Origin of the sequence: Candidatus Magnetominusculus xianensis, from assembly GCA_001541255.1 — a bacterium.
Classification (GTDB): domain Bacteria; phylum Nitrospirota; class Thermodesulfovibrionia; order Thermodesulfovibrionales; family Magnetobacteriaceae; genus Magnetominusculus; species Magnetominusculus xianensis.
This window is the reverse complement of record LNQR01000001.1, coordinates 1-105,809: the sequence shown is the minus strand read 5'-3', so window position 1 is coordinate 105,809 and position 105,809 is coordinate 1. Positions and strand designations below refer to the sequence as shown.

The window sequence follows — 105,809 nt, the reverse complement described above, 5'->3', positions numbered from 1 at the left end:
CCGCACCTCCGCAGCAGACTCATGCCCCCCTCAAAGAATGGGGGGGCATGACTGGTTTTATTATGACACAGTCTGTTCGCTGGAATGACAAAAAAAAGGCATGGAATGATATTATTAGATATTCATATGTTCATTATTGCCTGTTATTTCCATGTTTTTTATCCTGTCATTCCAGCGAAAGTTGGAATCTATAGGAGGATATGGCTATTGAAATTTTCAAATGCGTTTGCCCTGCACTTTACTTCTATAAACATATTTTGGTATTAGTATATCATGGATAACCCGATTGTCGTCCAATATGAACTTACCTGCAAAGACGCTGCAGAGGCACATAAGGCCGCCAAAGACATCACTTATGAGCAAACGGTAGAGCTGCCCGTAGATTTTCCATTAAAAGAGGAAATAACGAATTGCATAACCGGCGCGATACGACAAATCGAGCTGATAGATAACGAGCGATATGCCGCTGAGATAGAATATGCCGCTGAAATCACCGGCTGGCAGCTACCGCAGTTATTAAATATACTCTACGGCAATATATCTATCAAGAATAATATTAAAATCATAGGTGTTGAATTTCCACGGCAATTTCTTGACAAGTTTAAAGGCCCAAACTATGGGGTCGAAGGCATCAGGGCGCTGATGGGTGTTTACGGTAGGCCGCTCCTTGCCACCGCGCTCAAACCCATGGGGGCGTCCGCCGCTGAACTTGCCGCAATTGCTTCTGCCTTTGCCCGTGGCGGTGGTGACATTGTAAAGGACGACCATGGTCTTGTTGACCACAGTTTTTGTAGCTTTAAAGAACGTGTCCTGAAGTGTCTTGAGGTAGTTGAGAGGGCTGCCGATAAGACAGGAAGGAGATGTTTATACATCCCTAACGTACTTGCCGGTTTCGATGACATAGAACGACAGGTGGAGTTTGCCGTCGGTCACGGTGCTGCTGGAATATTAATTGCCCCCTATCTTATTGGTCTGGATACGGCAAGGTACCTAGCCGCCAACTATCCTATTGTTGTAATGGCACACCCTGCGTTGACGGGGACGAATTTTCATGACCCGCGCCACGGCATTGCGCCCTCGGTGCTGCTTGGTACGATTTTTCGTCTGGCCGGGGCTGATGTATCAATTTACCCGAACGTTGGTGGCAGGTTTAGTTTTAGTTTAGACGAGTGTAGACGATTAAACAATGCCCTCCGCTGGGAACTTGGCGGCTTAAGACCGTCATTTCCTGCCCCTGCTGGTGGCATGGCCCTTGATAATATTTCAGAAATGGCGGCGCTTTACGGCCCCGATACGATTTACCTGATAGGCGGGGCACTGCACTCTCATGATAAAGACCTCTCTGTAGGCACACGCGTGTTTATGGATAAGATAGCTGAGTATTTCAGTGAACACATAGCAAACCCGGCCCCAAAATCCGGCACTGCCGTATCGTCATGTGATATAAATGCAGGCGGCATCACGGCGACAAACAGGCCGAATATCCATATTGTCTTTGGCGATGACTACCGCTGGGATGGCATAAAGCCAATGGTTTATAAATCCGGCGGCGAGTTTGATTTTAAAGACATCACAAGACACGAACTCGTTGGGAAAAACGGTGAGCTGGCAGATTTCGACCTGAGATATTTTGAAATAGGGCAGGGTGGGTATTCTTCGTTAGAGAAACATGTCCATATACACGTAATCATATGCGTCAGGGGAACGGGTACACTGATTTGTGAGGAGAACAGTTATGTGCTTCGGCCATTTGACATTGCCTATGTACCGCCGCTTCATGTACACCAGCTTCGCAATGACGGTTCTGATGGGGTGTTTGGTTTTTTCTGTATCGTAAATCACTTGCGTGATAAACCTCTAATGCCGACTTGAGCACCTCTGAGCCTTACATTAAAAGCTATCTTACATCCAAATCGCTTGTTCTACGGTATTTTTTATTCTCTCAGCTATTTTTGGGCCTATTTTGAATATTTTTCTTAAGTCTTCCTCTGATGCTTCAGATAAATCCAATATTTTAGTATAACCAGCTTCTTGTAATTTAGTTATCATCTTATCAGTAAGACCATAAGGATAGGCATTTGATTTTTCTAATTTTTCGATTCCAAGCGTTAGAATTTCAAGCTCCTCTTTTTCATTTAATTCTGGAATCTCTATTTCAAAAGAAGATGTTCTAGTCCAGATTTCCACTGGATCATTTTTTTCCAGCCAGTTATCGAATATTGCTTGTGTTAACCTTGCACCTTTTAATTCTTCTATAAGGTTGCATAGATTTACAGAATACCTTGTGCCTCTTCCTCCAGATTTCATTGCACGTGAAACCTCACGCCTGGAAATAAAGCCTGTATACTCCAATATTTCTAGAAGCTTTAAATATTTCTGTACTAAATCTCTGTGTATGATGACAGAATCTTTGTATAATGCGGTAGAGCCTTCTTCATTTGGGTCTTCTTTAGATGAACTGACACGTTTAAAAATTTCACTTGCTAAATTTTTACAAGGTTTAATTAAAGGTTTAAATTTACCAAGTTTAGGAGCAACTTCATCAAGCAAAGGCCAATAATAATTTTCAGCGAGGTAGATCAAGCATTCCCCAAGTTCTGTAAGCCCCAATTTCTCCTTATCGGCTAAAAAGCTGCAGGCTTTTATCAAAGCCCTCATATTGCCGACAACCGATCGTCCAAGAAAAGAGGCAATATTTGCTTCGGTTAATCCACTGCGTGGTGTAATTTTAGTTAATAGTTTGGAATATCGCCGCTTTATCACTTCAATGAAAAACTCTCCAAATGACTGAGACCTTTCATCTCTGATAATGTCAATGACTGTTGCGTCATTATAAACGTCAAAACGCTTGCCAAAATTTGTAACTCCAGGATAAATCGTTGCTTTCAGTGATACATAGTCACTTGAAAGTGTTCTGAAAATATCGAAGAATTCTTCTAATGGCTGTTCTCTACCTATATGAGCAACGTCATCTAGCAAGATAACAATCCTCCTATTTATAACAGAACATAAATAAACAAGTGATTTCTGCAGACTGGCTGCCTCTGCATCGGAATGAAAATCATATGATAGCCCCAGCTCATTTAACCTTTCCTTTACAGAATCTATAATAATACGACATAAAAGCTCTTCATACTGTTTACCTTCACTTCTTATAAGAGATATGTTTCGTAAGCTCTTGTAAATAGCTAATATATGTTCAACATTTATAATGCGGTTATAAGTTTCGATGAAAAGTGCACTTTTTCCACTGCCACGCCCACCTCTCAGTAGAACAGGACCATGTGCCTTCAGTCGCGTGATTATGCTTTGTTCATGAGCAGAAAAATAATGGTATTTAGCAAAAGAATCTTTGGGGCAATCTTCTGCAGCAAGGACTAACTCATTATCTATATTATCATCATCAATTATATTATTAGTCAATTCTGCCTCCTTTCTTCGATTTTCTGTCTCCTTTTTTCGATTTTCTGGAAATAGCCTATAGTCTCTTCCATATTCATATTACCAATTGCAATTGGAATGTTGTGGCTTATCAGAGAGATCAAAGATATCAGCTTGATTAAGTCCGATAACTTCAATTTAACGGTATCGCTGTCATAGAGACTTTCTGGTGAAACAACGAACTCCTGATGTACTCCTTTTGATAGAAATGAGTATAAGTTCATAGTATTTGTAAGAAATTGTCCATATACTGAATCTGCCTGTTTATCTATTGGCCCTTCCGGTACAGTAAAAAATGTATCTTGAATCCAATCACTTTGAATTTCTTTAACTTGAATATATTCAATACACTTAACAATAGCCGGTTTCCAGACGAGCTCATACATCGTAGGACTTAAGAGTGGCCTTCTTGGGTTTTTTTCGAGTTCGGTATCTTCTTCTTTAGTTGGTGAAATAATATCTCCGCTCCATTGGATTGAAAACTTATTTTTCTTATCGATCATATATTTCGGGTCTAATTGCTTATATCTAATAAAAAGTAATTTAAAAGGATCAATACGTGCTGCAAGTCCTGTAAAGGACGCTTCCATCAGCGCTCTTCCACAATATGGACCAATATTAGTTATATCTCTATCAGTCATTTCTATGTAATGAAAACTCTTATTGGTAAAAAACTCTATGTTATTTCCAATGTGCGATAGAATTTCATAAAGATTGTCCTTATGATTCAGTTCCTCATGTGGACTGTATCTACCACATATAAGTTTTTTCATTTCCTCCATGATCTAAAACATTGTAGTTAAATACCAAGCATCATGTCAATATAATATTATGTTTATACAAAATCACGATTGATTTTTTAGTTGTTATACAAATAGTTTACAGGTAATATGTGGATATCTATATCTACAAAAATGACTATCTTTTATGAATATTACATATTGCATTAGTAATTCTCTTGTATGACAATAATACGCATATAGTGCGTTTGCCATTTTTCCACAACTCGTCTCTTGACAACAGTATAGTTTTGATAGTAGAATCAAACAGTAGAGTTGATAGAATGGAGGTTAATAAATGAAGAGACTCATAGCATTGTTCCTGTTGTCGCTGGCATTGGCAGGATGTGTTGCTGCAATAGACCCGCGGCCTTACCCGCCGCCAATACTACCACCACCGCCTATTTATCCTGTGCCGCCACCGCCGCTTTATCCTGTGCCGCCACCACCATATTAAAAGGCGATGCTGATTGAAAACGACCCTCTGAGGAGCGTGAGCGCTTCAGGGGGTTTTTCGCTTGCGCACACATTTAGAGCGTACGTTGGAGTGTGCGATGGCGTATACTTCGCGTTTTGGTTATTAACACGCGAAAAATGGTAAAATAGAATGTTAAGATACTATTTATATGAAGATGAACTCATCAGACATCTGTATGTTAGATGCTATGGCAGGCCTGCTTGCCGACGGTTTTACCGGACGCGATATTGTGCGCTGGCACGCTATGAAGATTGACGCTGTTGTAAGGTCAGCGCTTCCCCAAACACACAGTATGGCACTATTTGCCATTGGCGGCTATGGCAGATGTGAACTTGCCCCATTTTCGGACATAGACCTAATGTTTGTCATAAACGACAGAAGTGATACAAACAGCGTGGAAGCCGTTTACTATAAGCTCCTTGAGCGCTCGCTGCCATTAAGCCACAGCGTCCGGACAATTGACGAGTGTATAGACGAACTCAAAAGAGATGTAATCACAAGGTCATCCCTGCTTGACGCACGTTTTCTCTGCGGCAGCCCGGCAATTGCCAAAAAATACCGTGAAATAGTTGAACCAGAGGTGTTTATAAAAGGACACAGGGATTTTTTCATTGCGAGACTTAAGGAAAATCAGAAGCGAACTATGAAATTCGGCAAATCAGTATATATGCTTCAACCCAACGTAAAGGAATCAGACGGCGGTCTCAGAGATGTTCACGAGGCGCTGTGGCTTTCAAAAATCGCCCTGCACCTGAAGTGCATCGAAGACATGTCAAAAATCCTGCCCCTGGAAGACTATAAAAAACTCCTCAAATCCTATGATTTTTTGCTGAGGCTGCGAACTGCACTCCATATTGTCAGCGCCAGGGCAAACGATATTCTGTCCTTTGACCTGCAGGAGGATGCAGCCAGGACACTTGGGCTGGGTGCATCTAAATATTTTCGGGCATCTGAGAGGCTGCTCAGATTTTACTATCTGAAGGCAAAGGCCATCAGAGAGATAACGGCCAGAGTAAGAAACATCGCCGGGTCGGCCTACGTAAGGATACGGCGCAAGTTCACTGTCTCCAAAATAAACGATACATTTTCCTTATCACAAAACAAGATTATGATTAACTCCACAGATGCACTGAAAAAAGAACCATCCCTTATACTTGACGCCTATCGTATGTGCAGCATCACCGGCAAGGATTTCACTACATTTCTCAGGGATTTCATAAAGAGACACCTGTACATAATCGGCAAAAAGACACGCTCATCGCCGCGCGCGGTGACCGCCTTTATCGACATACTCAAGGGCAGCCGCGTCTTTACTGTCCTGAGGGCTATGCACGATGACGGCGTACTGGACAGATTTATCCCTGAGTTTGGATTTCTCAGGTCATTAGTGGTATATGAGTTTTATCACGTCTATACTGTAGATGAACACACATTGTTTACTATCAAGGCGCTGGAGACGCTTGCCGAAGATAGTAATACTTTGCTTGGCAGGACTTATCATAATTTCCAGCAAAAACATGTCCTGTATCTGTCGCTCCTGTTTCACGACCTCGGAAAGTCCAGGGGCGCACTGCACTCAGCCGAAGGCTACAAGGTTATTAAACCCATCATGGAGAGATTCAATCTGAGCAAGTCTGAACGGGAAGAGGTGGAGTTCCTGGTAAGATACCACCTCCTGATGTCGCGCACGGCGTTTAACTCTGATATTGAGGACACTGAGGTTATTGCCGCTTTTTCTGATTCAATTAAGAATGAACGCTTGTTAAGTGCCCTTTTTCTTATCACATATGCTGATATGTCGGCAGTTAATCCAGATTTTTTCACCAGCTGGAAAAAAAACATGCTTGCAGACCTTTACAGAAGGATGCTTAAGTTCATGCGCGGCGTTAAAGAAGACACTTACCGGTATATTGATGCTTTTTTGGAAGAGGGAAAACACTTCCCTCCTGCCACAAAGCAGGCAATCACTGAGTTTATTGGCTCGCTTCCTGAGCGGTATCTGGCATCGGGAACACCTGAGACAGTGATAAAGGAATTTTCACTATATCTCGATTTCAAAAAATCCGGTTGTGCCTTTTCTATGGAAAAAAACAAGGACGACACACTAAGCATAACCATCATTGGCAGCGACAGACCGGGGCTTCTGTCCAGCATTGTTGGCGTACTGTCGGCAAGGATGTTTAACATAGTGTCATTGAGGACATTTAACAGTTACGATACGGGTTTTATCATCGACAGAATAGAAATAGCAAACGTAAGCTCACTGTGGTGGGATGGGCTTGATGACCTGCTCAGAGATGAGTTAACGGCTGCTGCCCTGGGCACAAAGACACCGGCAATCAGGCAATATCCAAATAAAAGCGCTATATTTAAGCCCATGCTGGAGCTGGATAACGAATCTATGGCGCAGTATACGATATTTGAGATCATGGCGTCAGACAGGGTTGGCCTTCTCTATGACATGACACGCATATTCGCTTCAAACTCGCTTAATATACTCATGGCCAGAGTAAACACTGAATCCGACCTGGCCCATGATGTTTTTTATGTGCTAAGCGGCCAGCACAAGCCGCAGTGTGATGAGATAATGAAAGTGATGGCAGGGCTATGGCAAACATTGAACTGAAAAAATACCTGAAATTTATAGTAATACTGGCCGTTTTCTACGGAATCCTCTTCCTTGTCCACTACCATGTCGGGCGCTATGCAAAGAATGCCCTGACTGTGGAGCTAAAAAAACTCTTCGGAGATAGTGTAGCCATAGATAAACTTCAAGTAAGCATCTTCCCATTACAGGGCAGCATAAATGGCCTGTCTATCAAGGATGAACAGGGAGCCCAGATAATAAAACTGAAATCCGCAACGGCCTATCTGAGAATCCTGCCGCTTCTTTTTAAGCAAATAACCATACAAAAACTCTATATTGACACACTGCTTTTGGATGCTGACAGCAAACAGTTAGACCAATTGATGAGGCAACTTAAAAAAGATGATAAAACCAAAAAACCCGCTCCTGCTGTCGAAATTGTCTCACTTGACATAAAACAATTCGCTGTCAAATTCAGAGATAAAGGACACTATTACACTGTAAGCATGGCTGATATGAAAGGGCAGCTCACAGCCCGTGAGATATGGGCAAGGCTGAACGATATATATTTTGACTCCAGCGCGTTAAAACATAAGCCTGCCGAGATACCGCACATTAACTCCATCACGTTTAAAGCAATAGCTGCCCCTGCAATGCTTCCCAAAGGGAATTCCTATCAAATCAGCCTTCTTTCTATAATGGCCGATGGCGCTGAAATCAGGGCAAAGGGGGATATCAGAGGCAATAAAATAGAACTCGACACAAAGGCCAATATAAAAATAGACTACCTGAAGCGGGTTCTTGGCCTGAAAGGTTCTGGAGGCGGAGATGTAAAACTCTCTGGTTTGCTGGGATATAACGGCACAGAGCCAAAACTCAATGTCTCAGCAGAAGGGAAAATCCATGTCGAAACACTGCTTGAACTCATAGGGGAGAAAGAACCCATATTCGGCGAGACAGACTTTAAGGGTAAAATCTCCGGCACACTAAAGACCTTGAAGGCAACCGGTGAGGCGTTTATGAAAAAGGGCGGGTTTTACGGGGTTGAAGTTGACACGCTTTCATGCGGCATTCTCTATGAAAACAATAAACTTAAATTTCACGATGGAAAGGCCAGACTCTACAACGGCAAGGCAACGCACGCCGAGGCAGTGCTGAACATGCCAAAAGTAAACCACTTCACACTGGATGTGGATGTCGAGGACATAGACAGCCCACCGGTATTTAAGTTGATAGATTGGGACCCTGGGGTTTCACAGGGCAAGGTCTCAGGTAATATCAAATCGGCTGGGCAGTATTTCAGTCCTGATGCTAAGTTTAAATTCATACGGTCGAAAAATGTCAAACCCAATGGTGCTGCTAATGTTATCGAACGCATAGACGAAATCACAGGCAGCGTCTCAGTGCGCGGCGATAACGTGACAATTCACGAGGCCAATATAAAAACCCCCCTTACAGAGGGCAAAATTAGCGGCACGCTAAACACAACGACAGACGCACTAAACTTACTGGGGGCACTCAGGACAAAAGACGCCGCAGATTTGATGAGGCCATACAGCGAAGACCTTCGCGGCGCTGGCACATATGAAGGTAATATCACGGGCACAGGCAAAAGCCCGCTGATAACCGGCACTGTGAGCCTGTCAAACGGAAGCCTGTTTGACATAGGGTATTTGAGCTCTAAATCATATATAAGATACGTAAAAGAACGCCTCTCAATTGAAGATGGCGTTGCTGCCCTAAATACCGGTACCTGTACATATAATGGTACGGCAGTGATGGCAAATCCTAAACATATCTTTGATCTCAGCAATCCGGTCCTCTCCATATCGGTAAATGCCAAGGATGTTGCAATCAGGGAACTGGCAAAAAAACATCCATCTTCCGTAATGGCAGAGGGTCTGGTAAATACATCGTTTAAGATTACGGGGACACCTGAGAGGCTAAGGTTTGACGGAGACCTCAATATCCCCGCGCTGACGGCATTGAAGACCCCTGTTGGGCGGCTTACGTCTTCGTTTATATACGAGGGCGATATCATAAAGCTGGGGAGCCTTACTGTAACAAGGGGAGGCTCAACAATCACGGCAGACATGAATATCTTGAAAAAAGGGAGACCGTGGCATGATGTAAAGGCCTTTTTGTACAATGTTAAGTCTCGAAGCTGCACTATGAACACTAAGGACACCCCGGTTGCCGCGCAGTTAGCCGAGTATTCAGTTGACGGGGCATTTGAGTGTGCCTTTAGCGGCGAGGGCAGCCTTAATTCTCCGTCGCTCACATTTAGCGCAGCAACAAAGGGGCTAAAAGTAAAGGGTATTAACATCGGGTCATCTTCAGTAAACGGCACGCTGCGTAAAGACAGCATAGAGCTGTCAGGCAGTCTGCTTGAGGGCAGGGTATCAGGAGATGGCAGGCTGTCATTGTCAAAGGCAATGCCCTGGTCTGCTAATATTGCGCTGAAAAAAGGTAACTACGAGACACTGGCATCTGGTTTTATGAAGGACCTTCCCCCTGAGATGAAACTCAACATAGAGGGAAAGGCAGCCCTCTCCGGCACAATGGACTCCATAGCCGGCACTATGAACCTGCCCGTATTTAATCTGTCCACCGGTGATTACACCTTAGGCAGCACCGCCCCTGTTGGTCTGTCTATCAACGGCAGGGCAGTAAATTTTAACTCATTTTCCCTTAAAAGCGGCCCGGCTAAATTCTCCATCACGGGTGGACTGGTAATCGGCAGGAGCTATAACCTCAAGCTCGAAGGTTCGCCGAAGTTAAAATTCTTTCAGGGCGTCTCAGAAAAAATCTCCCACCTAAACGGCGACGCCAATATCTCCATAAGCCTCGCCGGAGATTGGAAAGCACCCCAGATACGCGGAGATACTGAAATTAAAGACGGCTCAATTGGCTTTAAAAATGCCAAATACTATATCAACGAAATAAATGGCAAGCTGACCTTTGACAGCAACAAGATGGTCGTAAACGGCTTCACGGGAAAGGTCGGAGGCGGGACAGTATCAGGCGCCGGGGCAGTGAATCTCGATGGATTTCACATCAAACAGTTCTACATCGATGGGAAATTAAAGGATATGCCGCTTACAGACCCCGACGGCTTTAAGCTGAAATACCACGGCGATGTTACATACAGAGGAGACATGACTAAACAAATCCTCTCCGGCGCTATAGTGATTGACATGGCCAAATATACAAAGACAATCTCATGGCAGGATATGATTTTCGGCAACAACACAGGGCAGTCCTCCTCAACCAGCGCGTTTAAGGACACACAACTGAATTTATCAATAAAAGGAGACAAAAACATCTCCATAGATAACAATATCGCCGAGACCAGCCTCAAACTTGACGTAACCCTAAGGGGAACACTATCACAGCCCCTGCTTTATGGCAGGGTTACAGCCGCTTCTGGAAAGGTACGCTTTATGAACAGGGAATTTGACATAAACCACGCTAATCTCGACTTCCCCGGCACGGCAGATATCAATCCATACCTGAATGTTATGGCAGAAACTGCGATGAAAGGCTATAATATCAAAATGTTTCTGGATGGGCAGTTGAAACGGTTTAATCTGACAATGACCTCAGAGCCGAAGCTCAAAGAGGCGGACATATTAAAACTCTTTGCCGGGCCGGATGGCGGCAGCACAGCGGCTGCAAGCATCATAACCGGCAAGTATCAGAACATCGTAGAAGACAGAATCAAGTCCCTCACCGGCCTTAACCGCTTTGAGGTCAGCTCCGCGCAATCCGAGGACAAGTCCACGGTCACACCTCAGGTGACTATATCCAAAAAATTCCTCGACAACAAACTCAATGTCCTTATGACCAGCGGCACTACAAAGGGTGAAGTCATAAAGCTGGAATATAAGATAAACCAGAGTACCTCGCTAGTTGGCGAAAGAAATGAACTAGGGAGCCTTGGCGCTGATGTCAAGTTCAGATTCACGTTTAAATAAGATACCTTTCGCCTTATGTGTGCTGGTGCTCATGATATGCCTTCGGGCTGAAGCAGCACAACTGGCTACTCAGGCATTCGAGGCAGCAACAGTGTCTAAGATAACAGTAACCGGTCTTAGCCATATCGCTGAACAAGAGTTCCTCTACATGTTCGGCATAAAAGTGGGAGACACTATAGGCAGAGAATTAATAGCCAGCGGGATAAAGACGGCCTTCTTGAAGGGCTGCTTTAATGACATAAGGGTTTCTTACAAGGACGGCGGTGTACTAAGCATAGAGGTAATAGAACGCCCCGTTATTGAGTCTGTGGTGGTAGATGCCTCAGGGCCGATAAGTTCCAGAAAGCTCAGGGGATTGTTCACCCTGAAGGAAGACGCCGAGTTTCACGAGGCCCTTGTTGAACCGGCAGCAGCCGAACTCAAAAAAACGCTTGCAAAAAAAGGGCTTCCCCACGCCAAAATAAAGTCCGATATTATCAAAGGCAAAAAACCCGCAGGCGTTATAATCCGCCTGACAATAGACGAGGGACAACCATCGACAATCAAAAGCCTGGTGATTAACACCCCTGTTAACAATTCAGAACTTGAAAACATTCTGAACATTCGGGAGGGTGACCTATATGACAAGGATTATATAGATGAGGAGATAGAGAAGGCAAAAACTCTGATGATAAAAAAACTGCTCTATTTCAACCCTGTAGTCTCTGAAGGCGTCTTTGACGAAGCCACAGGCACTCTTACAATAAACATCGACCCAGGCAAGAAACTCGTATTGCTCTTCAAGGGTAACGATAAAATCTCCGCCGCTGCGCTGAAAAAGGAAATGCCGTTTGTCGAGTACGGAAGCGTAAGCGAAGACACAATAGATGAAGCAATAGACGCAATAGAGGCCCTATACCACAAGAGCGGCATTATCAACGTCAAGGTGGGATATGAAAGACAAGATAAACAAAACGAAATAGAACTGGTATTTTCAATAACTGAAGGAGAAGCCTATACCATTGCCGATATAGTATTTACAGGCGCTACACTTAATTTCGAGAAACTGTACGAGGCAATGCTGTCAAAAAAAGACTCCCCCTATAACCCCGACATAGACGAAGACGATGAGGATGCCCTTGTGAGCTGCCTCCACAACGAGGGGTACACTGCGGCAGCCGTGAAATCATATAAAGCTGAGATAAATGAAGGCCGTAAGTCAGTTACTCTGCACGTAGAAATAGACGAGGGCAGCCGACTTGTCATAAAAGATGTCAAGGTAGTGGGCACCCACGAAACAGACTCAGAACAAGTCCTCGCCGCTGCAGACATAAAGATTGGAAGACCATACGTAGAGACTGAGATATTTAACGCCCGCCAAACGGCGCTGACATATCTAACCCATCAGGGTTACGTGGAGGCAGACGTAAAAATCGAAAGACAAGGCGATTCCCCGGAAATCACAGTAATACTACACATCACCGAAGGAAAGAAATATTCATTTGGCGATACAATCGTAAGGGGAAACACAAGGACAAACTGGGAAGTGTTCAGGCGCGTATTAAAACACACAAAGGGTGAACCGCTGAACATGGCCGTAGTGTATGGTGAAATGAGAGAACTATACAAGACCTCACTGTTTACAAGCATAGATATTTCGGCAGTAGATGCCGGAGAAGGGGTGAAAGACATCGTATTCGATGTTAAGGAGGCGGATGCCGGTACGATTGACTACGGCCTGGGCTACGGTGACTATGAAGGACCGAGGGGATTTTTCGAGATCAAGTATATAAATCTTCAGGGTATGAACCGCCAGATTGCTTTTAAAGCGAGACTAAGCCAGATAGCCAGAAAGTTATCGCTGACGTATGATGAGCCGTGGTTTTTGGGCAATCATCTTCCCTTTAACGCAACACTGTTGTATGAGAGAAAGGAGGAGCGAAATCTTGACTCAAACACTGTACTCTACCGGACAGAAAAATATACATCATCGGTAGGCATAGGGAAGAACATTACTGAAAAACTCAAGGCGGCGTTGTCATATGAGTTTTCGTTGACTAACACATGGGATGTCCAGCCTGATGTTGTGCTGACAAATGAAGACACCGGCACACTGGCAATCAGCAGCATAGTCCCATCTCTGATATATGACGCCAGAGACAATCCATTTAATCCCACAAGCGGTATCCTGGCCGGGGCCACAGTCAAAGTGGCAAGCAAGGCGCTGATGTCACAGACGAATTTTGCAAAACTCTCCGGTTATGTAAACTTCTACCAGGGGCTGTCGAAGGGGCTGATACTGGCCCTGTCCCTGAGAAGCGGCATAGGAAAAGGATGGTCAAACACAGAGGATATGCCGATTATTGAAAGGTTCTTCCTGGGAGGAAGCACAACGGTGCGCGGCTACAGCCAGGACAACTTAGGTCCGAAAGGCTCAAGTGGTGACCCCACAGGCGGCAACGCATATCTGATGGGCAATGCCGAGATGCGCATCTCTGTCATAGATAACTTTGGGCTTGTAACATTTATTGACTTAGGCGATGTCTGGTCAAAAATCAGCGACTACTCGTTGAGCAGCCTTAAATACACGACCGGCCTGGGATTAAGATACATGACAGCGGCAGGCCCAATCCGGCTTGACTATGGATATAAGCTCAATCGGGGAAACAATGAGGGAACCGGCAGATTCTACTTCAGCATAGGGCAGGCGTTCTGATATGAAAAAGATATATTTGACCATTGTGCTTATCCTCACGATTTTATGTGGCAGCCCACAAGCCGAACTAATAGACCGCGTCTGCGCCTTTGTAGACAACGACGCCATAATCTTCTCAGAATTCATAAAGACCTATAACGACACAAAGGCAAGGATTCCAAACATCACAAAAGACGAGGTTCTCAATACGATGGTAAACCGCGTGCTGCTTAAGCGGGCGGCCTCAGCGATGAAAATCATCGGCACGGACGAGGACAAGATTATCTCTGAGTATATTGATTTAAAGGTTCGCTCCTACGTGATTATTAAAGAAGAGGACATCGAAGGTTTTTATAACGGGCACAAGAAGGAGTTTGCCGGGGCTGATTTAGCAGACGTAAGGGCAGATATTGAAAAACTTCTCACAGAAGAAGATGTCAACACAAGATTGGCTGCGTTGCTTACAGAGTTAAGGAAGCAGGCATATGTGAAAATACAGGCCGAATAACTAATTTGGCCTGTGCGGGGCATTCTCCCTTTCTTTCGCTGGCTTTGAATCAAATATCTCTCTTAAATCTTTACGAATATCCATCTTAAAGAGGATATATTTTGCCCGCTGCTCAAATGTCAGGAGACTGTTTAGTTCATCCAGTTCCCGTTGTTTGACAGTCCTGATTTCTTTTTCTTTTCGTTCAATCTTTTCAACAAGCATCTGAATGACATTGTTTTTATTAGATTTAATCGCCTCTGAGAGTTCTTTCATGTCGGTTTTTAGAGACTGAGTAAGCTCGGCAATAATCCTGTCATACTTATCGATAGAGGCGATGACCCGTTCAGCCTGTTTCTGGTCAAGGCCGAGGGCGCCTGCGATTGTATTTCTCCGCTGCGTCTCATCTAATCGCGTTATATTGTCGTCGCCAAAGGCCGCCCCAGATGATAACGCTATAACCAAGGTAGTAAAATATACGATAAACTTCGCCATCGGCAACCCTCCATAAGTGTGTAGATATATATTATACCACAATCGACACGTCTGATTTTTATATTTTGATGTATGGAGTAGAATCCTAATAATGGGTGAGAATTCCCCTAAATAAGGTCTGTAGCATTTTATAACTATATGATATATATAAATAGTTAGTGTGGCATGGAATTTGCACTTTTAATTGGCGTGGATTGTTGGCAACTAAAACGTATAGGTGTTGCTGCAACATTATTTAAGTAAGAAATGCTTACATAGAGGTATTTATGGATATATTAGTTGAAAATATAAGCTTTGAAATTTATCAATAGATAAGGTGGATTAAATAACATGGGCTTACTTTATGAAGGACAGGATATTCTTGGTAAATATGATGTTGAGACTTTGATAGCTGAGGGGGCTTTTGGCGAGGTGTATCGTGTCAAACACAGGTTTTTCGGAAGACAGGCTATGAAGGTATTTAAGACAGTTGGGATGACTATTGAGGAGACCGAACAGAGACTTGGAGAGGCTTCTATGCTTTCAAAAATGGAGCATCCGAATATAGTGAGGGTCTTCGATGCAGGTACTACGGGGACATCAAAAGGGATCTGTGGTTTTTTCACAATGGAATTTGTACCTGGTGGAAACCTTCACAATTTTTGGTGCAATCATAAAGATAAACTTATTCCTGTTGAAACAGTGGTGGATATTGTACAACAAGTATGCAGAGGTTTAGATGTAGCGCACAGCAAAACACCACCTATAATTCACCGCGACATAAAACCACAAAATGTTTTAATCGGATATGATAGTGCAGGCTTAAGGGTACGCTTAAGCGATTTCGGTTTGGCAAAAAATGTTAATCCATTGACGTTGAGGGCAAGCGCGAAAGGTGATCCAATTTTTAAAGCGCCTGAGGTGTTTCATCAGTGCGAAAAGAAACCATGTGATTGTCAGAAAGACTCATGCGCCGGAGATGTTTGGGCGCTTGGAACAATATTATACTTGTTATTGACAGACAGGATGCCATTTTCAGAACTTGGTGACCTTGGCATAATTGATAGAAGATTACTTGATAAACCGTTAATCCCGCCAAGCCGTTTAAATGTTTGTGTAAATCAGTTGTTGGATGAAATAACCCTTCGAGCTTTATCTGTAAAACCTGAAGCCCGCTATCCATCAGCAAGGGAAATGCTTGTGGATTTGGATAAGTGGGAAAATAATGATAAATCTCACAAAACATCAACCAAAGTCTCTCAATTATCTGGGGCATCGAAGGACATCTTGGGTGAATTCACGGTTGTAAATAAGGAACAGGCAGAGAAGATGGTAAAAGAGGCAATCAATCTATCATACAAGACTGGGAAGTTACCAGAAGCGGCAGACATACTGGAGGAGGCATTAAATAAATGGCCTGATTTCAGACAACAATACGAATACCGAATTAAGCTCTGGAGATGCGGCAAAGCTATGTAACATAGCCCATGCATGGGAGGATGATTAGAGGATGATAAAATGAATGAGATGTATAATTTATCAGATGTGTATTGTAGTGTACTTTTTGAGTCTATGAGTCCAGAACTTTATCAGACAAACGCCTTTCGGGTAACCGGGCTTTCGGTGGATGTCACAACCCGTGATATCCAGAGGCAGGAGGGTAAATTGGCTATGACAGAGCGGCTTGGAGGAGAGATACCGCAAAACGGCAGGATTTTACCTCTTAAATCACCACCAGATGTATATATGGTAAAAAAGGCCGCGCAGAGATTGAAAGATCCAGAAAGGCGGCTTGTGGATGAATTTTTCTGGTTTTGGCCGCATGAACATGGTAATAGTGCGAGTGACGCCGCAATAATAGAGCTTATGAATGGAAATTCAAAAAAAAGCATTGAGATATGGAATTCTAACGAGAACAATTTGAGTGTGAGCAATGTATCAATGCATAATGTTGCAGTGTTCTATCACCTAACCGCCCTCGATATAGAACATGCTGGAATGAACGGAGGCTTTTCCGAAAGCCAAAAAGCGGAGAGGGATAAATGTTGGGATGGGGTTTTTAAGCGTTGGGGAAAATTGCTTGAGCATGAGGGATTTTGGAGCATGCTGACTGCGCGAATAAGAGAGCTTGATGACCCCCTCCTTACGACTGGTATGGCAAGAAGGATTAGGACATCACTTCCATATGCACTACTTTCCATAAATGCCCAACTTGCCATAAAGTTTGCCGAGGGTGGAAATGCAATAGAAACAAAGCGCCAGTTGAGCATCATGTCCAACTCTGGTTTCGAAAGGGATATTATTGATACAACACTTCAAAACGCTGTTGACCCGATAAGGCAAAGGATAAAGATATTATGCAAGAACGCACGGAGCGAGACTGAAGTTAACCCTGAACACGCAGACGGTGTAGTAAGAGATTTAATCGAGCGGACAAAACCTTTATTATCCATCATCAGTCAGGTTTTACCGTTAGGCAACATAATCAGAGACGCAGCTTTTGACGAGGTGGCGTTATGTGCACGTGACTGTTTGATAGAATTTGCAAATAAAACATGGAATATAATAAATTTCTATGAATTATTGACAATCGTTAAATACATGGCGGCAAGTGAAGCACTAATAGCCAGGATTGAAGAAAACAAGAATAATGCCGAAGAAATACTTGGTGAGGTTGCGGTGGAGACTATCAAACAAATAGTTGATAATGGGCATGACAATGAAAAATGCTGGTTCTGCGAGAAAAATGAACCGGACAATTCATCAGGAATTGGAGTTGCCATGCATGGAGAGATCAAAAGTATCTCGTATAACAAAGGTCAATTGAAGCATATCACAATAAATGTCCCCCGGTGCTTACAATGCCTTGATATTCATAAAGGACAGAGTTTATTGAGAAAGTATAAAGTATCGACGTATCTCTTAGTGTCAGCAGTAGTTTTGTCAGCAATTTGGATATATATTGTGCCATCTTCAGATATGATGTTGAAATATATTTATTTTGTAGCTGCGCTATCAATAATTCCGGCGAATTTAATTGGAGCAAAATTATATCTAATGAAATATACATACGAGTTAAAAGGCATTATATTTAAATCTATAAAAACTAGTATAAAGTCAAAAGGTAAAAGATATAAACATCCTAAAGTATTAAAATTACGAAAGATAGGATGGGTTTATGGTGAAAAACCACTAAATGTTCAATAAGGAAAATTATGATATTAACATCGTTAAGACAATTGATATATCCTAATGAATTCAGGATAAGACCTTCTTTGCAGAAAGCAGAGATGAAGAACCTGCAATCTATATTAGGGCAGTTTGAAAAACTGATATCTGTAATCCAAGGGTTTTCAATGGAAGGTTTATCTTCCGATACGGAAGAAATGCCCAAGGAGCAAATGCGTTTTTTTGCTGACTGCAGTACCAGGCTATGGCGTCTGCGCCAGAAGATGCTTCAACCTGGTACGGATAAGCCCTATGCAGAGATGCAAAAGGCTTACAGGCATTTTGAATCCGTGTGGGATACGCTGGCTCAATTTGGCATTGAAATACAGGATCACACAGATATGCCTTACAGCGGAGGGCTTTCCCTAGAGGTAATTGACTTTCAAGTAGTGGATGGTATCAACGAAGAAAAGGTAATCGAAACGATAAAACCGACAATTTACTATAAATCCAAATCTATCCAAATGGGTGTGGTAATAGTTGGGAAACCTGAGTCGCCTAAGTCAAAGGGTGGAGTTGGAATATAGACATTCGGAATATAAATTAATTGGGAGGATATAGTGGAGAGAGCAACGATAGATTTCGGTATTGACCTTGGCACTACAAATAGCTGCATCGGTGTACTAAAGGGGACGCTCGTTGAGATGTTTAGAAATAATGAGGGATCCGACTACACGCCGTCAGTGATTTGGATCGATAAAAATAACGCGCTGACTGTGGGACGAATGGCAAAACAACAGCTTGAAAACGACAAGGATAACGCGGCGTGTGAGTTCAAGCTTCAGATGGGAAAAGATACTGACTACGAGTTTAAAAGAAGTGGAAGAAAAATGAAACCCGAGGAACTATCCTCAGAGGTGCTTAAGTCATTAAAATCCGATGTAAAAAAGAGAACCGATGAGAATGTAGAGGCAGCAGTGATAACTGTCCCGGCAGCATTTGATGCCCGCCAGTGTGATGCCACGAGAAAGGCAGCTCAACTAGCTGGATTTACATTCAGCACGTTTTTACAGGAACCTGTTGCGGCTGCGTTACCATATGGATTTTTATCAAGATCTGAAAAAATCCGATGGTTGACATACGATATGGGCGGAGGGACATTCGATACCGCGGTTATTCAGGTAAGAGATGATGTTATACAGGTCGTAAATCATGAAGGTGACAATTATCTTGGCGGCAAACTTATAGATTGGGATATAGTGAACCATCTGTTAGTGCCGAAATTGATGAAGGAACGCAAACTTAGAGATTTTACACTAGTTAATCCAAAGTGGACATCTGCGTTTGCCAAGTTAAAGATGCAAGCTGAAGAATCTAAGATCAGGCTTTCTAATGATAAATCCACCGAAATAAGTATTGAGTATCTCTGCAAGGATGACAATGGTGAACCGGTTGAGTTTGAGTACAATTTCAAGAGGGAAGACATGGAACGATTGCTTGAACCGTATGTACTACGCTCAATCAATCTCTGTAAAAAGGTGTTGGCAGATAAAAAACTGGGTGTTGGGAATATAGAAAAGATATTACTGGTTGGCGGCCCAACGTTGACGCCGTACCTAAGACAACGTTTGGCCGACCCGAATGAGGGGCTGGGGATTGCGCTTGAGTCTGATGTCGATCCGCTTACCGTTGTTGCGCGTGGGGCGGCCATATACGCCGGAACACAAAGAATAGAAAGGGACGTGAAAAGACCTGAAAAGGCTGGACAATATAACCTGAAGCTTGAATATAAACCAATTGGCGCTGACATAGAGCCGCTTGTCGGTGGCACTGTCCTTGCATCGTCTGAGGAAGATTTATCTGGCTTTTCAATTGAATTCGTAAACATAGATGCCCATCCGCAGTGGCACAGCGGAAAGGTACTTTTAGGCAAGAACAGTACATTTATGATCAATCTTTGGGCTGAAAAGGGACGTCAGAATACGTTTTTAATTGAACTGTATGACTCGAAAGGGACAAAGCACAAAACCGATCCTGACCGCATTACATACACGGCAGCTGTCGATCTTGAGGACCCTCCACTGGTACAGTCAATAGGTATAGCGCTAGCCAATAATGAGGTAGCGGTTTTTTTTAAGAAAGGAACTTCACTGCCAGCGCGTAAAGTTAGTCCGCACAAGATTGCATATGACGTCCGGTGTGGCCAGACAGACTCAGTTATCAAAATACCTATTATCGAAGGTGAAAACAGACGTGCTGATAGAAACATACGTCTCGGCGTCCTGGAAATCCCTGCGAGCAAGATTAAGCATAATATACTGGCCGGAAGCGATATTGAGATTACTATTGTAATAGACAAATCCCGAATGATCTGTACAAAGGCATTTATCCCTATTCTGGATGATGAGTTTGAAACGGTTCATAAGTTTGAAAAGGAATCAGCAGATCCTCAGCAATTGAAAGAAAATGTTGAGACTGAAGCAGCACGCCTTGCAAAGGCAAAAGAAAGGGCGGGTACAACAACTGATCTAAAGGCACAACAGATTATTATGAAGATAGAAGATGAAAAAATGGAGCAAGAAATAAACGAATTCATAAATTCCCCTTCTGCAGATAAGGAGACTGCTGATAGGTGCGAAAAGCGTCTGCGTGATTTAACGATCTCAATAGATGAACTGGAGGATGCACTTCAGTGGCCGGTGCTTTTAGCGGAGGCCGAAGAGCAGGTAAAAAGCACAAGGGATATTGTAACTGCTTATGGGTCAAATTCTGATAAATTAAAAATGGAAACTCTGGAGAATGAGATAAACAAGGCCATAGGAAGCCGTGACGCCGACCTGCTAAAATCTAAAATAGGTGAACTATGGCGACTAGGTAACGTGATAATGAGCCAGAGGCCGGAACATTGGACGGATTTATTCCATGATTTAGAAAATGAAAGGGATAAGATGACCGACCAGGCAAGGGCAGATGTACTATTTACCCAGGGTAACCGTGCAATTGACAGTGGCAATATGGCAGAACTTGAGGCAGCAGTACGACAACTACTCAGACTTCTCCCAACGAACAAACAGGAAGGATTGAAGGCCTTAGACCCAAAGAAGAGAGTCTCTTGGATTATATGAGTTATTTATGAGGGAGGAAATCTCTCAAATCATGGATAGCCTTAACAAGGCTAACTCTATTACTGTGGCTACGGTTAATCGTATAATGCTGGCAAGGGCATCTGCTGTTGCCAGCAGTGGATACCATAAGGAAGCAGAGAGGCTTATACATGACATGCCTGAGAAACCCCATGAGGCCTTAGACCTTCTTGCCAGGATTTATGCCCAACAGGGTAAATTTACAGAGGCAAAACAACTGTGGACAAAGGCCCTGACTAAGAATGCCAATAACGAAAGTTATCAGGCCGGGCTTAGACGAATTGCAAAAATGGAAAGCCGTTCTCTAATAGGAATGACCATTGCACCAATGATGATAGGTGTACTTATTATCATCTGCATGTGTATTCTCGGATATTTCTTTGTAGATCACACAAATCACCTGCGCGCGTTGTTGATAAAAGAGATAGATGAGAGGTTTTTGTCTAACCGTGATTATATTAATCAGCAGCTTGTTTTATCACAAAATACCAAGCCAGAGAAAACACCACCCCCAAAAGATGAACCGCACGAAGATACTAAACCTGACATAAAAATAGAAATACCAGGGATTTCAACAAAATACGACTCCGATAAGGTTATTGTTATCTTCGATACAGGGCTATTTTCTCAAAACATCACATTAAAATATGGTGCTAGGGAGCAACTTGCCCTACTAGGCCATGAACTTAAGCCACACGCAGGACGTATATCTATTTCAGTAACCGGTTATACGGATGATCTCGTAATTAAAGCTAATAGTGGTTACGCAGATAACATAGCGTTGGGGATGTTGCGGGCAGTTGCAGTTGTCGAATATCTTAGAAAAGTTACGGGGTTTCCATCTGAAGTTTTCTCCGTGCGAAGTCTTGGAGAGTTACATGTTCCATTCCCTAACGATTCAAAAACAAATCGTCATAAAAACAGAACCGTATCTATAATTATAACAAACATAAAAAAATAAACGGAGGCTATGAAACCTATGAACGTACTTACGATTGATCCTTCAGTCAAACTGGCATGGAATATTGCAAATGCCGATGCATGTCTTTCCGGATTTACAAATATCGAACCGGTTCATTTCTTATATGCAATTCTTAAAATCGTTGATGATGTTTATAGTCAGGATGCCGTGCTTATAGGTATCCATGTGGATGCATCGTATTTGTCGCCACAAGTCCATGAAATCCGTGAGTTTACAAAGTTATCCGATGACGAAATAACTCGAATTAGACGTTCCATTCATAAGGCATTACACATGGAAGGTGAAAGGATTCCAATTATATCACTTCACAGGTCACTGCGCTTAAAGGATATATTTAATCATGCTGAGAAAATTGCTGTACAAACCAATTCCGCTACGTTGAATATAGTTCATATTGCAAAGGCTATCTTCATATTCCCATCAACCGATGTCAGTAGTTATTTAAGCATGAAAACTTCTGAAAAACCATCTCTCACATGGGAGACAAGTGTCAATAACTTTGTGGATGAGTACAAACTTGCTTCAATAACCCTTGTATTTACGGATATGATTGGCTCAACCTCAATTAAAAGAAAATATGGCGACATAGAAAGCGCTAGGATATTTCGCACTCATGACAAACTTATCAGGACAGAATTATTGAAATACCCACAGTCTAAAGTGATTAAGACTATAGGAGATTCGTTTTTAGTTGCATTTGCAAAGATGAGCGATGCTGTGGGTTTTGCCATATTCATTCAATCGGCACTTAGGAACCACCATGAATTTTTACAAATTCCGTTGAAAGTCCGTATAGGGATTTACGCCGGAGAGATACTTGAAAGAGTTAAAAGTGGTAGTGGGCAGTCCGACCCGATATTTGGCATGACTATCGATTTGACGTCTCGAATTATGTCGCTTGCGTCGGGAAATCAAATCCTTACTGACAGCGGCATCTATAGACAGGTGTCAAGTGAACTGCCCTATGGTCAACCCATTGGCTTAGGTGATATTGAATGGCGCTGTCATGGTTCATACAAACTCAAAGGCCTTGAGACGACCCCTCTTGAGATATATGAAGTTGGTGAGAAGGGCAAAGCCTTATTTGAGAGACCGGAATCAGCAGAGAAGGCTGAAAGGATTGATTGATCACCACTTCAATTGTCTTTTCAGCAGCTTGTCATAAAATTTTTTCGTTAGAAAACACTGCGTGTGGATTTCGTCGTCGTAGAATTTGGTCTCTATCGTAAATGGGCGGCGGCATTCCCTTGGAGTCAGCTTCAGAGAACCAACGGCGAATGCCCACCAGTTGCCCGGGTATGTCGCTATGGCAGCTGTGTATAAGTCTACCACAGGGAATGTCTTCATAAGTTTCTCCTGCATCTCTATCACTATGTCCTTGTGCAGGTGCAGCGATTCCGTGTGCGTTACGAACATCCCATTTTCTGTCATTGAGTTCTTTACCGAATCAAAAAACTCCTTTGTAAACAGCGTTCTCGCAAAGCCAATAACATCCGTCGAATCCACTATCACCAAGTCTATTCCCGTCGAGTTTTTTACGAACTCTGCGCCGTCCATTACCTTTATCTCAACCCGTGGGTCATCTATCGCCTGTGCTACGTCAGGGAAAAATCTCCTTGATACGGTTATTACACTTTCATCAATCTCCACAAAGTAGACCTTCTCCACCGTCTTATGTTTTAAGACCTCTCTTACAATACCGCCGTCGCCGCCGCCTATCACTATAACCCTCTTAGGATTTGGGTGCGCGTGCATCAGGACGTGGGTCAACATCTCGTGATAGAAGAACTCATCCCGTTCGGTAATCTGTACTATGCCGTCAAGCAGGAGCATTTTGCCAAAAAAACGGTTCTCTATTACCGCTATATCCTGAAATTTGCTCTTCTCTCTATGTAAAATAGCTTCCACCTCGTATGAGTGCTTTATTGGCGAGAATGGCTCCTCCTCAAGAAATTTAAACATCGCGGCCTCCTTATATATTTTTTTTAAACTATTAAAGTCTCAGGGATTGAGCAGCCGTTAAACTCAGACGCATACGAAATCGTATATGCCCCGCCGGATAGGATGAGAACCATATCGCCCACTTCCGGTTCGTACAACTGCACGTTTTTGTCTATCACATCAAAGCTGTCACAGCTTGGGCCGGCCAGTGTCCAGTTATCCTTTATACCAGTTGTGCCTCGTGTCTCAGTTATGTATGTATATTTTATTCCGCCGATGCTCTCCATAAGCCCGTTAAATACACCTACGTCTATGTAGAGCCAACGGCCGTCAAGACGGTCTGCCTTTCCCGTCACGCGCGCAACCATTATGCCCGCATCTCCTACGACAGCACGTCCAGGCTCAAGGTGGACGGTTATGCCTGTTGTGTCAAAGCGCTCTTTGATGAGCTTATTAATATGCCTTTCGATTGCCTCTACGGTTAAAACGCTCTTTGTATATTTAATCGGATAGCCGCCGCCTATGTTTATCAGCGAGATTGTAATTCCGGCCTCCCGCGCCATATCCGAAAGCAGGCGTGCCTTGTCAAGGGCGATGTTCCAGTTATATATGTTATTGCACTGAGAGCCGACATGAAAGGTAATCCCCAGTGGATTAAGTCCCTTTGCTTTTGCCGCCGTCAACAGCGACATGGCGTCTTCTATCTCAACACCGAACTTTTTACTCAGCGGCCACTCGCTCCCCTCATTGGGGATAGCAAGGCGCACGTAGAGGTTCGAGTTGGGGGCGTGTTGGGATAACTTTTCAATCTCCGTGGGGGAATCATAGGAGAAATATCTCACGCCGTAAGAATACGCGCTCTTTATAAAGTCTGTTGTCTTGACGGGATTGCTTGATATAATCCTCCCAGGATTGACCCCAAGGGCAGACAGTACATTAAGCTCCCCAATGTTTGATATTTCAAAACCCACATCCAGACCCGTTAATAAGCGCAAGACCTCAACCGAGGGGTTTGCCTTAACTGCATAGAAGACCTTGCAGCCATCTATTCCCCTGCCAATTGTGGCAGCGTTGCGTCTTATCCTGTCGCCATCCATGAGCAAAACAGGGGTCTTCAGGTCAACCGTATCTATATAGTTTAATATCTTAAGTAAGGTTGACTTTTCGACCAGCTTTGCTGCTGTGTCTTCTATTTTAAACGATTTTACCATTTATCTCCATAAAGATGTTATTATAACAGAACGCTCAGAATTCTTCCTATATTATTATGAGCAATGGCCGATGAGGTCAGAAGCAGCAAATTCTCAGCGAGGGCGTGGCAATTTTAGAACAGGCGAAAGATTCTTTTGTCAGAAGGGTTTTTCTTCGGGATGAGTATTTCATTCTGAAGAGGTACTGGGTTTTGCCAATACTGGTGTGGTCTGCGCTCATTGGGGCTTCACTCCTCTGGAATTTATCTTCGATAAAGCGGCAGTCTCTGGCAATAGTAGAGGGGCAGGCACGCGTTATGTTTGGATTAATAGAGATGACGCGTCTGTGGAATTCTAAACATGGCGGTGTATATGTGCCAATTACTGATACCACTACCCCTAATCCATATCTCAGTGTTCCAGAAAGAGAAATCGTAACCATACAAGGTAAAAAATATACACTAATGAACCCTGCCTATATGACCCGTCAGATAGGGGAAATAGCAAAGGAGAACAACAACCTGCTATTTCACATTACCAGCCTGAAACCGCTCAGACCGGAAAACGCACCTGATGAGTGGGAGACCAGGGCGTTAAAAGAATTTGAAAACAACAAAAATAAGGAAATATTTGAGCTTATTGAAACGAAAACCAGCAGTTCATTCAGATATATGGCCGTGCTTTTAGTGAAAGAGTCGTGTCTGAGGTGCCATAAACAACAAGGTTATAAGGTTGGAGACATACGCGGCGGCATTAGTATTACTTTAAACGCTGACACTGTAATAAAATCGATTTACAGGCAGCAGGATACAATTATAGCCTTACATGTCGCCGTGTTTATGGTTGTATCCAGCCTGATGTATTATATTATGTCACGCAGGCGGAGCCAGTATCTAACCCTTCAAAGGATTAAAGAACAACAGGACGGCCTCATAGAAAGTCGAACAGCCGAGCTGAGGGATTCAAATACCCGACTCATGGAGGAGATAAAACAGCGGCAGAGGACAGAGCAAACACTGCGCGACTCGGAGATGATGCTGAGTTCAGTAACTCAGTCGGCCAATGACGCAATCATATCTGCCAACGCCGACGGCTATATAATATCGTGGAACAAGGCGGCAGAGACAATCTTCGGCTACACCACAGAGGAAGTAGTGGGCGGACGGGTTACCGTCCTGATGCCCGATCGTTACAAAGACCTGCACACCAATGGGTTGAACAGATTCATCAGGGAAGGTATCTCAACAGTAGTCGGAAAAGTTGTGGAGCTACACGGCCTGAGAAAAGATAACACAGAGTTTCCACTTGAGATATCTCTATCAAGCTGGACAACAAGTGATGTGATATTCTTTACCGCTATTATTAGGGACATTACAACTCGTAAAAAAATGGAGGCAGATATCAACGAAAAGACTCAACAGCTTGAGTCTATGGCCGATGACCTCAAAAAAAGGGTAGCCGAGGGGATAGAAAGATACAAGAAGCAGGAGCAGTTGATAATCCAGCAGTCAAAAATGGCGGCAATGGGTGAGATGATTGGTGCAATAGCACACCAGTGGAGGCAGCCGTTAAACGCCGTCGGGGTCCTGATTCAGGACATGCAGGACGCCCAGGCCTTTGGAGAACTTGATAAAAAATATATGGATGACTCGGTTGAAAAAGCGATGGAACAGATACAATTTATGTCGAGGACAATAGATGATTTCAGGACATTTTTCAAGCCGTCAAAAGAGAAGTCCCCATTTAATCTTAAATTGTCCTTTGAGGAGATATTGTCAATAATCTCCGCGCAGTTAAATAACCATCATATAGATTGTAAGATAATATGCCACCTCGGTGGCGGCGACATGACATCTTTCAGCGATATGCCATGCGAAGGGATAACGGTGCTTGGATACCCGAACGAGTTTAAACATGTAATTATCAATATAATAAATAATGCGAAAGATGCGATACTTGAACGTATAGAAAAAGGTGAATTAGCTAATGACTGGGGAAAAATTACAATAGAAGTCTATAGTGATAATACCATGATAATTATAAAAATAACAGACAACGGCGGCGGAATCCCGGCAAAGATAAAAGACAAGATATTTGAGCCATATTTTTCGACAAAAGGTGACTCCAAAGGAACAGGAATCGGCTTATACATGTCAAAGGTGATAATAGAAAACAATATGGATGGCAGAATCCACTGCGATAATGTAGAAAATGGCGCGATGTTTGTAATCGAACTAATGAAATAAGATAGAAGAGCGCAACATATGAATTTGTTGGAAAAAATGAGGATTTGGCAGAGTAGGGGGTTGAGCGGGGGGGCTCTGGAAGCTTAGGCTGGAGGTTCAAATCATATCAGGCGCGGTGTGAAAATGTTATTGTGAAAGATTGATTATCCGATGAAAGAATTGGTTTATTCAGGTCGCTTGCATTTATTAGTGCATAAATATTTTTTAGACCTTCTCCGAGTTCTCTCATATAATTATTCTCTTTTAAAACCCTTGTGATAAAAGAGTTTCTAGACTCATGCTCTCCTCTTAACTCTTCAAGGTATTCAATCTTTATAGTTGAAAGCAGTGCGCCTGGGCTTTTGATTTCCATACGGCTATTGAATATATAAATCTCAATTCCATTCTGAATACTATAATCGCGATGTGCTATTGCATTTATCAGCGCCTCACGGCAGGCGCCCTCCGGGTATATATACTTGGGGACAAATAAACCATTTTCACGTTCTGTTTTATATGATAAAAAGATACTTAACTTTTCCCATGTCGAGATTAAGAGTTCAAAGATATTTCCCTGTACTCGTTCATCTTTTTCTACGTTATAATGTTCCCCTGCATCCAACTTGGTTCCTTTTACCTTGAGAATCCTTACCTGACATCTCGGATGCCACTTCTGTATATCTTTTGAAAAGAGAAGTAAGGCAGCTTTTCTAAGGCGCATCCCTGATGTTGTGTATTCGGCAAGTCTCAGTTGCTGCAGGTATCTCTCAACGCTCAACCCTCGTAAATAATTATCTGCAAGGCTCTGTATAATATCTGTATCAAGGTCGGAGACCTGCGCCCCATCTATAAAGCAGCGGTCATACTCTCTGGAGTTTGCCTCCCTGCGCTCAAAATTAATTATATCAAAACTCACCGGTATATTTTGCTTGTCGTCTCTTTTCAGGCAGCGGCCATCGGAAAGCTGATAGATTTTATCTGCACCTTTATTAACAGAAAAAAATAAGATAACTCTGCCGTATATCTGTATTTTAGTTGATATACCAATGGGCAGTTTGCTGCTATCTAAAAGATGGGTATTTACGGCGTTAAACAATGTGTTTATTTCGTTTTCACTATGTGGAATTCCGGTTATTGTTCCATCGTCTTCAACACCGATCAGTAAATCTCCGCCGTCGGCGTTTACAAATGAAACTAAATTCTCTGCAATGTCCCTACAAATGTCTTTTACACTGCGCGGCTTCTTGTTCCCTTCTTCCCCATATAAGGCGGACTTAAACTCCCTGAAATGACTTTCTCCAAGACGTATAATATTTTTAATACGTTCATCGTTATATAGTATAATATTGTCAACGGCAATTCCCTCTGCCATGAACTTATCTTACCACAACTTTGAGCACTATGTGAATAAATCATTGTTCTACCTACCCGGCGCTGCAATAGATTTTCTGCTTGACAAACGCCGCTACAGTATGAGATAATTGCTACTGTGACGTGGGCGGGTAGCTCAGTTGGGAGAGCACAGCCCTTACAAGGCTGGGGTCACAGGTTCGAGCCCTGTTCCGCCTACCATTTCCCCCACCGTCAGCTTATTATTTTTCTTGCCTGCACTGCTTATTCTATTATCCTGAATGGCACAGGTATAAACGTTACTATAAATATGGCAAGCGCAATTGCCGACGTCTTTTTTCTTGATTGCTCTATCGGTATCTCATCAAATACTACAGGCGGATGTTTTAAACCCAGCACAACCATCAATAATGCCCAAAACCACCATCCATACCAAAACACCTCACCCATTATGACCAGACACACAACAAATACCCTGGAAAGCCACATGTGCCTCTCCCCCGTAACCGCATACAGTATGTGCCCTCCGTCAAGCTGCCCAATTGGTAAAAGGTTCAACGATGTGACGAAAAACCCCAGCCAACCAGCAAAGGCAACCGGATTCAATATCACATCCAACCCCTCAGAAGGCGTGCCGACTATAAGCCTTGTCAACAATGTAAACAGCAGCGAATCCCCTAAGACCATCCCTGTCTTACTCGTTACTAATCCAATCTCAGAATAAAACAGCCCGCCGACTACCGCCACAAACGAAACAATAAAACCAGCAATAGGCCCCGAAGCCCCTATGTCCACTAGGGCAGTGCGTGTGTGTATCGGGGATTTCATCTTGATAAACGCCCCAAATGTGCCGATAGCCGACAGCGGGGCAGGAATAAAATATGGCAGTGTGGCCGCTGTGTGATGCTTCATTGATGAAAAGTAATGGGCTAGCTCGTGGGCTAGTAAAATCGTCATCAGGGTCAGTGCAAACGGCAGCCCCTCGTAAAACCTCCACGGCTCATACAGTGGATTGATGCCCTTTTGTAATATCCCGGCAAGCAGCGTGGTGCAGAAAGTCGCGACAAATAATACTACATGCAGGAATGTCAGCCCCTGTAGTGTACTCCCGTGTGGTGAGCTGTCATGCGGCTCAGTGCTGTGGTATATTACATCGGTTTCGTCTGACATAGCTGATTAATTTTAACATTAATTAGGGCGGTTGTGGTTCATTGAATTATCTCCCCTCTGAGGTCATATTCTTCTGCATCAGTAATTCTGATATTGATAAAACCATCTGCTGTAAAATCATCTGGAACGTTTTCAATAATAACGCAGCCGTCAACTTCGGGGGCATGGCAGTATAAACGGGCGAGGGCAGTGGTGTCCTGTACATCGTCTATCAAACCTTTGAATTGTTTACCGATTAATGTGCGGTTCCTCTCGTAAGATATATCAGCCTGCGTGAACATTATCTGTTCTACCCGCTTTTGTATGGTTTTTCTTGTGACCTTCCCCTGCATCCCAAAAGCAGCAGTTCCCTCTTCGTCCGAATAGGCAAAGACGCCCAGTCTGTCAAACTTTACCTCTTCAATAAAGTTCAAAAGTGATTTAAAATCCCTTGCGTTCTCACCAGGATATCCTGCCAAGAGTGTGGTTCTTAGACATACACCCGGCAGATGAGACCTTATCCTTTCAAACAACTCTATGTATGAGCTGCGCGTCCCCGCCCGCCCCATTGCCCGTAATATGCCGTCTTCGGAGTGCTGAATAGGAATATCAAGATATTTTATTACCTTGTCGTGTCCTTTAATGCAGTCAAGCAGGGCATCGCTAATCGACGTGGGATACAGGTACATCAGACGTATCCAGAACTCACCGTCTAAAGAGGCGAGGGCGTCTATAAGTGTAATGAGGCTTTCCCCCGTGTCCATCCCAAAAGAGGCCGAGTCCTGGGCGACAAGTATCAGCTCCTTCCTGCCCTCATTCAGATGAGTTTTAGCATCTTCTATTATGCCGCCTATGGCAGTGCTCTTAAAGCGCCCGCGGATTGACGGTATGGCGCAGAAGCGGCAGCCACGGTTACACCCATCGGCGATTTTCAGATATGCGTATGGAACAGACACGGGCCTAAATATCTCTGCAGGCGGCGGTGCTGCCGCTTCTGCCTCAGTGTTTTTGCAATACTCAACAATGGCCGACTCTTGCCCAACGCCAAAAATTGCGTCTATTTCCGGTATTTCTTTTGTCAGCTCTTCCTTATATCTCTGTGCCAGGCATCCAAAGACGAGCAACTTTTTACCATCGGTCTTTAGGGCGGCAAGGTTCAGGATTTCGTTTATTGATTCGCGCCTTGCATCTTCAATAAACCCGCATGTGTTTATGAGTATGATGCCGGAGTCTTCAGGTGTCTCAGTACAGTAAAACCCATCGGCGGCAAATATACGCTCAAGGCGTTGCGAGTCTGCCTGGTTCTTTGGGCAGCCAAGCGTGAGTATCGATAAGGTTGGCCTCATGCCATTGTTTCGCGAGGCTTTTTCCTATTTTTATACCGGTAGACATAGAGCATTATGTAATAACTAAAAACACCGCTGATTATAGCAACCACTGTTGAGCCTATAAAAAAAGGCAGTAAAAAGTCCCCTAACTGGTGTATCACATTTGAAAATGTAAGATGAGCAAGGTCAAGGTCTAAAAGAGTTAATTTCAACCCCATGAGTTTTATCCCAACCCATGTGCTAAACGTATAAATCGGCACCGTTGTTAATGGATTTGTGATATAAGCAGCCGTAATAGTTGCAGGCTTGTTGAGTTTAAATGCCCAGGCCGCAAATATGCCTATAAAAGTGTGTATCCCAAAGAGCGGCGACATCCCTATCAGTATGCCAATGCCAATAGATGCCGCCATCACTGCCGGTGTATCGTTGCGCCCCATCAAACAGCTTAACATTTCCTTAAGTTTTGAAATGCTCATATCCGCAGTCCATTAAATCCATCTGTCTGCCGTCCTTGCCGATAAAGACAAGACCGCTGTCTGTTATATCTCCAATATAGTGTGCAGTATCAATCTTGTCAGCAGAGGTAAACAGATATTCGTAGTCCTCTCCGCCGCAAAGGCTGAACTTGAGTGGGTCTTTGTTTAAGAATCCCGCTGCAGTTGTCATCTGAGCAGACATTGGGATATTGTTTTCATATATCGCAGCTCCAACCCCGCTCTCCTGACAAAGCCGCCGCAGATCAAGCGACAGGCCGTCGCTAATGTCCATCATAGCACTAACTGTGGCAGTGCCGAAGTCCTGCTGTATAACCTTCGGCATTAGGTGTCTTGTAATCAGCGGTCTCATTATCTCCCACGGCAAGGGCTTATTTGGCCCGTCGTCCTTTTCGGGTGCAACTGGTGCCATTATTTTTTTAAGCAGCTCAAGGCCACAGGCAGAATCCCCAAGCACACCGCTTACATATATCTTATCACCGGCACGAGCGCCCTTTCTCGATATGGGTGACTTTGCACCACCAAGCACTATGCCAGTCAATACAATACCTGAACGGCTGGAGGTTACATCGCCTCCGATAAGGGCCGCACCGTAGAGGTTTAATGCAGCCTTAACGCCAGATAAAAACTCCCTTGCAAATCTATCAGATGTGGCAGATGTGGCAGATGTACCTGATGAAAGTGATGTGGTCAGTAAAAACCACTCCGGTGCCCCCCCCATCGCGTATATATCGCTTACATTAACAGAGACCAGCTTAAACCCCACCTGATATGCCGTAGCAAAGGCAAGGTCAAAGTGTACGCCCTCGCACATCGTATCAGCGCTGATTAGCAGATTCCTGCCGCCAACCTTTAAAACGGCAGCATCGTCACCTATGCCTATCGTCAGGTCTTTTAATAACCCTGCGCCGAACTCATCCCGTATATATTTGACAAGAGCGAGCTCTCCAACTTGCCCCCCGATAGAGTCATCACTTCCCATTTTCTGAGTTGTCTTTCTCTGTTTTATCTTTTTTCCCTTTAGCGCTGTCGTTATTAAGTGCAATGCCAAGTACCTGGTCCATTGTCTCTACGAATATGAACTCCATGTCTTTTTTGATATATTTGGGTATATCATCAAGGTCTTTTTCGTTTCGCTTAGGGACTATTATCTTCTTGATTCCCATGCGTTTAGCGGCGAGGGATTTTTCCTTCAGTCCGCCTATGGCAAGCACTGTGCCGCGCAGCGTAACCTCTCCGGTCATAGCGATGCTCTTGTGGATTGGCCTTCCTGTCAGGGCAGAGGCGATTGCCGTAGTGAGGGTTATTCCGGCAGACGGGCCGTCTTTGGGGATAGCCCCTGCGGGGACATGTATGTGAACATCTTTTTTGGAGAATAGGTCATCGCTGATGTCAAGCTCTTTTGCCCTTGACCTTACATATGAAAGGGCTGCCTGTGCGGATTCCTTCATAATGTCGCCAAGCTGCCCGGTAATGGTAAGGCTTCCCTTGCCTTTCATCATAATGGCCTCTACGTATATTATATCTCCACCGGCCTCAGTCCACGCCAGTCCTGTGGCAACGCCTACCTCGTCTTTTTTCATCTCCTCTTCAGGTAAAAAACGCGGCGGGCCCATGAACTTGTGCAGATTCTTATTTGATATGACGAATTTCTTTTTCTTCCCTTCGGCTATCTGCTTTGCTACCTTCCTGCACAATGTCGCTATTGAACGCTCAAGGTTTCTTACCCCTGCCTCTCTCGTATATTGGGCAATCAACATAAGAAGGGCTGGCCCTGAGATTTTCATAACATTTTTTCCAATACCATGCTCACTGAACTGTTTGGGGATGAGATAGTTTCCTGCAATGCCAACCTTTTCCTCTGATGTGTAGCCGGAGAGGTTTATCAGCTCCATCCTGTCGCGCAGCGGGCTTGGTATTGTATCAGTTATATTCCCCGTTGTTATGAACATGACGTGCGTCAGGTCAAACGGCACACCAAGATAGTGGTCAACGAAGGAGTTGTTTTGCTCAGGGTCGAGCACTTCCAGTAGTGCCGATGAGGGGTCGCCCCTGAAATCAGTACCTATTTTGTCCACTTCGTCAAGCATAAACACCGGATTGTTCATGCCGGCCTGCTTAATGCCCTGGATTATACGACCTGGAAGCGCTCCGACGTATGTACGCCTGTGCCCGCGTATCTCTGCCTCGTCTCTTACGCCCCCGAGGGAGATTCTCACGAACTCACGCCCTAGTGAGCGCGCTATAGACTTACCCAGGGATGTCTTCCCTACGCCCGGCGGGCCGATGAAACACAGTATCGGGCCTTTCATCTTGGGGTTTAGTTTCCTTACGCTTAAGTACTCAAGTATTCTTTCTTTTATCTTTTCAAGGTCGTAGTGGTCCTCGTTGAGGACTTTTTTGGCAATCTTTATATTTAAGTTGTCCTTTGTAGATTTAGCCCAGGGCAGCTCTACAAGCCAGTCCAGATATGTACGCACGGTGGCGGCCTCGGCACTGTCCGGGTGCATCTTTTCAAGGCGCTTGAGCTGCTTTTCTGCCTCGGTTAATACCTTTTCAGGCATCTTCGCCTCCAGGATTTTCTTCCTGAATTCGCGGATTTCCTCCATTTTTTCGTCTATATCGCCGAGTTCTTTTTGTATAGCCTTGAGCTGTTCTCTAAGGAAATATTCGCGCTGTGTCTTGTCTATTTCACCTCTGGCCTCGGACTGAATCTTCTGCTGCACAATAAGAAGTTCTATCTCGCGGTTGAGTATCTCGCTGACCTTCTTTAGCCTTTCAACGGGGTCGTCTATTTCAAGGATGCGCTGGGCCTGGTCTGTCTTTAGCCCAATATTTGAGGCAACTAGATCTCCAAGCCGTCCCGGGTCATCAAGATTCTCTATGACTATCATAATGTCCGGCAGGATGGTCTTGCCAAGAGACAGCGTCTTGTCGATTTGTTCTTTAACGTTTCGTATCAGGGCCTCTATCTCAAGTGTGATGACATCGGGTTTGCGCTCCTCTATTTTTTCAATCTCGGCTATATATATACCGTCTTTTTCAACTATATTAAGACCTTTGGCCTTGGCAAGCCCCTGAACGAGGATTTTTACCCTTCCATCGGGCAGCTTAAGCATTCTCATAATCAACCCTACAGTGCCTATGCTGAAGAGGTCGTCTGAATCAGGATTCTCTACGTTTAAGTCCTTCTGTGTCAGGAGCATTATCATTCTGTTCGTATTTAAAGAATAATCAATGGCGCTGATGGATTTCTCCCTGCCCACAAACAGGGGGAGTATCATATATGGAAACACCACAATGTCCCGAACCGGAAGTATTGGTAGTGTGTCTGGTATCTCTATTTCTTTTTCATCTTTTTTGTCGTCTTGCCCCATACTCACTCCTTTTCAATTCTGATTTGGAATACCCTGTCTTTTATCTTAGGGAAACTCAACGTGATAACCCCGTCCTTATAAACTGCCGTTGCCGACGCCGTATTAACCCTTACCGGCAGTTTGATCATCCGCCTGAAGGTCTCGTTAATCCTTTCCATGCACAGAAAGCGGCGGTTATCTATTGACAACTTGGTCCTTATTCCCTCGATAACGACTATTTCGTCATATACTTTTATTGACATATCCTGGAGGTCCACTCCTGGCAGGTCTATGTCGAATATCAGCATATCAGTGGTCTCATAAATATCCATAGGTGGAAGCGGTATAGTAGTCTCTGCCGCGCAAAATATCCTTTCCTCTGTTTTATTTTTCAAGTTCTTAGCCTCATCAAACCTCTGATTCAATTATCCCGACAGTTATCTCAATTCTTTCATTGGGGTTGTCGCGCTGGTCTCTGGGTGCAGAGACAATCTTATCGACGACATCCATACCCGTTACGACCTCTCCGAATACCGTATATTGCCCGTCAAGAAATGGAGAATCTGCCGCGCAGATAAAAAACTGTGAGCCGGCTGAGTCAGGGTGCTGCGCCCGTGCCATCGACAGTATCCCGCGCTTGTGCTGCTTGTTGTTGAATTCGGCCTTTACCGTATAGCCGGGGCCTCCCATGCCGTGAGTCATTTTGTCATGATCTTTTGTATTGGGGTCGCCGCCCTGAATCATAAACCCGGGGATGACGCGGTGGAATGTCGTGCCGTTATAAAAACCCTTTTCTGCCAGCTCTATAAAATTCCTCACATGGTTTGGCGCTATTTCAGGGTAAAATTTCAGATTAATACTGCCAAAGGTTGTCTCTATTACTGCGTGTTTTTCTGCCATTGCCTTTATCTCCTTTTTTCGCTGCGGCTAGCTGCTGCTTAATATTACCTGGATAAACAACCCGCATGCCAACTCGTTACACCGCCGCTGAATATCGCCGCTGGATATCGCCGCTGGATAACTAAGTGTAGTAAAAATGATTTACCGGCGTCAACAGTTTTTTTCCCTGGAGTGTTAATAAACGTTTTTCTGACGGTTAATACCATCTGACATTTGACAATATAATGGCAGACATGTTATTTTCAATTAAGGATACCCGGCGCACTGCCGGTTCATTCAACGCATTCCAGGGAGGATACTCTATTGATAGCTAATGTTGCTGCCAAAACGTTTAAAACAATTCTGTTTCTGCTTGCCGTTGCGGCACTGGGCTGGTACAATCCTGCTATATGTGACGCTGCACATGAGTGCCCTTGTAAAAGTGGTGTATCTTCAGGCCACCAGTACGCAAAACACATGTGCCCAAAGGCTGGAGGCCAATGCCAACACTGCAAGTCCCAGCAATTCACATCTATTGATAACACAACACCTTACGACTGCCCGATGCACAAACACGCCGCCATGAAAATTGACGTTAAATCTGAGACAGATTATAAGGCAGCGATGACGTCCATTGTGTATCTGTATAAAATGGAGGCAGACTTACTTGAGGCAGTAGGGAAGGGGTTTTCCTCGGTTAAATCACCAAAGGAAAGAGAGGATTTTTATAGGAAGATGATTATATTCAACAGGATTGCCCTCTGGTTATATGAAACTTCCATCCTAAAGGGCAACGTAAACACACAGATACTGTTTAACAGGCTGTATACGATAAAGAAATACATAGAAGACGATATGATGCATTTAATGGACGAATATCCTAAGACACATAAGGTTGACCCCTCTCATGTTTTGGCTATAAGGGGAAACACGGCAAAGACTGTTGCCAGCGCTGAGGAGCTAATTGCGCTGATACTCAAAGACACATTACCGGCAGCGCATGACCCGGCAGTTCAGGCGATTCTTTCTTTTGCACAATTTTTTGTATTGACCGCCGCTGAAATAGAGGAGGTTTACGCGTATACCCTTGCTGGAAAATCAGATATAGCTGAAAATTATCACCTGTTAAGCGCAAAGGCAAACGCCGCCGCCGATGCCTTCAAAAAAGAGCCGGGATTTGCCGCCAATGTGCAGATGATAGAACTCTATACCAGGATAATCAACGATAAGATTGACCTTGATATAAGCGCCGGTAAGATTGTCAATAAAGCAAGCGCAAAGCCCTCTGCCGGTGACACATTTGCAAAAAGTGCCAGCTCTGTACTCCTGAACATGGGGAAAATGATGGATTTATTAATAACAAATGCAAGGGAAAAGGTGTTTTCACGCTGAGTTACATAACTTTTTTATTTAAAAGGAGATGAATATGATGAGAAAACCTATATTGACAGCGTTGACAGTAATCATGTTTTTGATAGTACTTACAGTGCAAACGGCACAGAGCGAACCGCCGGATATAGTAGGCCCGCCGCCACTGCCGGTTTACGTGGGGCCGCCACCGATGCCGCCTGCGCCCGCACGACCAGTCCTGCCGCCGCCATATTATCCTGATATGAGGCCGGTCATATTGGATTTTGGCCCGCCGCCCCCGCCAATATTTGATCCACCGCCACCGGTGCCGGTTCCACCGCCGCTGCCTTTGATTCCGGTTATTGCGCCGCCCCCGGTATTACCGCCGGTAACAATTTCGATTCCACCGGTACTGCCGATTCCCCTTGACCCTGTTATTCATCCCAACGCGCCGGTTTTGCACCCTGGAGGTCCACTTCCCAGCGGCCCGTGGTCAGGTATGCATCTGGCGCCGAGGCCAGGGCAACTGGGCAGTATACGGGGTCCTGGTGTGAAACATCCCCATTGAGCTGTCTGTGGTTCAAAGGGGGATGGCGCAGTTCTTGACAAATTAAGGGGGATTCTTGATTTTAGACGTAACCAGCATATTTGGCAATAACATGGACATTGTATTTTTTGTCTATGGATTGTCATTTGTACTGATGGGTCTTGCCATCGCTCTGCAACTGAAAGAAGGTAGTGCATTTAAGTGGACAAAGATACTTTGGCTTTTGGCTGCCTTTGGGTTAACCCACGGGGTAAACGAGTGGCTGGACATGTGGAAGGTTATTAAGGGTGAAAACAAGACTTTAGCTTTAATAGGATGGTTTTTTCTGGCTGGTTCTTATGTCGTTTTATTCGAATTTGGAAGGAGGGTCATAAGGGTTTCGATTAATGATTCTCCTTCGTGTCAATTGATGGCCGCCAAATATATGGGCTGGTGGTTGACTGTCGTGGCGGCTGGTGCCGTTTGCTTTATCTCCATTGTTTATAATGACATCTCAAAAGTGGGCAGCGCCGCAGCAAGATATATCCTGGGTTTTCCTGGTTCGTTAATGGCGGCCTATGGTTTTTATTCGTACTATCGCTGTGAAAAGAAGATGTTGTCAGTTATAAATATTAAGAGGTATTTTATTATAATGAGTGCGGCCTTTTTTTTGTATTCAGTATTTGGCGGGTTGGTTGTAAGCAGAGGAGATTTCTTTCCTGCTAATGTCCTCAACTCCGCTTTATTCCTGCAAATAACTGGTATTCCTGTTCAGGTATTGCGGGCAGGCATAGCCCTTGTTTTGGCCTTTTCCATGATTAATATTTTAAAAATATACAATTGGGAAATCTCAAACAGGCAAAAAGAACATCTTCTAAGACTACAGGCCTCGGAAGAAAAATATAAAATCCTTATAGAAACTATACCTGACGTAGTGTATATGGTTGACAAAGACGGAATTTTTATATTTATCAACAACGCGGTCAGGTCGCTTGGATATGAGCCGGATGAACTTATAGGTCAACATTTCAGTAAAATCCTGTCGCCGGAAGATGTTGACTCCGTAAGCCGTAACGCCGTATTATCAAAACCTTTGGAAAAGGGTGGCATCCCAAAATTATTTGACGAACGGAGAACTGGTCAAAGAGGTACCTTTGGACTGGAAGTCCATATTGTGAAAAAACATGAACAGACCGTCCCAAACAGCAGCACTGATATAATTGTTGGAGAGGTAAATAGCAGCGGTGTCTATGAGGTCAATGAATCATCTATGGAAAAAGAGTTCGCAGGAACCCTGGGACTGATAAAAACAAAGCAATCTTACGGCTCAACAGGCGTTATCAGAGACATTACGATACGCAAACAGGAGATGGAACAGTTAAGAAAATCCGAACAGATGATGGAAGATGTGGCACAGAATCTCCAACAGATGGTAAATGAAGAGATAAGAAACAAGCTAAAAAGAGAACAGCTGCTTGTTCAGCAATCAAAGCTGGCAACAATGGGAGAGATGATAGCAGTTGTGGCCCATCAGTGGAAGCAGCCTTTGAATATTATTGGTTTAATCGTTCAGGACTTAGAAGACGCATTCGGATATGAAGGCCTGGACGAGGAATATATAAAAAAGGCGGTAAAAAGTGTATTGGAACAGATAGCGTTTATGACAAAAACTGTTGACGATTTCAGAGATTTCTTAAGACCGTCAAAAGAAAAAATGAGATTCAGTATAGTAAAAGCAATAGAGGATATACTCTTTATGAATGAGGCCTTATTTAAAAAAGGCAACATTATCGTCTCATTTAATAGAGGAAATTTATCTGATAATTACGAAATAACAGGTTATACAAATGAAATAAAACACGTAATATTAAACCTGGTAAACAATGCAAAGGATGCAATCTCCAATAAAAAGGGTGAGGGCATAATTAATATCTCTCTTTCAAAGGATGACAATAGAATAATAATCGTGATAACTGACAACGGCGGCGGCATTCCCCCGGAAATCATCGAACGAATATTCGACCCCTATTTCACAACGAAGCCGGAACAAGAAGGCACCGGCATAGGCCTGTACATGTCTAAAACAATAATTGAAAGCAGGATGAGCGGCAAACTGACTGCCAGGAATACCAGTGTCGGGGCAGAGTTTCGCATAGAGCTTCAAGCTCAGTAGGACATAATATCAGCGCAGGATTAACAGTAGACACCCTGTGCGCCCCCTGAGCTGAGGAGAAAGACTGCTCATGCTATGTCAAGACATGCCTCCACAACATCCGGGTCGTAGAGAATCCCCTTGTTTGAGACTATCTCATTCATCGCAATATCCATGCCAAGTGATGCCCTGTATGGCCTGTGAGAGGACATGGCCTCTACAATGTCGGCAACACATATGATTCTGGCCTCTATCAGGATGTTGTCTCCTTTGAGACCTTGTGGATAACCGGAACCGTCTAATCTTTCGTGGTGCTGAAGGACCATTTGATCGATAGGCCAGAGGAAATCGATGGTTTTAAGGATGTCAAATCCCACGTTTGAGTGATTTTTTATCAAAGTAAATTCGCTGTCGTGCAGTCGTCCTGGTTTACTGAGGATTTCCGATGGCACCCATATCTTACCGAGGTCATGAATGGAGCCGGCCATGCGCACACCTTCGATTTGTTCTTTTGACAGTCCCATCTCAGTAGCTATCTTTCTGGCAATGTCGGCAACCCTCTTTTGATGCCCGGCGGTGTAGGGGTCCTTTACCTCGACTGCCATTGTAAGGGTATTGATTATCCCGCCAACGGCCTTTCTCAGATTATCAAAACTCTTTGCAAGGCATTCCTCCGTCTGTTTGCGCTTTGTTATATCAACCAGGACAGCAGTGTAGAATGCCCCGGCGCTTGCCTCCCATCGTGCTACTGAAAATTCAGCAGGGAATTCGCTTCCGTCCTTCCTGAGTCCATATATCTCGGTGGTTTCCCCTATGACGCGGGCCTTCCCCGCCTTCAGAACCTTGCTTATTGCTGCTGTATGATCTTTTTGAAATCTCTCAGGTATTATTTTCGTCAGTGGCATACCTCTGACCTCATCAAAGGTAAACCCAAAAATATCTTCAGCGGCATTATTCCAGAAAGTTATAAACCCACGGCTGCTTACTGTAACGATTGCGTTTCTTGTGGATTCCACAACTGACCGGAAATGCTCTTCACGCTCTATGACCAAGGCATTGCTGCGTTTACGCACAATCACGCCTGAGAGCGTATTGGCAATGGCGCTCAATAAGTCCTCCTCTGCGGCAGACCTCTTATGCCCTTCAGGGATTGAGACGTTTAAGACGCCAAGTACTTTATTGTCATTAACAATGGGGATGCAGTAATTCCCGTGTGGTACTCTGCCGTCATAGCATATAGTGTGGCGGTCATCAAGTGTTTCGGAGTAGACAACTTCACCTGTTGCAGCCGCTAAACCGCAGAGGCAGCTGCCAATGGCGAGTGTACCGCAGGCCGTCACCTGGGCTTCGGTGTAATTATGTCTGGCACACAGTACAAGTGTCTGTGCCTCATCGTCCATAAGGTGTATTGAACCCTTTGACTGGAATGAGAATCTTGGTATGGACAACACCAGCTCAAGCACCTGCTGAAGGGCATCGGTAAGAGAAATCGGTTCTATGGAAATCCGTAAAATGGAGTTAATAGTGCCCTGCACCTGATAGTGGCGAACGATAAACTCCTCCGCCTCTTTCTGCCATGTTATGTCTTCGACAACCTCAAGGATATGGTTGATTGAGTTATTGCCGTTGAATTGCGGTATGGTTGTAATCTTAGCAAAACGCTCTCCTATGGGTCTTTCTGTAACAGTTTGCCTGCCGGTCATAAGGGCATCTGATGTTTTGCAGTAGCTGCACACATTAGCCGTGCCGCATTTGGAATTATCTGCTGCGAATTCACCAATGGTATTAAAACATGGCCTGCCGATGACATCTTCTGGTTTTAGTCCGTTAAAATCATAAAGGAAGCGGTTCATTTTTAAGACATTAAATTCGGTATCTAAGTATGCCAGGCCAAGTGGTACGCTGTCGAAAATGGCCTTATATTCCTCAAGAGACTTTGAGTGTTCTGCTGTCTCAGACTCAGGCAATTCGCATGACAGGGGCTTGGGGGTGCTGCAAGTCTGTACGATATTGAAACTGTTATCTAACTCGCTAGGGGGTTGAGGGTGATTCATGGCCTTATGCCGCCGTCGCCTCAGCTTTATGTATCTCCTTATCGCTGCAAACGCAAATAAGTACACTGTTAAGTGGATGAAGTCAAAAGCGAAAACACCTTGTAAAATCCTCTGAAGGAAAATCCCTGTATCCATTGTTTGTAGTCTGTCCTCCTGTTACGCATAGTTTCACCATACATAAGCTAGTTCGGTACAATGGACGGAAAAGTTTACTTTGGGGGAGTTTTCTCAGTTGACATTTCTGAATATCCCTATGCCTTTTAACGAAGTCAGAGTGTGACCTCTCACCATGAGGGTGTGATTATCTCAATAGGTCTTTGAATTTCTCAACGGTTAGATCAGCATCCCTGAGAATGCTTGATAAAGTTTTCGGATTCAGGATTTTTCCTGAATGATAAGGGACGGTTGTCCTCCTTCCTTCCTTATTCTTAAATATTTTGTGACTTCCGCTTTGTCTCGAAAAGACAAATCCAACCATTTCTAATATTTTGATTATATCAGCGGCGGTCACTCTTGGAAGTTTCTCACTCATACTGCGATTTCCATCAGGGTTAGACTCACTGAATCAGGCTGTGGAATTTCTTCCCCGTTTTCCACTCTATCTTCAATGTGGAGACGAATTGCATCTTTGATATTTTCCATAACCTCTTCATAAGAATCCCCCTGTGTATAGCATCCCTGAAGCTCTGGACAGAAAGCAAAATAGCCTTCGCCATTCTTTTCCGTTATCACTGAAAACTTATAAGCGCTCATCATATGCCTCCTGTTTTGAGAAAATTTAACATTTTGTCGTGTGTTAAAGCGCTGGAGTATTAGTTCTCTCAGTTGACATTTCTACACTTTTTGAATATCCCTATGCCTCGTCCGAAGATAGAGCGTTTTTTCACTGCGTCATTAGTCTTTGACATATATTTCTTTTCGCGCCACACGCAGATGTTATTGGCAATCTCATCATCTAAGGCGATATTAGACCCTTCGCACTCGATGACAAACGATGGATATGTCTGGTGGAGTTTTATGTATACGCCGGGTCTTATCTGAAGGCCGTTTAATCTGTGAAGCTCATGGTCCTTTCTGCAGTTTACGTATGCCACGCGCGCGGTTTGTCCTATCTCCAGCTCAGTGAGGTGTATGACTGAGCTTTCTATTGTAGTGGTGGCATTTTCACAACACTCACCGGGTGGAATCGGCAGGCCCTGCGGACTTTCCTTCGGGTGTCCAAGCATTGTGCAAATGCTGTCAACAAGGGCTGGCGTAACCATGTGTTCAAACTCACAAGCGCCCTCCTCAATGTTTTTACTCATTCCCATCACGTCAAACAACAGCCTTTCGGCAAGCCTGTGGGCGCGGATTATGCGTCTGGCGCGCTCCTCGCCTTTTGTTGTAAGCGTTACTGTTTTATCGTCATCAGATACCGCTGCAAGGTTGTCGTTAAGACATTCGTAGAATATCTCCTTGCTGAAATTATCCCCTATTTCAGCCTTCAATTCGGTTATCGAGGTCTTAGCGTCCTCTTTCATATGCCATAGGGCCTCAAGGTACTCATCTATCTCCACTGAATTTTTCATTTAACTGATACCTCCTGTTTGTTGATCACACCCCGAAGGGCGCCGAATAAAGCCGAATAAATCAGAAAAATAATAGTAATAGTTTGTTCAAAATCCCAGCAATAATCACTGATGTAATCGTCATCGTAAATACCATAAATACTGTGGACTTCCATCCCTGCTGTTTTACGATTATCCCTATATGGGCCATGCATGGTACAAACATCGTGGTCAGGACAACGGCTACGATGCTCTGAACATAATTTAAGTGTCCGTTTTCAGACATCTTTATTATCACACTAGCGGCGGCCTCCCGCCTTGCGATTACCAGAATAAGGGCGTCTACCATCTCAGTTGGCAGCCCCATAAATCTTTCAACTACAGGTTGAAGAAATACCTTAGAAGCCTTTAATAACCCTGTCTTATCCAGCGTAAACATGGCAATGGCGGCATACATAAACGCTGGCAGCGCCTCCTCTAAAAACCAGAACAGACGGTAGTAGGTCTTCTTAATAACGGCCTTCAGGTTCGGCATTCTGATTGCTGGCAGCGCCTGTATAAAACAGTTCTTGTCGTCCTCTTTGATAATTTTATTCAGGATGAGACCGGTTACTGCCTCTATGGTGGCAAGCACGGAGAAGGTTATGATAAAGGCCGTTATCCCTACTTTGCCCAAAAGACTCATATTAAGCCCAATCTGCGGGGCGCAGGGCAGGGCAAACGCTATTAAGAAGGTGGTAATATACCTTTCCTTCGGCGATGTCAACGTCTTTGCGGTAAGCGTGGCCATTGTCTTGCACCCAAACCCCAGCACCATTGGCATAATCGACGCCCCGCTCAAGCCTATTTTATCGAATACGCGCCTTGACAGGACACTTAGATTCGGTATATATCCCACGTCCTCCAGTATGTTATATAAAATAAAATATACCGAAAGTATAGGCAGCACTGTTAATATTGCCCCCGCAACACCAAGCGTTAGCACCCCGTATTGGCCTATAAAGAATTCATTCCAAAATGGATATGGAATAAGCGCATTCAGGTATTCCTGCACCGGTGCCCAAAGAATAGCATCCAGTCGTTTAGACAGCCAGTCGGCTACGTTTACAACCAAAAAATATGTGATAACTATAATGCCCATAAGAATCGGCACGCCAAAAACTACTGACCGGCACATCCGGGCAATCGTCTCAGATACCCTTCCTGCAAATGCCACCTGCCTTCTGATTATCTTTTCTGTTACGGAATCTACCCATTCTGCCCGTTTATGATTTATGGTTCTGGCAAGATTACCCTTAAAATAGTCCTGAATCTCGTCTACAGTGTCTTGTATCTTTTGGAGCTGTTCTTCGGGGACATTATCTATTAAGTAGTTATCCAGAAAAGGGTCGTTAAGCAGCGCTAACATAGACGTTTTATGCTTATATGGAAGTGCCTCAGGCAGAAGAGATTCCACAGTGGAGATGCCCCTTGTCATAATATCGCCGTAGTGAATTGAAAGGCTCCCAACGCGTGCCTTTTGAATCGCGCTTTTGAGCTTGTTCGTGCCGATTCCCTTTATAGCGATAGACTCAACCACTGGAACTCCGGTGATTTGAGACAGCGTGGCGGAGTCTATCCACAGACCCTTTCTTGCGGTCTCATCTATGGCGTTTATCGCTATTACCATTGGGATTTGAAGCTCTATGAGGTCGGCGGCCAGGGCAAGCGATTGTTTAAGCAGGTTTGCATCGATACATAAAAGTAACACATCAGGTTTTTCCTGAAATATCAAGTCACGCACTACGAGTTCGTCCTCCGAATGGATGAACAGGCAGTAAAGCCCGGGCGTGTCATAGACCTCATATTGTTCATCGCCCATGCGGAATTGCCCTTGTTTTACGCATACGGTCGATAGGGGGTAGTTGGCAACTATTGAGTATTCACCTGTGAGGTTGTTAAATATCTGGCTCTTGCCGCTGTTTGGCAGGCCGGTGACAATTACTTTTTGGGATACTTTCCTTGGAGTGGGAAGTTCCGCTGCAACTGGGGCTAGCGGCATCTGATGGCTGTGGGACTTCTCAGCGCTGCCGAGGGTCTCTTTCATATCGTTTTTTTTCACAGTATTAGCTTAATAACTTACCTTACATTTTAAATATTTTACTTGACAACACAGGTAAAATAGCATTAATATCTACTGCACGTTTAAGATAACACAAGTTTCGACTTAATGCAACTGAACAAATAGAGATGAATAGAGATATACTAAAATATGGAGGATTAATATGGCAGAAGCAAGCGATTATCAAAAAGAGATAGAGAAGTTAAAGCAGCGACTTACTGAGATTGAAACTCCGCCCGCGCCGCCTGCTGACGTAGTTGCAGCCCCAGCTCAAAGCAGGCCTCCCGATACGATAAGATTTGAGCTTCCACGCGTGGAGTCATCTCCAGCTCCGCCAAGTGTCTCAGACCAGCAAATAGAATCAGCAGTAAGGGCAGCCCAGAAACCCACTGTTACACATGAGATGGGGGTAGGTGGTGAACCTGAAAGCCCATGGGGTCCGGTAGGACTTGACGTTGGCACAAGCAACATAGTCATGGCTCAGAACAAGGGCAATAAGATACAAATGGTTAAGCAGCTCAATGCGTTTTTTACAATACCTCAGTCCAAATTCACCAAGCAGATACTCACACAAAACAATGTCATGTTTTTCGAACATAACAAGCGCTACTATATAATCGGCTACTCAGCTGAGGGCTTTGCCAATATGTTTAACTCCAACACGAGAAAATCGATGGAGAAAGGTCTCCTAAGCCCGCGTGAAGACGAGGCTGTTATCGTCATACAGTCTATAATCAACACCCTGATTCAAAAACCTAAGAAGTTTGGTGAAATAATATGTTTCAGCATCCCCGGTCAGCCGATAGAAAAGGAAGTAATCATTACCGGGCATGAATCAATAATCAAGATGTATCTGGAGACGCTTGGTTACACGCCTGTTTCAATAAACGAGGGCCTCGCTGTGGTGATGTCCGAGCTGGCGGATGAAAACTTCACCGGCATTGGGATAAGCATGGGCGGTGGTATGTGTAATGTGTGTCTGTCATATTTGTCTGTACCGGTAATCACGTACAGTATTCAGAAGGGTGGGGATTATATCGATGAGATGTCTAGCCTTGAGGTAGGTGAGCCTGCCACGAAGATAAAGGTCATCAAAGAAGAGTCTTTGGACCTCTCCGTATTGCCTAAAAACAAGCTGGAGCTGACCATGCACCTCTATTATAACGACCTTATCAATCACCTCGTAAGGAGTATTCAGGATGTGATAACATCCTCTGATCATATCCCAAAGATCATCGAACCAATTCCAATAGTGTTAAGCGGCGGCACATCCATGCCGAAAGGTTGTAAGGAAAAATTTGAGAAGGCCCTCAATGCTATCAGGCTGCCGATTGAGATATCCTCAATCAGGGTAGCAAGAGAACCACTTAATGCCACAGCCAAAGGTGCATTGGTAATGGCCATGGCAGAGTCTCGTTAACACAGGGCTGTCAACGGTAAAAATGCCTCTTAAGATAGTAGTTTTTTCAGCCGATACTATTAGAGGAAGCATGATACAGAAGGCACTTGAGAAATGGGTTGATGTTCCCGTGTCAACAGGCGGTACGCCGTCAGGCGCGACATATCCAGTTGCATACCATAGCAGCGGACAGCATGAGCCTATACTGCTTAAGAATTTGCTCTATACAACAGAGACGATTACCAGGGATAAGCCAGCAGTTGTGGTACTGGATACAAAGGGATATTTTCAAGGGGAACTGGATAAATTCAGGAATTCCTGTGTACATTTATTTGCGCAGGCGCTGCTATTTAAAGTATTAGCTATAGGGAACTCAGAGAGCAGGGATTCGTCGATTTTAAAAGATGTGGTAAGTGACTGGTGTATGGATACCCCGTTTGACCCTGTGCTGATAGCCTCAAAAGTTAAAATGCTCCTTACCGATACCGCTGCCGGGCAGAAAAGGCAATCTGAGTCAGATGTCCTGCTGGATAATCTTATAGGATTTCTCAATATAAAGTGAAATACATTATGGACAGGAGCGTATAACATGCCAAAGAAAGTTATTGCCATAGTAGGGCCAAAAGGGGGCGTTGGAAAAAGCACCATATCTGCCAACCTTGCCATCGCTATAGCCGCCACTGGCAAGAAGACAATTGCCGTTGACCTTGACCTGGGTGGAGCAAATCTGCATGTTATCCTGGGGGTAAGGAGTTACGATTATTCCCTTGACGATTTTGTCCTTAAACATATAAAAACCCTTGATAAGGCGCTCATCGAAACAGATATACCGAACTTAAAGCTCATCTGCGGAGGCTCTAAAATCCCCGATATAGCCAATATGCCATTCCAGCAGAAGCTCAAGCTGATAGGACACATTTCAAAACTTGACTGCGATGTAGTGATTCTGGATTTATCTGCGGGTTCGGCCTACAACGTAGTAGATTTTATGTTCATAGCTCAAATCGGGCTTTTGGTGACCACCCCCGAGGTGACATCATTGATGAAGGCATATGGTTTTATTAAAACAGCGATATTCAGGCTGTTGACATTTCATTTTAAGGAGACATATGCCGACCAGTTCACAGAACTCATAGACAAGGCAAAGGATGTCGATGCAAATCCCCATTTAAACACTATAGAAAAGTTCCTCAAAGAGGCAGAAAAAATAGACGAAAAGGCTGTGGAATCTGCCCGTAATAAAATTGCGCGCTTCACCCCCAGTTTTATTATCAACATGGTTCAATCTGCGCGGGATGTTAGCACGGGCATGGTAATCCAAAACCTTGTAAAGCAGTACACAAACTTAAACGCAAAGGTCATGATAACACTGCCAGCAGACGAAGCCGTAAAACGCGCGTTATTCAAGACAAAACCTGCAATTCTCAGCGAACCAATGTCACCGTTTTCAGTAGCCATTAAAGAACTCGCCTATAAGTGCATGAGTGCGGTAGTACAGTAAGCGCCAATTTATTTATGATGCACCAGGTATTGCATCAATAAAGTGAGATATGTTACTATTGCAAGCAGTTGGTAAGATGACATGCGGTGTGTGCGAGACACCAGAGTGACCAAACACAAAGACCAAACACAAAGGAGGAGTGGTATATGCCGGAGGGCATTATTAATCGCAAGTACAAGTTCAATTGGGATTTGCTTGGGGATTTAGAATTAGGACGTCCTAATCTTGGTCATAATATGCGGGTAGAGGTCTACCGTCTGATGCAGTACAGTTTTAGGGATGTACTTGAGGAGCGCTACGGCGCTGATGAGGCAGACAGAGTGTTTCATGAGGCTGGTTTTCTGGCGGGCAAGGCGATTTACGACAATCTCATCGGGCCCCAGGGAGATGTAAATGAGCTAATCAAGAAACTTCAGAGCGTATTGAAAGATATGGGCATTGGTATCCTTCGCGTGGAAGAGGCAGACCTGGACAATGGCCGTATAACAGTAACAGTGGCAGAGGACCTGGACTGCTCAGGGCTGCCTGATACAGGAGTAGAGTTATGCACCTTTGATGAGGGATTTCTTGCCGCTATTTTAAAGAGCTTTTCAGGTAAGTCTTTTACGGTAAAAGAGGTTGACTGCTGGTGTACGGGGGACCGCACCTGCCGCTTCACAGCAGTTGTTAATGAGGACTGATGGACGAGCGAGTTGCGTCTATTCTTGAGCAGCTTTCCAAAGGCCGCATCCCGGTTGTACCTCCGGATGTAGACTATGCTGTGCAGCTTGCCAGACTTACCAGCTATCTGGATGCAATCAGGCATTTCACCCTGGCACTTAGCAGTGGTGACCTCAGCCAAACGATGGGGCAGGCTGGGATGGGGCCGGTTGTTGGCAGCCTGAAGGCACTCCACTCAAGCCTAAAACACCTTACATGGCAGACTAAGCAGATTGCCCTTGGTGATTTCTCCCAGCGTGTTGAATTTATGGGGGAGTTTGCGGAGGCCTTTAACACCATGGTGGTAACATTGGGTGAGTCACGTGCTGAGCTTGAACAGGCGTATGAGCGTCTGAATGAAGACATGATGGAGCTGCAGCTCATGTCGGCAGAGCTGCAGCAGAGCGAGGAGCGATTCAGGCTGATTGCTGAAAGTGTAAGCGACGTAATCTGGACGCTTGATGCCTCGCTGGATAGTTTTACATACGTAAGCCCGTCGATAGCATCTTTGAGAGGGTTTACGGTCGATGAGGCCATCAATGAGAAATTTGCCCAGGCCCTGACGCCGAAGTCATACGCATATGTTCAGGACATTCTGATGCAGAAACTTTCGTTCTACAGTGAGACCGGCACATTAGACAGCTTTTCCGAGAGGATTGAAATTGAACAGGTTTGCAAGGATGGAAGGATAATCCCTGTAGAGGTGGTCATCTCGGCTATTATCAGCACTGATGGGAATATCAAAGAATTCGTAGGCATATCCAGGGATATTACAGAGCGTAAAAGAGAAGAGGAAAAACTAAAATACGAAAGCACGCACGACTCCATGACAGGGCTTTATAACCGTGCTTACTTCGATGATGAGTTAGGACGTATAGCCAATGGCCCGCTGTTTCCGGTCAGCTTTATAGTAGCAGACCTTGACGGCCTGAAACGTGTTAACGACTCAATCGGACATGAGGCAGGTGACCAACTTATCAGGGGGGCATCAGATGTGCTGAAGATGGCGTTTCGTGGGAGTGATGTAGTAGCGCGCACGGGTGGAGATGAATTCCTGATTATTCTCAACATGACTGATGAGGAATTAGCTGCCAAATCAATTGGTCGTATAAGGATATATCAGGAGCAGTATAACAAGAACAGCGGCAACATGCCGGTGTCTATATCTCTGGGGACGGCAACGGCCTATAGCGCCGGAGACATCCCATCTGCCCTTAAAGAGGCCGACAAACGCATGTACGACGACAAGGTATCGCGCAAGCAGCAGCGCGTCGGATAAAAAGGGTTTACTGGCCGCTGGAATCTGCCCCGCTGTCGTATTTTTCTTTAATTTATCTGTTAAACATAATAGTAATATGTTATAATTACTGAGATTGTGTGATTTGCATAAGCGGGGTATTATTCACCCGAGACTGCCCGAGACTAAGAGGCAAGAAAAGGATGTGGGAGTGAAAAAGGTATTTACACGGCCTGAAAGCCTGACTGAGACACCGTTTCGGTTTTGTCCTGGATGTGGACATAGCATTCTGCACAGGATGATAGCCGAGGTCATTGATGAGCTAGGCATCAGGGAGCGTGTTATAGGGATAGCCCCGGTGGGCTGTGCGGTATTTGCATACGATTATTTTAATTTCGATGTGATAGAATGTGCCCACGGCAGACCCCCGGCCGTTGCTACTGCCCTTAAGAGGGTTCATCCGGACGCTGTAGTGTTTTCATATCAGGGTGACGGGGATTTAGCCGCAATCGGCACGGCTGAGATAATTCACGCCGCTAACAGGGGGGATAATCTCTCAATATTTTTTATCAACAACGCCACATACGGCATGACAGGCGGGCAGATGGCCCCAACGACGATTCTAAAGCAGCAGACAACTACATCCCCTAAGGGCAAGTCCAGTACGAATGAGGGCTTTCCGCTAAAGGTATCAGAGCTGATAGCAACAATAGACGGTGCGGTCTTTGTAGCGCGCACCTCGCTTGAGGATATAAAAAATGTCCTGGCTACGAGGAAGCTGATAAGAAAAGTCTTTGAAAACCAGATTGAAAAGAAGGGGTTCAGTTTTCTTGAAATACTCTCACCGTGTCCAACCGACTGGCATTACACGCCGGCAGATTCTATGAAATGGATAAAAAACGAGATGATGAGCGTTTATAAAAGCGGAATTATTAAAGATATATACGCAGGGTAATCAGCAAATGGAAAAACGGATTTTAATAGGAGGCTCAGGTGGTCAAGGGATACTTTTCATGGGGAAAGTTATAGCCAGTGCAGCGATGCTGGATGGCAAAAATGTGACCTGGTTTCCATCCTATGGTGCTGAGATGCGCTGCGGCACGGCTAATTGTGCAGTAGTAATCTCTGACGAGCCGATAGGCTCACCGGTGTTTAGTTCCGCAGACATACTTGTGGTGTTTACAGAGGCGTCGTTACAGAAATTTACTCCGCGTCTCAACAAAGACGGTTATCTGCTGTACGACTCATCGCTGATAACGCACGACAGCAGCATTCACAATGGGGCGATTGGCATAAACGTTACCGCTTTAGCCAGAGAGCTTGGCAACACCAAAGCGGCAAACATGATAATGCTTGGGGCAGCGGCAGCCATCACCGGCCTGCTGGCAAAGGAAGACCTGTTCAGCGCCATTGAAAGTGATATGTCTGAGTGTATGCTTAAGGCACTGTCTATTAACAAACGGGCTATATTAAAAGGATACGAGATAGTTGAAAATCAGGAAAATAGTTATTTCAGACATAGGGTATGTACATAAGCTAATAAACCAGTATGCCTCCAGAGAGTTGATGCTGCCGCGGTCTTTAAATGAGCTGTATGAGAATATCAGGGATTATTATGTTTGTGAGACAGACCATATTGTTGCGGCATGTGCGTTGCATATATTATGGGAGGATTTGGCAGAGATAAAATCCCTGGTCGTAAGTGACTCTGCACAAAGGCAAGGTATAGGGCGCAGGCTTATTGACTGCTGTAAGGATGAGGCCAAGGGCCTGGGGGTAGGGCAGGTGTTTGCGCTGACCTATGTAAAGGGGTTTTTTATGAAGTTAGGGTTTAGAGAGATAGATAAGGCGCTGCTTCCACATAAAATATGGGGAGATTGTATTCGCTGTTCAAAATTTCCTGGCTGTGATGAACAGGCGGTGATAGTAGATGTTAATAATGCCTGAAGAAACCTGAAGAAGCCTGAAGAAATAAGGAGAAGAAAAAATTAACGGTAACACTGACACCTCAAACAGACCCGAGCTAATCGATGTCTCTGTCCTGTACGTCGAGGACGACGATAAGATCAGAGAGGGACTGATGAGGTTTCTTACACGACGTTTTAAGACAGTCCTAACGGCAATGGATGGAGAGGAAGGGCTGTCGGTTTTCATCGCCAAAACGCCTGACATTGTAATCACAGATATTAAAATGCCGATAATGGACGGCATTGAGATGATAAAAAACATCAAACAACGCTCACCGGATACACCGGTAGTAATAACAACTGCCTTTACCGATGTATCATACATGATAAAAGCAATAGAACTCAGAGCAGATGCCTATGTCAGAAAACCAATCGACAAGGATGACTTGTTCAACTTGCTAAATAAGATATTAATCCGCAGACAAACCCCCACAGATGATACTTCGATAATTAAGCGCGAGGTGCAGCTGCTGAGAGACCGCTATGAAAAGATGAAGAGAATGCTTATGGGAGCGGTTGAGGCCGCCAGCCATGCCCTCGCAACCATAGACCATTTCACGGCAGACCACCAGAGGCGGGTGGCAGGGCTGTCTGAGGCGATTGTGGCAGAGATGTCCCTGTCCGAGGACATAATATTTAAAATAAAAATTGCCGCCATGCTTCATGACATTGGCAAGATGCATGTCCCGGCTGAAATACTTACAAAACCGGCAGGGCTGACCGAGATTGAGCGTGCTGTGGTAAAGACACATGCGATGGCAGGTTATGAATTTTTGAGAAAGATTGACTTTACATTTCCACTGGCAGATATTGTCTTGCAGCACCATGAGAAATATAACGGCTCAGGCTATCCGCTTGGACTTAACGGCAGTAACATACTTGTTGAGGCAAGGGTATTAAATGTCGCCGATGTAGTTGAGGCTATGTCATCAGGCAGGCCATATCGTCCTTCCCTGGGGTTGGACATGGCCCTCGGGGAGATTTCAGACAGGAGAGGGGTTCTCTATGACCCCGATGTTGTGGATGCGTGTTTGAATGTCTTCGGGAAAGATTTCAAATTTCAGGAGTGAAGACCGTTTATGAAACTAATTACTTGGAATGACACTTTTAGTGTGTCTATTGAGGAGTTTGATACTCATCACAAGAATGTCGTAAGATTTCTTAACGACCTTTTTGATGCAGTTACAAAAAAACAGGGTAATCTTGTTGTAGCGCCTATTCTTGTAGAGTTAATAGCGTATAAGAATTACCATTTTGCAGCCGAAGAAAAGTTAATGTCCAGATATTCGTTCCCCGGATATGCAAGGCACAAAGCAGAACATGAGCATCTGACATCAAAAATTAATGATTTTCAAAAAAAGTTTAAAGAAGGTAAGGCCATGATTGACCTGGAGCTGCTGAATTTCCTAAAGGAATGGCTGACAAAACACATAATGGAAACAGACAAGAAATACTCATCATTTCTAAAAGAAAAAGGTGTATCTTAAAACATAATACGGAGGGTTTATGCCGCTGATCACATGGAATGAAAGTCTTAGTGTACATATTAAGGAGTTTGATGAGCATCACAAAAAAATCCTAAAACTTCTCAACGGCCTTTTTGACGCAGTATCAGCAAAAAAGGGCAGCACCGTGATTGAACCTGTTATAGGGGAGCTGATAGACTATACGAGATACCATTTTACAGCCGAAGAGAAGCTGTTGAACAAGCTTGCGTTTCCATGGATCTCTGCACATGAACATGAACATAAAGACCTCATAGCAAAAATTGTTGATTTTCAAAAGCAATTCAAAGAAGGAAAGGCTATGGTCGATTTAGCTCTGTTAAACTTCCTCAAGGAATGGCTGACCAAACATATAATGGGGACAGACAAAAAGTATTCGCCGTTTCTGAAAGAAAAAGGTGTATCCTGATAAGAGGCATAGGCCTGACTCCCGCGTTTGCGGGAGCCGGTATCTGGGTGCCTGGGGTCTATTTCTTGGTTATTTCGCTTTCTTCGATAGTCTCTAACATACACTGAGGCATATTTCTGGCGAAGGTGGTCATCAGTATAAAACCCTTCTGGACTTCGGGGTCTTTCAACGACGAGAATATGTTCTTAAGGCCAGGCTTAAGGGGTTTTTCTATAAGTTGCTGCATTGTGCGAACCGCGCACTTTTCCATACCTCTTATCATGTACTCAGTCTCTTTGGCAAACGCGGTCTTAAGAGTAAAGTCAAGGTCCCCGCTCTTGTCAAAATATGCAAGAAAATCTAACAGTTTGATAAGAGTTGGGATATTTTCTCCGGTTTTTTGTAACAACTCCATCGTCTCGTCTTTCTCGTAGGCATATCTGAGTGTATTTATAGCCGGTGTCAGTTCCTTCATTACCTTGTCTGAGGCAGGGGAAAGGTCATCGGCAAACCCCTTGACTGCCTTCATGACCTTTAATAACTCGACAAAGGTCGGGATATTGTCACCAATACTCTTCAGGAGCTGAAGGGTTTCATCCCTCTCGAACTTTATTCTCAGGTCGTTTATGGTCTCATTAATCTCCTTCATCGCCTTTTCCATGCCCGGCATAACATCACTGACGAAGTTCTCAATGATCTTAAACTTCCCGTATAGCTCGTCTATCTGCAAAGCCATCTGCTCGGTTGCTGAGGCGGCTGTGCCATTTGTAGGTGTTATTTTCTTTGCCATCTCTCACTCCTCAAAAATGTAGTCATGTTAGGTTAAACTAACGCGTTCAACATGAGATTCCAGTAAAGCGGCCTGAGCATGTGGACTTTGAGTACCCAATTGGCATAACTTTCAATCGCTGGTGAAATGGCCTCTGTGTAATTGAAGTGCGCGAACATGACACGTTTATTTTTTGTCAGCATAGGGCAGATGATCTCGCCATCGTATGCAGCCTTCGTAGGTACTCCGGTAATATCTGCCGCGAGGCGCGCTACCAGTACCTTTGCCTGTTTCCTTATGCCTGAGGCCGTCTTTGATGTAGGGAAGTCTGTGGCGTCACCTATACCGTATACGTTACTGTATTTCTTGCTCACCATCAGGTTTTTGTCACATGTTACCCAGCCTGCTGCGTCGCCGACGCCTTCTGAGTTATCTATTATCGCTTCACCGCCATGAGGTGGGGTTATTGTAAGGGTGTCAAATCTTACCTCTTTTTTCCCGAAATCCTTTAAAACGCCCTTGTCTGAGTCAACTTCAGAGGGGTTGAAGTTTGCTACTGTCTCGATTCCCCTCGATGCGAATATTGAATTCAGCTTTGAGGCGTATGGCTCTCTGCTGAACACTGCCGGCATTGGTGTTGTAAATATAAACTTAAACTTATTCCTTATGCCCTTTTCCCTCATCATATCTTCTGCCATCATAATGAACTTCATCGGGGCCGCCGGGCACTTTATGGGCATCGAACACACTGATGAGACAATTGTACCGCCATCGAGGCTCTTCAGGGCGTCGCGAAGTTTTATTGCCCCGTCAAGTTTATAGAAGTTAAATGTGTTTGTTCCCTTGTCAAGGGCGCTTTTCAGCCCCTCAGGGTCTTCATCGAAGATAAGTCTGGCACCAGTAGCTATGACGAGATAATCATATGATATATCACCGCTTTTGGCAGTGGATACCTTGTTATTTGCAGCGTCAATTTTTGTGGCCTCGTCGTGAATAAGTTTGATTCCCTCAAAGAACAGGTCTTTTGTAGGTCTCATAAGATTGACCGGGTCATCCAGGTCGAACACCACCAGGGTGAAGGCTGGCTGGTAAAAATGCTTCTCGCTTCTTTCTATGACTGTAATTTCCACTTCATCCGGAGTGAATGCGCCTCTCATACGGTTAGAAAACATAACTCCGCCGCTGCCGCCTCCAATTACTACGATTCGTTTCATTTCAGCTACCTCGCTTTTAGTTATTTAGAGGGTATGTTATTATACCAACTGCCTCACTGCTACCATGGATATCTTGCTTAACATGTAACTTGCGGCGCAGCTTGTGACCTCTCCGGGCCTGCCTGTGCGCCTGTAATACTCCTTTTAATTAAATCAAAATTGTGCGAAAATGTCAAGTAAAATAATTTTACTAATACACAGCGTCTAAATTATTGATGTATTTATTGATGATGATGTATCATATAGTTGTGTACGATTCTGTACATGTGCAGCAGTATAAAAATGTGTTGCAGCGTTAGGCAAACTTATGAACAGGCGGTCGGACAGCCCTCTACAGTATTTATATGAGAACAGGTTTCTGTTGGTACGAGCCTTGTTTTACCTATGGCTCATACTGGCATTTTACTGGTTGTATTGTCTTTGGGGCATAGAATGTGTTGAAATAAAATCTCTGAAATTTGCCCATAAGCTCAGAGAAGGTGACGAGGAAGGCATCAGTGCCCGCTCTGCCCTGGCATTTATTCTATGGGCGCTTACGTCGGGGATATTTCTTACAGGAGTAGTTATTTTTATAGTTAAGTTTGCCTATAACTGTATTATGGACACGATAAAGGGCGTTGTGCCGCGAAAGACACAAGATTTTGTTGTCCCGATTATCTTAGTTGTCTTGCTGTGGCCCTGTTTTGTGTACAAGGTGGAAATAAAATCGGCATACAGGACGTTGTCGTTACAGGCCGCTGAAATTGTAACAATGGCCCTTGGATATGAGGTAAAACTTAAGCGCAGTGACAGCATTAAAATGCGGGATTCAGCTTTCAGTGGTGCTGAGGAGCTGGCAAACGGTAAGTAAGCGCAACCTAAACAATATATAAAGGAGTGAAATGAAAGTATTAATAACCGAAGATGATCCAATATCACGCAGACTGCTCCAAAAACTACTCTCTCCATATGGTATATGCGATGTCTCCGAAAATGGCAGGGAGGCACTTGATGCCTTTACCCGGGCATTAGAAGACGCCGCGCCATATGACATTGTCTGTCTCGACATAATGATGCCAGTGTTAGACGGAATGGAGGCACTTAAGGCAATGAGAGAGGTTGAGAGCCGCGTAAAAAGATACCCCACGGCGAAGATAATCATGACCACAGCCCTTGATTCGCCAAAAGACATAATCGAGGCATACTACAATGGCGGCTGTACAGATTATCTGGTTAAGCCCATCGACACGAAGAAACTTATGGCATTGCTCAGGGAATATGGCCTGATAGATGATGGGCAGTAGGGCTGGTCAGGGTTTATTCAACTCTGATTCGGATAATAATAATACGATGGCGGCGTGAAACTCATCAAGCATTGCTTTTCTAAGCTGGATGATGTCCTGAAACAGCCTGTTAAATCCTCTGTAAGCCTTTTTACTGCCGCTTTCCATGTATTCAATCATGGGGGTACAAAAAAACCAGTTACAGCGAAACGGCCTCAACTGACGTGATACACTACAGCCAGTGTGCGACAGATACTTACAAGGCAGGCACTCCGGCTCGTTATTGTGTAAAATCTCATCCGGCTGATAACCCAGCGCGGTCATGTAAATAATATCTCCGATATCATAGCGTCCAAACTTGTTCAGACAGCAGACACTCTCACACTGTGGACAGACTGCATTGTTGCCGGGTGTTATAAACGGGCCGGTATTTGCGATTTCCGCACTCAACTGCCATGCCATTGCCCTAAGTCCCGACATTTGCGGCATATTCATAGCAGAACTTATTGCATTAATTAATAATGCACGGCTGCAATCATCTTTTTCATGATTAAATATTAAACCATAGCCGGAGGCGCTCAGAAGCCCCGATAGTTTCCTGTATAATCCGCCGTTAATGGTCATAAAAAATGATTTGAGACAATTCTGAATTTAATGCTGGTATATTATCCCATTCCTATGCTATATTACTATACCTTTTAGTAGAAGGGTCCGATTAAAAGAAGAAGGAGGGAGTAAAGAATGAAGCACCTATTGTACGTTGCACTTATTGCAGCGCTTGTGATGTCGTTTGCGGCATGTAAACCAGCGCCAGCACCGGCTCCATCGCCAACACCGACACCAGCGCCTACACAGGCACCGACACCAGCGCCAACGCCTGAGGCAACACCCGCGCCAGCACCTGCCCCGGCACCTGAGGCATCACCGGCAGCCCCGGCACCTGAAGCATCACCAGCGGCTCCGGCAGCATCACCAGCGGCAGCAGCTCCGGCACCTGCTCCTGCGGCACCAGCGACGGCTCCGGCAGCATCACCAGCGGCAGCAGCTCCGGCACCTGCTCCTGCGGCACCAGCGGCAGCTCCGGCACCAGCGCCTGCTAATAAATAACTGAATAGGGTGTGGTTTGCTTGTGTCAGATGTAAGCTAATGCTTGCGTTTGAGGCGATCGCCACACCCTCATCCATTCGATGACTATACTTGATAAAATAATTGAAAAGAAAACACAACGGCTGATTGAGCAGAAAAATATATTATCGCTTACTGAGATTAAAAAGGCAGTTGCTAATATCTCCACAGCAATTGATTTTGAATCATCTGTCAGGCGTTCAACAACTGAGCCTATAAAATTAATCGCAGAAATCAAACACGCCTCACCGTCTGAAGGCATTATTCGCCACAATTTTAATTTAAAAGACATAGCCCATACATATGAGCAATGCAGGGTCAACGCAGTTTCCATTCTGACGGAGGAAGATTTTTTTAAAGGCCGTTTGTCATATATCGAAGCGGCAAAGGAATTTCTCACCTGCCCTGTCCTGAGAAAGGATTTTATCTTTGACGAATATCAAATCTACGAATCCAGACTGTTTAAGGCCGACGCCGTCCTGTTGATTGCCGCCGCTTTGACTAAGGAACAGGCTTACAGACTGATGAGTATTGCTGCCGAGTGTTCTTTACACGTGCTTTTTGAGGTACATAACCGCAGTGAATTAGATATGGCACTATCGCTCGATTGTAAAATTATCGGCATAAACAACCGTGATTTGACCAATATGACAATAGATGTCAATACGACTTTGACCCTGATAAAAGAAATCCCCGACACTAAAATAGTGGTAAGCGAAAGCGGGATTAAGTCACGCGAGCAGGTCAAAATGCTTCAGGATGCCGGAGTCGATGCCATTCTTGTTGGTACATCGCTTATGAAATCTGGTGATATAGCCGGTCAGATTCATTTACTTTTACAATAAGTCTGCCGCTGCATTACTCTTAATTTTTTAGCAAATACTTAGAGTGAGCCTAAAATGAGGAGGGCTGCCAAAAGAAACCTTGTCAGTTTTTTGGCAGCCATGGGGGGGGATATTATGGCAGTAGTTCTATGTGTAGTAGGGCAGCTTTATTTCGTTTGCAGACTGTCTGATTGCTTTAATTTTTTCTTCAAACTGAGCATTCATAGGTAAATCAACCTTGCCATGCTTTCTAAGTGCTTGTATTATAGTAGACATTTGCTCGTCTTCGTCTAATAAATCTAGTGGACGAGAGCCTTTCATCACCACTACCTCTTTTGCGTTCAACGTACACCTCCTTAAGCTATATATGTTTGGCTGGTGTTTAGCATATCTAAACCAAGCTCAACCGCTATTATTCTTTGCAATAAGTGTGCCAGAATGCTGGCAACTAAATTGCTGCCGCGTTTTACTCATTTTATATAGCACGTTCTTATAATTGCCAACGCAACACAGTTGCATATATGTAAAAATTCCCCTTTTACAAGGAAAATCTTTCCCATCACGGAAAAAATGTTGTAACTGCCGCGTGTTTTTTGATAAACTTCCACACTATGCAGACTGCCACACATCACAGGGCATTGTATCAACTGATTGTTAACAGACTTGACGGGCACAGCATAAGCTCTGCGTCTTACTGCCGCACAATTGTTGAACTGGTAAAAAATGGAATTGGCGGATTTATCATATTTGGCGGTGTTAAGGAGGATATTAAGGCCTTTATTAAGGAGCTGCAGGGGATGTCCGAACAACGGCTTTTTATCGCATCCGACATAGAGCGCGGCGTTGGGCAGCAAATCGAGGGGGCTACACATTTCCCATGCCAAATGGCCATGGCAGCTGCTATAAATATGGATGCGCCGGATGATGTCACACTGTACAAGGCTGCAATATCAGCCATCGCACAGGAATCCTTAGACATCGGAATTAATATGCTGCTGACACCGGTTCTGGATGTAAACACAAACCCATTAAATCCAATAATTTGCACACGGGCATTTTCCTGCGACCCTGCCGCGGTGGCATGGTTTGGAAAGGTGTACATAGAGACATTGGAGGCTGCCGGGCTTATAAGCTGCGCCAAGCACTTCCCGGGTCATGGGGATACTGAGATAGATTCGCACATAGCCCTGCCGGTAATTGGCAAAACAGGGGTGCAGCTCAGAGAATCAGATTTTGTGCCATTTGCTGAGGCTATTAATGCAGGTGTCTCAAGCATTATGGCCGCGCACATTGCAATTCCCGCGATTGACGGGGCACCTGCCAGTCTATCTAAAACAATCCTCTCAGGCATACTGAGAGACGAGCTCTCTTTTGACGGCTTAATCCTTACGGACGCCCTTAATATGGACGCCCTTAAGGACATTGAAGACGTTGAGGCCAAGTGTCTGAATGCGGGGGCAGATATACTGCTTCACCCTTTTGACGCCGTGGAGACTGTCGAGGGACTTATTAAATGCCTCAGCCGCGGCAGACTTGACAGTGACAGAGTTACCGCCTCTTACCAAAGGATACTCAAGGCAAAACACCGCCCCCTTACACTATTACCCCTTACACTCTTAAATGACATGCACGACCATTCAGCCATATCAACCCGTATCACAGAGAAATCTATTACCCTTGTGCCCGGTAGTAAGTCTCCATTTATTCCTGAGCCGTCGAAGACGCTTCTTATAGAGGCTGGTGAGTCGAAATTTCACGGCAGCTCCTGCCTTACGCAATATTTTACGAATCATATGAGTCTGTCAGCAAGAGGTATCTCAGGAGATATTACGGGAGATATTAGCGGGTTGACACTATTAGTAGCAATATATACAAATATTTCAGCGTGGCGGGGAAGCTCAGGCATCCCGCAGCCAGAGATAGATACAATCAAGACGTTTATAGAAAGGGCAGGGCGCTCTGCCGTCATATCCTTTGGCAGTCCATATCTGTTGAGTCAATTTAAGGAGTCTGGTTTTATGATAGCGGCATATGAGGCATCCAAACAGGCCTCAACTGCCGTCTTAAAATGTCTTAAAGGCCAGCTCCAATACGAGGGCAGACTTCCGGTTGTGCTGCCTGATTAATTATTAGCCTCTTTGATTATCGCAGCTAAAATAGTAGGAACTCTCACCCGTTGCCTTTGCCTTGTACATTGCTAAATCAGCATGTTGAATCAGAGTAGCTGTTTCTGATGAGTCCATAGGGTACATGCTTATGCCGATGCTCACACCGATTGAACACTCCATACCTTCTATATAAAATGGTACTGATATGGTATCTATTATCTTTTCGGCCACTGATTGGACGTCTGAGCGTTCGTGTACTTTTGACAGGATAATGTTGAACTCGTCGCCGCCCATTCGTGCAACTGTATCTACGTGCCGCACACAGTTGGTGAGTCTTTTAGCGGTTTCCTTAAGCAGTATGTCACCGGCGTGATGTCCAAGTGTGTCGTTTACCGATTTAAACCGGTTCAGGTCTAAAAACAACAGGGCAATGCTGTGACTATAGCGTTTTGCCTGCTCTATGGCCTGGTTCATGCGGTCGAAAAAGAGAAACCTGTTGGGCAGGTCAGTTAAAAGGTCGAAATGTGCTATGTGCTGAAGCTGTTCCTCTGCCTCTTTTCTTTCTGATATGCCGACACAGGAGCCGATGAATCCGGCAAACATACCTTCATGGGTGAATCGCGGGGTACCGGTATCGAGTACCCACCTGTAGACGCCGTCGTTGCGCCTCAGCCTGTAGTCGAGTTTAAACGGTTTTTGAATGCCGATTGCCATGGCATAGGACTCCCGAAAACCCTCTATGTCATCCGGATGGATGTTGTCCATCCAGTTGTCGTCTTTCTCTTCATCTAAAGTCCTGCCGGTGTAATCAAGCCAGACCTTATTAAAAAACCATCGGCTGCCGTCAACGCTTGCCATCCAGATAAACACTGGCGCTGAGTTGGCCATGATTTGGAATCTTTTCTCGCTCTCCCGGAGGTTTGCCTCACAGTTTATGCACTCCTGCAGTGACTCTTCAAGCGCTGCTGCCTTGCGCCTCACCAGTTTGAGTTCGTCGATTAGTGCTGCCTTCTTTTTGTTTTCATCTTTCATCTGCTGTCTTCTGTTGTCTTCCATGAGTTTGGGGATATGGGGGATTCCTGTTCTATTGTTGATTTGTCTACGGTGTCGTTATCATACTGCCCGATAGCGGCTGCTATTCTCTCCTGTAAATTTACTCTATCCATGTTAGTATTTAATCATAATTCTTGTATCAAGTCAAGCACCCCATGATGTTCTTTATAAAATGTTCTTTATAAATTGTTTGATGTAGGAGTTGATTTCACCGATGCTGTGCTGGTTCTCCCATAGAGTAAGTATCTCCTGTCTAAATTGCATTGCACGACTGTAGCCAGTGGTGCGCGCCTGTTCTATGGATTGCCAGTCAGAGCTGCCGCTTGCGAACTTTTCGTAGGCGGTTGAAATTTCCGGGAATACCTCCTTTCTAACATTGTCTAATAAGATAGTGTAAAAGGCCAGCAGCGTCTTATCTTGTGTGTCTATGATGTGTCTGAGAGGACCATTGATGGATGTATCGGCCAGCAGGTCTTTAGCTGCTCGGAGGTAAATTTCAACGAATCTGTCAGTTATGCCGCCAAGAAGTTCAAGCCACTTACTACTGTCTTCGGCATACTCGGCTGCCTCGTGAAGGAGCAATATTTGGGATACGTTGAGGGACAGGGCCTCAAAGCGTTTACGAAAGTTATCTGTATTGGGGTTTTTTAGTCTGATGTCTCCGAAGGTATCTGCAATAATGGAATCATGCCTTCGCCCCTGAAGTGTGGAGATTTTATCGTAAACGAAATCGTAGAGCGGTTGCAGCCTGATGTAGATGTTATTTCCCTGAAGCATTGCCGGGGATGCAAACAGGTCTCGTTCGAGCTCGCCATCAATATAATAAGCGGTACAGCCGTCAATCGTGGCAATATGTAATAATTTCCCCAGAAAAAACGTTGGTTTCCTGTGCATACCGAAGCCAGCCCCGTATAAAAGGCCGTTTGGTGTGAGTATGGAGTTTATTTTTTCAACTTCAAACGGTGGCAATTCGATACCGTCTATTGAGATATTCCCAAATTGCTCGTCCTCCAGCTGCTCCCACTTTGCCTCCTGTTCTGAAATCCAGGGTAATATGAGGTCATTTGGTATGCTGTCCCAGGGCATAAGGGCATGTTCCTGTCTGTACAACTGGCGAATCCTCATGAGCATTCCACAAATAGAGTAATACCCCCAGAATCTGGCATCAGATATATCGCAGTTATGCTTTATCTGTCTTCGTAACTCATCTAATCCCACTGGTATAGAATAAATATATACAGCCCTAAAATGCAAACGGAATTTGGAGGATGAACGTTTGACAAAATCACCCCGTTATTAATAGTATATAACTACGGGTTGTTGCAGGTGCGCCAAGCATAGAGGAGCGGCAGACATTGCGGGAGTGGGTGTTGGAGACCAAGTACAGAATTCTAGTCATAGACGATGAGCAGGTAGTACACGATGTTATAAGCAAACATCTTGGCAAGAAAGGCTATGATGTGCATCATGCCTTTAACGGCGAGGAGGGGCTTTTGGTATGCACCTCTGTACAGCCCTCCGTTATATTGCTCGACCTGAAAATGCCCGTAATGAATGGGCTTGAATTTCTTGATAAATTCAGAGAACAGTTCTCTTTCCCCTGTTCCATAATTGCCGTAACTGGTCATGCGGGGGATGTCGATTTCGAGAAGTGTTTCAAAAATGGCATCATGTCTTTCCTGCATAAACCCTTCAGCCTGTATGAATTAATTGGAGTAATAGATAGTTCCATAAACTTGCAACGTACACAGCATTCGCTCTTAAAGGAATTGTCAGAACGAAAGTCAGTCGAAGAAAAGCACTTACAGCTTCTCGATGACTTTGAGGCCATCTTTGAAAATGCACCATTCGGCATCGCCTATTTGGATTGCGAATTTAATATTATAAAAATGAACCGCTTTCTATACAATATTACAGGATTCCAACCTAAAGACATCGTTGGAAAACCCTGTTACGAGACCGTAGGGGAGTACGCAGCCGACAACGCCAAAGGCGGCATGGAAAAGGTATGCAGCTTTTGCAAGGTTGCCGAGTCTTTAATGACCGGAGAGCCTACTGCTGTTGAAAGGCCGATGGGGAAGAACTTTCTTAAGCTAACAACGATACCCCTTTTCGATAAAGACAAATCCATCAGTCATTTCCTTGAGGTAATCGAAGACATCACATGGCAAAAAGAGGCTGAGGGAAAAATCGTACGCCACTATCAGATTCAGGGTACTATTAATTCCATCCTACAGATATCTATTGAACCTATCCCGCTTAAGGATGTCTTACAGCAGGTACTTGAGCTGGTATTGTCCATTCCAAGGTTTTCATTTCAATCCAAGGGGTCGATACATCTTGTAGATGATACAACGCATACACTCGTGTTGTGTGCCCATCACAATTATAGTGAACCCCTGTTAACAATCTGTGATGTGATCCCATTTGGCAGGTGCCTTTGTGGGCTGGCCGCCTCAACCGGTGAGATAATCCATGCCGAAACGGTCGATGAAAGACATACAATAAGGTATGACACTATGGCCCCTCACGGGCACTACTGCATCCCCATTGTACATAACAATAAAGTCCTCGGCGTCTTTAACATGTATATTACTGAAGGCCACAAGAGGTCTTCTGAAGAAGAGGAGTTTTTGAGCGCAATCGCAAATACAATCTCCGGCGTTATTGTGCGTAACCAGAGAAACGCTGAAATCAGAGAGCGTGAAGAGCATTTCCGTTCAGTCGTGGAATCGACAAAAAACGCAATCATTACCATAAACAGCAGCGGCAATATAACCTTCTGGAACAAGGCCGCTGAAAACATGTTCGGTTATACGTTCGATGAAATCAGAAGCGCACCTGTAGCTAAAATAATACCGGAGAGGTTTCGAAAGGGGCATATCGAAGGGATGGACAGGGTACTGAAAACTGGAGAAGCCCGTGTCATCGGGGAGATGATAGAACTCTTTGGACTCAGAAAAGACGGCTCTGAATTCCCTATCGAATTCTCTGTAGCCAGGTGGAAGGCAAGCACAGGTATATACTTCACAGCAGTTTTGGTTGACATAACTAAGCGCAAACAGGCGGAGGAAACCCTTGCCGAGAGTTTTGAAAACCTGAGAAAGGCGCTTGGCGGTGTGATCCAAACCCTCTCAATGGCACTTGAGGCAAAAGACCCATATACAGCCGGTCATCAAAACAGGGTAGCAGACCTTTCAAGGGCAATAGCAATTGAGATGGGGCTTTCACACCATCAAATAGAAGGGATACGAATGGCCGGTGCCATTCATGATGTGGGGAAGATATGGGTGCCCTCTGAAATTCTCAGCAAGCCTGGCAAACTGCACGAGAGCGAATTCATGCTGATTAAAAACCATTCCTTTGTAGGATATGAGATACTAAGCACCGTGGAATTCCCCTGGCCTATCGATAAAATAGTCCTCCAGCACCATGAAAAGTTAGACGGCTCCGGCTACCCGCAAGGGCTCAAGGGGGAAGAGATTCTTATAGAAGCCAGGATCATCTGTGTTGCTGATATTGTTGAAGCCATGTCTTCTCACAGGCCCTATCGCCCATCGCTTGGCATGGATATCGCACTAGAGGAGATAGTCTCAAACAAAGGGATTCTCTACGACATTTACGTTGTAGATGCCTGCCTGAGACTCTTCAAAGAAAAGGGCTTCACATTCAAAGATTCCCCCAAATACAATCAGTCACCACGGCAAAACAAATACGACACTAAAGCGAATACCAACAAATTAAATAATGCCGTCAATATCAAAGCTTAATATAGACTCTGGATTATGAGCGCCACCCTTAGTCCATCCTGTAAACCACTTCTTAGAACTCAAATCGTCATTTGCCTGATTCTGTTCAGTGCGATATTCTCAGTATTCCTGCAAGTCAAGGACTTTGACTTTCTGTTTTATGACGACAATCAGTATATACTTGAAAATCCATACGTGCGAAGCGGGATTTCGACAAGTAATTTAGGGTGGGCAGTAACATCAACTCAGTACAGCAATTGGTTTCCTGTGACATGGGCATCGCACATGCTTGACGTATGGATTTTCGGCTTATGGCCGGGTGGACATCATCTTACAAACATTACCTTTCACGCCATGAATGCCTCATTATTGTTTCTATTTTTTTCGTCGGTCACAGGCGCCCTGTGGAGGAGTTTTTTTATCGCGGCGCTCTTTGCATTTCATCCAATGCACGTGGAGTCGGTTGCATGGGTGGCGGAGCGCAAGGATGTGCTTAGCGCCTTCTTCTGGATTTCAGCCATGTGTGCCTATGTGTTTTACGTGAGGCGGCCAGCGCCGGGCAGATACGCTGTGGTGCTTTGTTGTTTTGTCCTCGGGCTGATGTCAAAGCAGGTCATTGTAACGCTGCCCTTGGTGCTGCTTTTATTGGATTACTGGCCGCTTGGCCGCTTTGACACTACCCGTCCTGCCACTTCATTGGCCGCTTCATTGTTAATAGAGAAGCTTCCCTTCGTAGCGCTGTCTGCGCTGGCAAGCGTTATCACTATTTATGTGCAAAAGGCGGGTGGTTCAGTTGCCACACTATCGACATTGGCGTTGAAACTACGAGTGGAAAATGTCGTCGTCTCCTATGTTAAATATATAATAAGGCTGTTTTACCCGGCAGGGCTTGGCATAATGTACCGCCATCCAACGGACTATCCTGCGTGGCAGGTCTTCGGGGCGGTTATTGTTGTAGTTGGTGTTACGGTATTTGCAATTGTGCAAATGAGGCACAGACCATGGTTTTTTACAGGCTGGTTTTGGTATATATGTACGCTTTTGCCCACGATTGGGGCGGTAAAGGTGGGAATATCCTACATGGCAGACAGATATTCGTATATGCCCTATGTTGGATTGTTTATTATAGTGTCAATGGCTGTACCAGCAGGGGCATTGTCATCCGGCACACTAAGACGAATTACCGCGATTACCGCTGCTGCCGCCATACTCATGTCTGTTATCATTACGAATAAGCAGTTAAAATATTGGCGCAACAGCGTCACACTGTTTACAAGGGCAGTGGACACGGCAAAGGACAGCTATTTCGCCTACTACAGTCTGGGCTATGCGCTGCATAATGCACAGCGGCTTGGCGAGGCCGAATCGTCGCTGAAAATGGCAGTCACAATAAAACCAGATTACCCCGAGGCGCTCCTGCACCTGGGCTTAGTGATGTTACGGCAGGACAAACTTAAAGAGTCACATGAAGTATTTCTAAGGGCAATAACAGCAGCCCCCACAATGTCCGAGGCATATAACGGCGCCGGTGTTGCCCTGATGAACATGGGACGGTTGAACGAGGCCGCCGGATATTTTAAGAGGGCGCTTACCCTTGACTCAGAAGACGCCGCACGCAACCTCAAACTCCTTGAGCAACTGGCAGCAGGCAATTAATTATGAACACACCAAACCGCCCGGAACTGCTATGTTAAGGACAACGCCTACAGTCATAGACTATCCAGAACATGTAAATCTCATAACGGGTAATAACAAGAACAACAAACCAACTGTGATGACATATCAGGAAGGCTTTGAAACCGTTTATAATAAAACATTAGATAACCCCGACAACAAACTTTACAAAATAACATATCCATTAAGTGAACACCAAATCAACAGGATTAAAGAACAGACAGGTCTCAATGTTGCCGAGTACAGCAGGGCAATTGATAATTACTCAATAAGACATATTTTAAGGAGGCATGGGGATGCAAAAAAAGAAGAAGCAAAAGGACAGATAGGTATAACAAAAGATGACATTTCAAGAATCCCTGAAATAGTTAATGCTGCTGATAAAATCTCTCTCGTAGACAAAACGGACGTTGGCAGAGATGGTATCTTATATAGAAAGAAGATTAATGGGTTCATTTACTATGTGGAAGAGGTAAGAGAAAAGCATAAAGAGATAAATACAGTAAGCATGTGGAAGGTGAAGTCCACGGCGAGCGATGCACCTCCTTTGCAGGAGTCCTGCTCTGCCACGTCCGAAACGCTCCGCTTTCCCTCACCTTCTACTAATGATATTTTATCAAACCCTGGCGAAACTGTCAAGATGGCGACATTGGCCGGGCAGACAGATTATATTTTAAATTCCAAAAATAAGGAGGATATATAAAGATGTCTGAACAGGCATGGTACGAACAATTCAGGACAATGTTTAAGGGTCTCAACCGGTGCGTATTTTTAAATTCTGCAGGGGTTGAGATGGTGTCAGACCCAGTCAGAGACGCCGTCACCGAATGGACTGAGCTTGGGCAGTGTGTAAGCTATGACTACAACACTATCCTCACCGAGGCAAAGAACAATGCCGCAGCCATAGTCTCCGGCTCACCTGAGCGGGTGTTTCTCTCAAGAAACACGACTCACGGCATTCAGACGTTTATCTTAGGCTACCCGTGGCAAAAAGGCGACGGCGTTGTGATAGCCGATAGTGAGTTTCCTGCAAACCGGCTGACGTGGCTGTCTCTGCAGAGGAAAAATGGTGTCGATGTAAAGATTGTGAAGTCATATAAATATAAAGTGTCACTTGATGATTATATAAAAATGTGTGATAAACACACGAAAGTCATCGCCATAAGCTGGGTTTCCTATCTGTCTGGTCAGAAGGCAGCTATCGCACAACTTGGTGAATTTTGCCGTGAAAACAATATGTACTTAGTGGTTGACGGGATTCAGGGGATTGGGGCTGCGGCAATGGACGCCGAAGCTATGAACATCGACTGGTTAAGCGCTGATGGGCATAAGTGGATGTGCGGCCCTGAGGGAGTTGGGCTTGTGTGGATGTCAGAGAGGGCGCTTCAGATAATCGAGCCAGCGTGTAAAGGCTGGTTTGGCGTAAAAAAACCTTTTGATTTCGAGGATTTTGACCAGGACTATGCGCCAAATGCTGACAAATATCTCGATGGAAGCCCGATGCTGCTTGGGATAATGGCCTTTAATGCCGCCCTTAAAATGCTCCTGAGCTTTGGGATGGATAGAATTGAAAGGCGGGTTATCGAGCTGTCATCATATGCGATACATGAGGTACACAGACGCGGCTGGGAACTCCTGACCCCATCCGACCCAAAGGCCAGGGCAGGGATTGTGACGTTTAAGCCGTCATCGGGTGACCCTGTGCTGATTATGAAAAACCTGCTGTCTAACAACATCATCTGTTCGCTGCGTGGCGGGCAGCAATACCTGAGAATCTCGGCACATGCCTTTAATAATCACGAAGATATTGACAGGACATTTTATATTATAGATAAAGCACAATAGGTGAAAGAAGTGCTACATGTGATTATAGGAGGGAGTAATGGCAAGAAGGACAGTTAACTACAAGGACACTTTACTTGAATCCTTAAATGATCCTGAAGAGGCAGTGGCGTATCTCAACGCCGCTCTATAGGAAAATTCTAAAGAAGCGTTTTTACTGGCCCTTCGCAATATCGCCGATGCCAGAGGATTCGTAAACGTGTCGAGAAAGGCACACCTAAGCAGGGAGAGCATGTACAGGATGCTCTCGGAAAGGGGAAATCCAAAACTTTCAAGCATCTCGTCGCTTCTTGACTGTATAGGTTTGAAATTTGCTGTTGAAGTTAAGAATCGATGAAAGAGGGGGAGTGTCATTGCAAATAAGAATCACATTGTGATATTATTTTTCGCGAGTGGATGGTCTGCTCTATGGTTGTTCACTTCTAAGGCAAAGGGACAGATGCAGAAGGCAATGCGCTTTCTCGAAAATGCCCGGTGACTATTTATGAATGCCGACACCATGCTCAATGCTGGCATTAACTATGGCAAACAGGATAGACTGCTTTAAATGCAGCCATTTTTTTGTCACATGGGACGGGCGTTTTCCCTATGGCTGCAGGTTTATGGGCTTTAAGAGTAAGGTAATGCCCTCACAGGAGGTCTTTAACGCATCGGGGAAATCTTGCCAGAGTTTTAAAGAAAAGTCAGGCGGCAAGGGTGGTTAATTCACATATGGCCGAATTTGCTGTTTCCAGTTTAAATATCCCTGATGTGTCAGATGTATGCCATCATACGTATACATCGGGATTAACCCCGATGTGCCGCTTTTTGTGAATGTCCCGTATATGTCCAGAAATTTTACTTTATCCTTTTTAGTATGTTTTTTGACCGATTGTTTTATCCTTTCATTCGCAGCAATTACAGTTGTATTAACGTATAAATTATATAAATCCCCACTAAAATTTACCGGTAATACGCTTATGACATAAATATCGGCATTGGGGAGCCTGTTTATCAGAACTTTTAATATTTTATTATAGGTCAGGGTTAAGTCGTCAACAGATTTTCCTCTTATAATGTCGTTTATGCCAACCATGATAAATATCTTTTTCGGGGCATCCTTAATTACAGCCCCAAGCCGGTTGTAAATATCCTGAGTTGTGTTGCCGCTGATACCCCGGTTTATTATGTTGTCACTGGGAAATAACTCGTTCCAATCGGCATAGGCCGTCAGACTGTCACCAAGAAAAACTATTTTCTCATTGGATGACCCCGATGCCACACCCATTATGATTATAATAAAAAACGCTATAACAGCCTGTTTAAACATAATCTTAACATTTAGCGATATGAAATCCGGCAATGGACTTTTGCATCTTGCCCGCATAGCGCTCCATTTCTGAGTATATGCAGCCGCAGTATTTTTGTCTGTAGAGGGATAGTTTTTTTGACATCGCAATGCCGTCATGCCAGCCCTTTCTGAAATCCTCTTCATAGAATTCGATTGAATACCTGTTGGCAAGTTCAGACGCTGTGTCAACAATGGTTTCATATTTCTGATAAATGCTGTAGAGTAGGGTGGTTGAAAATGCATCATAGCCCAGTTCTTTTGCCTTTTGAGCAGTTTGTGTAAGCCTCATCTTGTAGCAGGCAGCACACCTGTCTTTTCCTTTTAATCCAGCGATTTCGATAAAGTCAGCAAGTCCGTAATAATTGTCGTAGAGAATTTCAACTGGATTCTGAGAGACAAGCTGCTTTACGGCATCCAGGCGCAGGGCGTACTCAGTAAGTGGATGAATGTTAGGGTTATACCAGAAACCGGTTACGTCAATGCCCCTTTTTTTCAACACATCAAGCGGGAATACTGCACAGTTAGCGCAGCATATATGAAGCAGTGCTTTCACTTTAAAACAACCTCCGAGGGGCGGTCTTGCCCAGGTGTTCATAGGCAAACGGGGTTGCAAGCCTTCCCCGTGGGGTTCGCTCAAGCAGGCCCTCCTGAAGCAGATATGGTTCATATACGTCTTCTATCGTGTCCTTGTCCTCGCTCACTGAGGCTGATATCGTTTCTACCCCGACCGGGCCGCCGCTGAATTTTTCTATTATCGTAAGAAGAACCTTTCTGTCCATGTCGTCAAGTCCCAGCTTGTCGATATTTAATGATGAAAGGGCAACTTTGGCTATGTTCAGGTCTACGACGCCGTTGTTTTTTACCTGTGCAAAGTCACGGACGCGCTTTAGCAGCCTGTTTGCGATTCTTGGTGTACCGCGTGAACGTCTGGCAATCTCCAACGACGCCTCATCAGTAATCTCTATGTCAATAATCGATGCCGAACGGTTGATTATCACAACAAGGTCTTGATGACCGTAGTACTCAAGCCTGTTTATGACGCCAAATCTGTCCCTGAGAGGGGAGGTTAGGAGCCCCGTTCTTGTGGTTGCCCCGATTAGTGTAAACCTCGGCAGATTTAGTTTGAGCGTCCTTGCGCTTGGTCCCTGCCCAATAAGAATGTCTAGTTTAAAATCCTCCATGGCTGGGTACATTATCTCCTCAACAATCCGGGGCAGGCGATGTATCTCGTCAATGAAAAGAATATCATTGTCCGAGAGGTTTGTTAAAATGGCCGCAAGATCACCGGCACGCTCAAGCACCGGCCCGGAGGTTGTCTTTATATTTACCTTGAGTTCGTTGGCTATGATATTTGCAATTGTGGTCTTACCAAGCCCAGGAGGGCCGCAAAACAGGACATGATCAAGGGGTTCACCGCGTCGTCTTGCGGCCTCTATAAATATGCACAGGTTTTCCTTAATCCTCGTCTGCCCAATGAATTCCTGAAACGACCCCGGTCTGAGTGTGTAGTCACTCTGACCGTCTTCAGAGAGTGTTTGTGATTGAATTGTTCGTTCTTCTTTCATTGGATTACTGCTCGGTCTTGGACAAATATTTTAAGGATTCCTTTAAGAGTGACTCAATGTCACGAACACCTTTCTTGTTAAGCTGATCGAGGACATGAATGACATCTGTCCTCTTGTATCCAAGATTGAGCAGGGCAGACATGGCATCCTCGTAATCTGTGTTAGCAAACGTAGTGGTTGAAACAGGGAGTTTCTCTTTGAGTTCAAGGACGATGCGTGAGGCGGTTTTCTTGCCGATTCCAGGGATTGCCGTAAGCGTATCAATGTCATTGGAATTTACGGCAGAGGCGAATTTTTCAGCCGAAAGACCTGAGAGCGCTGCGAGGGCTATCTTTGGCCCAACACCGCTGACTGACAGAACCTTCATAAAGATAAATCTTTCCTCCTCTTTAAGAAAGCCGTAGAGCTGTAGTATATCCTCGCGCACATGTGTATAGATGTACAGAAACACACCCTGGCCCTCGGTGGGTAAGCTGGTAAGTACACTTATGGGTACATGTACTTCGTAACCAACACCGTTTACCTCAATCAAAACCATATCGGATTTCTTACGCGAAACCGTTCCTCTGAGTGATCCAATCATCGGAGTTCTATAATACAGCAATCTATAGATTAATTGCTATAACAGCGAATTAAAGTTTGACCGGCATTATGCCGATAGTATAATCAAGCAGCACTGGTAAAATCTTTAGAAACGTCGTATAACTTGTCGTATAACTTAAGGGATAAAACTATGATAGTAGAACAATCTAATATCAACATGTCATCTGCGTACAAACAGACACAGTCGTATGAAAAAACCGAGAACCTTTCCATTCGTGTTGGGACCGGCAGGAGGGCGCCGGTAACTGGAGCTGCATCTATCACCATACCCTCAAGGGATTCAGTTGCTATAAGTGAACAGGCAATGAATGCCCATAAATCTCAGTCCGAAGATTCCGATGACGAGGACATCTTATTAACGGGCGATATGAAGACACTGATTATTAAACTTATTTTAGAGAAATTAACCGGCAGGAAAATTGACATTAAATCGATTAAGGGTATTATAGACTCACAAAACATAAGTGTTGGGCAAAACGCTGCCCCGCCAGAACCATCTGTTGATGTCTCATACAGCTCAACTGAGACCTATGTCGAACAACAGAATTTGGCATATAGCGCCTCTGGTGTAATTAAAACAGCGGACGGCAAGGAAATAAAATTCTCCATGAATCTTTCATTAAGCAGTGAGTTCATTCAGCAAAATAACATAAACTTTCATGCAGATAACGGCGTTAAACAAGACCCGCTTGTTGTGAACTTTGCCGGTAATGCCGCGCAGCTCACAGGCCCAACCGTTGCCTTTGACCTAAACAGCGACGGTCAAAGCAAGCATATACGCTTCATCGGTTCCGGCAGCGGGTTTCTTGCCCTCGATACAAATGGCGACGGTGTAGTTAACAACGGCAGAGAACTCTTTGGCCCATCAACGGGGAACGGGTTTTCTGAACTGGCAGCGTTTGATTCAGACAACAGTGGCTGGATTGATGAAAATGACCCAGTTTATAATGCCCTAAGTGTGTGGACAAAGAACGCCAGTGCCGATGATAAACTCAGCTCACTGAAGGAATTAGACATCGGGGCAATTAACCTGGGAGTTCTCCCGACGAATTTCTCATACAAAGACGAGACTAATAAACTTCAGGGGCAGATCAGAAGCACAGGGGTGTTCTTAAAGGAAAGCGGCGCTGTCGGGTCGATACAACAGATTGACCTTATCACATGACACATAAATCTTGTCCCCGAAATGTGGGATTACTTGAGGAGCCCAAAAAGTCGAAACTAAGGTGGACCCCAATGTCAATACCATTGTTTAGTGGATTTAAGATATAGCCCTCTATGAGGGTTTTGTAACCATTCATTAAGCAGCCTTCATAATTGCTGTTGAGTTATACACCTCGGCAGGAGTTTTGCCGTCGAACGTAGCATGTGGGAGTTCGTTGTTATAATAATCAAAGTAGTGTTAAATAAGCGATATGTGATATACTTCCTGATATGAAGGATTTATGGCCAGAAAACCGGTACAGATACTATCGTAGACTTATGCAATTAGACACTATTGTATGACGCCGTAGGCGCGCACTGCGTTGGCTGTTTTTAAATATGAGGAGACTATGGCGGCTGCAGCTTCGTTGCCTTTGTCATTCCAGTGGCCGTCAAAGTGCCAATACCCCATATTAAAGTCATTCTTATAATTGTTGAGGTTGATAGTTTGAGCGGCGGCGGGAAGGCGTGACGACAGCCCCATCCCTAATGAGTGAACATTTCCAAGTTTTTTGCGAAAATCAATCAGAGGCAGCCAAAAATTATAGTACTCTTCGTCAATCAATGATGCCTCCGGGATAAGTACAAACGTAAGCCCGACATTTCTTCTGACGGCCTCATTCTGCAGCTCTATGAATAGTAACATGTAATTATCTACGGCCTCTGTAACGGCCTGTGTTGAAGACTGGTCAAAGCTGGCCGGTTTGTTGTAAACAAATTTTTCTATGGCTGGAAAAGATACATATGTCATGTCTGGCTCTTGCAGGAACTCAGTAAGGAATTTTTCATCTAAGAGGCTGAGTTTGCTGATAATTAATTCTGGATTGTCCTGTTTTGCAATGAGTTTTGCAACAGCGACAAGGCGCTGTTCTTTGGGCAGCGAATAGCACCTTACATATTTCCTGTAATCTTCTTTAGCGGCAAGTTTTGCCTTTATAGATGGAGGTGTGCCGCTTACCCTGTCCTGCCATAGTTGGCAGAAGGCGGCAAGCAGCTTTGGGAAGCTGCCCTCAAGCGGGAATGCTTTCCCATGTGATGCGCTGCTGTGGGCAGCAACGGCAAGATATATGAAATTGAGCTTATTAACCGGCAGCTTAAACGGCCTTAAGGCATTAATGAGGCTGCCTTTGTCTGTAAATAGTACGTTTGTGTTTTTCAGGCGAATCAACTCGCGTAACACACCCCTTTCTACTCTTGATGCCAGATATAATACCGCCTGGTCTGAGACATAAAATGGCTCGTGTTTGTACGGAGTGTATTTATAGTTAATATCAAGATCGTTTGCGAGACAGAGAAATATAACAATGTGAGCCGGGTTATAGTCAAACGCAAACTCGTAAAATCTGAAACGATAGTCCAGCGGGTCTGTATCGTCCTGTGAGATGTTTATTATCTCGATGTCCTTGTCTGCGGGTTTTAATTTTTCTTCGACAAGCCATGCGGCATTATTAGTGGAGCGCACCTGCAGGAATGAATCCCCGATAAAGACAATCTGCCGCTTACCAGCCTCAGCAGGCAGGCGTTCCTTGTCCGGCCAGCCGGTTGAATTAAACGATTCACGATGTACCGCCCCACGGAAACGCGTATCTTTTATGGTCAGACGCCGCCCAATGAGACGCTGAAGGGTTATCTGAGATTTGGAGTACACCTCCAGTGAATATTCAAACGGAGGAAGCGGCTCAAATGGAACTATGTACTCTGCAATGTATATGCACGAGGTATAAAACACTATTATGAATATAGAGTTTGCAACGATTTCATTTCTATGCTTTTTTGATGAAATGGCGAATATAACATAAGAAACCAGCAAACTTACACTAATCAGCAGCAATGCCCTGGCTGCTGTTAACCACTTAGACGAACCGCCGCTGAAGACTTTATCGTATATATGAAAAAAATACATCAGCGAAAAGGACAACAGGGCGGCAATAACGGCAGCATGTGGCAGCCAGAACAAGATTATTTGGGTAGAGTTAGTATTTGTTTTTTGTGGCAATTTGACCTTTCTTCCTGCCCTTGGTCAATAGAGCAAACACAGGCCAGCCAACCAATAATATGGCGCCTGCCGCCGCCGACAGTACCAGTGAGGCCAGCGTGTATAAGCTGTTTCTAAGCATCAGACCTATGATTTTTAATCTGGACAGGGGTTTAAGCTCAAGCGGCAGATTGCACATAAAACGCGACCTGGCCTTAATTGTCAGCGTGAACAGGAATACGTTTAAAAACCCTGAGCCGCTTACGTTTCCAACCGGTACTACTATTGCGTCGAAGCCCATGTCATTCAGTGATTTAACTCTGCGGAAAAAACCGTAGTTTTCTATGTATGGATAGACAATGACAGTATCAGTGTAGTCAGCCGCCTGAAGCGCGCCGTGCCGATGAGTAAGAAGGGCGGTCTTTGCGCCCGGGAATTCTGTCCTGAGCTTAGAAAACACCTTGTCAAGGTGCTGGAGATTTGTACACCTGATGACGAGGATGTTTTTCATCATCTGTACATCGTAAAAGGGGTCTTATAGTGCATTCTGAACCTCTTTGCAATTTGAATTGGGGAGCGTGTAATTTTACCAGCGTTAATGACCGCGTCAAAAAGTGCCCTGATATATATTAAAGTGCGCTGCTCGAAGGAATAATAAAACACATAATAGAGCATCAACAACGTAGCCTTCCACATCAACACGCCCGGGTAATTTTTCCATATCACCCAGAATATATTTCTGGTATAGTAAAACGGCCCGCGCGTTGATGTCCTGTTGATTTGGGAACTCTTATGGAAACAGACGATGTCAGGGAAACTCTCGATTCTGAAGCCCGCGTTCCAGACGCGAAGGGCCATGTCGGTCTCGTTAAAATACAGGAAGAATTCCTCTGGATAGCCGCCTGCCTTTTTAAGTACCTCTCGGCGGACACCGGCACCCGCCCCGTGAAATGACATTATGTAGTCGTCGCTGAAGGCTGGCTCCTGTTCGTTTGAGTCTGTTACGTCAGGTGAATCCTTAAATGTCGAATAGTCTTTTACGGTAAAAGAGATTATGCCAATGGCGGGATAGCGGTTAAATTTATCTATCATTCTTTCAAGTGCGTTATGGGCTGGGAAAGAATCATCGTCAAGAATCAGAATATATTCCCCTCGTGCTGCCTCAAACCCCATGTTATACGCCTTTACGCCTAAGTTTTTCTCCATCTGAATGAGCCGCAGATTTGACAGCCCTAAGCCGCCAATCATCTCATCTGTGCCATCGGCAGAGGCATTGTCAACGACGATTATCTCTATATTTTTATAATTCTGCTGGCAGAGCATTTGAAGTGTTTCACGCAGGTCATCCCTCCGGTTATAGGAAACTATTACGGCGCTGACAAGGGGTGTATTGCTCTCAGACAAGATTTTGCCTCCTTAGCTCATCAATAAACCCAGCTTTAGCGGCAGGGTAGGCCAGCTTAAGTTTCCACGCCTCAGCCGCTGCTATGGTGTTTCCATAGCCGTCAATATAGGTGACTGTGTCATCAACAGCATCTGCGTCTAAAATCACATGACCTACGCTGACCGGGCTTGCGTTATTCATTGTTAGTACGGCAGGTGAGTCCAATATAAGTTCAGGGGCATTATTTTTAAAATCGGCCCTGCTGCCGATGTCTTTGAGTCCGTCAATGACCGCACGGTAGATTATCTCCTTAGTATTCGTTTTATTAAACGCAGTACAAGTATATATGGCCGTAAAGCAGTCATCAAGCAAGGCTTCGATTGTTGCGGTAGTCCCGTATTTCCTGAAGAACCTCACCCTGTTTCTCCAAAAATAGTATGTAGTGAGGAGATTTTTTTTACTTGATATACTCATCGCGTGTGAGACTTTGGATTTGGCCGCTGCAAAGATTTTATATCCATTTAATTTCATTCTCCAAGCCCAGTCCATATCGTCCCAGTAGAGGAAATAACTTTCGTCGAGAAGTCCGGTTTTTTTGACGGCCCCTGTTCGCACGATAAGCGAACACGCCGGTACGTAGTCAACCTCTATGTCATCGTTCAACTCGCCGTGAGCCGTTTCTGAATAGTTTTTTCTATTTGGTCTGATAAACGCAGCCTGCCAGTCAAGCCATGCACCGAACTCCTGAACAGTGCCGGGCGTGCCGTCCATATAGTAGAGTTTGGAACCGGCAATAGCGGCCTCCGGGTGTTTAATCATAAAGTCAACGAGGGTTTCAATGGCGTCAGATTCGGCCCTTGTGTCGTTGTCAAGGAGATGCAGAAATTCATAGTCTGAGTGCATGGCGGCAGTAATCCCCGTATTAAAGCCGCCGGAGCCGCCCATGTTCGTTTCATTTTCGATAAGTTTAACCGTACTACCGTATGTGTCTTTGACCGCCCCTGCAGAGCCGTCATCAGAGGCATTATCCACGACATAGACGTCGATTGCCCGGTATGTCTGGTTTAATACCGAATCAATGCACTGTAACAGGTAGTCCTTCTTGTTCCAGTTGCAAATTATGACGGCAGTCTGTGGTTTCATAGTCGGCAGTGTTTAGAGAAATTCTAACACAGTATATGTAGATTATGCAAAGCATTTTGGACAGTATTGCCGATGATCAAATTTTCACAGCAGGAGAGGTTTACTTTATACGAACTTAATGCGGCTTGCGGCAAATAGCACCATTTTCAGGAGCATCCAGCCGTGGCGCCAGCGTTGGATGTTTGTGGTGCCGTATGTGCGCTGTCTGTATCTGATGGGCATTTCGACGATTTTCAGGTTTAATTTGGCTGCGCCGAAAAGCATGTCAAAGTCGCCAAAGGGGTCAAAGTCGCCGAAGTACGGCCTGTTTAAGGCGATTTTTTCGTAATCTTTTTTTCGAATAACCTTAGTGCCGCAGAGGGTATCTTTTATCGGCTGCCCTAAGAGCCACGAAAAGGCAAGGCTGAAAAACTTATTCCCGATTTGATTAAAAAAGCGCATTGCGTTGTCCTCCATTGAGTAAACAAGCCGGACGCCGTTTATGAACTCACCCTTGCCTGTGTAGATGGCATGGTAAAATCTGGGCAGGTCTTCGGGGGCTACTGTCATATCGGCATCGAGAATCATCAGGACATCCCCTGCTGCCCGCTCAAAACCGAGGCGCACGGCGTCGCCCTTGCCCTTGCCGCTCTGCCGGTAGACGCTTGCATTTACGTCAGGGTGTTTTAAAATTTCATCTGTGATAACCTCGTATGTGTTGTCAGTGGAGTGGCCTTCTACGAAGATTAACTCTGTAGATTTTCCCATCTGGGGCGTCCTCTCGAAAATAGACGCAATATTCCCGGCCTCATTCCGGGCCGGGACTACTACTGATACAACTGGCTGAACATCGATTTTCTCCGGCATAGGGCGGCAGACAATAAAATTCGACAGCGCAAACTCACTAATGGGCCACGTCTTGACAAGACCGCGATTTAAGAGACTGCTTATGAGCAGCCCTGGCATTGGCCACAGTATCTCGCGTCTGCGTGCGATGAGCTCGAAGTCCTGCAGGTAGAGCATATTTGAAATATCCTCCACCGTGAGCCAGTTTTGCTCTATGCGCGGATGAGTCAATCCCAGAGCAGAGGCCAACTTCAGGGGCATCTCCCAAAGGCGGCTGTATACATTAATCATTATCCTTGTGTGCGGCGCGGTAAGCCTTGATATTTGATTAAACACTGCCTCTACGTCCCACAAGTCATGAAGCAGGTCTGAGAGGATAACTACATCGAATTTCTCTTCTATATTGAGAAAATGTGCGTCGCTGCATATGAAGTTAATGTGGGGATACGAGGCACGGGCGCGCTTTACCATCTCCTCTGAGAAATCTACGCCAACTCCATAGGATGGCTTCAGTGCCGAGAGCAGCTCCCCTTGTGCCGAGCCGAGTTCGATGACCCTAAGCCCCTCACCAACTAACTGCCTGTAAATCTCTATGACCCTGCGGCGATAGTACCTGCCAAGTCCTGGAGTGCTGTCAGCACGGCGGGCCAGCGCGTCATAGTATTTGATGCGACTATGTGTATAAGTATTAAATATGTTCGGGTTCACTGGCAGCAGCCATTTCCCCTCTTAATAGGATTGACTCTATTGGAAGGCCGCCTTCTTCGTCGGGATGGCATTTAAAATATATTTCTCTAAGTAAATCAATTAATTCCTGCGCGATTTCTTCTGGTGGGCTGCCTGAGAGCGCAGTTTCGGCTAAACGTTTCGCTTCAATAAAATCATCACAATCAAAGGCAAGAGTTGCTGCACTGCGATATAAGACAGACCTCGTTGGCTCAACCGCAGATTCTTTATATGATTCCGCCGCCTCTCGCTCTAACTCAAACGCAAGCAAAAACAACTCCTTCGCTCTCTCAGGGTTTCCTTTGAGCTTAAAGTAAAAGGCCTCCTCTGCGTAATCCATAGCCTTTCTATGCGTTGTCATCACTTCGTTCATAGTTTCTTTATATTTGACTTTGGCTTACTGAACTCTACAATTATTATAAAAGTTGGAATTGATTCTATCTGTTTTATTAAACGTATTATTTTAATCCTTGATCTGTTTATTATATCGCTGTCGTCACCTTTACGTATTCCCGACACTTCCAGACGTGCCCGATTATTGAAAAGATAATTATCACCCTTCTTTCCTAACCAATAGTCAAAGGCAGTGCCCTTTCTCGATCTTTCAATAATCGTATATTCAGTCAGAGAAAGAATCAGCATAATTGCCACCCCATATGCACCATGCTCAGTTGCCACCTCCCTATCATTATAACAATTTCTCATCTGCTGTGTAACCTCCGGCAGCGTGAGTTTAAATAATTCCTCGTAATCGCCCTCGACTTTTAATCCAACACCAGTGTAATTCCCCTGCTCTTCAAGGCACACCGCCGCACATTCGGCCAATATTGAACCAAAATGCCTTGTCAAAGCAGGGATTTCTCCCTTTCCCAAATCCGATAGGTCTAAATTTTTCATTCACAAACAAGCCGCTGCCTGAGTCTTTGAGCGCAACCGCCGCCACATGTACTATTATATAAACTATCTGTGTGCAATGTACATAAGCCCGGTTGGCATTCCTGACTGGGTCAAGGAAAATTATACGCTGGACAGCACGTGGTACGACGGGAGGCTGCTCAAAAAAAATTGAATTCACAGCAGAAGATTGTGGTGGTGATAGTAAAATAAATTAATTTGCAGCGGTTTCTTTACATATTTATATCGAATATGTTAGTCTTAGTAAGATGCTGGCAGTACTATGTAACGAGGCATACAACTAATAAATAAAAGGGGTGATACTGTGTCTCAAACGAAAGAGACTAAGCATACGATGATCAAGGATTACAAGATACATGAGAAGGATACTGGCTCACCGGAAGTCCAGATAGCCCTCTTGAGCGACAGAATGAAGTACTTGTCCGAGCATTTCAAGACCCATACGAAAGACCATCACTCGCGGCGTGGACTTCTAAAGATAGTTGCAAGGAGAAAAAAACTCCTCGACTATCTGAAAACAACAGACATAAAACGTTATAAATCGCTAATCGAACGGTTAGGAATTAGAAAATAGAGGAGAAAATATTGACATCTACAGACGTCATAATCAGCGAAAAGAATCTGATATTGGAGACAGGGCTTATAGCCAAGCAGGCGGATGGTTCCGTCGTTGCCAGGTATGGTGATACGATGGTGCTGGCAACCGCTGTAGCCTCTAGGACAACCGTCGAAGGAAAGGATTTCTTTCCACTGACGATAGATTATATCGAAAAGGCATATGCTGCCGGTAAGATACCGGGTGGATTTTTGAAACGAGAGGGCAGGCTGTCAGAAAAAGAAGTCCTCACCTCACGCCTTATCGACAGACCAATAAGGCCGTTGTTCAAAAAGGGGTTTAATTCAGAGACGCAGGGCATCGTCTCGGTGCTTTCCTATGGCGATGAGAACATTGCAGACATACTTGGCATAACGGCAATATCGGCTGCGTTACTTATCTCAGACATCCCGTTTGAGGACGCGGTTGCGGCTGTCAGGGTAGGGCGTCTTGATGGAAATATTGTCATCAATCCCGGATTTGATGAGATGGCCTCGCTTGATTTGGCGCTGGTTGTTGCTGGCACGGCTGACGCCGTGACTATGGTAGAAGGCGGCGGTTTTGAAATACCGGAAGATGTGCTTGTGGCGGCAATAGACCGCGCCCACGAAGAGATCAAAAAAATAATCGGCGCTCAAAACCTTTTACGTGAGAAAGTCGGCAAACCAAAGCGCGCCGTGGCCGAGGTCAAAGAAAACGAGGCCCTTGCCGCATCAGTAAAAGAATCTTGTATTGCAAAGATGCAGGAATCGATTAGAATCCCTGATAAACTTAAACGACAAAAGACCCTCGATGGTATTCTCGATGAGACAATCAAACATCTGACTACCGCCGACCCCGAAGTCAATGTCAGGGAAATCGCGAAATATTTCGAACACTTGGAGCAAGACCTCGTAAGAAACTCAATCCTAAACGAAGGCATAAGGGCAGACGGCAGAGGTACGGATGAAGTCAGAAAAATAGACTGTCATCTGAACATGCTTCCGCGTGCTCACGGCTCTGCACTGTTTGTAAGGGGTGAGACGCAGGCCCTTGTCGCTGTAACCCTGGGGACATCGTCTGACGAGCAAAGGGTAGACTCACTCGACGGCGATACATACAAGTCCTTTATGCTTCACTATAACTTCCCGCCGTTTAGTGTTGGCGAGGTGAAGCCGTTGAGGTCCCCCGGTAGAAGAGAAATAGGACATGGGGCACTGGCTGAACGCTCTATTAAGGCAGTCCTCCCTGGTGCTGATGAGTTTCCATACACGATACGCATCGTGTCAGACATATTGGAGTCCAACGGGTCGTCGTCGATGGCCTCGGTATGCGGGTCAACGCTTGCCCTGATGGATGCCGGTGTGCCGATAAAGGCGCCTGTTGCTGGCATTGCGATGGGGCTTATCAAAGAAGGCGAAAAGGTTGTGGTGCTGACTGATATATTAGGTCTTGAGGACCACTTCGGAGATATGGATTTCAAGGTGTCAGGCACTACGACAGGGATAACTGCATTTCAAATGGATGTAAAGATAAAAGGTGTCAGCAGAGAGATAATGATCGGTGCACTCGAAAAGGCAAGACTTGGCAGGCTGCACATACTGGGTAAGATAAGTGAGGCAATCGCTGCACCGCGCGCTGACTTGTCGAAGAACGCACCGAGGATATTCCAGATGAAAATAAAGGCTGAGAAGATAAAAGACGTAATCGGCTCAGGCGGCAAGGTAATCAAGGGAATCATCGAGCAAACGGGCGTGAAGATAGACATAAATGATGAGGGGATTGTCACCATAGCCTCAAACGACGAGGCCTCGCTGTCAAAGGCAAGGGCAATCGTAGAGGGCATAGTCGAAGACGCTCAGGTTGGGCGCATATACACGGGCAAGGTCAAGAAGATAATGGACTTCGGCGCCTTCGTAGAAATCCTCCCGGGTACGGACGGGCTTTTACACATATCGCAAATCTCTGACAAACGTGTCAACAAGGTAACCGACGAGCTTAAAGAGGACGATGAGGTTGTGGTAAAGGTAATAGAGATAGACAGGGCTGGCAAAATAAAACTGAGCCGTAAAGAAGCTATGAAAGACGCTGCTAAACAAACTGCAACCTAGATTCAAAGGGGCGAAGCCCCGTTAGATGGGGTGCAGGGGACAGGTTCCCTGCCGGGAGTTTGAGGGCAGAGCCCTCATTCTTCATGTTGGTTATGAGACCATTAATAAATATGCGGCATAGGTAAAGATGAGGGATAATCTATTATCCCTTTTTTTTATTAAATAGAATTCAGAGGGGAGAAACTTGAGAAAAGGTTTTTTAGATAACGGCATCCCGGTAGTAATGGAGCGGATGACAGGTGTGCGCTCCGTATCAATGGGTATATGGGTTAAGATTGGGGCGAGATATGAACGGCTGGACAAAAACGGGATATCCCATTTCGTTGAGCATATGCTTTTTAAGGGCACAAAACATCGTACACAGAAGGACATCGCAATAGAAATTGACTCAATAGGCGGCGACATCAACGCCTTTACGTCCAGAGAAAACACCACATTCTACGTAAAACTCCTGAAAGATTTCACTGGCCAGGGCATAGACATACTCTCTGACATATATCTAAATTCACTGTTACAGGAAGATGACATAAAAAAGGAACAGGAGATAATCGGCGAAGAGATAAAGATGGTTGAAGACACCCCTGATGAATACATCCATGACCTGTTTTACGAGGATATATGGGGGAAAGACGGCCTTGGAATGAATATACTGGGTACTCAGGATACGGTGAACCTACTGGAGCGCGGTGACCTTGTAAGGCATATGGATAATCACTATGGGGTAAATGATATTGTAATCTCCGCCGCTGGCAATATCGATTATGAATCTATATTAAGGCAGTTTAATGAAAAGCTGGGATTTCAAAAAAATAAGTCTAAAGAGCAGGTAATAGTCAAAGAGGAGCAACCGGCGCAGTTTAACAGTTGTGTTAAAGTCCATAAGAAGGACTTGTCAGAGGTGCATTTGTGTATAGGTGTAAAGGGTGTAAAGCAGGACAGTATGCTGCGCTATCCATTTTTATTGTTAAACACGATACTTGGCGCTGGTGTAAGCTCGCGGCTTTTTCAGGAGATCAGGGAAAACCGTGGACTTGCCTATACGATATACTCATTTTTGTCGTCATACCATGACACAGGTGTGTTTGGGATATTTGCGGCAACTGGAAAAAAGAAATATGTAGAAGTCATTGAGACGATATTAAACGAAATAAAGTCCCTGAAAGACACATTAACAGAAAAGGAACTCCAAAGGGCAAAGAGCCAGTTAAAGGGTAACATCCTGCTTAACATGGAATCCTCCTCTGGCAGGATGCAAAACATAGCCAGACAGGAGATATACTATGGAAGATACTACCCGCCACAGGCAATCATAAGGGGCATTGATAAGGTAAAACTCTCAGATATCTGTGATGTCATAGACGGCTTCTTACATCCGTCCAAAAAGGTGATAACACTGCTGGGTCCGGCCTCCTTGAGCGCCCTGAAAGGGATTTGTTAAATTAAAGCTGGGAGAAGGGCTGCTTCTCCCAGTCGATTTTGAAGAATGAGGGCTCTGCCCTCAAACTCCCGGCAGGGAACTTGTCCCCTGCACCCCATCTAAAATACGATACCAATGACTACTCTGCGCCGATACCAATATAAGCCCGAAGTTTTTCCTTTTCGAACTTTTCCTGCGCTTCAGGCTCTCTCGACATCAGCGACACTAAAATACCTGTTAAAAAGGCAGCGCCCATGGATATCAGCCCCGGGTTTTTAAGAGGAAACAGTGCCTTCGGCATTTGAGCGCTGATTTCCTTTTTCTTGGCGTCCAGTTGGGCCTTCTCCTCGGAGATGGCCTTTGGGTCAGCGGCGGCCTTTTCGAGTTCTTCTACCTTAGCCTTTGACTGTGTCTCAGACTCGGTTATTTGCTTTTCTATGGCGGCCTTTTCTTTTGAGTGGAATACGTCAACCCACACTGTCGGGCTTATGATAATTAGCCCGGTTGCCAGAATAAGACCTGTCCAGATGCTGGCAACAGCGCCCTTGGTAGAGAAGTTTTTCCACATTATAGACATGACAAGCGCCGGGAAGTTTGCGCTGGCCGCCACTGCAAAGGCAAGCCCTACCATAAAGGCCACATTCTGCCCCTTAAACAGTATGCCTAGCAGCATTGCAGAAACACCAAGCCCGATTGTGGCCAACTTTGCAACCTTTACCTCATCATTTTCATTGGATTGGCCTCTTCTTATTACACCCACATAGAGGTCGTGAGACAGCGCTGAAGCACCGGCCAGCGTTAAGCCGGCCACTACTGCCAATATTGTAGCAAATGCTACAGCGGCCAGAAATCCAAGAAACACATGACCGCCAAGTGCCTCGGCAAGGAGAGGGGCTGCCATATTACCGCCCTTGTCTATGGCCATTATAACTTTCTTGCCTACTATCACTGCGGCGCCAAAGCCTATTGTCACCGTCAGGATATAAAAGTAGCCGATGAACCCCGTGGCATAGAAGACCGATTTTCTTGCTTCTTTGGCGTCTGGCACTGTGTAAAACCTCATGAGTATATGAGGGAGACCTGCGGTGCCGAACATCAGGGCAAGTCCCAGAGAAAACGCATCAATTGGACTTGTAATAAGTCCTCCAGGCTGGAGGAACTCTGGCCCATATTTTTCTGCGGCAGTGCCAAAGAGCGCCCCATAATTAAACCCAAACTTGGACAGTGTCATAATTACCAGTAAAGTAGCCCCTCCAAGTAAAAGTACTGCCTTGATGATTTGCACCCATGTGGTGGCCAGCATACCGCCAAATAGTACGTAGGCTATCATCAGGCACCCTACTATTATTATTGCCCATTCATAAGGAAGCCCAAACATCAGCTTTATCAGTGTGCCTGCCCCAACCATCTGGGCTATCAGATAAAATAACACGGTGACTAGTGACCCAGCAGCAGCCGACGTCCTGATAGGCATACGCTTTAGCCGGAAGGCGACTACGTCAGCAAATGTGTACTTGCCCAGATTGCGCAGCGGCTCTGCTATCAGAAACATGATTATCGGCCAGCCTACAAGCCAGCCAACCGAGTATATCAGACCGTCATAGCCCTTTGTTGAAACCAGTCCGGCGATTCCTAAAAACGAGGCGGCACTCATATAGTCCCCCGCCAGCGCCAGGCCGTTTTGAAACCCTGTGATGCTCCTTCCTGCTGCGTAAAACTCCTTCGTCGTCCTTGTCCGCTTTGCTGCCCAATATGTGATGCCCAGAGTGCTGACTACAAACAACAAAAAAAACGTTATTGAGACCGGATGAACCTGCCCAATGATTGACTGTGCCATGCCTTATCCCTCCACCTTATCTCTTACTTTCTTTACCAGCACGTCATAGGTGTTATTTGCCCAGCGAACATAAATCCCGGTCAATATCCACGACATCACAATAACACCAACGGCTATAGGAATCCCGATAGTGATACGCTCTGTCAGCATGGATGACAGAAATGGCTTGTTAAAGGCTATCAGTCCTATGAACCCGAAGTAGAATGTAAGTTCAAGTATGGTTAGCACTAAAGATATAGTGGATTTCTGTCCTGTGAGTTTTTTGAAATCTGGGTCTTCCTTATAATTGAAGCTGGTGCTGCTCATGTGCATCCTCCTTTTTGTCTTAGGTAATTAGAAATTACTAAACTCCCCCGGGGTGTGTATACCTCCTTTGGATGGATTTCCAATTCTCAGCAAATCGCCAATCTTTTGTACACCACAGTGCTGAAGGTCATGGGTAAAGCGTTGAAAAAGCTGGGCTGCTATGTAGGCGTCCATCATGGCGTTATGGCCTATTTCAGTTGATATGGAAAAATGTTTGGCTATTTCATAAAGTGACGGGTGTCTTGGAGCGTTATCCACATGGTAGTGTCTGTGTGACAACCATTTATAAACGGCCAGAGTGTCCACAGATTTGTTTCTGAACGGCCTTCCCGTGAGTTTTCTGATTTCCCTGCCTAAAAAGGCCATATCAATCTCCACACAGTGCCCTAATATAATATCATCCCCGCAGAAATCGATGAACTCCAGCAGCACTTTCTCTATACCGTCTGAGGCGTGAACGTCTGCCGGTGTAATGCCGTGAATCGTAATGCTTGGGCCGTGAAATGGGATTTTGGGGTTGATAAGCCTGTAAAAACACTCTGAGAGGAGAATCTTGCCTCCTGCCATTTTTACAGCGCCTATGGAGAGTATAGCGTCGCGTTTGTCATCAAGGCCGGTAAGCTCAAGGTCAACTGATACAAAGTCATGGGATGCTATTTGGGCGTTACGGTAACTGTTACCCCTTGAGAGGTTGAACAGCCTGTTGAGGCGCTTTACCATATCATATCTCTGTAGCGCTCTATGACCGTAGCCTGTATTTTTGCTATGATTTGAAATGCCTCCTTGATTGTTCTTTTCTGAAGATTTGTCAGTTTATCTGGCATGATAAAGTTATCCGGCGGCAGACCTTTTCTTATCTTTTCATACTGGTGCTGGATTCTCAGCAGCATGATAAACTCAAAGGCATGGACAAGCTCTTCGGCATACTCTTTTACTATGGAGTGGGTATCCATGAGCGCCTCTATGCGTTTTAGCGTGGGAGTTATGCTGAGACCTTTTTCAAGGGTAAACAGCCTGAGCAGGTCAACTACCGGTGTGATTCCCTTTATTTTCAGATTTAGCATGTCCTTGTGTTCGCCGCTTTTTTCAACGACAAAGGCCTTGAGGAAACCAATCGGTGGGGCGTTTCTTATGGAGAGGCTTGCCGCTTTGCCAAGCAGCAGCCTGTTGTCGGTTATATTGGACTGAAGACGCTGTCTGAATGCCGTTAACAGGCTCTCATCTCCATAAATAGCCCTGGAGTCAAAGAGCGTTACAGTGTTAAGAACGGCCTTCGGCGTAGGAGTGGCAGTCCATTTGATAGCATACTTTTTCCAAATTTTAAGCGGTTGACGCCATATAGGATTAGAGGCCATGTAGTTGGCAGGGCACGCCGGAAAGCCTACTTTGAGTAGACCATCGCGCACTAATGCCGAAAAACGTGAGAAATAGTCCCTTGCGGCATGGGCTTCATGTTCATCTGCTGGGTCACCATAGATAATCGCATTGTCCTGGTCGGTCTTAAATGTCTGTTCTTTCCTGCCCTCACTGCCATAAACTATCCATGCATAGGCCACCGGCGGTGGACCTAGTTCTGTTTCGGTCAGCGTTATTACCTTTCTTACGAGCCTGTCATTTATCTCAGCGATGATTCTCAGGATATTACTGGCCTTGGCACCGTCGCTAAGGAGCATGTTGTAGACGCCGTCTATCTTGCCGGAGACGGGAATAAGCCCGTTGACAGATGACTGGCTCTCAATATTTCGTACTATGGCAAGTGCAGAGGTGCCCTGCAAAAGCATCAGGTCGTGATTTGTTAGTATGCCCCACAGGTGTTGTTCTTTCAATACCACGAGATGGTGTATGTTATTTTTGACCATCTTTAGGACTGCCTCGTAGCAATAGTCCCCGGCGTCTACAGTGTGCAGATCACTGCTCATCACTGTACTAACCGGCGCGTTTACATCCATGCCCTGTGCGACTACCTTGTTGCGCATGTCACTGTCAGTAACAATACCGATAGGGGCGCCCTGTTTATTGAGGAATATTAGGGAACCAGTGTGACGTTCGGTCATAATCCTGGCTGCCTCTTTGATGGATATGTTCTCCGGGGCAGTTGCAAGATTCCTCTTTGCCACATCTCCAACATGGGTGCTAAAGAGTATCTTTTCACCGCAGCTATAGGTAAACTGGTCTTGCTTAACGGCATCAGAGGTGTGTAAAAATGACCTTGAGAACAGTTTCCTTGCCTCATCGTCCGTATCGATGAGGTTTTTAATCCTGTCCTTTCCCATCAGATAGCATATGGTGTCATCTATGGCCGTGATGTTGGTCCAGGGCACATCCTCGCCAAAGAGAGAAAGGTAGCCGAATACATCGCCTTCGCCCTTGTAATCGACTAACACCTCTTGCCCTCCATAGTCTAAAGACCTCTTTGCCCCGCCTTTTCTTATGACGTACAGATAGTCATCACCCTGACCGCCCTTTCTGGCAATTACGGCTCCCTTCGGGTAAAACTCTGATGCTATACCCTTAATCATGCCGCTGAGTGCCCTTTCGCTAAGAAACTGAAAGGGCGGCACTTTTCGCAAAAAAAGCACTACCTCGTCTAAGATCACAAAGACCCAGCTAAGACTTGCCCCATAGTAAGACTTACCCCTGCGCTGTGTTAGTACAGATTGGAATTAAAAATATCTCTTTAACAACCCCTCGAATGCCTGACCGTGACGTGCTTCATCTTTACACATTTCATGTACAGTGTCATGGATGGCATCGAGGTTTAACTGTTTGGCCTTAGTGGCAAGGTCTTTTTTCCCTTTACATGCGCCGTTTTCAGCGTCAACACGGGCTTTCAGATTTGCCTTCGTGTCTGCAACTAATACCTCACCGAGGAGTTCGGCAAACCTGGCCGCGTGCTCGGCCTCTTCAAAGGCTATCCTTTTGTATGCCTCGGCAACCTCTGGAAGTCCCTCTCTGTCGGCCTGTCTGCTCATGGCAAGGTACATCCCTACTTCTGTACACTCTCCCATAAAGTTGGCCCTGAGGCCTTCTAATATCTCTGCATCCACGCCTTTTGCCACACCTATCCTGTGTTCGTCTGCCCACTGAAGACCTTCTGAACTCTTTTCGATGAATTTATCAGCAGCAGCCCCACAGTGTGGACACTTATCCGGCGGCGCTGACCCTTCATGCACATAACCACATACGGTACATACAAATTTCTTCATAAACAATACCCCCTTAGATTAATTATTGTGACAAAAACTATAGACTATTCTCTCTGACATAATCAACAAAAATATAGCACACAGACGATACCAGATATGTTTAATTTAATTCACAAGTGTATTAAATTCAAAATTGAATATGCTACTATAATCTATAAGCGGTTATTAACTCACTATAAAGAGGGACGTATTATGAAATATCAAATCGGTACTGGTGCAGTATCAGGGGTTCATGTAGTTACAGGGGCATTTGGATATTCAGGTAAGTATATTGCTAAATTGCTGATACACGCCGGGGTTAAAGTGAAGACCATAACTAATTCGCCCGACCGGCCTAATTCTTTTGGCGGCAACATCGAGGTGTTTCCGTTTAATTTTGACAAACCTGAACTCCTCACAGACACACTCAAGGGCGCCGATTGCTTGTATAACACATACTGGGTCAGGTTTAATCATAAGCTGTTTAAACATGCAGATGCCGTTGACAACACGCTGACACTTTTTGATGCGGCTAAAAAGGCCGGAGTCAAGCGGATTGTCCACATAAGCATAACAAATCCAAAAGAGGACTCACCTCTGGAGTACTTCAGCGGGAAGGCAAGGCTGGAGCGTGCGCTGGTTGACTCCGGGATGTCCTACGCCATTTTGCGCCCTGCGGTCTTGTTCGGCAGGGAGGATATTTTAATCAACAATATCGCATGGTCTCTGAGGAATTTTCCCATGTTTGGCATATTCGGTGATGGCAGCTACAAGCTGCAGCCCATATATGTCAAAGACCTTGCAGAGCTGGCCATTGACATGGGTAAGATAAAGGAAAATATAATTATAGACGCCATAGGCCCTGAGACCTTTGCCTTTAGAGAGCTGGTTGAAACCATCGGGGAAATCATCGGCAAGCGAAGGCGAATCGTGCCTATCTCAGACGACCTGGGATATTACTTCGGCAGGTTTATGAAACAAATAACAGGGGATATACTGATTACACGGGAGGAGATAGAAGGCCTCAAGAGTAATCTGCTGTACGTACGTTCTCAGCCGACTGGTCAGACAAGTCTTACCCAATGGCTAAAGGAACATGCCTCTACGGTTGGAGTTCGCTACGCCAGTGAAATTGCGCGGCGGGTAGAGAGAACCGGTTCATACGCTTAACTGCGCGTGCCGATATAAATATTGCTAATAAATCTGGTATAATTGCCTGATGGCTTCCGATAAAGGGGTTGTGTACCCGAAAAGCCCGAAAAGCCCGAAAAGCCCGAAAAGATTGTTCATCGTAGTACTACTTTCTACGCTGCTGTTTTTTGCCGTAGTAATGTGGCAGAGCTTTGCTTCTATCAGGGATATTGGTCTGGTAAAGGCAAAGTATTTTCGCCTTCAGGAGCTTGTCGGCATTATCCTGGAAAAGGATGAGGTGTTGACAATGTCTGCCCGCATGGGGGCTGCTTCCGGTGATCAGCAGTGGGAAAAGCGGTATTCAGATGCCGTCCCCGTTCTTGATGCAGCTATCAAAGAGGCAATGAAACTATTGCCGGAAAAACAGCTTGTCAACAGTATTGCATCAACAGACGCAGCTAACTCTGAGCTTGTCAAAATGGAAAGACAATCCTTTAATTTAGTCAACGAAGGTAAATTAAAAGAGGCGGCAGCCTTATTATCCAGCAGTCAATATGTTGGGCAAGAGACCTTATATCACGAAGGTATTAATAAAGCTGTCGTATTCATGAAGACTGCAATTAAAGATGCCATCGAACAGCAGCAAAAGCGTGTATATACTACTATCATAATTATGCTCATAGTTATCATTGTAATGATTGGCTCATGGCTTAAGCTCCTGAAGACATACAAAGACTACAGTGCAAAGCAGGTTCAGGCAGAGAGCGTCCGGATAGATTCAGATGAGAAATCGCGGCAGACGGAAATCGCTCAGGCGCTGCAGACATGCAAGACGTATAAAGATTTTGGCAGCGTACTTATATCAAGTCTGGCTCCGGTCATGAATCTGGTATACGGCGCGTTTTATGTATGTGACCAGACACGTAAATCTTTGTTTAGATATGGCGGATATGCCTGTGAGGATGTTGACGGCGGGCAGACAATTAATTTGGGCCAGGGACTTGTCGGACAAGCCGCACTTGACAAGCGTGTGGTTTCTCTGGATTTATCAACTGGTGATAATATAGCCGTACCTTTTGGGTTAGGGAGGCTTGCTGTCAGAAATGTCCTGATAGTCCCGATACTACATAAAGGAGAGGTTCAGGCAGTTATAGAGCTTGGAACGCTGGGGGAATTTAACGAAAGACATAAAGGATTCCTCTATACCATGCTTCCTGTTATAGCGATGAATATAGAGATACTCTCGGCAAATATCGAAACTCGTGAACTACTTGAAATAAGCCAGGCCACGGCAAGAGACCTTGCACTTTCTCAAGCGCAGTTGAAGGCACGCGGTGATGATTTAGAGGCAAGCAAAGAAGTTCTGGCTCACGCCGAGGAGCGAAGCCGTCTGATTCTGACCTCTGTAAGTGACGGCATCGTAGGTCTGGACACAGACGGGAGGATGAGTTTTGTAAACCCTGCCGTCCCGCTATTACTAGGCTATACCGAAGATGAACTAATAGGGGAGCGTATGCACAGGCTAATGCACTACGCATATCCAGACGGCGGTGTCTTTCCCATAGGTGAATGTTCCATGTTTCTGACAAGTCAGGACGGGCTGCCCAGAAAGATTGACACTGAAGTACTGTGGCGCAAGGACGGTACGCCGCTGCCGGTAGAATATTCAACCACTCCGGTGTACAAGGCAGACCAAATAGTAGGCTCAGTCATCGTGTTTCATGATATTACAGACCGTAGGAGGACTGAAGAGCAGATACGTCTGGCCGGTTTCCTAAGTGACCAGGCGCTTGACCTGGCAAAGGCAGGCTATTGGCATGTCCCTCTGGACGGCTCTGGCTGGTATAACTCATCAGAGCGGTCAGTAAATGTGTTTGGCGATATACCGCGCGAGGGATGGCGCTATAGCCTTATGGAAGAATGGTTTGTAAATGTTGAAGCCGGAGATAAGGCAGCCTCAGAAAAGACGCTTGAGAACTTTCATGCGGCAGTTGAGGGACGAGTGCCGGAATATAACGCAATCTATGCCTATAAGCGCCCCATCGATGGACGTGTGGTCTGGATTCACGCGCTTGGCCGTGTGGTAAGAGACGCAAACGGTAAAGCAACAGACATGTACGGTGTAACGCAGGACATCACCGAGGCCAAACAAGCCGAAGACACCATACGCGAAAATGAGCGCCTGATGCGCTATATGCTGGAGTCCAGCCCTGTGGCGGTACGCATTATTAATGCCAAAACGCGTATGATTATCTTTGCTAACCAGTCATATGCAAAGATGCTTCATGCCACTTTGGAAGAAATCGCCGGACTTACTCCACGGCAGTTCTACCAGGACGAGCGGGTCTTTGACGAAATAACAGAGCGGCTGGGCAGCGGTGAAGACATACTTAACCAGCTGATTGGCATAAGGACAGCAGATCACATGGATATCTGGGTGATGTGTTCATATATCCACGTAAAATATGCAGGTGACGACTGCATACTGGGCTGGTTTTTTGATGTGACGCAGTTGCGGCGCGCTACAGAAATTGCAGAGGAAGCAACCAAGATGAAGTCAGATTTCCTTGCAAATATGAGCCACGAAATCCGCACCCCGATGAATGCCATTATTGGCATGTCACATCTGGCGCTGCAGACAAAACTCGATGCAAAACAGCGTAACTATATTGAAAAAGTGGAATCTGCCGCCAAGAATCTCCTGGGTATTATTAACGATATACTTGATTTCTCCAAAATAGAGGCTGGCAAGCTGCAGTTTGAAAATGCAGACTTCTATCTTGACGACGTTATGGAAAACCTTGCTGATGTCTCAGTAATAAAGGCTCAGGACAAGGGATTAGAGCTGATTTTTGACGTAGGAACCGATGTGCCGTCTGCCCTGATAGGTGATTCGCTGAGGCTTGGGCAGGTGCTGACTAACCTTGTCAATAATGCCGTGAAATTCACTGAAAAGGGAGAAGTCACAGTTGGAGTACAGCGCGCCGCTGCCTGTGCCATTGACTCATCGTCTGAAATATGGCTGCGTTTCAATGTTACAGACACTGGGATTGGCCTTACCGAAGAGCAGCGCAAGAAATTATTTATGGCCTTTTCTCAGGCAGACGGCTCTACATCGCGCAAGTACGGGGGCACGGGACTGGGGCTTACAATCAGTAAGCGCCTTGTAGAGATGATGGATGGAGAAATCGGTGTAGAGAGTACCCCTGGTGTTGGCAGTACGTTTTATTTTACCGCTAAATTCGGAGTGCAAACCGGACAGCGCATACTCTCAGACGCAACTGCAGACATGCAGGGACTGCGCATTCTGGTAGTTGACGATAACTCAAGCGCCAGAGAAATTATGCTTTCTATGTTAGTTGCCCTGAATTTTGAAGCAGCAGCCGTAAACAGCGGCATGGAGGCTATTGCTGAACTTGAGCGTGCACGCACTGAACACAAACCATATGGGCTTGTGCTTATGGACTGGCAGATGCCTGAGATGGACGGTATAGAAGCCATAAGGCGCATTCGTGCAGATGCAAATCTATCCAACACACCATCGTTTATAATGGTTACAGCATACAGCAAAGACGAGCTGATGTATCAGTTACAGGGCACTAGGATAGAAGGGCTGCTGGTCAAACCCGTAAGCCCATCAACGATGCTTGACAGTATACTTAACTCCTTTGGCAAAAGTGCCGGTCAGCGCCAACGCAAACAACATAAGCAGGATAATTTCAAAGAGGCTGAACAGCTCATGCGTGGCGCATACATATTGCTTGTTGAGGACAACCCTGTCAATCAGGAACTGGCGCTTGAGATTCTCGAGGGCGCGGGGATGCGTGTAGATGTTGCCGGTAATGGTGTGGAGGCAGTTGAGAAAGTTGGACTTGCCCCATATGATGCTGTGCTTATGGATTGCCAGATGCCTGTGATGGACGGCTTTGAGGCCACACGCAGGATTCGGGAGGATAAACGGTTTGCTGAACTTCCCATACTGGCCATGACTGCCAATGCTATGGCCGGAGACAGGGAAAAGTGTCTTGAGTGCGGGATGAACGCTCATATTGGCAAACCTATTGATATAGGGCAGCTCTTTGAGACATTGGCCTGCTGGGTAAAGCCGAAGAACGCCGTTGCTGAATCGGCTGAACTAAGCGTGGTCAACGCGTCGGCAAAAGACAGCACATTGCCAAAGATAGACGGCCTTGAAATAGAAACTGCCTTAAACCGCGTTGGCGGTAACATAACACTGCTGCGTAAACTAATCGGGCGTTTTAAGGAGACACAGTCAGACGTAATAACAAGGATTAAATCGGCCATAGACATAAACGATACTGAAACGGCAACACGTGAGGCCCACACACTAAAGGGGCTTGCCGGTAACATCGGGGCAACCAAGATGTTCGGGTTGGCGGCTAATGTAGAAGGTATTTTAAACAGGGGTGAGGCAGATGCCCTGCCACAGGCGATTGAAGAGACAGAGATGGAACTCTATGACCTTCTGGGCAGGATTTCAATAGGGATGCCGCAAGGGGTTGAAGCGGCAAAGGCGGCAGTTGCTGTGAACATGAATGTCCTCACTGTTGAGATGAGCAAACTTGCGGCATTTTTGGCGGATGACGATTCACAGGCCGCCGATATGATAGACGGCGTAGTTGATATGCTTAAGTCTGTGGGACATGGAACGTCGGCAAAAAGGGTGCAGGCAAGTATAGCGAATTTTGATTATGAGGATGCGCTGGTCAAGCTCAGAGAAATAGCGCAAGCTGTGGGGGCAGCTATATAATGGCGTTAAGGCGATATATAAAGACAGGCATACTTATAATTTTGATGACTGTGGTTTTTGCCGGTACTGTAACACCAGAGCCCGTGCCAGACAACATTGGATTGACACAGGAGGAAAAGGAATTTATCAAGGGCAGGAAGATGCGTTTAGGGGTAGATTCAGCTCGTCCACCCTATGAATTCATAGACGAAACAGGGGTCTACTCCGGCATCAGCGCTGGCTTTATAGAAACTTGTGCCAAACGCCTCGGTATCGAAATTGTCCTTGTGCCAGGCCTTAATGTTGGTGCCGCTATGAAGAAAATGAAAGAAGGTGAAATAGACCTGATCCCCAAGATTTCACCTGACCCGGAACGCGCAAAAAGTATCCTGTTCACAAAGCCATACTCCACATTTGCCGCTGTTATTGTTACACGTAAGGATGTTCGGCGCATAAGTGGAGTAGACAATCTTGAGGGCCTTAAGGTTGCCGTGTTAAAAGGGTTGATAGTCGAGACACGCATCAAGCGTGACTACCCGAATATGCCGTTGATTTCGATTTCTGATATAAAAACTGCCCTATTAGACCTTTCCGCGGGAAAAATTGATGTGTTAATAGACAATATGGCAATCGTATCTTATAACATTGACAGGCTTGGGCTTAATAACCTTAAAATCGCAGGGCATACCCCTTACCACTATGATATGGCCTTTGGCATAAGAAAAGACTGGCCTCTCCTCGCATCAGCCCTTGATAAAACCCTGTCTGGCATGTCTAAGAAGGAAAAGACAGTGATAAATGACCGGTGGCTTACGGTTGAGTATCAGCAGGTAATCAACTGGAGGATAGTTGGCCCTATTGCCGGGGCATTGATTGTTATAATCGTTTTTGTTGTCATTTGGAACAGGCGTTTGAGGGCAGTTGTAAGACAACGGGAGGAGGTTCAACAGGAGCTTAAGCAGTATGCACAGGAGCTTGAATCCCGTGCTGCAATAAAGTCGCACATCTCTCAGATCTCCTCGGTGCTTCAAAAGGCCGTGACGCTTGAGGAGCTGGCTGTGCAATTGCTGTCTCATCTTGCCCCTTTAGTTGGTGCGGCCTATGGCGTGTTATATGTCTTTGACAAGGAAAGTAATATGCTTCGTTCAGCCGGGGGATATGGCTGTGTTGTAAAGGAAAAGACCTTTGCCATCGGGCAGGGACTAGTTGGGCAGTGTGCCTTTGAGCAGGCACCGATTAAAATAACCGGTCAATCCGGCCCGTCAGGTTCAGATATAAAAATCAACTGGGGAGCAGGCGAGGCTTTACCAAAGGAGATAATTGTCCTGCCTATTATACAAAATGCTGTGGCGCTTGGGGTTATAGAACTGGCAGGTATGGCGGTCTTCAGCAAAGACGCCCTGTTACTACTTGATGAGCTGATGCCCATAATTGCGATGAATATAGAAATCCTTACCCGTAATCTGCGTACCAATGAACTGCTTGAGGCAACGCGCCAGCTTGCCAGCAAGCTCAATACCCAGCAGAGGATGTTGAAGGAAACCGAAACCTGGTACCATGACATAATCGAATCCTCTCCCAATGGAATACTGGTAGTGAACCAGACAGGGGAGATAATACTATCCAATCTTATGGCAGACAGGACATTTGGATACGACAGCGGTGAACTCATCGGTAAGTGCATTGATATACTGGTTCCTAAAAGCATACGGGCAGGTCATCCTGCTAAACGAGACTCTTTTTTTAAGCAGACTGAAATGCACAGCGGAATTAACGTTAGTGAAGTTACCGTTACAGGGGTTCGCAAAGACGGCACTGAGTTTCCTGCGCTGTTAGGGCTTTCGCCGCTGCGTGAGGATGTTTTAAGGGGGAGGTGTGTCTGCGCCTCGATTAAAGACATTTCGGCATTAAGGGCTAATGCGGACGTTGGATGATTTGTTTTAGCTTGACAAGCTATGCCTGATTTTGTGAAAAGTAAGTCATATGAATGAAGACAAGAAGATAATTATTATTGCCGGCCCGAACGGCGCAGGTAAAACAACTTTTGCCCTTGAATTTCTGCCAAGGGAGGCACACTGTCCCGTCTTTGTGAATGCGGATCTTATTGCGTCGGGTATTTCCCCGTTTTTCCCCGAAAAAGCCTCTTTTCATGCTGGAAGAATCATGCTCGATGAAATCAAAAGACATGTCTCAAAAGGTGAGAGCTTTGCCTTTGAAACAACTTTAAGCGGCAGAATATACGCAACAATGATCCCTCAATGGCGGCGAATTGGTTATAAAATAAAACTGATTTTCCTTTATCTGACAAATGTTGCGACCGCGGTGGAACGGGTAAAAAATCGTGTAAAACAAGGCGGGCACAATGTTCCCGTAAAGACCATCAGATGCAGGTATGAAAAAGGCTGGCACAACTTTCAGCATCTTTACAAACAATTGGTGGACGCATGGATTGTTTTTGACAATTCTGGTGAGCGGCCAAAACTTCTCGATGAAGGAGAAAAAGATTGAATAAAGAAAAAATACAGGCTCAGGATGTTGATCTTGCTAAGGCAGAGATTGCGCTGCGGCGTGCGGCTGCCAAAGCGAAAAAGATTGCCGAGAAAACGAATACCCCCCTGGTTGTGTATGAAGGAGGATGTATAGTCAAGAAGTTTTCCGAAAAGCAAGGCACTCGAAACCATCGCAGTCGTGAGAGTTGACCCTAATTAGTGACACTCATTAGGGTCAGCGACCATTTACGGCTATTAAGAGGCTTCTTGAACATTAGACTATTAGGATTCTTTTGTCTAATCTTGAACTCTGTCATGGTTTGAGTGGGGTCTTTTTCCAATTTATTGGGGGAACTCATGGTTGTGAATTAACCTTGATTTTCAATAGTATAATCAGACATAATGTACCACAGGGAAATACGGCGGCTTGAAAACGGGGGTGTAATGGACAGACAAGTGAAGATGCTCATCGGCGTATTAAAGAACAGCAGGGTCTTTTCACATTTGTCCGATGAGGAGCTGCAGCATGTTATCAGCAGGGTACAAATTCGCGAGTATAGTAAAAACTCCAAATTTATGCACGAGGGCGATACCAATAATTTTATGTACCTGATTGTATATGGCCGGGTAAAAATCAGCATATTTAATGCAGAAGGCAAAGAAACAATAGTAGCAATCAGACAAGGTGGAGACTATTTTGGCGAAATGTCATTGATTGACGGCAAGACCAACAGCGCCACCGTATGTGCTATGGAAAAGACCCTGATTGCAGTGATTTTTAAAGATGATTTCTGTCACTTGCTCCATTCCCAGCCTAAACTCCTGTTTGGTGTGATGCGCGAGTTGTGCTTCCGCCTGCGGGAGGCCAATGAGATAATTGAGAGACTGTCATATAACAAGGCCACGCAGAAGCTGGGCCTGCTGTTTAAAAACTATATCAACCGCTATGGAAAAAAGGACAATGGCTCTATTGTCTTAACCATTAAGCTGACCCATCAGGATATTGCCGATATGAGCGGTCTGGTGCGTGAAACAGTCACCGCTACCATAAATCAATGGAAGACTGACGGCTATCTCAGCACTAATGAAGACGGTCTGTTTTGTTTTTCTCCCAGTTTTTTAGAAAACTTTCCAATTTTGTAGTTTGAATTACACAGGGTATGTAATTCAGACGACATACTCAGGGTCAAACTATTTGTTATCCTAAAATCAAGGTTGTAAAATAAAACTCAGGAGGATAACATGAAAAGGACGATTTTAGTAGCAGGGTTAGTGTTAGTATCGATTTGTGTGTTAATAGGAGTAGCTTTTGCTGGTGAAAGTCTAAGGCCGGTAGAGTTAAAGGCCGCTATTGAGGCAGCCGGGGCGCAGTGGCACTCAGGTGAGACACACATATCAGCAATGACCGAGCAGCAGAGAAAGGGCCTGTTAGGACTTCTTGAACCGGACTTAGGCGACCATAGGAAAATAGCCCTTGCCCCGCTGTCAGAAGCGGCAGCGCTGCCGACAAGCCTTGACTGGAGAAATAATAACGGCAACTGGGTTACTTCTGTAAAAAATCAGGGAAACTGCGGCTCTTGCTGGGCATTTGCTACGACGGCGGCCTTGGAATCCTATACATTGAGGAAAAGCAATACTCCGGGCGCGGACAACAACACTCCCAATGCGCTGGACTTGTCCGAGCAGGTGACGCTGTCATGCAGCGGCGCCGGTTCTTGTAACGGTGGGTATATCCACTATGCCTCAGACTTTTTACGCAACTCGGGTGACCCTGTGGAGTCATGCTACGCGTATACGGCAGCCAATGGTTCATGCTCAAGCGCCTGTGCTAGCCGCACCTCTGCTGCGTACACAATCCCATCGTGGCAATGGGTTACCACTACTGCCCCTACTGTTGATAAGTTAAAAAATGCACTCAACACGTATGGCCCAGTAGTAACTACGTTGAGGATTTACTATGATTTCTATTACTACAAAGGTGGTATCTACAGCTACGTAAGCGGCTCATATCAGGGAAATCACGCCGTATTACTCGTGGGATACAACGATGAACAGCAGTATTTTATAGTAAAAAATTCATGGAGCAAGTCTTTTGGTGAAAAAGGCTACTTCAGAATTGCGTACTCCCAGGTTACAGGCGTAGTAGGATTTGGCGCATACACAATAGCATACCCGCAAACTGGATTAATGCTGAACCCGAGTTCCTTGTCATTAACAGCCGGGGCGTCTGGCGCTGTTACAGTCTCAGGCGGGAAGTCCCCATACACAGCCACCTCTGCAAACGCCCAAATTGCAACGGCAGCCGTAAATGGCTCAACTGTTACAATTACTGGTGCTTCGGGCGGTCAAACAACTATTACCGTAAAAGACAGCTCCGGCACCACTGCAAACGTCACCGTAACTGTCTCTTCTTCAGCAGCAGTACCGGGGGCACCTGTGATAACTGCAGTAACAGCGGGTAATGCTCAGGTCTCGGTATCTTTCAAAGCACCGGCATCAAACGGTGGCAGTGCGATAACAAAATATACGGTAACATCCACCCCAGGCGGTGTGACGGCAACCGGTACGGCATCACCGATTACAGTAACAGGTCTGACAAACGGCACGGCTTACACATTTACTGTTAAGGCAACTAATGCCAATGGTACAGGCCCGGCGTCTGCCTCTTCAAGCAGCATAACACCAGCGGCCTCTGCACCAGGGGCGCCGACGGCAGTTACTGCTACACCAGGAAATGCTCAGGCAACAGTTAGTTTCAAAGCACCGGCATCAAACGGTGGCAGCACAATAACAAAATATACGGTAACATCAAACACTGGCGTGACAGCAACCGGTACGGCATCACCAATTACAGTAACCGGCCTGACAAACGGCACGGCTTACACGTTTACTGTAAAGGCAACAAACGCAGCCGGTACAGGTACAGCGTCATTGGCTTCAAACAGTGTAACGCCTGCAGCAGTCCCCGGGGCGCCGACGGCAGTTACTGCTGTGCCCGGAAATGCTCAGGCAACAGTAAGTTTCACAGCGCCGACATCAAATGGTGGCAGTGAGATAACAAAATATACGGTAACATCCAACACTGGCGTGACAGCAACCGGTACTGCGTCACCGATTACAGTAATCGGCCTGACAAACGGTACTGCTTATACCTTTACGGTAAAGGCAGCTAACGCAGTCGGCACAGGTGCCGCATCATCTGCCTCGAACAGTGTAACACCTTTGGCTACAATCACCACTACTACTATTGCTGCCATTGCCGCAGGGGATTACCACACAGTAGCGTTGAGCAGCGATGGTACTGTCTGGTCATGGGGATTAAACTATGCAGGTATGTTAGGCAACGCTACCACTACGAACAGTAATGTACCGGTGCGGGTAAGCGATTTAAGTGGAGTCACTGCCATTTCCGCTGGGATTTATCACACGGCAGCGTTGAAGAGCGATGGTAGTGTCTGGACATGGGGTCGTAACTACGAAGGTGAGTTAGGCAACGGCACCAATACTGACAGCAATAAGCCTGTCCAGGCAAGCGGTTTAACCGGAGTTACTGCTATTGCCGCTGGCGGGTTCCACACAATGGCTCTAAAGAACGATGGAACTGTCTGGGTATGGGGTTACAACGCTTATGGTCAGTTAGGTAACGCCACCAATACCAATAGCAATAAGCCTGTGCAGTTGAACAGTTTAACCGAAGTAATTGCTATCGCCAGCGGTGGTTACCATTCGATGGCGCTCAAGAGCGACGGAACTGTCTGGAGCTGGGGATATAATGGTTACGGTGAATTAGGAAATGGTTCAATTGTAAGCAGTAATAAGCCCGTACAGGTAAGTGGTTTAAGCGGAGTTACTGCTATCTCCGGCGGCATGTTCCACTCGATAGCACTGAAGAGCGATGGCAGCGTGTGGGGTTGGGGATATAATGGCAGCGGTGCATTAGGCAACAGTAGTTACACTAACAGCAATAAGCCTGTGCAGGTAACGGGGTTAAGCGGAGTTACTGCTGTCTCCGCCGGATATTACCATGCGATGGCGCTCAAGGGCGACGGAACTGTGTGGGATTGGGGATATAATGTGGTTGGTGCGTTAGGCAATGGTACGAACACGACAAGCAATAAACCTGTACAGGTAACTAGTCTGACCGGAGTTGCAGCTATAGCCGGAGGTGGATATCACTCAGCAGCACTGAAGAAGGATTGGACAGTCTGGACATGGGGATACAACCATTACGGCCAACTTGGCAACGGCAAGAACACGAACACTAATACGCCGGGAAAGGTTGCGCTGTAGCTGCTGCACTTAAGTAATAGTGGTGAGAGCATTACACATTACAAAAATGGGGGGGGCTGCTGCCTCCCCTGCTTTTTAACAGTATATCCCCAGGGCAAACGCATTTGAAAATTTCAACAGCTAATTTTCCATTGAAAAGATAGGGTCATTTACGCTAAACTATAATACTATGGTGAATCACGAAGTTAATTTAATCAAAAACAAGACTTATACATTTAAAGTCGTGATAGAGCTGGACGAAGACCGCTGGTTTGCTTACTGTCCTGCCCTGCACACTAAGGGAGCAGCTACGTGGGGCTATACTCAGGAAGAAGCCCTCAAAAACATACGCGAAGTAGTGGAAATGACAGTGGAAACCATGGCTGAAGACAACGAACCCATACCAGAAAGTGAAGAGACCGGGGTAAAAATATTTTCCGAGGTGCTGGTAGCCGTAGTAGTCTAGCCCATGCCAATTGATTATAAACAGCTTAGAAGTCTCAAAGCTTAATTGGCAAAGATATAGTACATGGTTACATCATGAATTATTCAGGCATCCCCAAATAATCCATGACGTTGTTATTTTATTTCTTATCTTTCGTGGGTTGAGTGTCAGCCGGTTTTTGTGCGGGTGCTTCAGTAGCTTCCGGCTTTGCTGCGTCTTCTGGCTTAACTCCGGCAGCGCCGAATGGAATATTGGTGTTTGTCCCCGGCGCTTGCTGTGCCGCAGGCTTCGGCCCGACGATTATTGATGTCTTCTTTGCCTCGACTATCGCAAGCAGCAGTGATGTTAGCATGAACACTACCGCCCCTATAGTTGTCATTTTTGCAAGAAACGTCTGCCCGCCTCTTGCTCCGAAGACCGTCTGGCTTGAGCCGCCAAACGCTGCCCCCATCTGCGAACCCTTCGAACTTTGCACCAGCACTACCAACACCAAAAAAACACACACTAACACATGAAATATCAAAAGTAATGTCGCCATCAGTGTTATCCGAACTTCACTATTTTTTCAAAACTATCAGGCTTGAGGCTTGCCCCGCCCACAAGTGCGCCGTCTACGTCGGGCTTGGACATTATCTCAGTTACGTTGTCAGGCTTTACGCTGCCGCCGTAGAGTATCCTTATATCATCGGCCTTTGCGCCGTACATGTCCCTAAGTCTGTCTCTTACAAAGGCATGTGCCTCCTGCGCCTGGTCAGGGGTTGCCGTCACACCCGTCCCGATTGCCCAGATAGGCTCATATGCTACTACCAGATTGTCTGTGTCTACATCTTTGAGACCGCCTTCGACTTCGCGTTTGATTATGTCGAACATCTTGCCGGAGTTGCGCTCATCTAATGATTCCCCGATGCAGAATATCACGCCAAGCCCGGCTGCCTTCGCCGCCTTTGTCTTTTTATTGAGAAAGTCATCTGACTCATTAAAGTATTGCCTTCTTTCAGAGTGTCCAACAATGACCCACTTACAGCCTACATCGAGAATCATCTTTGCCGAGACCTCGCCGGTGTATGCGCCCTCTGCCTCAAAATACAAATCCTGAGCGCTCAACATCACATTGCTTCCTTTTAACAAATCACCGGCCAATGACAGGGATATAAACGGCGGTGCCAGCACTATGTCTACATTGTCAACGGCCTTAACCGCAGGCAGAAAATTAGTTATAAAATCTTTTGTCTCTCCAGTAGTCTTATACATCTTCCAGTTTGCAGCTATAAATGGCTTACGCATAGTCACTCCTTATTGTTAGCAGTTATTCGCAAAGTTCCGCCGCTTAAGACAGCCTCAGAATGATATATTATTTAGCCGCGATATGTCAAGAACTGAATAATATTGAGAGTATCACCTAAAGATAGATAGTAATTCATTAATATTTCCATTAACTCTAAATCTTGCGAACAGGCGCATACTCACCTCCATCATAT

At 45.2% G+C, this 105,809-nt stretch carries 92 protein-coding genes, 1 tRNA gene and 1 pseudogene; 50 read left to right on the top strand and 44 right to left on the bottom strand.

All coding sequences use genetic code 11. The features are described from left to right. The first annotated feature begins 273 nt into the window (after positions 1-273). Complete coding sequence (locus ASN18_RS00460; protein WP_085050628.1) at positions 274-1,872, top strand: RuBisCO large subunit C-terminal-like domain-containing protein; 1,599 nt, start codon at positions 274-276, stop codon at positions 1,870-1,872. Positions 1,873-1,902: 30 nt separating this feature from the next. Here the strand turns inward: ASN18_RS00460 and ASN18_RS00455 are convergent, their stop codons facing one another. Together ASN18_RS00455 and ASN18_RS00450 are read right to left on the bottom strand one after the other, a co-directional pair. Then, a complete protein-coding gene (locus tag ASN18_RS00455; protein ID WP_085050627.1) occupies positions 1,903-3,423 on the bottom strand; it encodes a helix-hairpin-helix domain-containing protein in 1,521 nt (506 codons plus the stop codon). Next, positions 3,420-4,214 carry a hypothetical protein gene (locus ASN18_RS00450; RefSeq protein ID WP_085050626.1) on the bottom strand — a complete coding sequence of 265 codons (795 nt, stop codon included), beginning with the start codon at positions 4,212-4,214 and terminating at the stop codon, positions 3,420-3,422. Before ASN18_RS00450 ends, ASN18_RS00455 begins: the two co-directional genes overlap by 4 nt. Positions 4,215-4,518: 304 nt before the next feature. On the opposite strand from ASN18_RS00450, the gene ASN18_RS17380 reads away from it, so the two are divergent. The 5 genes from ASN18_RS17380 (at position 4,519) to ASN18_RS00430 (ending at position 14,444) form a co-directional block, all read left to right on the top strand. Next, positions 4,519-4,677 (top strand): hypothetical protein, encoded by a 159-nt coding sequence (locus ASN18_RS17380; RefSeq protein ID WP_236861400.1) that lies wholly within the window; start codon positions 4,519-4,521, stop codon positions 4,675-4,677. A 169-nt stretch (positions 4,678-4,846) separates the two neighbouring features. Then, the gene (gene glnD, locus ASN18_RS00445; RefSeq protein ID WP_085050625.1) at positions 4,847-7,324 is read left to right on the top strand and encodes a [protein-PII] uridylyltransferase; all 2,478 of its coding nucleotides are present in this window, start codon (positions 4,847-4,849) and stop codon (positions 7,322-7,324) included. Further along, a complete protein-coding gene (locus ASN18_RS00440; RefSeq protein ID WP_085050624.1) occupies positions 7,306-11,262 on the top strand; it encodes a translocation/assembly module TamB domain-containing protein in 3,957 nt (1,318 codons plus the stop codon). Before glnD ends, ASN18_RS00440 begins: the two co-directional genes overlap by 19 nt. Beyond that, a complete protein-coding gene (gene bamA / locus ASN18_RS00435) occupies positions 11,234-13,957 on the top strand; it encodes an outer membrane protein assembly factor BamA (protein WP_085050623.1) in 2,724 nt (907 codons plus the stop codon). The genes ASN18_RS00440 and bamA overlap by 29 nt, the downstream gene beginning before the upstream one ends. Before the next feature lies 1 nt (position 13,958). Next, positions 13,959-14,444: a hypothetical protein gene (locus ASN18_RS00430; protein ID WP_085050622.1), complete on the top strand. Its 486-nt coding sequence runs from the start codon at positions 13,959-13,961 to the stop codon at positions 14,442-14,444. Here ASN18_RS00430 and ASN18_RS00425 read toward each other — a convergent pair whose 3' ends face one another. Further along, positions 14,445-14,918, bottom strand: a complete 474-nt coding sequence (locus ASN18_RS00425) for a Spy/CpxP family protein refolding chaperone (protein WP_085050621.1) — start codon at positions 14,916-14,918, stop codon at positions 14,445-14,447. It lies immediately after the preceding gene. A gap of 330 nt (positions 14,919-15,248) precedes the next feature. Between ASN18_RS00425 and ASN18_RS00420 the strand changes: the two genes are divergently transcribed. The 6 genes from ASN18_RS00420 to ASN18_RS00395 all read left to right on the top strand — a co-directional run bounded on the left by ASN18_RS00420 (position 15,249) and on the right by ASN18_RS00395 (position 23,318). Beyond that, positions 15,249-16,376, top strand: coding sequence for a serine/threonine protein kinase (locus tag ASN18_RS00420; protein WP_085050620.1), 1,128 nt, complete (start codon positions 15,249-15,251; stop codon positions 16,374-16,376). Positions 16,377-16,415: 39 nt separating this feature from the next. Then, positions 16,416-18,104: a hypothetical protein gene (locus tag ASN18_RS00415; protein ID WP_085050619.1), complete on the top strand. Its 1,689-nt coding sequence runs from the start codon at positions 16,416-16,418 to the stop codon at positions 18,102-18,104. Between the two features lie 68 nt (positions 18,105-18,172). Continuing rightward, positions 18,173-18,652, top strand: a complete 480-nt coding sequence (locus ASN18_RS00410; protein ID WP_157072742.1) for a hypothetical protein — start codon at positions 18,173-18,175, stop codon at positions 18,650-18,652. Between the two features lie 33 nt (positions 18,653-18,685). Continuing rightward, positions 18,686-21,190: an Hsp70 family protein gene (locus ASN18_RS00405; protein WP_236861399.1), complete on the top strand. Its 2,505-nt coding sequence runs from the start codon at positions 18,686-18,688 to the stop codon at positions 21,188-21,190. Between the two features lie 31 nt (positions 21,191-21,221). Continuing rightward, positions 21,222-22,169, top strand: coding sequence for an OmpA family protein (locus ASN18_RS00400; RefSeq protein ID WP_236861398.1), 948 nt, complete (start codon positions 21,222-21,224; stop codon positions 22,167-22,169). A gap of 18 nt (positions 22,170-22,187) precedes the next feature. Beyond that, entirely contained in the window at positions 22,188-23,318 is a 1,131-nt protein-coding gene (locus ASN18_RS00395) for an adenylate/guanylate cyclase domain-containing protein (RefSeq protein ID WP_236861397.1), read from the top strand. On the opposite strand, the gene speE is transcribed toward ASN18_RS00395, so the two are convergent. After that, entirely contained in the window at positions 23,319-24,152 is an 834-nt protein-coding gene (gene speE / locus ASN18_RS00390; RefSeq protein WP_085050614.1) for a polyamine aminopropyltransferase, read from the bottom strand. Positions 24,153-24,175: 23 nt separating this feature from the next. Next, positions 24,176-25,342 (bottom strand): type III PLP-dependent enzyme, encoded by a 1,167-nt coding sequence (locus tag ASN18_RS00385; RefSeq protein WP_085050613.1) that lies wholly within the window; start codon positions 25,340-25,342, stop codon positions 24,176-24,178. 104 nt (positions 25,343-25,446) lie between these two features. On the opposite strand from ASN18_RS00385, the gene ASN18_RS00380 reads away from it, so the two are divergent. Further along, a complete protein-coding gene (locus ASN18_RS00380; RefSeq protein WP_085050612.1) occupies positions 25,447-27,567 on the top strand; it encodes a PAS domain S-box protein in 2,121 nt (706 codons plus the stop codon). Positions 27,568-27,673: 106 nt separating this feature from the next. Here the strand turns inward: ASN18_RS00380 and ASN18_RS00375 are convergent, their stop codons facing one another. Beyond that, positions 27,674-28,918: an RNA/DNA-binding domain-containing protein gene (locus ASN18_RS00375; RefSeq protein ID WP_085050611.1), complete on the bottom strand. Its 1,245-nt coding sequence runs from the start codon at positions 28,916-28,918 to the stop codon at positions 27,674-27,676. A gap of 124 nt (positions 28,919-29,042) precedes the next feature. Between ASN18_RS00375 and ASN18_RS00370 the strand changes: the two genes are divergently transcribed. Beyond that, positions 29,043-29,118: transfer RNA gene (locus tag ASN18_RS00370), tRNA-Val, on the top strand. Positions 29,119-29,160: 42 nt separating this feature from the next. On the opposite strand, the gene ASN18_RS00365 is transcribed toward ASN18_RS00370, so the two are convergent. Genes ASN18_RS00365 through ASN18_RS00335 form a run of 7 tightly spaced genes read right to left on the bottom strand, consistent with a single transcriptional unit; the run spans position 29,161 to position 36,123 of the window. After that, positions 29,161-30,066: a site-2 protease family protein gene (locus ASN18_RS00365; protein WP_085050610.1), complete on the bottom strand. Its 906-nt coding sequence runs from the start codon at positions 30,064-30,066 to the stop codon at positions 29,161-29,163. 38 nt (positions 30,067-30,104) lie between these two features. After that, a complete protein-coding gene (rimO, locus tag ASN18_RS00360) occupies positions 30,105-31,391 on the bottom strand; it encodes a 30S ribosomal protein S12 methylthiotransferase RimO (protein WP_085050609.1) in 1,287 nt (428 codons plus the stop codon). Continuing rightward, positions 31,388-31,849 (bottom strand): DUF2062 domain-containing protein, encoded by a 462-nt coding sequence (locus ASN18_RS00355; RefSeq protein WP_085050608.1) that lies wholly within the window; start codon positions 31,847-31,849, stop codon positions 31,388-31,390. The genes rimO and ASN18_RS00355 overlap by 4 nt, the downstream gene beginning before the upstream one ends. Further along, positions 31,830-32,912: a thiamine-phosphate kinase gene (gene thiL, locus ASN18_RS00350; protein ID WP_157072741.1), complete on the bottom strand. Its 1,083-nt coding sequence runs from the start codon at positions 32,910-32,912 to the stop codon at positions 31,830-31,832. Before thiL ends, ASN18_RS00355 begins: the two co-directional genes overlap by 20 nt. Continuing rightward, positions 32,839-35,244 carry an endopeptidase La gene (gene lon, locus ASN18_RS00345; RefSeq protein ID WP_085050606.1) on the bottom strand — a complete coding sequence of 802 codons (2,406 nt, stop codon included), beginning with the start codon at positions 35,242-35,244 and terminating at the stop codon, positions 32,839-32,841. Before lon ends, thiL begins: the two co-directional genes overlap by 74 nt. Positions 35,245-35,246: 2 nt before the next feature. Beyond that, on the bottom strand, positions 35,247-35,618 hold the full coding sequence (locus ASN18_RS00340) for an Hsp20/alpha crystallin family protein (RefSeq protein WP_085050605.1): 372 nt from the start codon (positions 35,616-35,618) through the stop codon (positions 35,247-35,249). A gap of 13 nt (positions 35,619-35,631) precedes the next feature. After that, positions 35,632-36,123 (bottom strand): peptidylprolyl isomerase, encoded by a 492-nt coding sequence (locus ASN18_RS00335; RefSeq protein WP_085050604.1) that lies wholly within the window; start codon positions 36,121-36,123, stop codon positions 35,632-35,634. Between the two features lie 303 nt (positions 36,124-36,426). Here ASN18_RS00335 and ASN18_RS00330 point away from each other — a divergent pair, with 303 nt between their 5' ends. The 3 genes from ASN18_RS00330 to ASN18_RS00320 are packed head-to-tail and all read left to right on the top strand — an operon-like array spanning position 36,427 to position 40,151. Further along, the gene (locus tag ASN18_RS00330; protein ID WP_085050603.1) at positions 36,427-37,494 is read left to right on the top strand and encodes a hypothetical protein; all 1,068 of its coding nucleotides are present in this window, start codon (positions 36,427-36,429) and stop codon (positions 37,492-37,494) included. Between the two features lie 34 nt (positions 37,495-37,528). Further along, positions 37,529-38,020, top strand: a complete 492-nt coding sequence (locus ASN18_RS17725; RefSeq protein WP_085050602.1) for a hypothetical protein — start codon at positions 37,529-37,531, stop codon at positions 38,018-38,020. Positions 38,021-38,075: 55 nt separating this feature from the next. Then, positions 38,076-40,151 (top strand): PAS domain-containing sensor histidine kinase, encoded by a 2,076-nt coding sequence (locus tag ASN18_RS00320; RefSeq protein ID WP_085050601.1) that lies wholly within the window; start codon positions 38,076-38,078, stop codon positions 40,149-40,151. A gap of 68 nt (positions 40,152-40,219) precedes the next feature. Here the strand turns inward: ASN18_RS00320 and ASN18_RS00315 are convergent, their stop codons facing one another. From ASN18_RS00315 to ASN18_RS00295, 5 genes are all read right to left on the bottom strand, one after another. Then, positions 40,220-42,319 carry a PAS domain S-box protein gene (locus tag ASN18_RS00315; protein WP_085050600.1) on the bottom strand — a complete coding sequence of 700 codons (2,100 nt, stop codon included), beginning with the start codon at positions 42,317-42,319 and terminating at the stop codon, positions 40,220-40,222. Between the two features lie 166 nt (positions 42,320-42,485). Continuing rightward, a complete protein-coding gene (locus tag ASN18_RS00310) occupies positions 42,486-42,716 on the bottom strand; it encodes a type II toxin-antitoxin system HicA family toxin (RefSeq protein ID WP_085050599.1) in 231 nt (76 codons plus the stop codon). Beyond that, complete coding sequence (locus ASN18_RS00305) at positions 42,713-42,940, bottom strand: type II toxin-antitoxin system HicB family antitoxin (protein WP_236861396.1); 228 nt, start codon at positions 42,938-42,940, stop codon at positions 42,713-42,715. Before ASN18_RS00305 ends, ASN18_RS00310 begins: the two co-directional genes overlap by 4 nt. A 65-nt stretch (positions 42,941-43,005) precedes the next feature. Continuing rightward, on the bottom strand, positions 43,006-43,752 hold the full coding sequence (locus ASN18_RS00300) for a metal-dependent transcriptional regulator (protein WP_085050597.1): 747 nt from the start codon (positions 43,750-43,752) through the stop codon (positions 43,006-43,008). Between the two features lie 61 nt (positions 43,753-43,813). After that, entirely contained in the window at positions 43,814-45,832 is a 2,019-nt protein-coding gene (locus ASN18_RS00295) for a ferrous iron transporter B (protein ID WP_085050596.1), read from the bottom strand. Positions 45,833-45,995: 163 nt separating this feature from the next. On the opposite strand from ASN18_RS00295, the gene ASN18_RS00290 reads away from it, so the two are divergent. From ASN18_RS00290 to ASN18_RS00240, 11 genes are all read left to right on the top strand, one after another. Continuing rightward, the gene (locus ASN18_RS00290; protein ID WP_236861395.1) at positions 45,996-47,252 is read left to right on the top strand and encodes a disk-shape morphogenesis protein volactin; all 1,257 of its coding nucleotides are present in this window, start codon (positions 45,996-45,998) and stop codon (positions 47,250-47,252) included. Positions 47,253-47,322: 70 nt separating this feature from the next. Continuing rightward, positions 47,323-47,793, top strand: a complete 471-nt coding sequence (locus ASN18_RS00285; protein WP_085050595.1) for a hypothetical protein — start codon at positions 47,323-47,325, stop codon at positions 47,791-47,793. Positions 47,794-47,820: 27 nt separating this feature from the next. Beyond that, positions 47,821-48,732, top strand: a complete 912-nt coding sequence (locus ASN18_RS00280) for a nucleotide-binding protein (RefSeq protein WP_085050594.1) — start codon at positions 47,821-47,823, stop codon at positions 48,730-48,732. 146 nt (positions 48,733-48,878) lie between these two features. Then, a complete protein-coding gene (locus ASN18_RS00275) occupies positions 48,879-49,412 on the top strand; it encodes a V4R domain-containing protein (protein WP_085050593.1) in 534 nt (177 codons plus the stop codon). Beyond that, positions 49,412-50,710, top strand: coding sequence for a diguanylate cyclase domain-containing protein (locus ASN18_RS00270; RefSeq protein ID WP_085050592.1), 1,299 nt, complete (start codon positions 49,412-49,414; stop codon positions 50,708-50,710). Before ASN18_RS00275 ends, ASN18_RS00270 begins: the two co-directional genes overlap by 1 nt. A 169-nt stretch (positions 50,711-50,879) precedes the next feature. Beyond that, positions 50,880-51,623, top strand: a complete 744-nt coding sequence (locus tag ASN18_RS00265; protein ID WP_236861394.1) for a thiamine pyrophosphate-dependent enzyme — start codon at positions 50,880-50,882, stop codon at positions 51,621-51,623. A 7-nt stretch (positions 51,624-51,630) separates the two neighbouring features. Continuing rightward, positions 51,631-52,203: a 2-oxoacid:ferredoxin oxidoreductase subunit gamma family protein gene (locus tag ASN18_RS00260; protein ID WP_085050591.1), complete on the top strand. Its 573-nt coding sequence runs from the start codon at positions 51,631-51,633 to the stop codon at positions 52,201-52,203. Further along, complete coding sequence (locus tag ASN18_RS00255; protein ID WP_085050590.1) at positions 52,157-52,615, top strand: N-acetyltransferase; 459 nt, start codon at positions 52,157-52,159, stop codon at positions 52,613-52,615. Before ASN18_RS00260 ends, ASN18_RS00255 begins: the two co-directional genes overlap by 47 nt. A gap of 40 nt (positions 52,616-52,655) precedes the next feature. Continuing rightward, positions 52,656-53,705 (top strand): HD domain-containing phosphohydrolase, encoded by a 1,050-nt coding sequence (locus ASN18_RS00250; protein ID WP_306688450.1) that lies wholly within the window; start codon positions 52,656-52,658, stop codon positions 53,703-53,705. 9 nt (positions 53,706-53,714) lie between these two features. Then, positions 53,715-54,122: a bacteriohemerythrin gene (locus ASN18_RS00245; RefSeq protein ID WP_085050588.1), complete on the top strand. Its 408-nt coding sequence runs from the start codon at positions 53,715-53,717 to the stop codon at positions 54,120-54,122. A 19-nt stretch (positions 54,123-54,141) separates the two neighbouring features. Beyond that, entirely contained in the window at positions 54,142-54,549 is a 408-nt protein-coding gene (locus ASN18_RS00240) for a bacteriohemerythrin (protein WP_085050587.1), read from the top strand. A gap of 58 nt (positions 54,550-54,607) precedes the next feature. Here ASN18_RS00240 and ASN18_RS00235 read toward each other — a convergent pair whose 3' ends face one another. Next, positions 54,608-55,318 carry a DUF1641 domain-containing protein gene (locus ASN18_RS00235; RefSeq protein ID WP_085050586.1) on the bottom strand — a complete coding sequence of 237 codons (711 nt, stop codon included), beginning with the start codon at positions 55,316-55,318 and terminating at the stop codon, positions 54,608-54,610. Between the two features lie 32 nt (positions 55,319-55,350). Continuing rightward, positions 55,351-56,511, bottom strand: coding sequence for an NAD(P)/FAD-dependent oxidoreductase (locus ASN18_RS00230; RefSeq protein ID WP_085050585.1), 1,161 nt, complete (start codon positions 56,509-56,511; stop codon positions 55,351-55,353). 361 nt (positions 56,512-56,872) lie between these two features. Here ASN18_RS00230 and ASN18_RS00225 point away from each other — a divergent pair, with 361 nt between their 5' ends. Next, entirely contained in the window at positions 56,873-57,361 is a 489-nt protein-coding gene (locus tag ASN18_RS00225) for a hypothetical protein (protein WP_157072740.1), read from the top strand. A gap of 31 nt (positions 57,362-57,392) precedes the next feature. Beyond that, positions 57,393-57,794 carry a response regulator gene (locus ASN18_RS00220; protein WP_085050583.1) on the top strand — a complete coding sequence of 134 codons (402 nt, stop codon included), beginning with the start codon at positions 57,393-57,395 and terminating at the stop codon, positions 57,792-57,794. A 6-nt stretch (positions 57,795-57,800) separates the two neighbouring features. On the opposite strand, the gene ASN18_RS00215 is transcribed toward ASN18_RS00220, so the two are convergent. Both ASN18_RS00215 and ASN18_RS16945 read right to left on the bottom strand, forming a co-directional pair. Beyond that, entirely contained in the window at positions 57,801-58,397 is a 597-nt protein-coding gene (locus ASN18_RS00215; protein ID WP_085050582.1) for a hypothetical protein, read from the bottom strand. A gap of 74 nt (positions 58,398-58,471) precedes the next feature. Further along, complete coding sequence (locus ASN18_RS16945; RefSeq protein WP_157072739.1) at positions 58,472-58,957, bottom strand: hypothetical protein; 486 nt, start codon at positions 58,955-58,957, stop codon at positions 58,472-58,474. A 3-nt stretch (positions 58,958-58,960) separates the two neighbouring features. On the opposite strand from ASN18_RS16945, the gene trpC reads away from it, so the two are divergent. Beyond that, complete coding sequence (gene trpC, locus ASN18_RS00205) at positions 58,961-59,743, top strand: indole-3-glycerol phosphate synthase TrpC (protein ID WP_085050581.1); 783 nt, start codon at positions 58,961-58,963, stop codon at positions 59,741-59,743. A 126-nt stretch (positions 59,744-59,869) separates the two neighbouring features. Here trpC and ASN18_RS00200 read toward each other — a convergent pair whose 3' ends face one another. Continuing rightward, positions 59,870-60,067 carry a hypothetical protein gene (locus ASN18_RS00200; protein WP_085050580.1) on the bottom strand — a complete coding sequence of 66 codons (198 nt, stop codon included), beginning with the start codon at positions 60,065-60,067 and terminating at the stop codon, positions 59,870-59,872. 266 nt (positions 60,068-60,333) lie between these two features. Here ASN18_RS00200 and ASN18_RS00195 point away from each other — a divergent pair, with 266 nt between their 5' ends. Further along, positions 60,334-61,848, top strand: a complete 1,515-nt coding sequence (locus ASN18_RS00195; protein WP_085050579.1) for a glycoside hydrolase family 3 protein — start codon at positions 60,334-60,336, stop codon at positions 61,846-61,848. Positions 61,849-61,851: 3 nt separating this feature from the next. Here the strand turns inward: ASN18_RS00195 and ASN18_RS00190 are convergent, their stop codons facing one another. Genes ASN18_RS00190 through ASN18_RS00185 form a run of 3 tightly spaced genes read right to left on the bottom strand, consistent with a single transcriptional unit; the run spans position 61,852 to position 64,101 of the window. Next, positions 61,852-62,862, bottom strand: coding sequence for a sensor domain-containing diguanylate cyclase (locus ASN18_RS00190; protein WP_236861393.1), 1,011 nt, complete (start codon positions 62,860-62,862; stop codon positions 61,852-61,854). Continuing rightward, entirely contained in the window at positions 62,859-62,996 is a 138-nt protein-coding gene (locus ASN18_RS16940; RefSeq protein ID WP_157072738.1) for a hypothetical protein, read from the bottom strand. The genes ASN18_RS00190 and ASN18_RS16940 overlap by 4 nt, the downstream gene beginning before the upstream one ends. 52 nt (positions 62,997-63,048) lie before the next feature. Further along, positions 63,049-64,101 carry an Sfum_1244 family protein gene (locus ASN18_RS00185; RefSeq protein ID WP_337833174.1) on the bottom strand — a complete coding sequence of 351 codons (1,053 nt, stop codon included), beginning with the start codon at positions 64,099-64,101 and terminating at the stop codon, positions 63,049-63,051. Positions 64,102-64,253: 152 nt separating this feature from the next. On the opposite strand from ASN18_RS00185, the gene ASN18_RS00180 reads away from it, so the two are divergent. The 6 genes and pseudogenes from ASN18_RS00180 (at position 64,254) to ASN18_RS00155 (ending at position 70,852) form a co-directional block, all read left to right on the top strand. Further along, the gene (locus ASN18_RS00180; RefSeq protein ID WP_157072737.1) at positions 64,254-66,653 is read left to right on the top strand and encodes a PAS domain S-box protein; all 2,400 of its coding nucleotides are present in this window, start codon (positions 64,254-64,256) and stop codon (positions 66,651-66,653) included. Between the two features lie 15 nt (positions 66,654-66,668). Next, positions 66,669-68,288: a tetratricopeptide repeat protein gene (locus tag ASN18_RS00175; protein WP_157072736.1), complete on the top strand. Its 1,620-nt coding sequence runs from the start codon at positions 66,669-66,671 to the stop codon at positions 68,286-68,288. 31 nt (positions 68,289-68,319) lie between these two features. After that, complete coding sequence (locus ASN18_RS00170) at positions 68,320-69,009, top strand: PBECR3 domain-containing polyvalent protein (RefSeq protein WP_157072735.1); 690 nt, start codon at positions 68,320-68,322, stop codon at positions 69,007-69,009. 2 nt (positions 69,010-69,011) lie between these two features. Then, a complete protein-coding gene (locus ASN18_RS00165) occupies positions 69,012-70,151 on the top strand; it encodes an aminotransferase class V-fold PLP-dependent enzyme (protein ID WP_085050573.1) in 1,140 nt (379 codons plus the stop codon). Positions 70,152-70,296: 145 nt separating this feature from the next. After that, positions 70,297-70,485: pseudogene (locus ASN18_RS17865) on the top strand (helix-turn-helix domain-containing transcriptional regulator); the annotation flags it as partial. A gap of 184 nt (positions 70,486-70,669) precedes the next feature. Then, a complete protein-coding gene (locus ASN18_RS00155; protein ID WP_085050629.1) occupies positions 70,670-70,852 on the top strand; it encodes a uracil-DNA glycosylase in 183 nt (60 codons plus the stop codon). Here the strand turns inward: ASN18_RS00155 and ASN18_RS00150 are convergent. Genes ASN18_RS00150 through ruvA form a run of 4 tightly spaced genes read right to left on the bottom strand, consistent with a single transcriptional unit; the run spans position 70,849 to position 73,626 of the window. Then, entirely contained in the window at positions 70,849-71,457 is a 609-nt protein-coding gene (locus ASN18_RS00150; RefSeq protein WP_236861392.1) for a GDSL-type esterase/lipase family protein, read from the bottom strand. The genes ASN18_RS00155 and ASN18_RS00150 overlap by 4 nt on opposite strands. Before the next feature lie 4 nt (positions 71,458-71,461). After that, the gene (locus tag ASN18_RS00145) at positions 71,462-72,031 is read right to left on the bottom strand and encodes an epoxyqueuosine reductase QueH (RefSeq protein ID WP_085050571.1); all 570 of its coding nucleotides are present in this window, start codon (positions 72,029-72,031) and stop codon (positions 71,462-71,464) included. A 1-nt stretch (position 72,032) separates the two neighbouring features. Then, on the bottom strand, positions 72,033-73,043 hold the full coding sequence (gene ruvB / locus ASN18_RS00140; protein WP_085050570.1) for a Holliday junction branch migration DNA helicase RuvB: 1,011 nt from the start codon (positions 73,041-73,043) through the stop codon (positions 72,033-72,035). A 4-nt stretch (positions 73,044-73,047) separates the two neighbouring features. Next, positions 73,048-73,626: a Holliday junction branch migration protein RuvA gene (gene ruvA / locus ASN18_RS00135; RefSeq protein ID WP_085050569.1), complete on the bottom strand. Its 579-nt coding sequence runs from the start codon at positions 73,624-73,626 to the stop codon at positions 73,048-73,050. Positions 73,627-73,776: 150 nt separating this feature from the next. Here ruvA and ASN18_RS00130 point away from each other — a divergent pair, with 150 nt between their 5' ends. Next, positions 73,777-74,811, top strand: a complete 1,035-nt coding sequence (locus ASN18_RS00130; protein WP_085050568.1) for an SPM autocatalytic domain-containing protein — start codon at positions 73,777-73,779, stop codon at positions 74,809-74,811. A gap of 330 nt (positions 74,812-75,141) precedes the next feature. Here the strand turns inward: ASN18_RS00130 and ASN18_RS00125 are convergent, their stop codons facing one another. The 7 genes from ASN18_RS00125 to ASN18_RS00095 all read right to left on the bottom strand — a co-directional run bounded on the left by ASN18_RS00125 (position 75,142) and on the right by ASN18_RS00095 (position 81,799). Beyond that, on the bottom strand, positions 75,142-76,845 hold the full coding sequence (locus ASN18_RS00125) for an SGNH/GDSL hydrolase family protein (protein ID WP_085050567.1): 1,704 nt from the start codon (positions 76,843-76,845) through the stop codon (positions 75,142-75,144). After that, positions 76,823-77,338, bottom strand: coding sequence for a glycosyltransferase family 9 protein (locus ASN18_RS00120; RefSeq protein WP_085050566.1), 516 nt, complete (start codon positions 77,336-77,338; stop codon positions 76,823-76,825). The genes ASN18_RS00125 and ASN18_RS00120 overlap by 23 nt, the downstream gene beginning before the upstream one ends. Next, on the bottom strand, positions 77,335-78,228 hold the full coding sequence (locus ASN18_RS00115; RefSeq protein ID WP_236861390.1) for a glycosyltransferase family 2 protein: 894 nt from the start codon (positions 78,226-78,228) through the stop codon (positions 77,335-77,337). Before ASN18_RS00115 ends, ASN18_RS00120 begins: the two co-directional genes overlap by 4 nt. After that, positions 78,221-79,351, bottom strand: coding sequence for a glycosyltransferase family 2 protein (locus tag ASN18_RS00110; protein ID WP_085050564.1), 1,131 nt, complete (start codon positions 79,349-79,351; stop codon positions 78,221-78,223). The genes ASN18_RS00115 and ASN18_RS00110 overlap by 8 nt, the downstream gene beginning before the upstream one ends. A 105-nt stretch (positions 79,352-79,456) precedes the next feature. Next, on the bottom strand, positions 79,457-80,884 hold the full coding sequence (locus ASN18_RS00105; RefSeq protein ID WP_236861389.1) for a glycosyltransferase: 1,428 nt from the start codon (positions 80,882-80,884) through the stop codon (positions 79,457-79,459). Continuing rightward, a complete protein-coding gene (locus ASN18_RS00100; RefSeq protein WP_236861388.1) occupies positions 80,865-81,275 on the bottom strand; it encodes a hypothetical protein in 411 nt (136 codons plus the stop codon). The genes ASN18_RS00105 and ASN18_RS00100 overlap by 20 nt, the downstream gene beginning before the upstream one ends. Further along, the gene (locus ASN18_RS00095) at positions 81,272-81,799 is read right to left on the bottom strand and encodes a hypothetical protein (protein ID WP_085050562.1); all 528 of its coding nucleotides are present in this window, start codon (positions 81,797-81,799) and stop codon (positions 81,272-81,274) included. The genes ASN18_RS00100 and ASN18_RS00095 overlap by 4 nt, the downstream gene beginning before the upstream one ends. Positions 81,800-82,121: 322 nt before the next feature. Between ASN18_RS00095 and rpsO the strand changes: the two genes are divergently transcribed. From rpsO to ASN18_RS00080, 3 genes are all read left to right on the top strand, one after another. Continuing rightward, complete coding sequence (gene rpsO / locus ASN18_RS00090) at positions 82,122-82,391, top strand: 30S ribosomal protein S15 (RefSeq protein ID WP_085050561.1); 270 nt, start codon at positions 82,122-82,124, stop codon at positions 82,389-82,391. Between the two features lie 8 nt (positions 82,392-82,399). Continuing rightward, on the top strand, positions 82,400-84,502 hold the full coding sequence (gene pnp / locus ASN18_RS00085) for a polyribonucleotide nucleotidyltransferase (RefSeq protein ID WP_085050560.1): 2,103 nt from the start codon (positions 82,400-82,402) through the stop codon (positions 84,500-84,502). A 184-nt stretch (positions 84,503-84,686) separates the two neighbouring features. Continuing rightward, the gene (locus ASN18_RS00080) at positions 84,687-85,940 is read left to right on the top strand and encodes a M16 family metallopeptidase (protein WP_085050559.1); all 1,254 of its coding nucleotides are present in this window, start codon (positions 84,687-84,689) and stop codon (positions 85,938-85,940) included. A 118-nt stretch (positions 85,941-86,058) separates the two neighbouring features. Here ASN18_RS00080 and ASN18_RS00075 read toward each other — a convergent pair whose 3' ends face one another. The 5 genes from ASN18_RS00075 to ASN18_RS00055 all read right to left on the bottom strand — a co-directional run bounded on the left by ASN18_RS00075 (position 86,059) and on the right by ASN18_RS00055 (position 91,268). Continuing rightward, complete coding sequence (locus ASN18_RS00075; protein ID WP_085050558.1) at positions 86,059-87,756, bottom strand: sodium:solute symporter family transporter; 1,698 nt, start codon at positions 87,754-87,756, stop codon at positions 86,059-86,061. A gap of 3 nt (positions 87,757-87,759) precedes the next feature. Beyond that, positions 87,760-88,062, bottom strand: a complete 303-nt coding sequence (locus ASN18_RS00070; protein WP_085050557.1) for a DUF485 domain-containing protein — start codon at positions 88,060-88,062, stop codon at positions 87,760-87,762. 27 nt (positions 88,063-88,089) lie between these two features. Beyond that, a complete protein-coding gene (locus tag ASN18_RS00065; protein ID WP_085050556.1) occupies positions 88,090-88,782 on the bottom strand; it encodes a 3'-5' exonuclease in 693 nt (230 codons plus the stop codon). Further along, positions 88,776-90,659, bottom strand: a complete 1,884-nt coding sequence (locus ASN18_RS00060; protein ID WP_085050555.1) for a DUF294 nucleotidyltransferase-like domain-containing protein — start codon at positions 90,657-90,659, stop codon at positions 88,776-88,778. Before ASN18_RS00060 ends, ASN18_RS00065 begins: the two co-directional genes overlap by 7 nt. A 66-nt stretch (positions 90,660-90,725) precedes the next feature. Then, positions 90,726-91,268 (bottom strand): NADH peroxidase, encoded by a 543-nt coding sequence (locus ASN18_RS00055; protein WP_085050554.1) that lies wholly within the window; start codon positions 91,266-91,268, stop codon positions 90,726-90,728. 192 nt (positions 91,269-91,460) lie between these two features. On the opposite strand from ASN18_RS00055, the gene ASN18_RS00050 reads away from it, so the two are divergent. The 8 genes from ASN18_RS00050 (at position 91,461) to ASN18_RS00015 (ending at position 104,352) form a co-directional block, all read left to right on the top strand. Beyond that, a complete protein-coding gene (locus tag ASN18_RS00050; protein WP_085050553.1) occupies positions 91,461-92,417 on the top strand; it encodes an SDR family oxidoreductase in 957 nt (318 codons plus the stop codon). Between the two features lie 49 nt (positions 92,418-92,466). Beyond that, entirely contained in the window at positions 92,467-97,149 is a 4,683-nt protein-coding gene (locus ASN18_RS00045; RefSeq protein WP_085050552.1) for a response regulator, read from the top strand. Continuing rightward, a complete protein-coding gene (locus tag ASN18_RS00040) occupies positions 97,149-99,062 on the top strand; it encodes a transporter substrate-binding domain-containing protein (RefSeq protein ID WP_085050551.1) in 1,914 nt (637 codons plus the stop codon). Before ASN18_RS00045 ends, ASN18_RS00040 begins: the two co-directional genes overlap by 1 nt. Before the next feature lie 49 nt (positions 99,063-99,111). Continuing rightward, a complete protein-coding gene (locus ASN18_RS00035; protein ID WP_085050550.1) occupies positions 99,112-99,636 on the top strand; it encodes an ATPase in 525 nt (174 codons plus the stop codon). After that, positions 99,633-99,827, top strand: a complete 195-nt coding sequence (locus tag ASN18_RS00030; protein ID WP_085050549.1) for a hypothetical protein — start codon at positions 99,633-99,635, stop codon at positions 99,825-99,827. The genes ASN18_RS00035 and ASN18_RS00030 overlap by 4 nt, the downstream gene beginning before the upstream one ends. A 234-nt stretch (positions 99,828-100,061) precedes the next feature. Next, entirely contained in the window at positions 100,062-100,760 is a 699-nt protein-coding gene (locus tag ASN18_RS00025; protein ID WP_236861387.1) for a Crp/Fnr family transcriptional regulator, read from the top strand. A 99-nt stretch (positions 100,761-100,859) separates the two neighbouring features. Further along, positions 100,860-103,907, top strand: a complete 3,048-nt coding sequence (locus ASN18_RS00020; RefSeq protein ID WP_085050547.1) for an RCC1 domain-containing protein — start codon at positions 100,860-100,862, stop codon at positions 103,905-103,907. 169 nt (positions 103,908-104,076) lie between these two features. Continuing rightward, positions 104,077-104,352: a type II toxin-antitoxin system HicB family antitoxin gene (locus ASN18_RS00015; RefSeq protein ID WP_085050546.1), complete on the top strand. Its 276-nt coding sequence runs from the start codon at positions 104,077-104,079 to the stop codon at positions 104,350-104,352. 118 nt (positions 104,353-104,470) lie between these two features. On the opposite strand, the gene secG is transcribed toward ASN18_RS00015, so the two are convergent. Further along, positions 104,471-104,869: a preprotein translocase subunit SecG gene (gene secG, locus ASN18_RS00010; protein ID WP_085050545.1), complete on the bottom strand. Its 399-nt coding sequence runs from the start codon at positions 104,867-104,869 to the stop codon at positions 104,471-104,473. 5 nt (positions 104,870-104,874) lie between these two features. Continuing rightward, positions 104,875-105,615, bottom strand: a complete 741-nt coding sequence (gene tpiA / locus ASN18_RS00005; protein ID WP_085050544.1) for a triose-phosphate isomerase — start codon at positions 105,613-105,615, stop codon at positions 104,875-104,877. Positions 105,616-105,809: the final 194 nt, after the last annotated feature.

Bases quoted from the DNA above. Each gene is read 5' to 3' on its own strand.
- ASN18_RS00460 (WP_085050628.1), top strand. From the start codon at position 274: ATGGATAACCCGATTGTCGTCCAATATGAACTTACCTGCAAAGACGCT.
- ASN18_RS00450 (WP_085050626.1), bottom strand. From the start codon at position 4,214: ATGAAAAAACTTATATGTGGTAGATACAGTCCACATGAGGAACTGAAT.
- ASN18_RS17380 (WP_236861400.1), top strand. From the start codon at position 4,519: ATGAAGAGACTCATAGCATTGTTCCTGTTGTCGCTGGCATTGGCAGGA.
- glnD (WP_085050625.1), top strand. From the start codon at position 4,847: ATGAAGATGAACTCATCAGACATCTGTATGTTAGATGCTATGGCAGGC.
- ASN18_RS00440 (WP_085050624.1), top strand. From the start codon at position 7,306: ATGGCAAACATTGAACTGAAAAAATACCTGAAATTTATAGTAATACTG.
- bamA (WP_085050623.1), top strand. From the start codon at position 11,234: ATGTCAAGTTCAGATTCACGTTTAAATAAGATACCTTTCGCCTTATGT.
- ASN18_RS00430 (WP_085050622.1), top strand. From the start codon at position 13,959: ATGAAAAAGATATATTTGACCATTGTGCTTATCCTCACGATTTTATGT.
- ASN18_RS00425 (WP_085050621.1), bottom strand. From the start codon at position 14,918: ATGGCGAAGTTTATCGTATATTTTACTACCTTGGTTATAGCGTTATCA.
- ASN18_RS00420 (WP_085050620.1), top strand. From the start codon at position 15,249: ATGGGCTTACTTTATGAAGGACAGGATATTCTTGGTAAATATGATGTT.
- ASN18_RS00415 (WP_085050619.1), top strand. From the start codon at position 16,416: ATGAATGAGATGTATAATTTATCAGATGTGTATTGTAGTGTACTTTTT.
- ASN18_RS00400 (WP_236861398.1), top strand. From the start codon at position 21,222: ATGGATAGCCTTAACAAGGCTAACTCTATTACTGTGGCTACGGTTAAT.
- ASN18_RS00395 (WP_236861397.1), top strand. From the start codon at position 22,188: ATGAACGTACTTACGATTGATCCTTCAGTCAAACTGGCATGGAATATT.
- speE (WP_085050614.1), bottom strand. From the start codon at position 24,152: ATGTTTAAATTTCTTGAGGAGGAGCCATTCTCGCCAATAAAGCACTCA.
- ASN18_RS00385 (WP_085050613.1), bottom strand. From the start codon at position 25,342: ATGGTAAAATCGTTTAAAATAGAAGACACAGCAGCAAAGCTGGTCGAA.
- ASN18_RS00375 (WP_085050611.1), bottom strand. From the start codon at position 28,918: ATGGCAGAGGGAATTGCCGTTGACAATATTATACTATATAACGATGAA.
- ASN18_RS00365 (WP_085050610.1), bottom strand. From the start codon at position 30,066: ATGTCAGACGAAACCGATGTAATATACCACAGCACTGAGCCGCATGAC.
- rimO (WP_085050609.1), bottom strand. From the start codon at position 31,391: ATGAGGCCAACCTTATCGATACTCACGCTTGGCTGCCCAAAGAACCAG.
- ASN18_RS00355 (WP_085050608.1), bottom strand. From the start codon at position 31,849: ATGAGCATTTCAAAACTTAAGGAAATGTTAAGCTGTTTGATGGGGCGC.
- lon (WP_085050606.1), bottom strand. From the start codon at position 35,244: ATGGGGCAAGACGACAAAAAAGATGAAAAAGAAATAGAGATACCAGAC.
- ASN18_RS00335 (WP_085050604.1), bottom strand. From the start codon at position 36,123: ATGGCAGAAAAACACGCAGTAATAGAGACAACCTTTGGCAGTATTAAT.
- ASN18_RS17725 (WP_085050602.1), top strand. From the start codon at position 37,529: ATGATGAGAAAACCTATATTGACAGCGTTGACAGTAATCATGTTTTTG.
- ASN18_RS00315 (WP_085050600.1), bottom strand. From the start codon at position 42,319: ATGGATACAGGGATTTTCCTTCAGAGGATTTTACAAGGTGTTTTCGCT.
- ASN18_RS00310 (WP_085050599.1), bottom strand. From the start codon at position 42,716: ATGAGTGAGAAACTTCCAAGAGTGACCGCCGCTGATATAATCAAAATA.
- ASN18_RS00305 (WP_236861396.1), bottom strand. From the start codon at position 42,940: ATGATGAGCGCTTATAAGTTTTCAGTGATAACGGAAAAGAATGGCGAA.
- ASN18_RS00300 (WP_085050597.1), bottom strand. From the start codon at position 43,752: ATGAAAAATTCAGTGGAGATAGATGAGTACCTTGAGGCCCTATGGCAT.
- ASN18_RS00290 (WP_236861395.1), top strand. From the start codon at position 45,996: ATGGCAGAAGCAAGCGATTATCAAAAAGAGATAGAGAAGTTAAAGCAG.
- ASN18_RS00285 (WP_085050595.1), top strand. From the start codon at position 47,323: ATGATACAGAAGGCACTTGAGAAATGGGTTGATGTTCCCGTGTCAACA.
- ASN18_RS00280 (WP_085050594.1), top strand. From the start codon at position 47,821: ATGCCAAAGAAAGTTATTGCCATAGTAGGGCCAAAAGGGGGCGTTGGA.
- ASN18_RS00275 (WP_085050593.1), top strand. From the start codon at position 48,879: ATGCCGGAGGGCATTATTAATCGCAAGTACAAGTTCAATTGGGATTTG.
- ASN18_RS00270 (WP_085050592.1), top strand. From the start codon at position 49,412: ATGGACGAGCGAGTTGCGTCTATTCTTGAGCAGCTTTCCAAAGGCCGC.
- ASN18_RS00260 (WP_085050591.1), top strand. From the start codon at position 51,631: ATGGAAAAACGGATTTTAATAGGAGGCTCAGGTGGTCAAGGGATACTT.
- ASN18_RS00245 (WP_085050588.1), top strand. From the start codon at position 53,715: ATGAAACTAATTACTTGGAATGACACTTTTAGTGTGTCTATTGAGGAG.
- ASN18_RS00240 (WP_085050587.1), top strand. From the start codon at position 54,142: ATGCCGCTGATCACATGGAATGAAAGTCTTAGTGTACATATTAAGGAG.
- ASN18_RS00235 (WP_085050586.1), bottom strand. From the start codon at position 55,318: ATGGCAAAGAAAATAACACCTACAAATGGCACAGCCGCCTCAGCAACC.
- ASN18_RS00230 (WP_085050585.1), bottom strand. From the start codon at position 56,511: ATGAAACGAATCGTAGTAATTGGAGGCGGCAGCGGCGGAGTTATGTTT.
- ASN18_RS00220 (WP_085050583.1), top strand. From the start codon at position 57,393: ATGAAAGTATTAATAACCGAAGATGATCCAATATCACGCAGACTGCTC.
- ASN18_RS00215 (WP_085050582.1), bottom strand. From the start codon at position 58,397: ATGACCATTAACGGCGGATTATACAGGAAACTATCGGGGCTTCTGAGC.
- ASN18_RS16945 (WP_157072739.1), bottom strand. From the start codon at position 58,957: ATGGATGAGGGTGTGGCGATCGCCTCAAACGCAAGCATTAGCTTACAT.
- trpC (WP_085050581.1), top strand. From the start codon at position 58,961: ATGACTATACTTGATAAAATAATTGAAAAGAAAACACAACGGCTGATT.
- ASN18_RS00195 (WP_085050579.1), top strand. From the start codon at position 60,334: ATGCAGACTGCCACACATCACAGGGCATTGTATCAACTGATTGTTAAC.
- ASN18_RS00190 (WP_236861393.1), bottom strand. From the start codon at position 62,862: ATGAAAGATGAAAACAAAAAGAAGGCAGCACTAATCGACGAACTCAAA.
- ASN18_RS16940 (WP_157072738.1), bottom strand. From the start codon at position 62,996: ATGGATAGAGTAAATTTACAGGAGAGAATAGCAGCCGCTATCGGGCAG.
- ASN18_RS00175 (WP_157072736.1), top strand. From the start codon at position 66,669: ATGAGCGCCACCCTTAGTCCATCCTGTAAACCACTTCTTAGAACTCAA.
- ASN18_RS00170 (WP_157072735.1), top strand. From the start codon at position 68,320: ATGTTAAGGACAACGCCTACAGTCATAGACTATCCAGAACATGTAAAT.
- ASN18_RS00165 (WP_085050573.1), top strand. From the start codon at position 69,012: ATGTCTGAACAGGCATGGTACGAACAATTCAGGACAATGTTTAAGGGT.
- ASN18_RS00155 (WP_085050629.1), top strand. From the start codon at position 70,670: ATGGCAAACAGGATAGACTGCTTTAAATGCAGCCATTTTTTTGTCACA.
- ASN18_RS00150 (WP_236861392.1), bottom strand. From the start codon at position 71,457: ATGTTTAAACAGGCTGTTATAGCGTTTTTTATTATAATCATAATGGGT.
- ruvB (WP_085050570.1), bottom strand. From the start codon at position 73,043: ATGAAAGAAGAACGAACAATTCAATCACAAACACTCTCTGAAGACGGT.
- ruvA (WP_085050569.1), bottom strand. From the start codon at position 73,626: ATGATTGGATCACTCAGAGGAACGGTTTCGCGTAAGAAATCCGATATG.
- ASN18_RS00130 (WP_085050568.1), top strand. From the start codon at position 73,777: ATGATAGTAGAACAATCTAATATCAACATGTCATCTGCGTACAAACAG.
- ASN18_RS00120 (WP_085050566.1), bottom strand. From the start codon at position 77,338: ATGATGAAAAACATCCTCGTCATCAGGTGTACAAATCTCCAGCACCTT.
- ASN18_RS00110 (WP_085050564.1), bottom strand. From the start codon at position 79,351: ATGAAACCACAGACTGCCGTCATAATTTGCAACTGGAACAAGAAGGAC.
- ASN18_RS00100 (WP_236861388.1), bottom strand. From the start codon at position 81,275: ATGAACGAAGTGATGACAACGCATAGAAAGGCTATGGATTACGCAGAG.
- ASN18_RS00095 (WP_085050562.1), bottom strand. From the start codon at position 81,799: ATGAAAAATTTAGACCTATCGGATTTGGGAAAGGGAGAAATCCCTGCT.
- ASN18_RS00075 (WP_085050558.1), bottom strand. From the start codon at position 87,756: ATGGCACAGTCAATCATTGGGCAGGTTCATCCGGTCTCAATAACGTTT.
- ASN18_RS00070 (WP_085050557.1), bottom strand. From the start codon at position 88,062: ATGAGCAGCACCAGCTTCAATTATAAGGAAGACCCAGATTTCAAAAAA.
- ASN18_RS00065 (WP_085050556.1), bottom strand. From the start codon at position 88,782: ATGGTAAAGCGCCTCAACAGGCTGTTCAACCTCTCAAGGGGTAACAGT.
- ASN18_RS00055 (WP_085050554.1), bottom strand. From the start codon at position 91,268: ATGAAGAAATTTGTATGTACCGTATGTGGTTATGTGCATGAAGGGTCA.
- ASN18_RS00050 (WP_085050553.1), top strand. From the start codon at position 91,461: ATGAAATATCAAATCGGTACTGGTGCAGTATCAGGGGTTCATGTAGTT.
- ASN18_RS00045 (WP_085050552.1), top strand. From the start codon at position 92,467: ATGGCTTCCGATAAAGGGGTTGTGTACCCGAAAAGCCCGAAAAGCCCG.
- ASN18_RS00040 (WP_085050551.1), top strand. From the start codon at position 97,149: ATGGCGTTAAGGCGATATATAAAGACAGGCATACTTATAATTTTGATG.
- ASN18_RS00035 (WP_085050550.1), top strand. From the start codon at position 99,112: ATGAATGAAGACAAGAAGATAATTATTATTGCCGGCCCGAACGGCGCA.
- ASN18_RS00025 (WP_236861387.1), top strand. From the start codon at position 100,062: ATGGACAGACAAGTGAAGATGCTCATCGGCGTATTAAAGAACAGCAGG.
- ASN18_RS00020 (WP_085050547.1), top strand. From the start codon at position 100,860: ATGAAAAGGACGATTTTAGTAGCAGGGTTAGTGTTAGTATCGATTTGT.
- ASN18_RS00015 (WP_085050546.1), top strand. From the start codon at position 104,077: ATGGTGAATCACGAAGTTAATTTAATCAAAAACAAGACTTATACATTT.
- secG (WP_085050545.1), bottom strand. From the start codon at position 104,869: ATGGCGACATTACTTTTGATATTTCATGTGTTAGTGTGTGTTTTTTTG.
- tpiA (WP_085050544.1), bottom strand. From the start codon at position 105,615: ATGCGTAAGCCATTTATAGCTGCAAACTGGAAGATGTATAAGACTACT.